The organism is Streptomyces yangpuensis, assembly GCF_024666385.1.
GTDB classification, from domain to species: domain Bacteria; phylum Actinomycetota; class Actinomycetes; order Streptomycetales; family Streptomycetaceae; genus Streptomyces; species Streptomyces yangpuensis.
Genome location: NZ_CP102514.1, coordinates 4,167,501 through 4,280,134, shown reverse-complemented (window position 1 = coordinate 4,280,134; position 112,634 = coordinate 4,167,501). Strand labels below are relative to the sequence as shown.

111 protein-coding genes and 2 rRNA genes (1 of these 113 only partly in view) are annotated in these 112,634 nt (G+C 71.6%); 49 read left to right on the top strand and 64 right to left on the bottom strand.

Annotated elements, in window-relative coordinates; genetic code table 11:
* Nucleotides 1-27, bottom strand: the 5' end (the start) of a protein-coding gene (locus NRK68_RS19620) for a hypothetical protein (protein ID WP_183067013.1). Its footprint begins 522 nt before the window's first position; 27 of the gene's 549 nt are visible here — the first part of the coding sequence; the start codon lies at nt 25-27; the stop codon falls past the left edge of the window.
* 569 nt (nt 28-596) lie between these two features.
* Nucleotides 597-1,355 (bottom strand): GntR family transcriptional regulator, encoded by a 759-nt coding sequence (locus NRK68_RS19615; RefSeq protein ID WP_257856334.1) that lies wholly within the window; start codon nt 1,353-1,355, stop codon nt 597-599.
* A 293-nt stretch (nt 1,356-1,648) separates the two neighbouring features.
* On the opposite strand from NRK68_RS19615, the gene NRK68_RS19610 reads away from it, so the two are divergent.
* Entirely contained in the window at nt 1,649-1,858 is a 210-nt protein-coding gene (locus NRK68_RS19610; protein ID WP_183067014.1) for a hypothetical protein, read from the top strand.
* Nucleotides 1,859-2,657: 799 nt separating this feature from the next.
* Nucleotides 2,658-2,855, top strand: coding sequence for a hypothetical protein (locus tag NRK68_RS19605; RefSeq protein ID WP_183067015.1), 198 nt, complete (start codon nt 2,658-2,660; stop codon nt 2,853-2,855).
* 64 nt (nt 2,856-2,919) lie between these two features.
* Here NRK68_RS19605 and NRK68_RS19600 read toward each other — a convergent pair whose 3' ends face one another.
* From NRK68_RS19600 to NRK68_RS19575, 6 genes are all read right to left on the bottom strand, one after another.
* Complete coding sequence (locus NRK68_RS19600) at nt 2,920-4,287, bottom strand: MFS transporter (RefSeq protein ID WP_183067114.1); 1,368 nt, start codon at nt 4,285-4,287, stop codon at nt 2,920-2,922.
* Nucleotides 4,288-4,697: 410 nt separating this feature from the next.
* Entirely contained in the window at nt 4,698-5,183 is a 486-nt protein-coding gene (locus NRK68_RS19595) for a MarR family winged helix-turn-helix transcriptional regulator (protein ID WP_257856332.1), read from the bottom strand.
* 110 nt (nt 5,184-5,293) lie between these two features.
* A complete protein-coding gene (locus tag NRK68_RS19590) occupies nt 5,294-7,159 on the bottom strand; it encodes an AMP-dependent synthetase/ligase (protein WP_257856331.1) in 1,866 nt (621 codons plus the stop codon).
* Nucleotides 7,160-7,395: 236 nt separating this feature from the next.
* Nucleotides 7,396-7,971 carry a DUF4240 domain-containing protein gene (locus NRK68_RS19585; RefSeq protein WP_183067018.1) on the bottom strand — a complete coding sequence of 192 codons (576 nt, stop codon included), beginning with the start codon at nt 7,969-7,971 and terminating at the stop codon, nt 7,396-7,398.
* 35 nt (nt 7,972-8,006) lie between these two features.
* Entirely contained in the window at nt 8,007-8,747 is a 741-nt protein-coding gene (locus NRK68_RS19580; RefSeq protein WP_183067019.1) for a class I SAM-dependent methyltransferase, read from the bottom strand.
* Nucleotides 8,748-8,756: 9 nt separating this feature from the next.
* Nucleotides 8,757-9,788, bottom strand: coding sequence for a helix-turn-helix domain-containing protein (locus tag NRK68_RS19575; RefSeq protein WP_257856330.1), 1,032 nt, complete (start codon nt 9,786-9,788; stop codon nt 8,757-8,759).
* Nucleotides 9,789-10,112: 324 nt separating this feature from the next.
* On the opposite strand from NRK68_RS19575, the gene NRK68_RS19570 reads away from it, so the two are divergent.
* The 4 genes from NRK68_RS19570 (at nt 10,113) to NRK68_RS19555 (ending at nt 11,967) form a co-directional block, all read left to right on the top strand.
* Nucleotides 10,113-10,598: a hypothetical protein gene (locus tag NRK68_RS19570; RefSeq protein WP_257856329.1), complete on the top strand. Its 486-nt coding sequence runs from the start codon at nt 10,113-10,115 to the stop codon at nt 10,596-10,598.
* A gap of 45 nt (nt 10,599-10,643) precedes the next feature.
* A complete protein-coding gene (locus tag NRK68_RS19565) occupies nt 10,644-10,943 on the top strand; it encodes a hypothetical protein (RefSeq protein ID WP_257856328.1) in 300 nt (99 codons plus the stop codon).
* Nucleotides 10,916-11,260: a hypothetical protein gene (locus NRK68_RS19560; protein ID WP_183067023.1), complete on the top strand. Its 345-nt coding sequence runs from the start codon at nt 10,916-10,918 to the stop codon at nt 11,258-11,260. The genes NRK68_RS19565 and NRK68_RS19560 overlap by 28 nt, the downstream gene beginning before the upstream one ends.
* Nucleotides 11,261-11,436: 176 nt before the next feature.
* A complete protein-coding gene (locus tag NRK68_RS19555) occupies nt 11,437-11,967 on the top strand; it encodes a hypothetical protein (protein WP_183067024.1) in 531 nt (176 codons plus the stop codon).
* Nucleotides 11,968-12,059: 92 nt separating this feature from the next.
* On the opposite strand, the gene NRK68_RS19550 is transcribed toward NRK68_RS19555, so the two are convergent.
* The 5 genes from NRK68_RS19550 to NRK68_RS19530 all read right to left on the bottom strand — a co-directional run bounded on the left by NRK68_RS19550 (nt 12,060) and on the right by NRK68_RS19530 (nt 16,637).
* Nucleotides 12,060-13,406, bottom strand: a complete 1,347-nt coding sequence (locus tag NRK68_RS19550) for a dicarboxylate/amino acid:cation symporter (RefSeq protein WP_183067025.1) — start codon at nt 13,404-13,406, stop codon at nt 12,060-12,062.
* A 403-nt stretch (nt 13,407-13,809) separates the two neighbouring features.
* On the bottom strand, nt 13,810-14,082 hold the full coding sequence (locus tag NRK68_RS19545) for a DUF4229 domain-containing protein (RefSeq protein WP_183067115.1): 273 nt from the start codon (nt 14,080-14,082) through the stop codon (nt 13,810-13,812).
* Between the two features lie 220 nt (nt 14,083-14,302).
* Nucleotides 14,303-14,827, bottom strand: a complete 525-nt coding sequence (locus NRK68_RS19540; protein WP_257856326.1) for a GNAT family N-acetyltransferase — start codon at nt 14,825-14,827, stop codon at nt 14,303-14,305.
* A 129-nt stretch (nt 14,828-14,956) separates the two neighbouring features.
* A complete protein-coding gene (gene mqnE, locus NRK68_RS19535; protein WP_030965880.1) occupies nt 14,957-16,120 on the bottom strand; it encodes an aminofutalosine synthase MqnE in 1,164 nt (387 codons plus the stop codon).
* Between the two features lie 61 nt (nt 16,121-16,181).
* Entirely contained in the window at nt 16,182-16,637 is a 456-nt protein-coding gene (locus NRK68_RS19530; RefSeq protein ID WP_030026281.1) for an Lrp/AsnC family transcriptional regulator, read from the bottom strand.
* A gap of 122 nt (nt 16,638-16,759) precedes the next feature.
* Here NRK68_RS19530 and NRK68_RS19525 point away from each other — a divergent pair, with 122 nt between their 5' ends.
* The gene (locus tag NRK68_RS19525) at nt 16,760-16,894 is read left to right on the top strand and encodes a hypothetical protein (protein WP_257857992.1); all 135 of its coding nucleotides are present in this window, start codon (nt 16,760-16,762) and stop codon (nt 16,892-16,894) included.
* On the opposite strand, the gene NRK68_RS19520 is transcribed toward NRK68_RS19525, so the two are convergent.
* Complete coding sequence (locus tag NRK68_RS19520; protein WP_183067027.1) at nt 16,891-17,595, bottom strand: UbiX family flavin prenyltransferase; 705 nt, start codon at nt 17,593-17,595, stop codon at nt 16,891-16,893. The genes NRK68_RS19525 and NRK68_RS19520 overlap by 4 nt on opposite strands.
* Nucleotides 17,596-17,681: 86 nt before the next feature.
* Here NRK68_RS19520 and NRK68_RS19515 point away from each other — a divergent pair, with 86 nt between their 5' ends.
* Nucleotides 17,682-18,293: a rhomboid family intramembrane serine protease gene (locus NRK68_RS19515; RefSeq protein WP_183067028.1), complete on the top strand. Its 612-nt coding sequence runs from the start codon at nt 17,682-17,684 to the stop codon at nt 18,291-18,293.
* On the opposite strand, the gene NRK68_RS19510 is transcribed toward NRK68_RS19515, so the two are convergent.
* The 4 genes from NRK68_RS19510 to NRK68_RS19495 form a co-directional block, all read right to left on the bottom strand.
* Nucleotides 18,283-18,870, bottom strand: a complete 588-nt coding sequence (locus NRK68_RS19510) for a Uma2 family endonuclease (protein WP_257856325.1) — start codon at nt 18,868-18,870, stop codon at nt 18,283-18,285. The genes NRK68_RS19515 and NRK68_RS19510 overlap by 11 nt on opposite strands.
* A 77-nt stretch (nt 18,871-18,947) precedes the next feature.
* Entirely contained in the window at nt 18,948-19,868 is a 921-nt protein-coding gene (gene mqnP / locus NRK68_RS19505; RefSeq protein WP_373024481.1) for a menaquinone biosynthesis prenyltransferase MqnP, read from the bottom strand.
* Nucleotides 19,868-20,347, bottom strand: coding sequence for a hypothetical protein (locus NRK68_RS19500; RefSeq protein ID WP_183067031.1), 480 nt, complete (start codon nt 20,345-20,347; stop codon nt 19,868-19,870). The genes mqnP and NRK68_RS19500 overlap by 1 nt, the downstream gene beginning before the upstream one ends.
* A complete protein-coding gene (locus tag NRK68_RS19495) occupies nt 20,344-21,801 on the bottom strand; it encodes a menaquinone biosynthesis decarboxylase (protein ID WP_030026270.1) in 1,458 nt (485 codons plus the stop codon). The genes NRK68_RS19500 and NRK68_RS19495 overlap by 4 nt, the downstream gene beginning before the upstream one ends.
* 90 nt (nt 21,802-21,891) lie before the next feature.
* Between NRK68_RS19495 and NRK68_RS19490 the strand changes: the two genes are divergently transcribed.
* Nucleotides 21,892-22,248: a PLD nuclease N-terminal domain-containing protein gene (locus tag NRK68_RS19490; protein WP_183067032.1), complete on the top strand. Its 357-nt coding sequence runs from the start codon at nt 21,892-21,894 to the stop codon at nt 22,246-22,248.
* Nucleotides 22,249-22,294: 46 nt separating this feature from the next.
* On the opposite strand, the gene NRK68_RS19485 is transcribed toward NRK68_RS19490, so the two are convergent.
* Nucleotides 22,295-22,660: a cupin domain-containing protein gene (locus NRK68_RS19485; RefSeq protein ID WP_257856322.1), complete on the bottom strand. Its 366-nt coding sequence runs from the start codon at nt 22,658-22,660 to the stop codon at nt 22,295-22,297.
* Nucleotides 22,661-22,755: 95 nt separating this feature from the next.
* Here NRK68_RS19485 and NRK68_RS19475 point away from each other — a divergent pair, with 95 nt between their 5' ends.
* The gene (locus NRK68_RS19475; RefSeq protein WP_183067033.1) at nt 22,756-23,220 is read left to right on the top strand and encodes a MarR family winged helix-turn-helix transcriptional regulator; all 465 of its coding nucleotides are present in this window, start codon (nt 22,756-22,758) and stop codon (nt 23,218-23,220) included.
* 70 nt (nt 23,221-23,290) lie between these two features.
* Here the strand turns inward: NRK68_RS19475 and NRK68_RS19470 are convergent, their stop codons facing one another.
* The 8 genes from NRK68_RS19470 to hemL form a co-directional block, all read right to left on the bottom strand.
* Nucleotides 23,291-23,806 (bottom strand): SRPBCC domain-containing protein, encoded by a 516-nt coding sequence (locus NRK68_RS19470; RefSeq protein WP_183067034.1) that lies wholly within the window; start codon nt 23,804-23,806, stop codon nt 23,291-23,293.
* A 25-nt stretch (nt 23,807-23,831) separates the two neighbouring features.
* Nucleotides 23,832-24,917 carry a c-type cytochrome biogenesis protein CcsB gene (gene ccsB / locus NRK68_RS19465; RefSeq protein WP_046779344.1) on the bottom strand — a complete coding sequence of 362 codons (1,086 nt, stop codon included), beginning with the start codon at nt 24,915-24,917 and terminating at the stop codon, nt 23,832-23,834.
* Nucleotides 24,914-26,644, bottom strand: coding sequence for a cytochrome c biogenesis protein ResB (resB, locus tag NRK68_RS19460; RefSeq protein WP_257856321.1), 1,731 nt, complete (start codon nt 26,642-26,644; stop codon nt 24,914-24,916). The genes ccsB and resB overlap by 4 nt, the downstream gene beginning before the upstream one ends.
* A 13-nt stretch (nt 26,645-26,657) precedes the next feature.
* Nucleotides 26,658-27,431 (bottom strand): cytochrome c biogenesis CcdA family protein, encoded by a 774-nt coding sequence (locus NRK68_RS19455; protein ID WP_257856320.1) that lies wholly within the window; start codon nt 27,429-27,431, stop codon nt 26,658-26,660.
* A 4-nt stretch (nt 27,432-27,435) separates the two neighbouring features.
* The gene (locus NRK68_RS19450) at nt 27,436-28,062 is read right to left on the bottom strand and encodes a TlpA family protein disulfide reductase (protein ID WP_183067036.1); all 627 of its coding nucleotides are present in this window, start codon (nt 28,060-28,062) and stop codon (nt 27,436-27,438) included.
* 78 nt (nt 28,063-28,140) lie between these two features.
* Nucleotides 28,141-29,364 carry a polysaccharide deacetylase family protein gene (locus tag NRK68_RS19445; protein WP_183067118.1) on the bottom strand — a complete coding sequence of 408 codons (1,224 nt, stop codon included), beginning with the start codon at nt 29,362-29,364 and terminating at the stop codon, nt 28,141-28,143.
* Between the two features lie 187 nt (nt 29,365-29,551).
* Nucleotides 29,552-30,250, bottom strand: coding sequence for a histidine phosphatase family protein (locus NRK68_RS19440; RefSeq protein ID WP_257856319.1), 699 nt, complete (start codon nt 30,248-30,250; stop codon nt 29,552-29,554).
* Nucleotides 30,247-31,569 (bottom strand): glutamate-1-semialdehyde 2,1-aminomutase, encoded by a 1,323-nt coding sequence (hemL, locus tag NRK68_RS19435; protein WP_183067037.1) that lies wholly within the window; start codon nt 31,567-31,569, stop codon nt 30,247-30,249. The genes NRK68_RS19440 and hemL overlap by 4 nt, the downstream gene beginning before the upstream one ends.
* Before the next feature lie 133 nt (nt 31,570-31,702).
* Here hemL and NRK68_RS19430 point away from each other — a divergent pair, with 133 nt between their 5' ends.
* Nucleotides 31,703-32,311: a hypothetical protein gene (locus NRK68_RS19430; protein WP_183067038.1), complete on the top strand. Its 609-nt coding sequence runs from the start codon at nt 31,703-31,705 to the stop codon at nt 32,309-32,311.
* A gap of 334 nt (nt 32,312-32,645) precedes the next feature.
* On the opposite strand, the gene NRK68_RS19425 is transcribed toward NRK68_RS19430, so the two are convergent.
* The gene (locus tag NRK68_RS19425) at nt 32,646-34,001 is read right to left on the bottom strand and encodes a COG1470 family protein (protein WP_373023623.1); all 1,356 of its coding nucleotides are present in this window, start codon (nt 33,999-34,001) and stop codon (nt 32,646-32,648) included.
* Nucleotides 34,002-34,189: 188 nt separating this feature from the next.
* Here NRK68_RS19425 and NRK68_RS19420 point away from each other — a divergent pair, with 188 nt between their 5' ends.
* The 17 genes from NRK68_RS19420 (at nt 34,190) to NRK68_RS19340 (ending at nt 56,159) form a co-directional block, all read left to right on the top strand.
* Nucleotides 34,190-34,915 carry a helix-turn-helix transcriptional regulator gene (locus NRK68_RS19420; RefSeq protein WP_257856318.1) on the top strand — a complete coding sequence of 242 codons (726 nt, stop codon included), beginning with the start codon at nt 34,190-34,192 and terminating at the stop codon, nt 34,913-34,915.
* 223 nt (nt 34,916-35,138) lie between these two features.
* Nucleotides 35,139-38,270, top strand: a complete 3,132-nt coding sequence (locus NRK68_RS19415) for a DUF11 domain-containing protein (protein ID WP_183067040.1) — start codon at nt 35,139-35,141, stop codon at nt 38,268-38,270.
* Nucleotides 38,267-38,971, top strand: coding sequence for a Pvc16 family protein (locus tag NRK68_RS19410; RefSeq protein ID WP_183067041.1), 705 nt, complete (start codon nt 38,267-38,269; stop codon nt 38,969-38,971). Before NRK68_RS19415 ends, NRK68_RS19410 begins: the two co-directional genes overlap by 4 nt.
* Before the next feature lie 92 nt (nt 38,972-39,063).
* On the top strand, nt 39,064-41,205 hold the full coding sequence (locus tag NRK68_RS19405; RefSeq protein WP_183067120.1) for an AAA family ATPase: 2,142 nt from the start codon (nt 39,064-39,066) through the stop codon (nt 41,203-41,205).
* Between the two features lie 257 nt (nt 41,206-41,462).
* On the top strand, nt 41,463-43,022 hold the full coding sequence (locus NRK68_RS19400; protein WP_183067042.1) for a phage tail sheath family protein: 1,560 nt from the start codon (nt 41,463-41,465) through the stop codon (nt 43,020-43,022).
* A gap of 80 nt (nt 43,023-43,102) precedes the next feature.
* Nucleotides 43,103-43,543 (top strand): phage tail protein, encoded by a 441-nt coding sequence (locus tag NRK68_RS19395; RefSeq protein WP_030031999.1) that lies wholly within the window; start codon nt 43,103-43,105, stop codon nt 43,541-43,543.
* Nucleotides 43,540-44,037, top strand: coding sequence for a zinc-ribbon domain-containing protein (locus NRK68_RS19390; RefSeq protein WP_030664145.1), 498 nt, complete (start codon nt 43,540-43,542; stop codon nt 44,035-44,037). The genes NRK68_RS19395 and NRK68_RS19390 overlap by 4 nt, the downstream gene beginning before the upstream one ends.
* Nucleotides 44,034-44,192, top strand: a complete 159-nt coding sequence (locus NRK68_RS19385; protein ID WP_167344733.1) for a DUF6760 family protein — start codon at nt 44,034-44,036, stop codon at nt 44,190-44,192. The genes NRK68_RS19390 and NRK68_RS19385 overlap by 4 nt, the downstream gene beginning before the upstream one ends.
* 4 nt (nt 44,193-44,196) lie before the next feature.
* Entirely contained in the window at nt 44,197-47,499 is a 3,303-nt protein-coding gene (locus NRK68_RS19380; RefSeq protein WP_257856317.1) for a hypothetical protein, read from the top strand.
* A 63-nt stretch (nt 47,500-47,562) separates the two neighbouring features.
* A complete protein-coding gene (locus tag NRK68_RS19375) occupies nt 47,563-47,988 on the top strand; it encodes a phage tail protein (RefSeq protein WP_030710062.1) in 426 nt (141 codons plus the stop codon).
* 118 nt (nt 47,989-48,106) lie between these two features.
* Nucleotides 48,107-48,832, top strand: a complete 726-nt coding sequence (locus tag NRK68_RS19370; RefSeq protein ID WP_046779355.1) for a CIS tube protein — start codon at nt 48,107-48,109, stop codon at nt 48,830-48,832.
* Nucleotides 48,829-50,646: a VgrG-related protein gene (locus tag NRK68_RS19365; RefSeq protein ID WP_183067044.1), complete on the top strand. Its 1,818-nt coding sequence runs from the start codon at nt 48,829-48,831 to the stop codon at nt 50,644-50,646. The genes NRK68_RS19370 and NRK68_RS19365 overlap by 4 nt, the downstream gene beginning before the upstream one ends.
* A gap of 72 nt (nt 50,647-50,718) precedes the next feature.
* Entirely contained in the window at nt 50,719-51,036 is a 318-nt protein-coding gene (locus NRK68_RS19360) for a PAAR domain-containing protein (protein WP_183067045.1), read from the top strand.
* Nucleotides 51,036-51,458, top strand: a complete 423-nt coding sequence (locus NRK68_RS19355) for a GPW/gp25 family protein (RefSeq protein WP_030664125.1) — start codon at nt 51,036-51,038, stop codon at nt 51,456-51,458. The genes NRK68_RS19360 and NRK68_RS19355 overlap by 1 nt, the downstream gene beginning before the upstream one ends.
* Nucleotides 51,458-53,431 carry a putative baseplate assembly protein gene (locus NRK68_RS19350; RefSeq protein ID WP_257856316.1) on the top strand — a complete coding sequence of 658 codons (1,974 nt, stop codon included), beginning with the start codon at nt 51,458-51,460 and terminating at the stop codon, nt 53,429-53,431. The genes NRK68_RS19355 and NRK68_RS19350 overlap by 1 nt, the downstream gene beginning before the upstream one ends.
* Entirely contained in the window at nt 53,428-54,003 is a 576-nt protein-coding gene (locus tag NRK68_RS19345) for a phage tail protein (RefSeq protein WP_257856314.1), read from the top strand. Before NRK68_RS19350 ends, NRK68_RS19345 begins: the two co-directional genes overlap by 4 nt.
* Nucleotides 54,004-55,406: 1,403 nt before the next feature.
* Complete coding sequence (locus tag NRK68_RS19340; protein ID WP_257856313.1) at nt 55,407-56,159, top strand: zinc ribbon domain-containing protein; 753 nt, start codon at nt 55,407-55,409, stop codon at nt 56,157-56,159.
* Between the two features lie 36 nt (nt 56,160-56,195).
* Here NRK68_RS19340 and NRK68_RS19335 read toward each other — a convergent pair whose 3' ends face one another.
* The 5 genes from NRK68_RS19335 to NRK68_RS19315 all read right to left on the bottom strand — a co-directional run bounded on the left by NRK68_RS19335 (nt 56,196) and on the right by NRK68_RS19315 (nt 61,156).
* On the bottom strand, nt 56,196-57,476 hold the full coding sequence (locus tag NRK68_RS19335) for an ABC transporter permease (RefSeq protein ID WP_183067049.1): 1,281 nt from the start codon (nt 57,474-57,476) through the stop codon (nt 56,196-56,198).
* Nucleotides 57,466-58,212, bottom strand: coding sequence for an ABC transporter ATP-binding protein (locus tag NRK68_RS19330; protein ID WP_183067050.1), 747 nt, complete (start codon nt 58,210-58,212; stop codon nt 57,466-57,468). Before NRK68_RS19330 ends, NRK68_RS19335 begins: the two co-directional genes overlap by 11 nt.
* Nucleotides 58,205-59,749 carry a peptidoglycan-binding domain-containing protein gene (locus NRK68_RS19325; RefSeq protein ID WP_183067051.1) on the bottom strand — a complete coding sequence of 515 codons (1,545 nt, stop codon included), beginning with the start codon at nt 59,747-59,749 and terminating at the stop codon, nt 58,205-58,207. Before NRK68_RS19325 ends, NRK68_RS19330 begins: the two co-directional genes overlap by 8 nt.
* Nucleotides 59,750-59,756: 7 nt before the next feature.
* Nucleotides 59,757-60,701, bottom strand: coding sequence for a hypothetical protein (locus NRK68_RS19320; RefSeq protein WP_183067052.1), 945 nt, complete (start codon nt 60,699-60,701; stop codon nt 59,757-59,759).
* Nucleotides 60,702-60,772: 71 nt separating this feature from the next.
* A complete protein-coding gene (locus tag NRK68_RS19315) occupies nt 60,773-61,156 on the bottom strand; it encodes a peptidase inhibitor family I36 protein (protein ID WP_183067053.1) in 384 nt (127 codons plus the stop codon).
* A 434-nt stretch (nt 61,157-61,590) separates the two neighbouring features.
* On the opposite strand from NRK68_RS19315, the gene NRK68_RS19310 reads away from it, so the two are divergent.
* The gene (locus NRK68_RS19310) at nt 61,591-62,232 is read left to right on the top strand and encodes a GNAT family N-acetyltransferase (RefSeq protein ID WP_308296218.1); all 642 of its coding nucleotides are present in this window, start codon (nt 61,591-61,593) and stop codon (nt 62,230-62,232) included.
* Here NRK68_RS19310 and NRK68_RS19305 read toward each other — a convergent pair.
* Nucleotides 62,216-63,112, bottom strand: a complete 897-nt coding sequence (locus NRK68_RS19305; RefSeq protein WP_257857884.1) for an NADP-dependent oxidoreductase — start codon at nt 63,110-63,112, stop codon at nt 62,216-62,218. The genes NRK68_RS19310 and NRK68_RS19305 overlap by 17 nt on opposite strands.
* 149 nt (nt 63,113-63,261) lie before the next feature.
* Here NRK68_RS19305 and NRK68_RS19300 point away from each other — a divergent pair, with 149 nt between their 5' ends.
* Both NRK68_RS19300 and NRK68_RS19295 read left to right on the top strand, forming a co-directional pair.
* The gene (locus NRK68_RS19300) at nt 63,262-63,678 is read left to right on the top strand and encodes a winged helix-turn-helix transcriptional regulator (RefSeq protein ID WP_257856312.1); all 417 of its coding nucleotides are present in this window, start codon (nt 63,262-63,264) and stop codon (nt 63,676-63,678) included.
* Nucleotides 63,679-63,720: 42 nt separating this feature from the next.
* The gene (locus tag NRK68_RS19295) at nt 63,721-64,449 is read left to right on the top strand and encodes a Mut7-C RNAse domain-containing protein (protein WP_257856311.1); all 729 of its coding nucleotides are present in this window, start codon (nt 63,721-63,723) and stop codon (nt 64,447-64,449) included.
* 491 nt (nt 64,450-64,940) lie between these two features.
* Here the strand turns inward: NRK68_RS19295 and NRK68_RS19290 are convergent, their stop codons facing one another.
* Nucleotides 64,941-65,450, bottom strand: a complete 510-nt coding sequence (locus tag NRK68_RS19290; protein ID WP_257856310.1) for a hypothetical protein — start codon at nt 65,448-65,450, stop codon at nt 64,941-64,943.
* Nucleotides 65,451-65,590: 140 nt separating this feature from the next.
* On the opposite strand from NRK68_RS19290, the gene NRK68_RS19285 reads away from it, so the two are divergent.
* The 3 genes from NRK68_RS19285 (at nt 65,591) to NRK68_RS19275 (ending at nt 67,538) form a co-directional block, all read left to right on the top strand.
* Nucleotides 65,591-65,926 (top strand): YnfA family protein, encoded by a 336-nt coding sequence (locus tag NRK68_RS19285; protein WP_183067058.1) that lies wholly within the window; start codon nt 65,591-65,593, stop codon nt 65,924-65,926.
* Between the two features lie 62 nt (nt 65,927-65,988).
* Nucleotides 65,989-66,753 carry an SDR family NAD(P)-dependent oxidoreductase gene (locus NRK68_RS19280; RefSeq protein WP_183067059.1) on the top strand — a complete coding sequence of 255 codons (765 nt, stop codon included), beginning with the start codon at nt 65,989-65,991 and terminating at the stop codon, nt 66,751-66,753.
* A 200-nt stretch (nt 66,754-66,953) separates the two neighbouring features.
* Nucleotides 66,954-67,538 (top strand): Uma2 family endonuclease, encoded by a 585-nt coding sequence (locus NRK68_RS19275; RefSeq protein ID WP_183067060.1) that lies wholly within the window; start codon nt 66,954-66,956, stop codon nt 67,536-67,538.
* Between the two features lie 106 nt (nt 67,539-67,644).
* On the opposite strand, the gene NRK68_RS19270 is transcribed toward NRK68_RS19275, so the two are convergent.
* Nucleotides 67,645-68,838: an RtcB family protein gene (locus tag NRK68_RS19270; protein ID WP_183067061.1), complete on the bottom strand. Its 1,194-nt coding sequence runs from the start codon at nt 68,836-68,838 to the stop codon at nt 67,645-67,647.
* Between the two features lie 190 nt (nt 68,839-69,028).
* Here NRK68_RS19270 and NRK68_RS19265 point away from each other — a divergent pair, with 190 nt between their 5' ends.
* The 3 genes from NRK68_RS19265 (at nt 69,029) to NRK68_RS19255 (ending at nt 72,414) form a co-directional block, all read left to right on the top strand.
* Nucleotides 69,029-69,973, top strand: coding sequence for a DUF3558 domain-containing protein (locus NRK68_RS19265; protein WP_183067062.1), 945 nt, complete (start codon nt 69,029-69,031; stop codon nt 69,971-69,973).
* Nucleotides 69,974-70,086: 113 nt separating this feature from the next.
* Nucleotides 70,087-70,848, top strand: coding sequence for a DUF3558 domain-containing protein (locus NRK68_RS19260; RefSeq protein ID WP_183067063.1), 762 nt, complete (start codon nt 70,087-70,089; stop codon nt 70,846-70,848).
* A 162-nt stretch (nt 70,849-71,010) separates the two neighbouring features.
* Nucleotides 71,011-72,414, top strand: coding sequence for a DUF2637 domain-containing protein (locus tag NRK68_RS19255; RefSeq protein ID WP_183067064.1), 1,404 nt, complete (start codon nt 71,011-71,013; stop codon nt 72,412-72,414).
* Between the two features lie 110 nt (nt 72,415-72,524).
* On the opposite strand, the gene lysS is transcribed toward NRK68_RS19255, so the two are convergent.
* Nucleotides 72,525-74,264: a lysine--tRNA ligase gene (gene lysS, locus NRK68_RS19250; protein WP_257856309.1), complete on the bottom strand. Its 1,740-nt coding sequence runs from the start codon at nt 74,262-74,264 to the stop codon at nt 72,525-72,527.
* A gap of 214 nt (nt 74,265-74,478) precedes the next feature.
* On the opposite strand from lysS, the gene argS reads away from it, so the two are divergent.
* Nucleotides 74,479-76,248, top strand: coding sequence for an arginine--tRNA ligase (gene argS, locus NRK68_RS19245; protein WP_183067066.1), 1,770 nt, complete (start codon nt 74,479-74,481; stop codon nt 76,246-76,248).
* A gap of 61 nt (nt 76,249-76,309) precedes the next feature.
* Here the strand turns inward: argS and NRK68_RS19240 are convergent, their stop codons facing one another.
* Both NRK68_RS19240 and NRK68_RS19235 read right to left on the bottom strand, forming a co-directional pair.
* Complete coding sequence (locus NRK68_RS19240) at nt 76,310-76,714, bottom strand: PIN domain nuclease (RefSeq protein ID WP_257856308.1); 405 nt, start codon at nt 76,712-76,714, stop codon at nt 76,310-76,312.
* Nucleotides 76,711-76,959 carry a type II toxin-antitoxin system VapB family antitoxin gene (locus tag NRK68_RS19235; RefSeq protein WP_183067068.1) on the bottom strand — a complete coding sequence of 83 codons (249 nt, stop codon included), beginning with the start codon at nt 76,957-76,959 and terminating at the stop codon, nt 76,711-76,713. The genes NRK68_RS19240 and NRK68_RS19235 overlap by 4 nt, the downstream gene beginning before the upstream one ends.
* Nucleotides 76,960-77,098: 139 nt before the next feature.
* On the opposite strand from NRK68_RS19235, the gene NRK68_RS19230 reads away from it, so the two are divergent.
* Nucleotides 77,099-77,896 carry a VOC family protein gene (locus NRK68_RS19230; protein ID WP_183067122.1) on the top strand — a complete coding sequence of 266 codons (798 nt, stop codon included), beginning with the start codon at nt 77,099-77,101 and terminating at the stop codon, nt 77,894-77,896.
* Nucleotides 77,897-78,063: 167 nt separating this feature from the next.
* Here NRK68_RS19230 and NRK68_RS19225 read toward each other — a convergent pair whose 3' ends face one another.
* Complete coding sequence (locus NRK68_RS19225) at nt 78,064-78,258, bottom strand: hypothetical protein (protein ID WP_060180855.1); 195 nt, start codon at nt 78,256-78,258, stop codon at nt 78,064-78,066.
* A 777-nt stretch (nt 78,259-79,035) separates the two neighbouring features.
* Here NRK68_RS19225 and NRK68_RS19220 point away from each other — a divergent pair.
* Entirely contained in the window at nt 79,036-80,220 is a 1,185-nt protein-coding gene (locus NRK68_RS19220) for a hypothetical protein (RefSeq protein ID WP_257856307.1), read from the top strand.
* The gene (locus tag NRK68_RS19215; RefSeq protein ID WP_257856306.1) at nt 80,204-80,950 is read left to right on the top strand and encodes a hypothetical protein; all 747 of its coding nucleotides are present in this window, start codon (nt 80,204-80,206) and stop codon (nt 80,948-80,950) included. Before NRK68_RS19220 ends, NRK68_RS19215 begins: the two co-directional genes overlap by 17 nt.
* 476 nt (nt 80,951-81,426) lie before the next feature.
* Here the strand turns inward: NRK68_RS19215 and NRK68_RS19210 are convergent, their stop codons facing one another.
* Nucleotides 81,427-82,209 (bottom strand): TetR/AcrR family transcriptional regulator, encoded by a 783-nt coding sequence (locus tag NRK68_RS19210; RefSeq protein ID WP_183067071.1) that lies wholly within the window; start codon nt 82,207-82,209, stop codon nt 81,427-81,429.
* A gap of 104 nt (nt 82,210-82,313) precedes the next feature.
* Here NRK68_RS19210 and NRK68_RS19205 point away from each other — a divergent pair, with 104 nt between their 5' ends.
* A complete protein-coding gene (locus tag NRK68_RS19205; protein WP_257856305.1) occupies nt 82,314-83,249 on the top strand; it encodes an ABC transporter ATP-binding protein in 936 nt (311 codons plus the stop codon).
* A gap of 5 nt (nt 83,250-83,254) precedes the next feature.
* The gene (locus tag NRK68_RS19200; RefSeq protein WP_183067123.1) at nt 83,255-84,001 is read left to right on the top strand and encodes an ABC transporter permease; all 747 of its coding nucleotides are present in this window, start codon (nt 83,255-83,257) and stop codon (nt 83,999-84,001) included.
* Between the two features lie 47 nt (nt 84,002-84,048).
* Here the strand turns inward: NRK68_RS19200 and NRK68_RS19195 are convergent, their stop codons facing one another.
* The 4 genes from NRK68_RS19195 to NRK68_RS19180 all read right to left on the bottom strand — a co-directional run bounded on the left by NRK68_RS19195 (nt 84,049) and on the right by NRK68_RS19180 (nt 86,697).
* Nucleotides 84,049-84,321, bottom strand: coding sequence for a DUF1876 domain-containing protein (locus NRK68_RS19195; RefSeq protein WP_030027023.1), 273 nt, complete (start codon nt 84,319-84,321; stop codon nt 84,049-84,051).
* Between the two features lie 88 nt (nt 84,322-84,409).
* On the bottom strand, nt 84,410-85,129 hold the full coding sequence (locus tag NRK68_RS19190; RefSeq protein ID WP_257856304.1) for a hypothetical protein: 720 nt from the start codon (nt 85,127-85,129) through the stop codon (nt 84,410-84,412).
* Nucleotides 85,130-85,498: 369 nt separating this feature from the next.
* Nucleotides 85,499-86,074, bottom strand: a complete 576-nt coding sequence (locus NRK68_RS19185) for a hypothetical protein (protein WP_183067073.1) — start codon at nt 86,072-86,074, stop codon at nt 85,499-85,501.
* A 17-nt stretch (nt 86,075-86,091) separates the two neighbouring features.
* Nucleotides 86,092-86,697: a hypothetical protein gene (locus NRK68_RS19180; protein WP_183067074.1), complete on the bottom strand. Its 606-nt coding sequence runs from the start codon at nt 86,695-86,697 to the stop codon at nt 86,092-86,094.
* A 124-nt stretch (nt 86,698-86,821) separates the two neighbouring features.
* Here NRK68_RS19180 and NRK68_RS19175 point away from each other — a divergent pair, with 124 nt between their 5' ends.
* The gene (locus tag NRK68_RS19175; protein WP_183067075.1) at nt 86,822-87,202 is read left to right on the top strand and encodes a hypothetical protein; all 381 of its coding nucleotides are present in this window, start codon (nt 86,822-86,824) and stop codon (nt 87,200-87,202) included.
* Nucleotides 87,203-87,215: 13 nt separating this feature from the next.
* Here the strand turns inward: NRK68_RS19175 and hemB are convergent, their stop codons facing one another.
* Both hemB and NRK68_RS19165 read right to left on the bottom strand, forming a co-directional pair.
* On the bottom strand, nt 87,216-88,217 hold the full coding sequence (gene hemB, locus NRK68_RS19170; protein WP_037918676.1) for a porphobilinogen synthase: 1,002 nt from the start codon (nt 88,215-88,217) through the stop codon (nt 87,216-87,218).
* Between the two features lie 124 nt (nt 88,218-88,341).
* A complete protein-coding gene (locus NRK68_RS19165) occupies nt 88,342-88,680 on the bottom strand; it encodes an ATP-binding protein (protein WP_308296340.1) in 339 nt (112 codons plus the stop codon).
* Nucleotides 88,681-88,856: 176 nt separating this feature from the next.
* On the opposite strand from NRK68_RS19165, the gene NRK68_RS19160 reads away from it, so the two are divergent.
* Both NRK68_RS19160 and NRK68_RS19155 read left to right on the top strand, forming a co-directional pair.
* Nucleotides 88,857-89,681, top strand: coding sequence for a helix-turn-helix domain-containing protein (locus NRK68_RS19160; protein WP_257856301.1), 825 nt, complete (start codon nt 88,857-88,859; stop codon nt 89,679-89,681).
* A complete protein-coding gene (locus NRK68_RS19155; protein ID WP_183067077.1) occupies nt 89,678-89,932 on the top strand; it encodes a DUF397 domain-containing protein in 255 nt (84 codons plus the stop codon). The genes NRK68_RS19160 and NRK68_RS19155 overlap by 4 nt, the downstream gene beginning before the upstream one ends.
* Here the strand turns inward: NRK68_RS19155 and NRK68_RS19150 are convergent.
* The 7 genes from NRK68_RS19150 to NRK68_RS19120 form a co-directional block, all read right to left on the bottom strand.
* Nucleotides 89,910-91,256 carry a HEAT repeat domain-containing protein gene (locus tag NRK68_RS19150; protein ID WP_257856300.1) on the bottom strand — a complete coding sequence of 449 codons (1,347 nt, stop codon included), beginning with the start codon at nt 91,254-91,256 and terminating at the stop codon, nt 89,910-89,912. The genes NRK68_RS19155 and NRK68_RS19150 overlap by 23 nt on opposite strands.
* Nucleotides 91,253-92,752 carry a HEAT repeat domain-containing protein gene (locus NRK68_RS19145; RefSeq protein WP_257856299.1) on the bottom strand — a complete coding sequence of 500 codons (1,500 nt, stop codon included), beginning with the start codon at nt 92,750-92,752 and terminating at the stop codon, nt 91,253-91,255. Before NRK68_RS19145 ends, NRK68_RS19150 begins: the two co-directional genes overlap by 4 nt.
* Nucleotides 92,753-92,923: 171 nt before the next feature.
* Entirely contained in the window at nt 92,924-94,591 is a 1,668-nt protein-coding gene (locus NRK68_RS19140) for a bifunctional uroporphyrinogen-III C-methyltransferase/uroporphyrinogen-III synthase (protein ID WP_183067080.1), read from the bottom strand.
* Nucleotides 94,588-95,556 (bottom strand): hydroxymethylbilane synthase, encoded by a 969-nt coding sequence (hemC, locus tag NRK68_RS19135; RefSeq protein ID WP_183067081.1) that lies wholly within the window; start codon nt 95,554-95,556, stop codon nt 94,588-94,590. The genes NRK68_RS19140 and hemC overlap by 4 nt, the downstream gene beginning before the upstream one ends.
* Nucleotides 95,553-97,262, bottom strand: a complete 1,710-nt coding sequence (locus NRK68_RS19130) for a glutamyl-tRNA reductase (protein ID WP_257856298.1) — start codon at nt 97,260-97,262, stop codon at nt 95,553-95,555. The genes hemC and NRK68_RS19130 overlap by 4 nt, the downstream gene beginning before the upstream one ends.
* Nucleotides 97,259-98,068 (bottom strand): redox-sensing transcriptional repressor Rex, encoded by an 810-nt coding sequence (locus NRK68_RS19125; protein WP_046779396.1) that lies wholly within the window; start codon nt 98,066-98,068, stop codon nt 97,259-97,261. Before NRK68_RS19125 ends, NRK68_RS19130 begins: the two co-directional genes overlap by 4 nt.
* 272 nt (nt 98,069-98,340) lie before the next feature.
* The gene (locus NRK68_RS19120; RefSeq protein ID WP_030965238.1) at nt 98,341-98,619 is read right to left on the bottom strand and encodes a glutaredoxin family protein; all 279 of its coding nucleotides are present in this window, start codon (nt 98,617-98,619) and stop codon (nt 98,341-98,343) included.
* Nucleotides 98,620-98,738: 119 nt separating this feature from the next.
* Here NRK68_RS19120 and NRK68_RS19115 point away from each other — a divergent pair, with 119 nt between their 5' ends.
* The 3 genes from NRK68_RS19115 to NRK68_RS19105 all read left to right on the top strand — a co-directional run bounded on the left by NRK68_RS19115 (nt 98,739) and on the right by NRK68_RS19105 (nt 102,357).
* Entirely contained in the window at nt 98,739-99,722 is a 984-nt protein-coding gene (locus tag NRK68_RS19115) for an HAD family hydrolase (RefSeq protein WP_257856297.1), read from the top strand.
* Nucleotides 99,723-100,093: 371 nt separating this feature from the next.
* Nucleotides 100,094-100,912, top strand: coding sequence for an ECF subfamily RNA polymerase sigma factor, BldN family (locus tag NRK68_RS19110; protein WP_030665215.1), 819 nt, complete (start codon nt 100,094-100,096; stop codon nt 100,910-100,912).
* 236 nt (nt 100,913-101,148) lie between these two features.
* Complete coding sequence (locus tag NRK68_RS19105) at nt 101,149-102,357, top strand: DUF5667 domain-containing protein (protein ID WP_183067084.1); 1,209 nt, start codon at nt 101,149-101,151, stop codon at nt 102,355-102,357.
* A 73-nt stretch (nt 102,358-102,430) separates the two neighbouring features.
* Here NRK68_RS19105 and NRK68_RS19100 read toward each other — a convergent pair whose 3' ends face one another.
* From NRK68_RS19100 to NRK68_RS19055, 10 genes are all read right to left on the bottom strand, one after another.
* Nucleotides 102,431-103,420: a lysophospholipid acyltransferase family protein gene (locus NRK68_RS19100; RefSeq protein WP_183067085.1), complete on the bottom strand. Its 990-nt coding sequence runs from the start codon at nt 103,418-103,420 to the stop codon at nt 102,431-102,433.
* A complete protein-coding gene (locus NRK68_RS19095) occupies nt 103,420-104,496 on the bottom strand; it encodes an NAD-dependent epimerase/dehydratase family protein (RefSeq protein WP_183067086.1) in 1,077 nt (358 codons plus the stop codon). Before NRK68_RS19095 ends, NRK68_RS19100 begins: the two co-directional genes overlap by 1 nt.
* Nucleotides 104,497-104,591: 95 nt before the next feature.
* Nucleotides 104,592-104,690, bottom strand: coding sequence for a 30S ribosomal protein bS22 (locus NRK68_RS19090; RefSeq protein ID WP_003948845.1), 99 nt, complete (start codon nt 104,688-104,690; stop codon nt 104,592-104,594).
* A gap of 142 nt (nt 104,691-104,832) precedes the next feature.
* Nucleotides 104,833-105,042, bottom strand: a complete 210-nt coding sequence (locus NRK68_RS19085) for a helix-turn-helix domain-containing protein (RefSeq protein ID WP_008738568.1) — start codon at nt 105,040-105,042, stop codon at nt 104,833-104,835.
* 114 nt (nt 105,043-105,156) lie between these two features.
* Nucleotides 105,157-105,987 carry a phosphatase gene (locus tag NRK68_RS19080; RefSeq protein WP_183067087.1) on the bottom strand — a complete coding sequence of 277 codons (831 nt, stop codon included), beginning with the start codon at nt 105,985-105,987 and terminating at the stop codon, nt 105,157-105,159.
* A 94-nt stretch (nt 105,988-106,081) separates the two neighbouring features.
* Nucleotides 106,082-107,245, bottom strand: a complete 1,164-nt coding sequence (locus tag NRK68_RS19075; protein ID WP_257857883.1) for an acetoin utilization protein AcuC — start codon at nt 107,243-107,245, stop codon at nt 106,082-106,084.
* On the bottom strand, nt 107,217-108,458 hold the full coding sequence (locus tag NRK68_RS19070) for an MFS transporter (protein ID WP_257856295.1): 1,242 nt from the start codon (nt 108,456-108,458) through the stop codon (nt 107,217-107,219). Before NRK68_RS19070 ends, NRK68_RS19075 begins: the two co-directional genes overlap by 29 nt.
* A 43-nt stretch (nt 108,459-108,501) precedes the next feature.
* Nucleotides 108,502-109,155 (bottom strand): HAD family hydrolase, encoded by a 654-nt coding sequence (locus NRK68_RS19065; protein ID WP_257856294.1) that lies wholly within the window; start codon nt 109,153-109,155, stop codon nt 108,502-108,504.
* A gap of 132 nt (nt 109,156-109,287) precedes the next feature.
* Nucleotides 109,288-109,404: ribosomal RNA gene (gene rrf / locus NRK68_RS19060) — 5S ribosomal RNA — on the bottom strand.
* A 77-nt stretch (nt 109,405-109,481) separates the two neighbouring features.
* Nucleotides 109,482-112,601: ribosomal RNA gene (locus NRK68_RS19055) — 23S ribosomal RNA — on the bottom strand.
* Nucleotides 112,602-112,634 lie beyond the last annotated feature (33 nt).

The following is a 112,634-nucleotide window of genomic DNA, read 5'->3' as shown; positions in this document are numbered from 1 at the left end:
CCCCAACCCCCGCACAACAGCGCGCACACCAGCCCCCTCTCCCGTGCAGCCCGATACCCGCGAGGCCGAGGCCGTAACGCACCGGCCAACCGAAAACGGCGGGGCGGTGGTGTGGGGGCGGCGGCTTCGACGGTGCGGGGTGGTGGTGGTGGGGGCGGGATCCGCCCGGGCCTTGGTCAGTGACGCGTATGGGGGTTTTCCGTCAGTCCCATCGTCTCTCCGTGTCGTGCCGGTCCGTCAAGGGCGCTCCTTCGTCGCGTCGCTTCGCGATGTCGCTGCGCTCCACCCTTGACCGACCGTCCCGCCCCGGAAATCCGAAAGACTGCCGGGAAACCCCCAAAGGAACGGGCCGGGGGGAGCAAGACACTTAGGGGCGGTGCCCTGCGCGGGCGAAGCCCGGTACGCCCCAGATCGCTACGCGCTCCTGTCGGAAGGCGTCTGCAACCCCCGGTGGCTGGTCATAAGCCGCCATCGATCGCTACGCGCTCCTCGAAGACGGCGAGTGCGAGTCCCTGTGGCTGGTCATAGGCCGCCATCGATCGCTACGCGCTTCTCGATCACGCGTCCGCAGACCGTCTGGGGCAGATGGCCGAGAGTCAGGCGTCGAAGTCGTACTCGAGTACGTAGGACGCGGAGTCCAGGGTCATTTCGTTGACCTCAACACCCCGGCCGCTTTCGGCGAAGGCAGTGCGGACGATCTGGATGACCGGTGTGCCCATGGAGAGCACGAGCCTCTCGGCCTCGTCGGCCGAGGGCATCCGGGACCGGATTTCCTCACGGAAATGAACGGGACCATGACCCAGTTCTGCCAATCGGGCGTACGTCCCGCCCGGGCCGGTGTCCACCTGTGTGATGGCAGAGTCCCCCACGACATCCGACGGCAGATACGACGTCGCGAACAGCACGGGTTTGCCATCCAGCACGAAACGACGGCTGCGCGCCCACACCTGAGCACCCGATGGAAGCCCAAGCGCGCTGGAGATGCGGTTGTCCGCCTCCACTTCACGCACTTCGATCTGATCGACGGCCAACTCACGATCTCCGGCATCGTCGGACCAGATGGAGCGCCCCGCGCCCCACTGTTCGTGCGCCAACCGCTGGATGCCACGTCGCCGCAGGGGCTTGAACGCGCGCACGAAGACGCCGGCGCCCTTCCGGGCTTCTGCGATGCCTTCATTCTGAAGTACGCCGAGAGCCTGACGTGCGGTCATACGGGCTACCTCGTATGTGGCCATGAGGTCGTTCTCGCCCGGCAGCCGATCGCCCGGGCCGTACTCACCCGCCTGGATAGCCGTCCTCAGCGCGTCAGCGATCCGCTGGTACTTCGGCTGACGGGTGCTGCCCTGGCTGGTCATGAAACCGATCACTCCTTCTCCTCTCTAGACACCCTAGGGCCAGAGGTGAACCCCCGCAGCACCCCCATTGGGTCGAGATCTCTAGAGATGCATTGACAGGCGGCGACTTCATTGGCTGTAGTAGATGCATCTCTAGAGAGGTGATTCCATGCTGCAGGACGGCGATGTGTCCGACGTCGAGACGAAAGACACCTGTCAGATGGGGCTGATGCCACAAGGGCCCAGTGCGGATCTGTTGGACCGAGCGATGGTCGGCTGGGAACACTTCCTCAAGTCCTGGCAGGGGGCACCTCGTGGGTGAGCAGTACCAATACATGCCGCACCGCCTGCTGCGCCGTCGCGTGCGTGACATCCCTTCCGGCGTCGAGGGGGAGCTGATGGCCGTGATCAACGAGAACGTCTCGGGCACGGCCATTGAGCGCTGGGTGGAGCTGGCGTACGTTCGGGGACCGTCCGGACGAGAGTTCACAACGTCAGTCGGCAACATCGAGCCGGCCGACTGAGCGGCTCCCGGGCAGAGGAGACGGCTGAGGCGAAGCCAATACGTGTCTGGCTGGGTGCGCGCCTCAAATGGCAGCTCTGAGCATGCGGATGAGATCTCACCCATGCCCCCATGGGGGTGGAGTTCGGCCGGGCCGATGGTCGGCCTTTCGGCCCTCCCATTCGCCCCGATCAGCCCCCAACTGGGGGTGGACGCCGTCTCGGAGAAGCGCGTAGCGATCGGTCGCGGCCTATGACCGGCCCAAGAGGCTGGCAGACGCCGTCTTGGAGGAGCGCGTAGCGATTGGGGGCGGCTTATGACCAGCCACAGAGGCTTGCAGACGCCTTCTGGCAGGAGCGCGTAGCGATTGTGGGCGCTCCGGGCTTCGCCCGCGCAGGCACCGCCCCCGTAAGTGTCTTGCTCCCCCGGCCCGTTCCTTTGGGGGTTTCCCGGCAGTCTTTCGGATTTCCGGGGCGGGACGGTCGGTCAAGGGGGGCCGAAGGCCCTCGCGAAGCGACGCGACGAAGGAGCGCCCTTGACGGACCGGCACGAACCGGAGAGACGATGGGACTGACGGAAAACCCCCATCCGCGGCTCTGATGCCGCCCGCGTGGATCCCGCCCCCACACCACCGCCCCGCCGTTTCCGCGTGCCCCCGCCCCGCGCGGGGCTCGTACCCGCCCCGTCTTCCGGGCGTCAAGACCCGAGATGCCGTGGCGTGACCCGGGGGGGGTGGCGGGGCGCAATGGTCGTACGAGGTCCGGGCCGTTCAGACCGGTCGGCCGGGGACACCGCTCACCCGCAGCACCGAGGAGTACGTCATGACCAGCATCCACCGTCTCGCCCTGCTCAAGGCCGCCATCGCCGTGGGAGCCCTGCGCGTGGCGCCCGGCGCGATCAAGGGCTCCGGAGAGCGTGCGGCCACCGGCACGCTCGTCCCCATGCGCCCCGCCACCCGGGGCGCGCCCGAGCCTCCCGTGCGGGCGTTGCCGCGCAGCCACCGGGCCGACGCCGCCTGATGCGGCGGCGGGGCCGTCGGGGGAGCACCGTCGTCGGTGCTCCCCCGACGGCCCCGCCGGCGTGTCAGGGCGCGGGGGTACGGGACGGGCGGCGCAGGACGGTGGCCGCAACGGCCAGGGCGGTGACGAGGAGGGCCGCGCCGACCGCGAAGGCCAGGTGGTAGCCGCCGGTCAGGGCCTCGGAGACGGGCCGGCCGGCGGTGGCGAGGGACTCGGTGCGGGAGGCGGCGAGGGTGGAGAGGACCGCGACGCCGAGAGCCATGCCGATCTGCTGGGTGGTGTTGAAGAGGCCGGAAGCCAGACCCGCGTCCTCCTCCTTCGCACCGGACATGCCCAGCGAGGTCAGGGCGGGCAGGGCGAGGCCGAAGCCGGCGGCGAGGAGCATCACGGGCAGCAGGTCGGTGGCGTAGTCCGCCTCCCCCGCACTCCCGGGGATCCGGGTCAGCAGACCCAGTACGCCGATCAGCAGGACGATGCCGGCCAGGAGGACCCTGCGTTCGCCGAAGCGGGCATTGAGGCGGGCCGAGACGGTCAGGGAGACCACGCCGATGACGGCCGCTGCCGGAAGCATGGCGATGCCGGTCCGGGCCGCTCCGTAGCCGAGCACGTTCTGCATGTAGAGCGCGACGAGGATCTGGAAGGAGAAGAGGGCGGCGACCATCAGCATCTGGACCACGTTGGCGCCCGTGACGCTGCGCGAGCGGAAGATCCGCAGGGGCATGAGCGGGCTCTGCGCGGTGGCCTGGCGGACGAGGAATCCGGCGAGCAGGGCCAGGGAGAGCGCGCCGAGGCCGAGCGTGTGGGCCGAGGCCGCTCCGTACTGGTCGATCCCGACGACGGTGTAGATCCCGAGCATCAGCCCGGAGGTGACGAGCAGTGCGCCGAGCGTGTCCGCGCCGGCCTTCAGGCCGAGGCCGCGATCGCCGGGCAGGGTGGGGAGGGCGACGAGGACGGCCGCGATGCCGATGGGCAGGTTGATCAGGAAGATCCAGTTCCAGGCGAGCGCGTCGGTGAGGACGCCGCCGAGGACCTGGCCGATCGAGGCGCCGGCCGCGCCGGTGAAGCTGAACACGGCGATGGCCTTGGCCCGCTCGCGGGGCTCGGCGAAGAGCGTGACGAGGATGCCGAGGCTGACGGCCGAGGCCATCGCGCTGCCGATGCCCTGAAGGAAACGGGCGGCGATCAGGACCGCGGGGGACGCTGCGGCGCCCGCCAGCAGCGACGCGGCGGTGAAGAGCCCGGTCCCGGCGAGGAACATCCGCTTGCGGCCGATCAGGTCGCCGAGGCGGCCGGCGAGCAGGAGCAGGGAGCCGAAGGCGATGAGGTAGGCGTTGACGACCCAGCTCAGCCCGGCCGGGGTGAAGCCGAGGTCGCTCTGGATGGCCGGCATCGCGACGGTGACGATGCTGCCGTCGAGGACCGTCATGAGCATCCCGGTCGCCAGTACGCCGAGGGCGAGCCGACGGGAGCGGCTGGTCGGCGGGGCGGCCGCCGACCCGGCCACCGAGGCGACGGCCGGGGCGACGGCTGAGGCGACGGCCGGGGCGACGGCCGGGGCCGCAGCCGAAGTGACGGCCTGGGCAGGCTCGGCCCTCGGCGCGACCGCAGGCGCGACCGCGGGGGCCTGCGCGACTGCAGATGCGGAAGTGGCGGCCTCGGGCACGGACAAGGGCACGGGCGTGGACTTGGGCACGGGCACGGGCACGGGCGCAGACGGGGACACGGACGGGGACACGGACACGGCGGTCTCTCCTGTCGTCGGGAGCCAACAGGAACGACCGTAGCAGATAGTTTTGTTGCAGACTATCTTCTACGGACCCGAGTGCTGCGTTCGTCGCGCCGTCACCCCTTCTGCCGCGCCCTCCGCGCCGGTCGCGGCCCCTCGACCGGGGTCTCCAGATGTCCGGTGACCAGCCGGTTCAGCGCGCGCAGCAGCACCTCGCGCTCCTCCGCGGGCAGCGAGTCCAGCGCACCGGCGTGGACGCCGTCGACGATCTTCCGGCTCTGCTGCGCGACCTTCGCCCCCGCCTCGGTCACCGCGATGATCCGCGCCCGCCGGTCGGTACTGGACGGGCGGCGCTCGGCCAGACCGGCCTTCTCCAACGCGTCGACGGTGACCACCATCGTGGTCTTGTCCATGTCCCCGATCTCGGCGAGCTGCGCCTGGGTGCGCTCCTCCTCCAGGGCGTGCACCAGTACGCAGTGCATGCGCGGAGTGAGTCCGATCTCGGCGAGCTGCGCGCTCATCCGGGTGCGCAGCACGTGACTGGTGTGATCCAGGAGGAAGGACAGGTCCGGTTCGGTGCGATTGGGTGCCATGGCTGTCATGTCCGCCAGCCTAACGGCATTCGATCCGTCGCGGATTATCGGCAAACGGACGACCCGCCCCACGGATGACCCGCCACACGACCGACCCGCCCCACGGACGGGCCGCAGCCTCACCCCTCGCGCGGCCCCCGGTACAGCTCGTCGATGCGGTCGGCGTAGTCGCGCGCGATCGCGCCCCGCCTGAGCTTGAGCGACGGGGTCAGATGGCCGCGCGCCTCGGTGAAGTCGCCCGGCAGGACGGCGAACCGGCGGATCGACTCGGCCCGCGACACCAGCTGGTTCGCCTCGTCGACGGCCCGCTGGAGGTCGGCGAGGAGTTCCTCGTCCCGCACCAGTTCCCGCATCGGCATGTTCTGCTTCTTGCGCATCTGGCGCCAGTGCCACAGCCCGTCCGGCTCCAGGGTGATCAGCGCGGCGATGTACGGGCGGTTGTCGCCGACCACCATGCACTGCCCGACCAGCGGGTGCGCCCGCAGCCAGTCCTCCAGCGGCGCCGGGGCGACGTTCTTGCCGCCGGAGGTGATGATCAGGTCCTTCTTGCGGCCGGTGATGGTGAGGTACCCGTCCGCATCGAGCTCCCCGATGTCCCCGGTGGCCAGCCAGCTGCCGTACGGGAGGGCCTGCCCGCTGTTCCAGTAGCCCGCGAAGACGTGCCGGCCGCCCAGCAGCACCTCCCCGTCCGGCGCGATCCGCACCGCCGTGCCCGGCAGTGGCCAGCCCACCGTGCCGAGCCGGGGCCGCTGCGGCGGGGTCACGGTGCTGGCGCCGGTCGTCTCCGTGAGCCCGTAGCCCTCGAAGACCTCGATGCCTGCGCCCGTGTAGAAGGCGGCGAGTCTGCGCCCCAGCGGTGATCCGCCGCTCAGGATGTAGCGGACGCGGCCACCGAGCGCGGTCCGGATCCGCCGGTAGACGAGCGGGTCGTAGAGCGCCCGCGCGGCGCGCAGCATCGGCCCGGGTGCCTTGCCCTCGATGCCCTCGCCGAATCGGCGCGCGATACGGGCGGCCCGGTCGAAGGAGGAGGCGCGGCCCATCTTCTCGGCGGTGGCGCGGGCGGTGTTGTAGACCTTCTCCAGGACGTACGGGATGGCGAGCAGGAAGGTCGGGCGGAAGCCGGCGAGGTCGGCGAGGAGGTCCTCGGTACGGATGCTGGGCGCGTGCCCGAGCTTGACGCGGGCCCGCAGGCAGCCGACCGCGACCATCCGGCCGAAGACGTGGCTGAGCGGCAGGAAGAGCAGCGTCGAAGCCGGGTCCTTGCTGACCGATGTGAAGACGGGGTGCAGCAGCTCGATGGAGTTGTCGACCTCGGCGAAGAAGTTTGCGTGGGTGATGACGCAGCCCTTGGGTTGGCCGGTGGTGCCCGAGGTGTAGATGAGGGTCGCCACGGAATCGGGGGTCCGGTTACCCCGTCGCGCGTGCACGAGGGCGTCGGGGATGCGCTCCCCCGCCTTCACCAGCCGGCCGATCGCGCCCGTGTCGAACTCCCACAGGTGGGCCAGCCACGGCAGGTTCGCCCGCTCGGCGCTGATGATGCGGGCCTGCGCGGTGTCCTCGACGGCGCAGGCCACGGCGCCGGAGTCCTGGATGATCCAGCGTGCCTGGAGTGCGGAGGAGGTGGGGTAGATCGGTACGGTGACCAGCCCCGCCGCCCATCCGGCGAAGTCGAGCAGGGTCCACTCGTAGGTCGTACGGGCCATGATGGCGAGCCGGTCGCCCTCGCGCAGCCCTTCCGCGATCAGGCCCTTGGCGACGGCGAGGACCTCGGCCGCGAACTCGGCGGCCGTGACGTCGCGCCAGGTCCCGTCGGCGTCCTTGCGGGCGAGTACGGCCTCGTTCGGGGCCTGTGCGGCGTTGTCGAAGGGGATGTCCCCGAGGGAGCCGTGCGTGGGGACCGGGGCGAGCGCGGGTACCCGTACCTCGCGCACCACTCCGTCGACGACCGTCCGGACGGGCTCCACCAGCTTCGGCTCCGCTTCCACGGCGCACCCTCCTCGGCTCGCACGAGTGTTACCGCCGGTAATGTACGGAGGGGTCACCACGCCCGACCAGCCCCCGGAGCCCTTCTTCACCGACGCTCCACGCGGCCACCGCCGCCACCGCACCGCGCGAGGAAATTGCGGAGGGCCGGGCCACCGGGCGGCCCGCGGCAGCGACCAGGCGGAGCCGCGAGAGTTCAACCTGACCGGCTCGATGCCGGTGAAACTGACACCGTTGCTCAATCCTGCGCGGCAGCGCCCAGGTACAGGGCGGAAAGCCGCGGGAGGCGGCGCCGCATCTCCACGAGGTCGTCGAAGTCGAAGTCCTCCCCCATGTCGACGTCGTCCTCCTCACGGCCCCGCCCAGGCGTCGCGTACGCGTCCCACGCCTTGCAGAAGGCATCCTCGTCGCCGGTGAGGCGCTCGAACGCATCGGCGGCCGCGTAGTTGGCGTCCTCGTCGAAGACGGTCTCACGGCACCACGTACGAGCCCCGTCGATCACGGCAGGGTGTCCAGCGAGACTGTCGGGGCAGGCGGCCGCCTTCTCGTACCAGTCACGGCCCAGGGCGACCAGGCCCGCCCGGAAATCCATGAAGCTGTCGTCCGAGCATCCGCCACCGATCACATAGGCGGCGGCCCAGACGTCCCACCGGTACACAGCCGCGTGCACGTCGTCGAAGCGCTCCTGATAGCGGAGGATGTCCGCCCGGCTGCGGCTGGCCAACTCGGTGGTCAGGGCCTCGGCGAAGGGCCTGTCCGCCGTGACGGCCGAGCGGGCGGCTTCCACGACGCCCCAGAATTCATCGCTGTTCATGGCCGGGGAGCCTGCCACCCGGGTACGACAACCGCTCACGGACGGCCGGTGTGCACCGCCTCGACGAGGAAGAAGAGGAAGGTGGGGCTGCGCGAGAGGGCGTCGAAGGCGTCGGGGAACAGTTCACGGGCCGCCGGGGCCGGCTGTGGCTCGTCGATGACGGAAAGGCGGAAGCCGGCGGCGGCGAAGGCGTCGGTCATCGCGTGCAGCGGCTTGCGCCAGAACCGCATCGGGACGGACCGCCCGCCGAACGTCCAGTCGAAGGCATAGTCCGTGGTGGCGAAGTAGTCGGGACGCGGATCGCCGAACGTGTAGGCGACGAAGGGATGGTCCACCGAGGCGATCAGCCGGCCGCCGGGCCTCAGCACGCGCCGCAGCTCGGCCAGCGTCGGCCCCCAGTCCTCCAGGTAGTGCAGTACGAGCGACGCGATCACGTCGTCGAACTCCCCGTCGGGGAAAGGCAGGCGGTCCCGCAGATCGACGCGGTGCAGTGCCACGTCGTCGCCCAGCCGCCGCCTGGCCAGCGCCAGCATCGCGGCGCTGACGTCGAGGCCGGTGACGTCGGCGCCGCGGTCGCGCAGGGCCGCGGTCAGGGCACCCGCGCCGCATCCGGCGTCCAGGATGCGGCGGCCCGTCACGTCCCCGGCGAGAGCCAGCATCGCGGGCCGCTCGTAGTGGGCGTTGACGAGGCTGCTCTCGTTCTCTGCCACGTACGCCTCGGCAAAGGCGTCGTAGTCGTTCGCAGCGTTCTCGGGCAGATCGGATAAGCGTTCCATCTCCGCACCCTACGCAGCCGCCACGGCCGGCGGGCAGCCGCTGCAACGCCCCGGGGCGGGGGCGCGGAAGGCACGGTCGCAGCCGTCGCAGTTCTGGAGCGGGTCCGGCCGCGCGGGTTTCGGGACGGCCGGGGTCGGCGGGGCGGGCGGCAGCTGCGGCGGGAGCAGGGCGGTCAGCCGGTACGCCAGGACGGACGCGGGGCGGCGCATCTGCTCGGGCAATCCCGTCGTCAGGGCCCACTGGACGTCATCGGGGTGGATGCCGCGCTCCAGCCAGGTCGAGACCTGCGGCGCGAGCCGTCGTACGTCACGTTCGGCCAGCAGCAGCCGCGGGTCGAGCCGCCGCAGCCCGACGAGCAGCTCGACGGCCCCGGGGTGCAGCCGCTGCGCCGGCGCCGACGCCGCGGCCGCGACCGGGGTGTCCGGCACGGCCGGGGTGTCCGGCTCGGCCGGGGTGCCCGGCACGGGTGCGAGCGGCTGCGGCTGTGCAGGCGGCTGTACCGGCGGCTGTACGGCCTCCCGCTCCAGCGTCGGGAGCTGAGCAGGCGGATCCGGCGGCGGGGGCAGGGGCGATGGCTCGTCCGGCGGCGGAGGCGGGTCGTCCGGCGGCAGGGGCGGTGGAGGCGGCGGGTCGTCCGGCATCGGAGGTGGCGGCGGAGGCGGCAGCGGGGGGAGCGCGGTCGGCCTGTTGTACGAGAACGTCCGGGTCACCACCCGGCCGGTCGACAGCCGGTCGCGCCGCCGCTCCAGATAGCCGTGCCGCTCCAGCTCCCGCAGCGCGGAGGCGATCCGCACCTCGCCCTCCGGGAAGCGGGCGACCAGCGCCTTCACGCCGACCGGGGCGCCCTCCGGCAGCGACTGGATGTGGACGGCGATCCCGATCGCCGTCGCCGACAGCTCGGCGTGCTGGAGCAGGTGGTTGCCGACCACGGTGAAGTGACTCGTGTGCGGCGAGTTGACGTGGATGACACCGGATCGGGCGGTCCCGGCGGAACCACGGGACGATGCGCGCGAGGTCGCGCTAGGGTGCTCTGAAGCCATGGGGAAGGGTTGCTTCCTACTTGGTAGCCAGGGGAAAGGTTTGTTTCCTGCTGGCCAGGCCCTCGGCCGGGATTGCGAGTCCCGCCGGGGGCCGTCTGATGTCCGGGTTGTCGCGGCGAGCATATGCCCGCCAACCCATCGGAAATCCAGTCCAGTTGGCACCGTTCACCCGACCGAGCGATGCGGGCCGGGTTTGGTTTGGTCGGTTGGTTCTCCACCAGACGGTTCTATGGTCAGTACGCGTCTAAGCACGCCGCATCGCGGCCGTCCAGGATCCGGCGGACCCCCGTCTCGCGCACCCCGGCCCCGTGCCATGGTGACCGTATGCCGACCGACCCGTGGTTCGTGAGCGACGATCCGGAGACCGAGCTCGAACTCGGCCCGGACGAGCGCCTCTTCACCGGCCTGCTGCGCGAGCGCGCCGCGGCGTGGACGGTCCCGCCCGCCGTCGGCTGGGTGGCCGAACCCGAGGACGATTCCCTGCTGGTCGCCTGTGTGGGCCTCGGCGACGGGCCGAACGCCTGGCCCCCGCTCGTCGGCCTGCGCCTGACCGGCTCCACGGTCCGCGGGGACCTCCTGAACGAGCACTTCTACTGGCTGCCGGAGCCGCGTACCGGACTGGCCCTGGACGCCGCCGGCACCCCGGGCGAACTCGCCGCGCTCGCCGTCGGCTGGTTCGAACGCGTCCTGCGGATGAGCGTGGTCCGGCAGGAGTGGCACCACCGGGGCCGGTGCTATGCGGCCCGCCCCCACCGCGTCGTCGTTCTCCGGGACGCGGCACCGGAAGTCGGGATTCCCGCCTCGTATTAGCATGCACATGATCCAGTACGCACGGGTCGGGTCGGGGGTGGCCAGATGATGTTCGACGGGGACCGCCGGTCGGCGCCCTGGGTGTTCGCGCTGCCCCTCGCCCTCGTACACGCTCTGAACGCCGTCCTCGTCTACGTCGCCGTGTTCAACGGCCCGCAGGCCGCCTGGGACCACCAGGGGTACGAGGGCACGGCGGCAGCCGTCTTCCTCTCCCTGTGCCTGAGCCTGCTCGGGATCCTGATCACACTCTTCCCGCCCGTCCGCAGGGTGCTGGGCCCGTGGTGGTTCGCGCCGCCGCTCGTGCTGGGGGTGATCGCGTGGGTTCGTATCGAGACGCTCGGCTGAGGCTCCCCCGCGAGGACATCGGCCTGCCCGAGGACCGCGGCTGCCTGCGCCTGGTGCTCGCCGTCCCGCTCGTCGCGCTGTACGTCCCCGCGGCGTACACCTGCTGCCTCGCCCTGGCCATGCGCCCCGACCCCGACTCGCCCTACGACCAGCTGCGCGAGGACGCACGCTTCCTGGGCGGCTGCTCGGTGTTCCTGTGCCTGCTGGGCCTGCTGATCACCATCACCCCGCTCTACCGCCGCACGCTGACCCGCTGGTGGTTCGCCGCCCCGGCGCTGATCGCGACGGTCGCCTACGTCCGCGCCCGGACGGTCTGACCGGCGTGACGTCGATCCCGAAAGGGGCTCAACGCCCGGTCGCAGCAGACCGACCCAGCTGTCGGAACCACATGATCCAATCGCCTGATGGCATGCGATGAATGGGACGACGCGAAGGCGAAGGAGCCAGGGCGGGACGGTACGCGCACCGACATCGGCCGGAACGGCGACGCCCGATGAGCGGGGAGGGGCGCGGCTGGTGGCGTCCGGTGCTGGTCTGCGGGCTGGTGTTGGCCGGCGGGCTCGTGAGCGGGTGCTCGGGGGCCGCGCGGAGCGGTGTCCCGGCCGCGGAGCGCTCGTCGGGGCAGCTGTCGCAGTGGGTGGACGGGGCCACCGTGGAGTCGGTCGCCAAGACGCTGGGGGTGCGGCTGCCGGAGACGGCGACCGAGGCGAAGGCGGCGCACCTGCAGGGGGTGCAGGACGACGGCTTGATCCTGGCGTTCGTCCTTCCGACGGCCGACGTGGACGCGTTCGTCGACGCTCTGAAGCCGGAGCGGCCGCTCGGCCTGCGGCAGCAGCCGCTCGCGCACAGCACGAATCCGACGACGCCGTTCTCGCACCTCGGGCTGCCGGAGCCCGATCTGCTGGCCCCGGTCCGCGAGGGGCAGGTGTGCGCGCCGTGCGCGGAGGACCTCAACTGGCTGAGGGTGGCGGTGGCGCCGGTCGACGACCGCACCAGCCGGGTCTACCTCCGGGGCGTCGACTGAGCGCTGCCCCGGTGGGCCGGCCGGTGGACGCGCCGCAGCCCCCGCCCGGACGGGGCGGGGGCTGCGGCGAGTGCTGCGGGCGTGCGGCCGGGTCAGACGGCCGCGGCGGCCGGCTGCGGAACGGTGTCGACGGCGGCCGGGGCCGGGGCGGGCTCGTCCAGCAGGGAGGCCGAGGCGTTCGCGTAGGCGTCCTTGTCCAGGATGCCCTCGCGGGCCGAGACGATGACCGGCACCAGCGCCTGACCTGCGACGTTCGTGGCCGTGCGGATCATGTCCAGGATGGGGTCGATGGCCATCAGGAGGCCGACGCCGGCGAGCGGGAGGCCCAGGGTGGAGAGGGTCAGCGTCAGCATGACGGTGGCGCCCGTCAGGCCGGCGGTCGCGGCGGAGCCGATGACCGAGACGAAGACGATGAGCAGGTACTCCTTGATGCCCAGCTGCACGTCGAAGATCTGCGCGATGAAGATCGCGGCGAGCGCCGGGTAGATCGCGGCGCAGCCGTCCATCTTGGTGGTGGCGCCGAACGGGACGGCGAAGGAGGCGTACTCCTTCGGGACGCCGAGGCGTTCGGTGACCTTCTGGGTGACCGGCATGGTGCCGACGGAGGAGCGGGAGACGAAGGCCAGCTGGATGGCGGGCCAGGCGCCCTTGAAGAACTGGATCGGGTTGACCTTGGCGACCGTCGCGAGGAGCAGCGGGTAGACGCCGAACAGCACCAGGGCGCAGCCGATGTAGATGTCGGCGGTGAAGGTGGCGTACTTGCCGATCAGCTCCCAGCCGTAGGTGGCGATCGCGGTGCCGATGAGGCCGATGGTGCCGATCGGGGCGAGGCGGATGACCCACCACAGGGCCTTCTGGAGGAGTTCCAGGGCGGACTCTGCGAGGTCGAGGACCGGCTTGGCCTTGGCGCCGAGCTGGAGGGCGGCGATGCCGGCGACGACCGCCAGGAAGACGATCTGAAGGACCTTCAGCTCGGTGAACGGCGTGACGATGTCGGTGGGCACGATGCCGGTCAGGAAGTCGATCCAGGAGCCGGTCTTCTTCGGGTCCTTGCCGTCGGCGGCGGTGAGGCCGGTGCCCGCGCCGGGGTCGGTCAGCAGACCGATGCCGATGCCGATGCCGACCGCGATCAGCGAGGTGATCATGAACCAGAGGAGGGTGCGGGAGGCGAGGCGCGCCGCGTTGTTCACCTTCCGCAGGTTGGTGATCGACACGAGGATCGCGAAGAAGACGAGCGGGGCGATGGCCAGCTTCAGCAGCTGGACGAAGATGTCGCCGGTCTTCTCCAGGGTGGTGGCGAGCCAGCTGACGTCCTGGCTGCGGGCTATCCAGCCGAAGAGGACGCCGAGGGCCAGACCGGCGACGATCTGGGCCCAGAAGGGGAACTTGAACGAGGCCTTGGCGGGGGCAGGGGCCTGTGGGGTCGCGGACACGGACACTCTCCGGAGGTGGCGCACGTAGTGAGGGGGTGGTTCTGCGTGGTGTTGCGGTGCGGCAGCAGCCAGGAAGGGCCGGCCGGGACCGCTGCTGTATCGATTCAGCTCAACAGCAACAGGCCGCGGACGCGCGGCGGCAGAGGTCGACGTGCAGGCGCGACACGAGCGGGACGCTCGTGATCATCGGGTGCGCAGCTGTGGTCGACATGGTGAACACGCTAACACTCCTCCTTTGAGATTCTCAAAGGGGTGCTTTGAGACAGCGGCGTGCGGGGCCCTCTTGCGCGGACCCGGAAAACACCGACGCCCCAGCGCTACGGGGGGGTACCCGGTGCTGGGGCGGTTCGATGTGTGATGAAGCCAACTGGGCCCCTACGGGCCGACGCGCCTGACGGGCCGACGCGCGTTACGAGCCGACGCGTGCCGCGTCGTCCGCGTCGTCCTCCTGGGTGCGGTTGGCGGCGAGCCTGTCCTTCGCCCCGGCGACGCGCCCGGAGATCTGCGCGGACATCTCGTCGCGCTGCTTGCGCAGGAGGACGAAGGAGAGCGGTGCGGAGAGCACGAGGGCGAGCAGCACGACCCAGGCGCCGTTGGCGTCGCCCAGCCCGGCGGGCACCCAGCGGAGCCGGACGAGGACCGCGACGACGGCGAGGCAGCCGACGAAGATGCCCAGGCGCATCGCGGTGTATCGGATCGTTGCGCTCGGCTTGAGGGACACGGTGACCCCTTCTCTCTCGTCGTGGTCGGCACGTCGTGCGGCGCACGGTGCCCGTCCAGTGAAGCACGCCGGGACCCGCCCGCGGCCCGCCGGGGTACGGCGGCCTCCCGCCGGACGGTACGGAGGCGGCCGCCGCCGGGGTACGCCGGCCACCCCGCCGGACGGGCGCGGAGGCGGGCCGTCAGTGGAGCGGCAGCAGCATCACGACGTCGTCGCGGTCGTCCCCGGGGGCCACGCGGATGGCGCCGGGGACCCGGCCGACCTCCTTGTAGCCGCAGGAGGAGTAGAAGTGCTCCAGGCCGAGGCCGCCGCGACAGGTGAGGCGGACGGCGTCGATGCCCTCGACGGAGCGGGCGGCGGCCTCGGTCGCCGCCATGAGCTCGCGCCCGTAGCCCTTGCCCTGGTGGCGCGGGTGGACCATCACCGTGTAGGCCCACAGCCAGTGCCGCTGGAGCCGGTGGGTGTTGTGGGTGAGGAAGGCGGTCGCGGCGACCGCGCCGTCCTCGTCGCGGCCGACGAGGAGCCGGCAGCTCCCGTCGGCGATACCGGCGAGGTGCTTGTCTAGCAGGGGGCGTACGTCGTCATGAGTGACCGGCGGTACGAAGCCCACGGCGCCGCCCGCGTTGGAGACATCGGTCCAGAGCTCCAGGATTCCCTCGCGCAGGGCGGGCCCGACGGCCGGATCGAGGGTGAACGTAAGGGTCATTCGATAAGTTTACTTATTACTTGATCGGCCCGTCCAGAAAAGCCGAACCCCGGCCCAGGGGCCGGGGTCGACGTACCGGGCGAGGTCCGGCGCGGGCCGGACGCGCGCCCTGCGCGAGCCGGAGCCGGGTCAGACGCGCATCGCCTGCGGGGTCTCGCGCAGGTCCGCGTCCGGCCCCGGGTACTCGCGGATGATCTCGTAGCGCGTGTTGCGCTCGACCGGGCGGAAGCCGGCCTCGCGGATCAGTTCCAGCAGGTCCTCGCGGCCCAGCTTGTTCGGGGTGCCGTAGTTGTCCGCGTCGTGCGTGATCTTGTACTCGACGACCGAGCCGTCCATGTCGTCCGCACCGTGCTGGAGCGCGAGCTGCGCGGTCTGCACGCCGTGCATCACCCAGAAGACCTTGACGTGCGGCACGTTGTCGAAGAGCAGCCGCGAGACGGCGAAGGTCTTCAGCGCCTCGGCGCCGGTGGCCATCGTCGTGCGCGCCTGGAGCTTGTTGCGCACCTTGCCGTCCTGCATGTCCACGAAGTCGTGCTGGTAGCGCAGCGGGATGAAGACCTGGAAGCCGCCGGTCTCGTCCTGGAGCTCGCGCAGCCGCAGCACGTGGTCCACGCGGTGGCGCGGCTCCTCGATGTGCCCGTACAGCATCGTCGAGGGGGTCTTGAGGCCCTTCGCGTGCGCGAGACGGTGGATGCGCGACCAGTCCTCCCAGTGGGTGCGGTGGTCGACGATGTGCTGGCGGACCTCCCAGTCGAAGATCTCCGCGCCGCCGCCGGTGAGGGACTCCAGACCGGCCTCGATCAGCTCGTCCAGGATGTCCGAGGCGGACATCCCGGAGATCGTCTCGAAGTGGTGGATCTCGGTCGCCGTGAACGCCTTCAGCGAGACGTTCGGCAGCGCCTTCTTCAGCTCGGAGAGCGAGCGGGGGTAGTAGCGCCACGGCAGGTTCGGGTGCAGGCCGTTGACGATGTGCAGCTCGGTGAGGTTCTCCGTCTCCATGGCCTTGGCCAGGCGCACGGCCTCCTCGATGCGCATCGTGTACGCGTCCTTCTCGCCCGGCTTGCGCTGGAACGAGCAGTACGCGCACGACGCGGTGCACACGTTCGTCATGTTGAGGTGGCGGTTGACGTTGAAGTGGACGACGTCACCGTTCTTGCGCGTGCGCACCTCGTGGGCGAGGCCACCGAGCCAGGCCAGGTCGTCCGACTCGTAGAGGGCGATGCCGTCCTCACGGGTCAGCCGCTCGCCGGAGCGGACCTTCTCCTCCAGCTCACGCTTGAGCCCAGCGTCCATGTACCGGTCGCCTCCTCTAGATGCCTCTTGCCTGTCCTGCAAACCCTGACCAACCGTACTCTCAGGCTTCCTCGGGCAGCTCCCCGACCCGGTTCTCCCACTTCGTGGAGAGCACGATGGTGGTGCGGGTGCGCGAAACACCCTTGGTGCCGGAGAGCTTGCGGATGATCTTCTCCAGGCCGTCCACGTCGCTGGCGCGCACCTTGAGCATGTACGAGTCGTCGCCGGCGATGAACCAGCAGTCCTCGATCTCCGCGAGGTCGCGCAGTCGCCGGGCCACGTCCTCGTGGTCGGCGGCGTCGGAGAGGGAGATGCCGATCAGCGCGGTGACGCCGAGGCCGAGCGAGGCGGAGTCGACCGTCGCGCGGTAGCCGGTGATGACACCGGCCGTCTCCAGGCGGTTGATGCGGTCGGTGACGCTGGGGCCGGAGAGGCCCACGAGACGGCCCAGCTCCGCGTACGAGGCGCGGCCGTTCTCCCGAAGTGCCTGGATGAGCTGCCTGTCCACCGTGTCCATTACGTGGAGCCTTCCATTATTCGGCGATCCTGCAAGTCTAGGTATAGAATCTAAGGCACACAGGGTCAGCACCCTGCGATTTCTTACAGCAGATCAATAACGATCTTCAGGAGTGGTACACCGTGTTCACGATCGAGATGGCGCACGCACACATGCGACAGCTCCAGGAGCTGGCCAACCGATCCCGAGCCCACCAGCCCGCCGCGGCCGTCCGCGTCGACAAGGCCCGCAAGCCGCTGGGCCGCAAGAAGGCCTAGTCACCGGCCGCGCCACCACCGTTCGCCTCCCGGGGAGCGCGGGAGCCTCCCAGCTCCCCCTCCCAACGGCGGTACAGCCGGTGCGGCACCCCTGCCGCGTCCAGCACCCGCCCCGCGACGAAATCCACCAGATCCTGGATGTGCGTCGCACCCGCGTAGAACGCCGGAGAGGCGGGCAGCACGACCGCGCCCGCCTCGTCCAGCGCCACCAGATGCTTCAGCGTCTGCCCGTTCAGCGGGGTCTCCCGCACCGCGACCACCAGCCGGCGCCGCTCCTTGAGCGTCACGCTCGCCACGCGCTGGAGCAGGTCCTTCGACAGTCCGAGCGCCACCCCCGCCACACAGGCCGTGGACGCCGGGACGATCAGCATCCCCTTGACCGGGTACGAGCCCGAGCTCGGGCCGGCCGCCAGGTCCCCGGCACCCCAGTACCGGATGTCCGCGTCGGCCGCCGGGCCCTCGAAGGTCCCGGGCTTGCCGTCGGCCCCGCGCGCCAGCCACTCCGCGAGATCCTCGCGCCAGTGCGCGTCACGGAAGGCGATGCCGGTCTCGTCCAGCAGGGTGAGGCGCGAGGCCCGGCTCACGACCAGGTCGACGCTCTCCCCCGCGGCGAGCAGCCCGCGGAGCACCGCCGCCGCGTAAGGCGTCCCGGACGCTCCGGAAACCCCGACCACCCACGGGGTGCGATTGCGCTCTGTCATACCTCCGAGACTATCCGGCCACGCCCGGCGGGCACTCAGTAAGGTGACCGCACGTTCCCGTGAGGGGAGCCACGAAGGGGGCGAAGATGAGCACGACGGTGGATACCGGCCTGACGCAGACCGACCGGACCAAGGCGGCGGCCAAGCTGATGCTGGGCTGGGTGGCCCTGCTGTGGGTGCTGGAGGCCGTCGACCACGCCACCGGCCACGCCCTCGACCGGTACGGGATCGTCGCCCGCGACCCCGACAGCCTCACCGGCGTCGTCACCTCGCCCTTCCTCCACTTCGGCTTCGACCACGTCGCCTCCAACAGCGTCCCGCTGCTGGTCCTCGGCTTCCTCGTGGCCCTGTCCGGGATCCGCCGGTTCCTCGCGGTGTCAGGCTTGATCCTGCTGGCCGACGGGTTCGGCACCTGGCTGATATCCCCGTCCGGGACCATGACGCTGGGTGCCTCCGGCATCGTCTTCGGCCTCTTCGGCTACCTGCTCGTACGGGGCTTCGTGGAGCGCAAGGCGCTGGGCATCGCGGTGGCCGTCGGCGTCGCGGCCGTCTGGGGGACCACGATCCTCTCCGGCATCCTCCCGACGGACTCGGGCGTCAGCTGGCAGGGCCACCTCTGCGGCCTGGTGGCCGGCGTCGTGACGGCCCTCTACTTCCGCCGCCCCGCCCGCCCCCGGCCGGGAGCCCTCACGGCCTGACGACGGAGGGGTCCACGGGCAGGCCCGCGGTGTCGATCACGAGCTTGCCGATGCCTGTCTCGACGGTGACCTCGCCGCCGTACGGGATGGTGTCCCGGCCCCGGTAACCGTCCGGGCCGGGGTTCCACAGGGTCACGCAGTGCGCCTGGTACGGGTCGAAGATCAGGTAGTGAGGGATCCCGCGCCGGGCGTAGGCCCGGTCCTTGACCTCGTAGTCGTTACGGATGCTGCTCGGGGAGACGACCTCGACGGCCAGTTCGATGAGGTCGGGGGAGTAGGCGCTGAGGTTCTTGCGGCGCTCGGCATCCGGAATGACGGCGAGGTCCGGGCAGAACTCGTTGCTTTCGTCGAAGGGGACCGCGACATCGGAGATGAAGGCCCACCCGGGCGGAAGCTGCGGTTTCAACAAGTCCCGCACGTCCCAGATCGTCTCATTGTGGTGGGGCTTGACCGGGCTCATCACGATGGCACCCTCGACAATCTCGGTCCGGTATCCGGGGAACATGTCCTCGAACCGGCTGAGCTGTGAGTGCAGGCGGTCGCTCTCCGAGACGGTCACGTCGGCCTCCCTGTCCATGCACTCGATGTTAGGCCGCACGCTACGCACCCGGCAGACCGCGCACCCCGCGGTCATGCCCGGCTCACTCCTGCGAGCTACAGGCCCAGGCCGCGGACGACGAGGTCGGCCAGGGCGCACACGAAGAGGGCGATGCCGATGAAGCCGTTGACCGTGAAGAAGGCCCGGTTCAGGCGGGACAGGTCGTGCGGCGTCACGATGGTGTGCTCGTAGACGAAGGCGACGACGACGATCGCCAGGCCGGCCCAGAACAGCGGGCCGGCGTCCGTGGCCAGCGCGTACCAGGCCAGCAGGGCCGTGGTCACGACGTGCGAGGCGCGCGCCCCCCAGAGGGCGGCCGGGACACCGAAGCGGGCCGGGACGGACCTGACGCCCTCGGCCCGGTCGGCGGCCACGTCCTGGCAGGCGAAGATGAGGTCGAAGCCGCCGATCCACACGCCGACGGCGAGGCCCAGGATCACCGCGTCCCACGACCACTCGCCGGTGATCGCCAGCCAGGCCCCGACGGGACCTATCGCCTGGGCCAGGCCCAGGATGGCGTGCGGGAAGTTCGTGAACCGCTTGCCGTACGGGTAGACCACCATCGGGACGACGGCGACCGGCGCGAGCGCCAGGCACAGCGGGTTCAGCAGGGCCGCCGAGCCGAGGAAGACGACGAGTGCGATCCCCGCGCCGGTCCAGGCGGACCGCACCGACACCGCGCCGGTGACCAGCTCGCGCCCCGCGGTCCGCGGATTGCGGGCGTCGATCTCGCGGTCGATGATCCGGTTCGCGGCCATGGCGAAGGTGCGCAGCCCCACCATGCACACGGTGACGAGCAGCAGCTTGCCCCAGTGCACGGTCCGGTCGAGCTGGAACATCGCGGTCAGCGCCGCGATGTAGGCGAACGGCAGCGCGAAAACCGAGTGCTCGATCATCACCAGCCGCAGGAAGGCCCTGACCTTGTTGGCCGCCTCCGGCGCGGGCCCCTGGCCGACCACTCCATCGGCGGTGGTCATCATGCGAGTTCCCTCCGGAACTGTTCGAGTTCGGCCAGCAGGTCCGCCGCCGGGAGCGCGCCGAGTTCCAGCGTCCGGGCGGCGGGGCCGTCCTCCTCGCCCTCGGGCGGGGTGATGTGCGCGGTGACCGTCCAGTCGGCGCCCGCGGGCCGGGCGTCCAGGCGCAGGAAGTTGCCGGCCTCCACGGTGAACGGCTCGGCCGCGGCCAGGGCCTGCTGGAGCTGCTCCGCGAAGGCGTCCGCCTCCGTGTCCCGGGCGCCGGGCAGTTCGAAGCCGTCGCCGTCGCCCTCGTCCTCCGCCTCGTAGATCAGCGTCCAGACGTCGCCGGGGCCGGCGAACTCCTCCGGACTCACGCCCGCCTCCCGGGCCGCGGTGATCACGCCGGGCTGGGTGGGGTCGATCTTCGGGCGGGCCAGGAGCAGGTACGTCCCGGAGGTGCCCAGGTTCAGCTCGGGGCCCTCTACGGCGATGGGGCTCACAGGCCGTACTCCTTCCAGCGGCGGTCCACGAGGGCCGCGGTCGCGGGGTCGGACTCCACCATGTCGGGCCAGCCGCCGTCGCGGGTGTAGCCCTCCTCGGGCAGCTTCTTCGTCGCGTCGATGCCCGCCTTGCCGCCCCAGAACTGCTGGTAGGAGGCGTGGTCGAGGTGGTCCACCGGGCCCTCGACGACGGTGAGGTCGCGGGAGTAGTCCGTGTTGCCGAGGGCCCTCCAGGACACCTCGTGCAGGTCGTGGACGTCGCAGTCCTTGTCCACCACGATGATCAGCTTGGTCAGCGACATCATGTGGGCGCCCCAGATGGCGTGCATGACCTTCTGCGCGTGCTTGGGGTACTTCTTGTCGATCGAGACGATCGCGCAGTTGTGGAAGCCGCCCGACTCGGGCAGGTGGTAGTCCACGATGTCCGGGACGATGATCTTCAGCAGGGGCAGGAAGAACCGCTCCGTCGCGCGGCCCAGCGGGCCGTCCTCGGTCGGCGGACGGCCCACCACGATCGACTGCAGCAGCGGCCGCTTGCGCATCGTGATGCAGTCGATCTTCAGGGCCGGGAAGGGCTCCTGCGGGGTGTAGAAGCCGGTGTGGTCGCCGAAGGGGCCCTCCGGGAGCATCTCCCCGGGCTCCAGCCAGCCCTCGACGACGACCTCCGCGTTGGCCGGGACCTGTAGCGGAACGGTCTTGCAGTCGACCATCTCGATCCGCTTGCCCGCGACGAAGCCGGCGAAGAGGTACTCGTCGATGTCGCCCGGCAGCGGCGCGGTGGACGCGTAGGTGACGGCGGGCGGGCAGCCGAAGGCGATCGCGACCGGCAGCCGCTCGCCCTTGGCCGCGGCGACGGCGTAGTGGTTGCGGCTGTCCTTGTGGATCTGCCAGTGCATGCCGATGGTGCGCTTGTCGTGGCGCTGCAGCCGGTAGAGGCCGAGGTTGCGCACGCCCGTCTCGGGGTGCTTGGTGTGGGTCAGGCCGAGGTTGAAGAAGGAGCCGCCGTCCTTGGGCCAGGTGAAGAGGGCCGGCAGCAGGTCCAGGTCGACGTCGTCCCCGGTGAGGACGACCTCCTGGACGGGCGCGGAGTCGCCCTTCACCTTCTTCGGCGGCACGTGGACCATCGAGCCGAGCTTGCCGAAGGCCTCCCGGACCCCGATGAAGCCCTGCGGCAGCTCGGGCTTGAGCAGACCGCCGATCTTCTCGCTGATCTCGGCGTAGGACTTCAGGCCGAGGGCCTTCAGGAGGCGGCGGTCGGTACCGAAGACGTTCATGGCCAGCGGCATCGCCGAGCCCTTGACGTTCTCGAAGAGCAGCGCGGGACCGCCCGCTTTGTTCACTCTGTCGACGATCTCCCCGACCTCCAGGTACGGGTCGACTTCGGCCTTGATGCGCTTGAGGTCGCCCTCTCGCTCCAGAGCCCGGAGCAGCGAGCGGAGATCGTCGTAAGCCATAGGGGCCAGTATCCGTCACCAACTACGCTGGGAGCGTCACCGGGGCCCCTTGCGGGTCCGCCGCCACTGCCCGGGAGTCGGTCCCACACCGTGCTGCGCTATCTGCCGTTCCTGCTGATCATCGCGCTGACCATCTACGCCTTCATCGACTGCCTGAACACGCCGGAGGAGGAGGTCAAGCACCTCCCCAAGTCGATGTGGGTGCTCATCATCCTGCTCTTCTCCATCGTGGGGCCGGTGGTGTGGCTGTTCGCGGGCAAGAAGCGGGTGGCCGCCGGCGGTGGCGGGCGCGGACCCCGGGGGCGCACCCAGTGGGTGGCCCCGGACGACAACCCGGAGTTCCTGAAGTCCCTGCGCGAGGAGCAGGAGAACAAGGACCGCGAGGACCGCGACACCAAGGACAACGGCAAGGACAACGGCAGGGACAACGGCAAGGACGCCGACTAGGACGCCGACTGCGGCGCCCGCCCGGGAAACGGTCCCGGGGCTCCTGCTACCGGGCCCACGGGAGGACGCGGGGGGCCTCCTCGCCGGGCACCGACACCACGCCGTCCGCGCGCATCGCGACGTGGGCGCGGAAGGTCTCGGGGGCGTGGATCCGGCGCGGTACGTCCGCCGGCAGGATCAGCGTCCGGCCCGCGGTGACCCGCTCGGTGCGGCCGTCGCAGGTGACCTCCAGGGAGCCGGCGGTGAGGGTCCAGACCTGCTCGCGGCTGACGGAGTGCTCGGGGCCGGTGGCGCCTTCGGGCATGTCGACCTGCCAGGTGCTGAGCTCGGAGCTGCCGCGGCTGGGGGTGGCGAGTGCGGTCATGGTGGCGTTCGGGGTGGTGGTGACGCTCTCGGGGGAAGCGGCGATCACGTGCAAGACGGGCCTCTTTTTCTTCGACGGCTGAGTCAAGGTGCTTTACTCGTAACGAGTAAAGCACCTTGACTCAGCCGTGTCACCATATTTGCGTGACGAGAGACGACTACGCCGACGTCGAGCTGACCTTCCTGCTCGGCCTGGGCTTCCAGCTGGTACTGGGCGAGTTCACCCGGCGCCTGGCCGAGGCGGGGCAGGGCGACCTGCGGCCCGTGCACGGCATGGCCTTCCAGGCCCTGAAGGGCGGCGGCGCCACCGCCACCGAGCTCGCCGAGCGGCTCGGGGTGACCAAACAGGCCGCCGGGCAGCTCGTCGACGACCTGGAGCGGCGCGGCTACGTCCGCCGCGAGCCGCACCCGGAGGGCGGCCGCCGCAAGCTGGTGGTGCTGACCGGCGCCGCCCGGGAACACCTCTCCGTCGCGGGCCGGGTCCTGCACCGGCTGGAGGACGAGCTCGCGGGCACCGCCGACCTCGCCACCCTGCGCCGGGAGCTGGGGCATGTCGTGCGCGCGCTGCACGGGGAGGACGGGCTGCCGCCCCTGCGCCCCGTGTGGTGAGCACGGCGGCACCCCGGCGGGGCGACCGGCGCGCACGCGGCCCCGGCGGCGGAGGGCGCAGAGCAGAGGCTCAGGAAGCCTTGCGGGCCTGGCCGAAGGACGCGTACGAGGCGCGCAGGCCGGCCCATCGGCTGTCCGTCCAGGTGGACCAGTCCGTCGGCCGCCCGGACAGCGCGGCCTCCAGCAGCTCGAAGTGCTCGTGCCAGGCGGCCAGGCAGTCCAGGCGGGCCTCGTCGGACCCGCCGCGTTCGTTGACGAACCGGATGACCGTGGAGTCGGTGCCGACCGCCTCCAGGTGGAAGCGGATCCGCCCGAGCCCGGCCAGCGTGTACTCGGCGACGCGCTCCACGTCCCAGGCCGAGACGTGGCCGCTCGCCACCGTTGCGGTGTTCAGCCAGCGCAGTGTGACGGCCCCGCCGAGGTGCCGCTCCAGGACATCGGCCGCGGCCAGCCAGCCGCGGAGCCCGTCGGGCGTGGTCACGGCGTGCCAGAGGGCCTCGTAGGAGTACGGCAGGTGCAGCTCGAAGCGGAGCAGCCAGTGGTTCTCGCCGCGCCGTTCGCTGGTGGCATGGCTCACGAGGGACATGCCACCAGCGTCCCACTCCCGCCGGTCAGACGCCCGCGTAGGAGTGCTTGCCGCTGAGCAGGATGTTCACGCCGTAGTAGTTCCAGATCCAGCAGGCGAAGGCGAAGAGCGCCAGGTAGGCGGCCTTGCGGCCCTTCCAGCCGGCGGTGGCGCGGGCGTGCAGGTAGCAGGCGTACGCCACCCATGTCACGAAGGACCAGACCTCCTTGGGGTCCCAGCCCCAGTAGCGGCCCCAGGCGTCGCCGGCCCAGATGGCGCCGGCGATGATCGTGAAGGTCCACAGCGGGAAGACGGCCGCGTTGATGCGGTACGAGAACTTGTCGAGCGAGGCCGCCGAGGGCAGCCGCTCCAGGACCGAGGAGGCGATCCGGCCCGGCTTGCCGCCGCCGGCGAGCTTGCCCTCGTAGGCGTCGCGGAAGAGGTAGAGGACCGCGCCGGCCGCGCCGAGGTAGAAGACGGCACCGCAGAAGATGGCGGTGGAGACGTGGATCCACAGCCAGTACGAGTGCAGGGCCGGGACGAGCTGGTCGCTGTCGGTGTACAGCCAGGTGACCGCGATGCCGAGGTCGAGCAGGACGGTGGTGACCAGGATCAGGCCGAGCCAGCGGACGTTCTTCTTCAGGGCGAGGAGCACCAGGTACGTGCCGACGGCCACCGTGGAGAAGGTGATCGAGAACTCGTACATGTTGCCCCAGGGGGCCCGCTCGACCGACATGGCGCGGGTGACGACTCCGGCCGCCTCGACCAGGAAGGCGAGCGCGGTCAGCGAGACCGCGATCCGGCCGTACAGGTCGCCCTGCACGGTGCCGCCGGCTGCGCCGGGGCCGTCCGGGACGTCACGGGTGCCGGCGCCGGAGCGGGTGGTGACCTTGGGCCGGTCCAGTACGGCGGTGGCACCGCCCTTGCCGCGCACCTGCACGGCGGGAGCGGCGGCGGCCTCCTTGGCGCCGGTCAGCGCGGCGGCCGTGCGGGCGACCTTGCTGCGGCTGCCGAAGGTCCACTCGGCGATGTGCGCGAAGAAGGCGAGCGTGTAGACCGCCATCGACGAATAGATCAGGTAGTTGCTGATCTCAGCCAGGTTCTCGTTGGCTGCGGCAGCGAGCGGCGTCATCCGCGCTCTCCTTCGGGGGTTTCTTCGACACGTTTCGAGGAATCGGCGGGGCCGGCGGGCGACCCGGGCGTCGCGGTCGGCGCCTGTTCGTGGAGCGTGGCGGCGAGCTCCGCCAGCTCCTCCGGCAGCCTGGCGGACTCGCTGCGGCCGAGGCCCGCCATCTCGACGACGGTGACGCCGTCCTCGCCGGTCACCGCGCGGACCCAGATCCGGCGGCGCTGGATGAACAGCGACCCGGCCAGGCCCGCGATGGCGGCGATCGCGCCCGCGAGGGCGAGGCCGCTGCCGGGCTGGTGGGTGACGGAGAAGGTGGCCCACCGCTCGATGCCCTCGAACTTCACGGTGCCCGCGCCGTCGGGCAGGGTCATCGTGTCACCGGGCGCCAGCTTCTGCTTGAACTGCTGGCCCGACGCGTCCTTGAACATCTCCATCTTGGAGGTGTCGAGGCGGTAGACGTTCTGCGGCAGACCCGAGTCGACGCCGAGGCTTCCGTGCCAGGCGTTGAGCATGAGCTGCGGGTTCAGGAGGGCGGGGAACTGCGAGAACATCGTTCCCATGCCCTCGCCCGCGAAGGTCGGCACGAAGACGGCGTTGAAGCCGAGCTGCTCCTGCTTGCCGTCCTTGTCCTTGTAGCCGTCGGTGACCTTGACGGCGCCGGTGGAGGTGAGGTTGCCGTCCTGCGGGAGCACCGGGACGGCGTCCTTGTAGATCACCTTCCCGGTGGGGTCGGTCACCGAGATGATCGGCGCGTAGCCGTGACCGAGCAGGTAGACCTTGGACCCGTCGATTTCGAGGGGCTCGTTGACCTGGATCTCGCGCTTCTGCGGCGTCCCGTGGGCGCCCTCGCTGAGGGTGACGTACGCCTTGAAGTCGCGCGGGGTGCCCCGCTGCGGGCCGGACATCTCGTACGTGGCGTCGAACCGGTCCAGCGTGAAGCTGAACGGCGGCAGGTCGTCCGGGTGGAAGAGCGTGCCGGGCTTGAAGTCGTCGTACTGGGTGAGCGTGTTCGAGAACCCGCTGCCGCGCAGGACCAGCTTGCCGCCCTCGGACTTGAAGTACTGGCCCCAGGCGAAGGCGACGAGCATCACGATCAGCGCGACGTGGAAGACCAGGTTGCCGGCCTCGCGGAGGTAGCCCTTCTCGGCCGCGACATGGGCGCTGCCCGCCTCGGTGCGGAAGCGCTTCCGGCCGAGCATCGTCCTCGCGTACGAGAGGACCTCGTCCGGGGTGCGCTCCGTACGCCACGTGGTGTGGGCGGGCAGCCGGTCGAGCCGCTTGGGGGCGGCAGGCGGGCGGCCGCGGAGCTGGCCGACGAACTGCCAGGCGCGCGGGATGATGCAGCCGATCAGCGAGACGAACAGCAGCAGGTAGATCGCGGAGAACCACACCGAGCTGTAGACGTCGAAGAGCTGGAGCGCCTCGGCGACGCCGACGAAGGAAGGGTGGTCCTTCTTCCACTGGGCGACCTTGAGCGCGTCGACGTCGGTCTGCGGGACGAGGGAGCCGGGGATGGCGCCCAGGGACAGCAGGAAGAGCAGGATCAGCGCCACCCGCATGGAGGTGAGCTGCCGCCAGAACCAGCGGGCCCAGCCGGTCACGCCGATGCCGACGGGCCCGCCGTCCTCGACGGGGGCGGTGGACAGCTGGGAGCCTGCCGCCGCCTCTGCGGCGTCCGCCGGGACGGGCTCGTGCGACGCCTCGGTGGACGCTTTGTCAGTCGTACTCATGTCCGTCGGTTCCTCAGATCCCCACCGTGAAGCTTTGGGTCCAGGCCTGCATGTCGGTGACGATGCTGTCCCACAAACCTGTGACGAGCAGCAGGCCGGTGAGGATCAGCATGCCGCCGCCGATGCGCATCACCCATGCATAGTGCTTCTTCACCCAGCCGAATGCACCGAGCGCCTTGCGGAAGGCGATCGCGGCGAGAACGAAGGGCACGCCGAGCCCCAGGCAGTAGACGACCGTCAGCAGCGCGCCGCGGCCGGCGCTCGCCTGGTCGAGGGAGAGGGTGGTGACGGCGGCGAGGGTGGGGCCCATGCAGGGGGTCCAGCCGACCCCGAAGAGCACACCGAGCAGGGGTGCGCCGAGCAGGCCGGCCGTCGGCTTCCTGTGGAAGCGGAACTCCCGCATCGTCAGACCCGGGATGGCCCCCATGAAGAAGAGGCCCATGAGGATCACCACGCCGCCCAGGACGCGGGAGATGATCTCGGTGTTCTCCTTGAGGGTCTGGCCGAAGAAGCCGAAGAGCGCACCGGTGGAGACGAAGACGGCGGTGAAGCCCGCGATGAACAGCAGCGCGCCCGCCAGCATGCGTCCGCGCCGGGCCTCGGCGAGGTCGGCGCCGCTGACGCCGGTCACGTAGGAGAGGTAGCCGGGGACCAGGGGCAGGACGCAGGGCGAGAAGAAGGAGACCAGGCCCGCGAGGAGCGCGATCGGCAGCGCCAGCAGCAGCGCCCCGTTCAGGACGGTCTCGTTCACCCCGGTGACCTCGGCGGCGAGCACGTAGTGGACCACGAGGTCACTGCTCCGCGAGGACGGGGTCGATCATGGAGCGCAGCTGGTCCTCGCCGAGGGGGGCCAGGGTGCGTGCGGCGATCTTGCCCTCCCGGTCCAGGACGAGCGTGGAGGGGATGGCGTTGGGGTTGAGGCTGCCCTTGGGGAAGCGGAGCAGCAGCTTGCCGTCGGGGTCGTAGAGGCTCGGGTAGGGGATCTTGAAGGTCTCTTCGAAGGAGGCGGCGTTCTGCTTGCTGTTGTCGCGGACGTTGACGCCCACGAAGACGACGTCCTTGCCGGCGTCGGCGAGCTCCTTGGAGACCTTCGCGAAGGACGGGGCCTCGGCGCGGCACGGCGGGCACCAGGAGCCCCAGACGTTGAGGACGACGACCTTGCCCTTGAGGGCGGCCGTGTCGAGGGTCTTGCCGTCGACGGTCTCGCCGTCGAGCCCCGGGGCCTCGGTGCGCTCGCCCTTGGCGGAGGTGGAGATGCCGCTCGCGCCCGTGACGTAGTTGCCGCCGCTGCCGGTCGGCTTGCCGCTGTCCGAACCGCTGCACGCCGTGAGCGTGAGGGCGCCGGTGACGGTCACCGCGGTCAGCAGGAGGGCGCGGCCGCCGGGTGAGCGGCGTCGGGGGGCGCGGCTAAGGCTCATGTGAAAAGTTTCGCATGAGCAATTCGCGGATTTTCCGCACCCCCCGGCCGGGTGTCAATGCCCTGGTCAGGCGATGTGTCAGGCGGCGGTGAGGTACGTGTTCCAGCCACCGGTGGGTGACCGGCCGGGGCCGAGGGTGCGCAGCCGGGCGAGCACCTTGGGGTCCTGGACCTCCAGCCAGTCGGTGAACTGCCGGAAGGATACGAGCCTTACATCCCTTTTGTCCGCCATGCCCTTGAGTGCCTCCTCGACCGCGTCCATGTAGATGCCGCCGTTCCACTCCTCGAAGTGGTTGCCGATGAAGAGGGGGGCACGGTTGGTCTCGTAGGCCCGGCGGAAGCCGCCGAGGTAGGTGGCCGTGGCCTGGGAGCGCCAGGCCGGGTAGTTGGCCGGCACGCCCTGCGTGGTGTTCTTCGACTGGTTGGCGAGGATGTTGTAGTCCATCGACAGCACCTCGAAGGAGTGCCCCGGGAAGGGGAGGGACTGCAGTGGCAGGTCCCAGACGCCCGACCTGCGCCCGGGCCAGACCTGGAGGCCGCCGGGCGAGCTGGCGTCGTAGCGCCAGCCCAGCTTCCGGGCGGTCGGCAGGAGATTGTCCCGGCCGAGGAGGCAGGGGGTGCGGGCGCCGGTCAGTTCCTTGCGGTAGTCGAAGGGCAGCGGCTCCACGTCGGTGAAGCCGGTGTTGGTGCGCCAGCCCGTGACGAAGGACATGGCCTGGTCGATCTCGGTCTCCCAGTCGGCCGGGGTCCAGCGGGCGACGGAGCCGGGGCCCCCGCAGAAGTGGCCGTTGAAGTGCGTTCCTATCTCGTGCCCGTCGAGCCACGCCTCGCGGACGCAGGCGAGGGTGGCGCGGACGTTCTCGTCCTTGAGGTAGCCGATGTCGGACGCGCCGACGGGATTGTTCGGCGGCCGGTAGAGGCTCCGCTTCGACTCGGGCAGCAGGTAGATGCCGGAGAGGAAGAAGGTCATGGTCGCGCCGTGGTCCCTGGCGAGCTTGAGGAAGCGCGGGAAGAGACCGTTGCCGATCTCGCCCGCGCCGTCCCAGCTGAAGACCACGAACTGCGGCGGCGTCTCGCCCGGCTGGAGGGGCACGGGCCGGTCGGGCTGGTGGGGCTGCGGGCCGGTGTCGGCGGTGGAGCCGTCACCGATGGGCCTGCCCGGCCTCTGTCCTGGCTTCGGGTTCTTCACGGGTCCGGGAGTACCGGGACCGGACACGTCGGGCAGTCCGCAGCCGGCGACTCCCATCGCGGCCGCGGCGCCAAGTCCCAGTCCCAGCAACCCCCTCCGGCTGACTCCCCTGATGTCGCGCATGTCACCGTCCCCATCGTCGTCACCACACCCGCCCCAAAGCCCATATAAACGGACAAGTTGGCCGGACATGTGTGCTGACACGGTGATTCCCGCGCATCTTGTATTTAATGAGACAGGCCTGTAACGGCCCGTAACAGACCGTCGGACACGACCCGGACCAGGCCGCGGCAGGTCCGGATCAGGCGCCGAACGCCTTGGACGCGCCCTTCACCGGCTTGGCACCCGCCAGCAGGTGCGCCGGGACGAGGTCCCGGGCCGGCTCGCTGTAGCCCACGGAGACCAGCCGGTCGCCCTGGAAGGTGAAGGACGTCAGGGACGCGAGCGTGCACTGACGCCGGCGCGGGTCGTGCCACAGCCGGCGCTTCTCGGCGAAGCTGCGCACGATCCAGATCGGCAGCTGATGGCTGACCGCCACCGCCTCGCGGCCACGGGCCGCGTCGCGCGCGGCCTCCAGCGCGCTCATCATCCGGACCACCTGCTCGACGTACGGCTCGCCCCAGGAGGGCTTGAACGGGTTCGTCAGGTGCTTCCAGTTGCCGGGCTTGCGCAGCGCGCCGTCGCCGACGCCGAAGGTCTTGCCCTCGAAGACGTTCTCCGCCTCCAGCAGCCGCGCGTCCGTCGCCAGGTCCAGGCCGTGGGCCTTGGCGATCGGCTCGGCCGTCTCCTGCGCCCGCTCCAGCGGGGAGGCCACCACGTAGGCGATGTCCCGGCTCTTCAGGTGCTCGGCGACCCGGTCCGCCATCCGGCGGCCCAGCTCCGAGAGGTGGTAGCCCTCGCGGCGCCCGTACAGGACCCCGTCCGGGTTGTGCACCTCGCCGTGGCGCACCAGGTGCACGACGGTGAGGTCGGGCGTCACGTCGCGGCCGTCGTCGCTCATGCCGTGGCCTCCGCGGCGGCCCGGGCGGCGGCCGGCAGTGCCGCCGCGACGCGCTCGATCGCCTTCTCGTCGTGGGCGGTGGAGACGAACCAGGACTCGAAGGCGGACGGCGGCAGGTAGACGCCCTGCGCCAGCATCGAGTGGAAGAACGCGTTGAAGCGGAAGCTCTCCTGCTTCTTGGCGTCGTCGTAGTCGCGGACCGCGTCCTCGGTGAAGAAGACGGAGAACATGTTGGACGCGGTCTGCAGGCGGTGCGCCACGCCCTCCTTCGCGAGCGCCCCGGTGACCAGGCCCTGGATCTGCGCCGAGACCGCGTCGACCTTCTCGTACGCGGCCGCGTCGAGCAGCCGCAGCTGCGCGAGGCCGGCGGCGGTGGCGATGGGGTTCCCGGAGAGCGTGCCGGCCTGGTAGACGGGACCCGCGGGGGCGAGGTGTCCCATGACGTCGGCGCGGCCGCCGAACGCCGCGGCGGGGAAACCGCCGCCCATGACCTTGCCGAAGGTCATCAGGTCGGGCCTGACCCCGTCGACGCCGTACCAGCCGGCGCGGGAGGTACGGAAGCCCGTCATGACCTCGTCGGAGATGTAGAGCGCGCCGTTCTCACGGCACAGGTCCGCGAGCCCCTGGTTGAAGCCCTCGGCCGGGGTGACCACGCCCATGTTGCCGGGCGCCGCCTCGGTGATCACGCAGGCGATCTCACCGGGGTGCGCGGCGAAGGCGGACCGGACCGCTTCGAGGTCGTTGTAGGGCAGCACGATCGTGTCGCCGGCCTGCGCGCCCGTGACGCCGGGGGTGTCCGGAAGCGCGAAAGTCGCCAGACCGGAACCGGCGGCGGCCAGCAGGGCGTCCACGTGACCGTGGTAGCAGCCGGCGAACTTCACGACCTTGGCGCGACCGGTGAAGCCGCGTGCCAGCCGGATCGCCGACATGGTCGCCTCCGTCCCGGAGGACACCAGGCGCACCTGCTCGACGGGCTCGACGCGCGCGACGATCTCCTCCGCGAGCGCCACCTCGCCCTCACCGGGCGTACCGAAGGAGGTACCGCGGGCGACGGCCGCCTGGACGGCCTCGATCACCTGGGGGTGGGAGTGGCCGAGGATCATCGGCCCCCACGAGCAGACGAGGTCCACGTACTCGCGGCCGTCGGCATCGGTGAGGTACGGACCGGTGCCGGACACCATGAACCGGGGCGTACCGCCCACGGCGCGGAAGGCGCGCACGGGAGAGTTCACGCCGCCGGGGGTCACGAGGGAGGCGCGCTCGAAGAGCGTCTGCGAAACTGGGGCTTCATACGGGTACGGGTAGCTCACACCAGCCATGGTCTCAGAGGCTGCGACAGACTTGCGGGCGGGCGTTTCACCGCGTCGCCGCGGGGGAGGTCACTGCCATGATGATCAGGCTGCGTGGCGGAGGTCGCGGGGCCGGGACGAGCAAGACCAGTCGGGTGGAGATATGCAACGCGGTGGTGGACCGGGCGAGGGTACGGACGGCCTCGATCCGCAGCGCGCCCGCGAAGCCCGCGAGGCCCGCCGGCGGGGCAAGCACCGCCGGCGCGCGACCGAGGCGGCCGACGCCGCGCCGGAGCCCGCGGCGGAGCCGGAGGACGTACCCCGGGGCCGCGGCATGGGCGTGACGTACAAGTACTTCGGCGCCCCGGACGGGGCGACGGCGGCGCGGGTTCCGGTGACGATGCGGCCGGAGGAGCTCGGCGGCGACGAGCTCGGCATGGGCGGCCTGTTCACAAAGATCAAGCCGGAGACGGTGGCCGCGATGGTCCTGACCGGCATCGAGGGCATACCCCTGCACAAGGTGCCGCCGCTGGAGCTGGTCGTGCTCCACCCCGACTACGCGGTGGTCAAGCTCCCGATGACGGTGGTCGACCCGCTCCGCGGCATCGGCGAGGAGTCCGTGGGCGCCGCCGCCTTCATCTGGTCCACGGTCCCGGACCGCGGCGGCCCGAGCGACGCCTTCAACGTCTACCAGCTGCTCCACGAGTGGCAGGACTTCAGCCACCGCCTCCACGAGGCCGGCCACCAGCCGTACTGCCTCGTCTGGCCCTGACCCGGTCCTCACCGCAGGATTTCAGCCACCGGCTGCACGAGGGCGGCTACCACGCGTAACCCCCCTGCGGCCCGCCGCCCCTGCGCCCGGGCGGTGCGCCCTCGGGCGCGACGGCGAGGGACTTCGGAGCAACATCGAATTACAGCCATATTTTTCGGCTGCCTTGCTACCGCCCAGTAGGTCGGCAACAGCCGTGGAACGGCGTTACCGCACCGGAAGGCGCCATTGCCGACGACCCGTCACCAGCCCGTCCGGTAAGCACTTTCCGGACGGACCGGCACGGGTCCGCTTTGTTCCTGGGCGAGCCTGACGGACGATGTCCGTGCCGCTCGGGTCACCTCAGGTCGCTCAGCACACCACTCACGTTGAGGACTTCGTGGCACTCCTGCGCCTGACGGCCGGTGGCCGGCGTGCCCGGCTTTGCACAGGTCACCTGCACGGTCACAGTCTGGCTCTCGGTGATGCTGATGGGGGTGACCCAGTGGTAGTCCTGGTTTCGGAACGTCTCCAGCGCGATCGTCGTGATCTTGCGGTCGCCGAAGTTGATCGTCACCACGCCCTCGTCGCCCTGGAAGTTGGCGACGACGAGGTCCGTGATCCCGAAGACCTTGCCCGCGGGCACCGTGTAGGAGCCGGTCTTGCTCTGACCGCCGCCGGTCTGCAGGTCGATGGTGGCCGAGCTCTGCAACCCGCCCCCACCGCCCCCACCGCCGGTTCCGGCACCCCCACCGCCGCCGCCGGCGCCGGGCTGGTTGCCCTTGGCCGCGCCCGGGCCGGCACCCGCGCCGCCCGGCTGCTTGCCGCCACCGGCCACCGGGGTCTGCCCCGCCGCGTCCGCGGCGGGCGCCGGATTCCTGGCGGCCTCGGCGGCGGCCTCCTTGGCCGTGGAGCGCACGGCCGGGCGTACCAGCATGAACCAGGCGAGCAGCAGCGCGAGCAGCGCGGCCAGCACCGCGAGCAGCCACGTCGGGAAGATCGGGATCTGGACGAACTCCACCTCCAGCGGCGCCCGTACGGCCTCCTGCTCGGGGCGCGCCGCGGCGGCGTCACCGTCCTCGCCGTCCCCGGTCTCGGCCACCTCCACGGTGAACGGCCAGGTCACGGGGGCTCCGAACCACACCGGGCTACCGGTACGGACCTTCAGCACCACCTCGGCGGACTCGCCCGGCTCCAGCTTCAGCGCGGCCGGGGCGAAGTCGAACTTCAGCTCCTCGCCGGGCTGCGCGGGCGTGAAGCCCACCTTCACCGGGGCGTTCCCCTCGTTGCGCACGGCGAGGCGGTATCGCCCTCGCAGCCATCCGCGGCGGCGTTTGGGAGCGCTCTCTGCGCGCAGTTCCCGGAACTGCCCGACATGCACGGTGGTCTCGGGGACCCGTACCGCGTCAGGCTGCTCGGTGGGCAGCACCCGCACGGCGAGCGGCAGGTCCCCGGCCCGCACCTGGGGCGAACGGGGCGGCGCCAGACGGATCGTCACCGTTTCCGAGGTGCCCGGATACAGCGATACACGCTCGGGCTCCACCGTGGTCCAGGCAGCGCAGTCGCCGACGACCTCCAGGCGGTACGCCTCGACGATGTCGCTGTCGTTGCGGACGGTCAGGCTCGTGGTGGCGATACCGCCCGGCATCACCGACACCGGCTCGATGTCGAGGACGGGCGCGCCAGGGCTGGGAGAGGCAGCTGGGGATGTCACGCCACGACGCTACGGCGACACCCCGGCCGCCACCACGGACGCGAGGGCAACGCCCCGGGCAGTCCGGATGCCCCCACAGACTTTCTCAACTCCTCATGTACGGCCGTCGGTTGGACCTCAGCGTCGAGATCCGGCCCAGTCGGCCGATTCCGTCACCCCACATACGCATCACGGAACAGGTACGACACATGCGCTGCGCCGACAACAACAGCCCCGACTTCACCTCAGGCACCGGGACCGGCACCGGGATATCCCAGCCCCCCACCCCGGCTCCTCCCCGCAGAACCGGCCGACGGGTGACCGTCGCCGTGTACGCATCGGATCCGATCCTGCGCGTCGGGGTCGTCCACCAGCTGCGCCAACGACCCGAGATCGAGCTCGTCCCCGACGCGGAGGCCGACCGCGCACAGGTGTCGCTGGTGACCGTGGACAGCGTGGACGACGAGACGGCCGCACTGCTGTACCGGCTGCGGCACAACCCCGACACCCGCACCGGACTCGTGGTCGGCACCTTCGAGTCGGGGGACGCGCTGCAGCGCGCCATCGAATGCGGGGTCAGCGCGGTCCTGCGGCGCGCCGAGGCCGACCAGGACCGGCTCCTGCGGCTGGTCCTGGCGATAGCGAACGGTGAGGGCGTGCTGCCCGGCGACCTGCTCGCGAAACTCCTCGACCACATGGGCAGCCTGCAGCGCTCCGCGCTCGACCCTCGCTCGGTGTCCCTGTCCACCCTGACCTCGCGCGAGGCGGACATGCTGCGCCTGGTGTCGGAGGGCCTGGACACCGCGGAGATCGCCCGCAAGACCTCCTACTCCGAACGGACCGTCAAGAACGTGCTCCACGAGGTGATCACGCGCCTCCAGCTGCGCAACCGGACGCACGCGGTCGGCTACGCCCTGCGCAACGGGCTGATCTGACCGCGTACGGGGCGGTGGCGGACGGTCCGGCCGCCCGCCACTGCCCGAAAGCGCAAGCGGCGCTTCCCCCGGGTCCGGCCCCGCGGCCCTCCCGGCCCGCGCGGCCGGCCCGCAGGGTGGCGGGGTGACAGGCAGGATGCTGGACCGGACTGTGAGGTGGGCCGTGAGGGGCACGGATGGGTCCGGCCGTCGGCGACACCGCTGGGGAAGGGCCGGCGCGTCGATGCTGCTGCTGGCGCCCTTGCTCGCGGTGACGGCGGCCGCCGGACCGGGCGACGCCGGGGCGCAGCCCCTCGCGGCCGACGCCGGGAACAGCCGGGTCGCGTACGCCGGTACGCGCCACCGCAGCCTGGGGCGGGTGGCGGGCGACAAGACCGACACCAGCACCCCGCTGTTCGGTGACGGGCCGGTCCACCTGGACGTCCAGCCCGCCGCGCTCGGCGACCGGCTGGTGTTCGCGAGCCGCCGCGACGAGCGGACCCCGCAGGTCTACCTCCGGTCCGCGGACGGCTCGGTCCGCAGGCTGACCAGCGGCCTGGACGTGGGCAACCCCCGGCTGACCCCCGACGGACGGTCGGTCGTCTTCGACTCGGCCCAGCGCGCCGCGGCCGGCGGGGTCCAGCGCGACCTGTGGCTCGTACGCACCGACGGCACGGGCCTGACCCGGCTGACCGACACCCCCGCGAACGAGGAGCACCCGACCGTCTCCCCCGAGGGCGGACGCCTGGCGTACTCCTCCGACGCCGACCGGTCCGCCGGCGCGCAGGTCTACGTACGCCCCCTGCGCGGCGGCGCCGCCACCCGGCTCACCGACCCGGCGAACGGCCCGGCCACCGAGCCCGTGTGGAACCCGGTGGACGACGCGACCAACCGCGACGTGATCGCCTACACCGCCACCGGAGCCTCCGGCCCCCGCCTGCGGTGGACGAACGGGCGCACGGACGGGCAGTTGCTGGCCGGCGCCCAGGCGGGCTGGCGGACCCGCGGGGCAGCGTGGCTGCCCGACGGGAACGGTCTGCTCTTCCTCAGCCCGGACCGCACCTGTGACTGCAAGGGCGACTGGGACCACGTGTTCCAGGTGCCCGCGCACTCGGCGGACACCCCGAAGCTCGTGTACAGCGAGGACCGCGAGATCGGCTCGCCCACCTGGCTGGGCCCCCTCAAGGGCGGCGGCGCCGTCGTCGAGCGGATCTCGGCGGCCGGCCGGCACGCCGTGACCCTGCAGGACGCCCGGACGGACGGCTCCGACCCGCGCGACCTGGGCCTGACCATCCTCGACGAGGACCCGGCGGCCGACACCAACACCGACCCGGCCAAGGACCCGCTGTTCCGGCCGGGCCCCGGCTTCGACCCGTGGACGGAACGGCAGAGCTACACGCCCGACGGACGCAGGATCGTGGTGACCCGCTTCGAGGGCAAGGCGGACGCCCGGATCCAGCGGATCTGGATGGCGGACGCCGACGGCACCGACGCCGCGGCCCTGCCGCTGGCCGGCCGCGGCCCCAAGGACTGGGACACCGACCCGACGTTCTCCCCCGACGGCAGGTACCTCGCCTTCACCCGTACGTCCCCCGGCGGCGTCGGCGAGGCCGCGGGCCCCAGCCGCATCCTGATCGCGGACGCCGCCACCGGCGCGATCCGCAGCGAGATCACCCCGCCCGCGGGCGGACCCCGGGGCGGTGACGCCCAGCCCACCTGGTCCTCCGACGGCACCACGCTCGCCTTCACCCGCAACCTGGTGATCAACGGCCACGGCGGCAACAAGCACATCTGGACCGTGCCCGTGGACCGGCTCGACCAGCAGCGCGACCTGAGCGCCACCGTCTGCTTCGGCGCCTGCGAAGTCATCGACGACAGCCCGGCGTTCTCACCGGACGGCGCCACCATCGCCTTCAACCGCAAGAACGGCGGCGGCCGCGTCGACGAGCGCAGCGGCATCCTCCTCGCCTCCGCCGCGGGCGGCACCTGCCGGGTCCTGCTGCCCGACGCCGCCCGCGACAAGCCGGGCGCCTGCGGCCGCGAACTGCCCGAGACCACCGGCAACGGCCCCTACCAGCCCCGTGACGCCGCCTGGACCGCCGACGGCAAGTCCCTCGTGCTCACCGGCCGCGGCTCCCGGGCCGTCAACAGCCCGGAGAAACTGAAGCTGGTGGACGTCGCGACCGGCTCCCACAACCTGCTCGTCACCGGCCTGCCGGGCCGTCAGAAGGAGCCCGCCGTCCAGCAGTCGGTGGACCTCGCGGTGCAGGCGCCCGAGCGGACCCCGCCGCTCACCGTCGGCGGCCCGGCCACCGTCCGCGTCGACGTCGTCAACCACGGTCCGGCGGCCTCCCCCGGCACCCGGCTGACCGTCGCACCGCCGCTCGGCGTGAGCGTCACCGGGCTCACCGCCCCCGGCGCCACCTGCGACGCCGCGGCGCTGACCTGCGCCCTGGGCGTCGTACCGCCCGGCGCCACCGTCCCGGTGACCGTCACCCTCACCGGCGTCACCCCCGGCGACCAGCCCGTGGAGTGGTCGGTCACCGGCACCGTCCTCGACCCCCGTCCCAGCGACAACGCCGGCCGGACCGTGGTCCCGGTGCGCGAGGCCCCCGTACCGCCGAAGCCGACGCCGACGCCCACCCCGACGCCAAAGCCCACCCCGCCCACGACCCCGCCCACCACGCCTCCCACGGCCCCGGCGCCCGCGCCGCAGCCGCCCGCACCCCAGGCCGGCCCCGGCGTGAGCATCACCGCACAGCCGAACCCCGGCTACGTCGGCGGGCGCGTCGTCGTCACCTACACCGTCGCCAACGGCCGCAGCGCCCTCGCCACCGGCCTGCGGCTGCGCATCGGCCTGCCCGAGGGCGTCCCCCACGACGGCCCGCCGCCGGGCTGCGACCGCAACTGGACGTGTGTCCTGCCGGACCTGGCACCGGGCGCCCGCAACGTCCTGCGGGTCGTCCTCAGCCCCCACAAGGCGCTCACCGCCGAGATCACCGCGACCCTCACCACGACCGGCACGGACGCCGACCCCGGTGACAACACCGCCCGCAAGCAGCTGCGCATCCTCCAGCCGCGCATCGTCGCCGTCCCGCCGATCGGCAGGCCCGGCTTCGTCACCTCGGTCCGCGGCGAGGACTTCCCGCCCGGCGCGCCGGTGCGGTTCGCGTGGAAGCCGGGCATCACCGCGGCGGCCGCACCGACCGTGCCCCAGGCCGACGGCACCTTCATCGGCCAGCTGCTGATCCTCGCCAAGGACCAGACCGGCCCGCGCATCATCACCGCGAGCGGCCCCGGATTCTCCCCCGTGCAGACCGACTTCCTCGTGGTCAACGGCACGGTGCAGCCGCCCGACGAGGTGGCCCGCCGGTGATCCACGAGGTCGACGAAGGGCTGCGGCGGCTGCTGGCGGAATCCGGCCTGGAGGCGTCGGGCGTCGAGGTCGTCTTCGACGCGCCGACCCGCGACTGGGCCGCCCGCCGCAGCGCGCCCACCGTCTGCGTGTTCCTGTACGACATCCGGGAGGACCCGACCCGGCGCGGCAGCGGCGGGGGCGAGGTGTACGACGAGGACGGATTCGTCGTCGCGCGCCGCACCCCGCCGCGCTGGTTCGAGCTGACGTACCTGGTCACCGCCTGGGCGAGCAGGCCGCAGGACGAGCACCGGCTGCTGTCCCAGGTGCTGTCCTGCCTCGTCGCCACCGACACGCTGCCCCCGCGCCTGCTCACCGGCACGCTCGCCGACCTCGGCCTGCTCGTGGACGTGGACGCGGGCGGCACCGGCATGGACGCCCCGGCCGCCTCCGACGTGTGGTCGGCGCTGGGCGGCGAACTGAAGCCGTCCCTCGGACTGCGCGTGAAGGCCCCGCTGGCCGGCATCGGCAAGGTCGCGGCCCCGCCCGTCACCCAGGGCCTCGTGGTCAACTCCGTACCGCAGGCAGGACCGGACGGCGACGGGAGCCGGCGCCGGCTGCGCTACGTCGAACTGGGCGCACCGGGACCGGAGGGCTTCGGCGGCTCCCGGGAACGGCCCAAGGCCCCCGCCCGCCGCCGACGAGGAGAACGGCAGCCGTGACGCACACCCTCCGGACCCCGGCCCCCGCCCCGGCATCCGCCCCGGCATCCGCTTCGGCCCCGGAGCCGGTGCCGGATACGAGGCCCGGCGACCTGGTACCGGACCCGGCGCCGGGCCGGGCCCGCGCCGACGAGGTCCCGTACCTGTGGACGCGGCTCCGGCTCGTCGAGGACCGGGTCCGGCATGCCGTGGCGCTGCGGCGCTCCGTCGATCCCGACCCGGACGACCCCTACCGGGGCCAGTACCTCACGCCCGAGGCGGTCGCCCGGATCCTGGACGGGGGCGAGGGGCACGGCCCCGGCCTGCCCGCCCTCGCACCGGCCGGGCCGCCGCCGGCCGGCTCGCCGCTCGACGTCCTCGCCCAGCGCTTCGGGCTGGAGCCCGTCGACCTGGACCTGCTCCTGGTCGCCCTGGCCCCGGACCTCGACGCCCGGTTCGAGCGGCTCTACGGCTACCTCAACGACGACCTGACCCGCCGCCGGCCGACCGTGGGGCTCGCCCTCGAACTGTGCGGCCGCGACCACGCCGCCGCCGCGCGCTTCCGGCTCTCCCCCGGTGCCCCGCTCGTCGCGGGCGGCCTGCTGGAGGTCACCGATCCCGAACGGCCGCCCCTGTCCCGGACGCTGACCGTCCCGGACCGGGTCACCGCCCACCTGCTCGGCGACGCCTCGCCCGCTCCGGATCTGGCCGAGGTGCTCGGCGAGGCCGCCGACGACCCGGCCGTCGACCCCGGCGAACTGCACCTGGCCGCCGCCGCGGGCACAAGCGGCACCGGTCACGTCCACCTGCGCACCCGCGGCGGTGACCCCGAGGGGCTGGCCGCCGCCGCACTGCAGGCCCGCGGGCTGGGCCTCCTGGTCCTGGACCCGGTGGCGCTGACCCACCGCGCCCGCGCCCTGCCCGCGCTGGCCCGCGCCGCCGCCCGCGAGGCCCGGCTGCTGGGCGCCGGCGTACTGCTCGGCCCGCTGGAGGCACTGCCCGACAAGCCAGACGAGCGGGCGCACGTCCTGCGCACGCTGTGCACGGTGCTGCGCGGTGTCCCGCTGTTCACGCACGGCACGAGCGGCTGGGAGCCCGCCTGGGCGGCCGCCACCCCCGTCTCCCTGACGGTGGCGGCCCCCACCCCCGAGCGGCAGGCCGTGCGCTGGCGGCACGCGCTGGAACGGGCCGCCGCGGAGCACGGCCGTACGGACGATGCCGGCGCCCGGGGTGCGGCGGCCGGGGCGGGCGGTGAAGCGGCCGGGGCGGAGGCCCTCGCCCGGTCCGTGTCCGCGCACCGCCTCGACGCCGGGCAGCTGCGGCGCGCCGCCGACACCGCGTCGCGCACCGCCGCCCTCGACGGCCGGCCCGTCTCCCCCGACGACCTGCGCAGCGCCGTACGGGCCCAGAACGGTGCGGGCCTGGCCCGCCTCGCCCGCCGGGTGGAACCGGCGGTGGGCTGGGACGACCTCGTACTGCCCGCTCCCACGCACCGCCGGCTGCGCGACCTCGCGGTGCGTGCACGCCACCGCGACCAGGTGCTCGGTCAGTGGGGCATGCGGCCCGGCGGCGGCCGCGGCCGCGGGGTGATCGCCCTGTTCGCGGGCTCCTCCGGTACGGGCAAGACCATGTCCGCCGAGGTGGTGGCCGCCGACCTGGGCATGGACCTGTACGTGGTGGACTTGTCCACGGTCGTCGACAAGTACGTCGGCGAGACCGAGAAGAACCTGGAACGGATCTTCACCGAGGCCTCGGCCGTCAACGCGGTGCTCCTCTTCGACGAGGCCGACGCGATCTTCGGCAAGCGCTCGGACGTGAAGGACTCCCACGACAAGCACGCCAACATGGAGTCGGCGTACCTGCTCCAGCGGATGGAGTCCTTCGACGGCATCGCCATCCTGACCACCAACCTGCGGGCCAACCTCGACGAGGCGTTCACCCGCCGGCTCGACGTGATCGCGGACTTCCCCGTCCCCGACGCCGCCCAGCGCCGGGCCCTGTGGGAGCGGTGCCTGGGCGACCGGCTGCCGCGGGCCGACGACGTCGATCTCGGCTTCTGCGCCGACCGGTTCGAACTGGCCGGGGGCTCGATCCGGGCCTGCGCGGTGACGGCCGCCTACTTCGCGGCGGCGTCCGGCGAGCCGCTGACGATGCGCCAGGTGATGACCGCCGTCGCCCAGGAGTACCGCAAGCTCGGACGGCTGGTCCTGGAGGGCGAGTTCGGACCGTACCTGGGCCAGGTCACGGACGTGTGACCCGGGTGGCGGCGCCGGATGGGCGGACCCGGGTGGCGGCGTCCGGGCGGACCCGGCTGGGCGGACCCGGTGGGCGGCGCCCGTGAATGCCGGCGCGCGGTCCCGCCGGGCGGCCCGGCTGCCTGGACGGCCCGGCGGGGGCGACCGCGAGGGCAGCGCACTTGCCCCTGACCGGGCCCGAACGTCCCTGCCCACGGCGGCTGTCGCGCGCGAGGCTGTGACCAGACCTGATTGCAAGCCGTGACGAAGGAGCGAGCATGCCGACGTACCTCACCCCGGGCGTGTACGTGGAGGAGGTGCAGTCCGGTGCTCGCCCGATCGAAGGGGTCGGCACCGCCGTCGCCGCGTTCGTCGGGTTCGCCCAGAGCGGGCCCTTCCACGAACCGACGCTGGTCACCAGCTGGGACCAGTACTCCCAGCACTTCGGCGGCTTCGCCGAGGGCACCTACCTGCCCCACGCGGTCTACGGCTACTTCGCCAACGGCGGCGGCGCCGCGTACGTCGTCCGCATCGGCGGGTCCGACCGCGACGCCTCCGCACCGGCCGCCGCGGGAGCCGTCCCGCAGGCCCGCGCGGCGCAGCCCGTCGAGCTCGGCGGCTTCCTGATCACGGCGCGTCCGGGCGTCACCGGCGTGTCCGTGGAGATCACCGACGCCGACGGGGAGAACCCGCCGGAGGACCGCTTCAAGCTCCTGGTCCGCCAGGGCGAGCAGGTCGCCGAGACCTACGACGCCTCCGCCCGCAAGAACGTCAAGGGCTACCTCGTCACCCAGGCCCGAGCCTCGAAGCTGATCGAGGTCACCGAGCAGCGGTCCGCCGCCCAGACCCGGCCCGCCGGCCAGACCGTGGCCCTGCCCGACGCCCCCGGCGCCGTGGCCGCCGCTGCCGGGAACGGCACCGTGTCCCGGCTCGACCCGGCCGAGTACGTCGGCGACGCGGGCGCCCGTACCGGCTTCGCCGGCCTGGAGACCATCGACGAGATCACCATGGTCGCGGTGCCGGACCTGATGAGCGCCTACCAGCGCGGCGACATCGACTCCGAGGGCGTGCGCACCGTACAGCTCGCGGTGATCTCCCACTGCGAGCAGATGGGTGACCGGGTGGCCGTCCTGGACACCCCGCCCGGGCTGTCCGCACAGCAGGTGCGCAACTGGCGCAACGACGAGGCCGGCTACGACTCCCGCTACGCCACCCTCTACTACCCGTGGGTCAAGGTCTTCGACCCGGCCGCCGGCCGCAACACGACCGTCCCGCCGAGCGGCCACATCGCCGGTGTGTGGGCGCGCAGCGACGCCGAGCGCGGTGTGCACAAAGCTCCCGCCAACGAGGTGATCCGCGGCGCCGTGGACCTGGAGCTGCGCCTGAGCAAGGGCGAGCAGGACCTGCTCAACCCGATCGGCGTGAACTGCGTACGGGCCTTCCCCGGCCGCGGCATCCGGATCTGGGGCGCGCGCACCCTCTCCTCCGACCCGGCCTGGCGCTACCTGAACGTGCGCCGCCTCTTCAACTACCTGGAGGAGTCGATCCTCCTGGGCACCCAGTGGGTGGTCTTCGAGCCGAACGACGACCGGCTCTGGTCCAGCATCCGGCGCAACGTCACCGCCTTCCTGACCGAGGAGTGGCGTCGCGGCGCGCTGTTCGGCCGCACGGCGGCGGAGGCGTTCTACGTCAAGTGCGACCGGGACAACAACCCGCAGGAGTCGATCGACCAGGGCCGTGTGGTCTGCGAGATCGGTGTGTCGCCGGTCAAGCCCGCCGAGTTCGTGGTGTTCCGGCTGGCCCAGTTCTCCGACAGCACCAGTCTCGTCGACGAGTGACCCTCCCGGGCAGCGGCAGCAGCACCGGCACCGGCACCGGCAGCACCAGCAGCATCAGTAAGGAAAGGTGAAGGACAGTCATGGCAGAGGGCGATGCTCTTTCCACCCATATCTTCGGCGTGCAGCTCGGCGGCTACCTGGTCGAATCGATCCAGGAGATCAGCGGCCTGACCGTCGAGGAAGAGGTCGTCGAGGTCCGCCAGGTCAGCGCGGAGGGCAAGCAGATCATCCGCAAGCAGCCCGGCGCTCGCCAGGCGGGCGAGGTCACGATCACCCGGGGACTCGACAAGAGCAGCGAGTTCACCAAGTGGATCAAGGAGACGCTGAACAACGGCGCCGTCGACACCGCGCGACAGAACCTCACGATCGAGATCAAGGACTCCACGGGCGCGACCATCCGCCGCATCCAGCTGATGCAGGGCTGGGCCTCCAAGTGGGAGGGCCCCTCCCTCAAGGCCGGCGAGTCCGCCGCGGCCACCGAGTCCGTGACCATCGTGTTCGAGGAGATCATCGTCGAATGAGGCGCCGTACGGTGACTGCGGGCAGCCTGGAGGAGATCCTCCAGGTCACGGCGCCCGCCCAGGCCCCGGAGCAGGCGGCGGCACCCCCGGCCGCCGCCGCTCCGGCCCCCCGCGAGGACCACGGGCTGCGCACGGAGTTCGAGTTCGAGCTGCCGCGCGGGTACGTGGATGAGGCGGGCACGGTGCACCGGCACGGTGCGATGCGCCTGGCCACCGCGCGCGACGAGCTCCGCCCGCAGATCGACCTGCGGGTCAAGGAGAACCCGGCGTACCTGAGCGTGGTGCTGCTGAGCCAGGTGATCACCCGGCTCGGCACCATCACCGACGTGCACGCCGGGGTCGTCGAGCGGATGTACGCGACCGACGTCGCGTTCCTCCAGGACTTCTACCGGCGCGTCAACAGCGAGGGCCACACCCGCGCGGCGGTCACCTGCCCGCACTGCGACGGCGGCTTCGAGGTCGACCTCTCCGGTGGGCGCCTGGGGGAATCGTGACGTACGCGCTCCCCCGGCTCCGGGAGGAGATCGCGTACATCGCCTACCACTTCCACTGGCGGCGCGACGAGATCCTCGACCTGACCCACGGCGAGCGGCAGGACTGGGTCACCGAGATAGCTCGTATCAACACCCGTGTGAACGAAGGCGGTTGAACAGATGGCATGGCGGGACAGGCTGCGCCGGCGCACCGCCGTGCCGGAACCCGCGGCGTCGGCGGCTGCGGGTGCCGTGACGACCCCCGACACCTCCGCCGCCGAGGCGCCGGCCGCCACCGTCCCCGGCGACTGGGACGGCGGCTGGCGCGCGACCACGCCGCCCCCGCTGACCATCTCGCGGTCGGTCACGGGCGTCAGCGACGGGCTCGCCTTCCGCTCCGGCCTGGCCGCGTGGCGCGACCCGTCGTTCGACACCGGGCTCGCCCACGGCCTGCTGCCGTCCGCCCCGGCCGGACTCGTCCGCGGGGTCGCCCGCCCCGCCACGGCCCGCCCCGCCCCCAGCGGCGGCGGCCCACTGCTGCTGCGGGCACTGCCCACCGAGCCCGAGCAGGCGGGAGCCGCACCCGCCACCCCGCCACCGGGGGCCGGTCCAGTGCGCCCCGCCCCGGCCGCGGGCCGCAGCGCCGGCACCGGCACCGGCACCGGCACCGGCACCGGCACACCGGGGCCGGTCGTCTCGCGGGCCATGGCCCGCGGGGCCGCCGCCCCGGCCGGCCCGTCCGCGGACGCGGCCCCCGCTCCGGTCGCCCCGCATGCGCCCGCCCGGAGCGACACGGACGGCGCGCCGTCGGCCGCGGCCCCGGGGGCACGGGCGTCCGTACCGTCCCGGAGGGCCGCGAGCCCCGCCGCCACGACATCGGACGTGTCCGCTGCGCGGGGTCTCACGTCCACGCACTCCACGGCCGTGCTCGGAGCTGCGCCCGCTCCCGCCGTGCAGCGGTCCGCCGTCTCCCCGGCCGGGCCCGGCCGTACGGTGGCACCCGCGCACTTCCCGGTGGTCCGCCGCATCGCGGTGGTCCCCGCCGCCTCCACCGAAGGCGTGTTCGCCCCGGACAACCGGCCCGGCCGTACGGGCGAGGGCGCGCCCGGCCCCGTCACGGTCCGGCCACACCCGGTTGGACGTCCGCTCACCACCGCCCGGGTCCCGTCCACCCCGCGGCGCCGCGTACCCGCCGTACGCACGACCACGACGACGCCCACGCCCACGGCTACCGGCCTGGACGCGCCCGTCCAGCGCGCACCGGCCCGCGCCCCGCTCACCGAACTCCCGCCCACCATCACGCCGTCGGCCCCGACCCCGGACGCCCATGGCCCCGCCATGCCCACCGTGCAGCGCACGGCCGAGCCCACGGCGAGCGGCCCGGCACCGCACGCACCCACCGTGCAGCGCACGGCGGAGACCGTGAGCGGCCCCGCGGCCGACAAGCCGATGCGCACCCGCGCCCCGCTGGGCGAGCCCCCCACCGAACTCCCCGCCACCGAACTCCCCACCAGCGGGCCACCGTCCGACGCCGCACCGGCCGCCCAGGGCCCTGCCATGCCCACCGTGCAGCGCCATGCCGAACCCTCGGCCACCGGGCCGGCCGCCGACGCACCCGTCCAGCGGACGCACACCCGCGCCCCTGCCATGCCCGCGGTGCAGCGCCAGACCGACCCCGCGGAGCCGGCCGCCGGCGCACCCGTCCAGCGCATGCGCAGCCGCGCACCCCTGGGCGAGCCGCTCACCGAACTCCCGGCCACAGCGACGCCGTCGCCCCTCGCACCGGCCACCCCCGGCCCCGCCATGCCCACGGTGCAGCGCACGGCCGAACCTGCGGGGAGCGGCCCGGCACCGCACGCACCCACCGTGCAGCGCACGACGAACGACCCGTCGGCCGGGGCTCCCGCCCAGCCGATGCGCACCCGCGCACCCCTCGGCGAGCCGCTCACCCAACCCCCCGCCACCGCAACGCCATCGACCCCCGCACCGGCGGCCCCCGGCCCCGCCATGCCCACCGTGCAGCGCCAGCCGAATTCCGAGACCCCGGCAAAGCAGCCCACGGCTGAGACTCCCGTCCAGCGGACGCACAGCCACACCCCGGCCACCCCGAGCCCCGCCAGACCGACGGTGCAGCGCGCGGCCGAACCTGCGGGGAGCGGCCCCGCACCGCACGCACCCACCGTGCAGCGCGCGGCGGAGCCCGCGGCGAGCGGCCCGGCGGCCGAGAGGCCGATGCGCACCCGCGCCCCGCTCGGCGCGCCGCTCACCGAACTCCCCGCCACCGCCACGCCGTCGTCCGCACCCGCTGCCCCCGGCCCGGCCATGCCCACCGTGCAGCGTACGGCCGAACCTGCGGTAGGCGGCCCCGCACCGCACGCACCCACCGTGCAGCGCGCGGCGGAGCCCGCGGCGAGCGGCCCGGCGGCCGAGAAGCCGATGCGCACCCGCGCCCCGCTGGGCGCGCCGCTCACCGAACTCCCCGTCACCGCCACCGCCACGCCGTCGTCCCCCGTGCAGCGGCAGACCGAAGCCGCGGGGAGCGGCCCGGCGGCCGAGAAGCCGGTGCGGACCCGCGGGCCCCTCGGCGCGCCGCTCGCCGGGCTCCCGCCCACGGCCGTGCCCGCCGTGCAGCGGAGGGCGCCCCTGCCCTCGATGCCGACGCCGTCCGTCCCCGCGCCCCGCCCGGGCTCGGGCACCGGCACCGGCACCGGCACGGCGCACCGCCGTACCGGCGCACCGTCGCGCCCGGTCCCGCTCGTCGCCGCCCGCGCCGTCGGCGCGGCGCGCGCGGCCCGCACGACGCCCCCGTCCCTCCAGCTACTGGCGGCGCGCCCCCTCGCCCTCGGTACCCAGGACACGGCCGCCATGGGGAGCGCACCCGCCGCCGCACCCCGTCCGGCGAGCCGCCCCGTGGTCCCGGCGCGCTGGGCCGCCCCGTCCACCACGGCACCGCAGCAGCCGGCACCGCAGCAGGCCGTACAGCGAGCCTCGGCGCCCCCCGCCGCCCGTACCCCCGCCCCCCGCCCCGCGCAGGCCGTTCGCCCGACGCCCGCGGCCCGGGCCACCGCCACTCCCCTGCCCGTGACCGGTCCGTACACGCCCCCGCTCGTGGTCCAGCCCGCGCCCGCCGCTCCGGTCGCCGGCTCCGTGCCCGTCGTACGGCCCAGGGCGTCGGCCCCCGCCGCCGTCCCGCAGGCGGCCGTCCCCGCACCGCCGCCTCCGTCCGGCCCGCCGCCCCCCGTGCAGCGCGACACGGGTGGCGGCCGGACCGGGCCCGGCCCGCTCGGCCCGGCCCGCGCCCACCCCGGCGGGACCACGTCCGGCAGGCCGGACGCTGCGCGCGGCACGACCGCCCACGGCGGCGGCGACCTCGACCTGGACGACCTGGCGCGGCGCCTGCTCGACCCGGTGGCGCGCCTGCTGCGCACCGAGTTGCGGCGCGGCCGGGAACGCGCGGGCCGGCCCTTCGACGGCCGCCGCTGAGGGCACGGCCGAGGACACGGCTGAGAGAACACGTACGAACGAGAAACGGACGACGACGGACCGATGACGGACAACATCTTCGCGACCAGCGTGTTCTTCCGGCTGGCGATCGGCGGCAACGACCTCGGCGCCTTCCACACCTGCTCCGGCATGGGCGCCGAGGTCGAGATGGAGAGCTATGCCGAGGGCGGCAACAACGGCTTCACCTGGCAGCTGCCGGGCCGCGTGACCTGGTCGAACATCACCCTCACCCGGCCCGTCACCGCCGACACGGCGAAGATCGGCCGCTGGCTGGACGAGACGCTGCGGCGGGTCGAGCCGAAGGACGGCGAGATCGTGGCGCTGCGGCCCGACCTGAGCCGGATCATCAGCTGGCAGGTGTTCGGGATCGTCCCCGTGCGCTGGCAGGGCCCGTCCTTCGACCCCGCCAACTCCGCCGCGGCCGTGGAGACGCTGGAGATCGCCCACCAGGGGCTGCTCCCCTCCTGACCGACCGTTCCCCTCCTGACCGACCGTTCCCCTTCGTCCCCGAACCCGCTCGTCCCCGAGCCGTTCGTCCCCGAGCCCGTTCGTCCCCGTCCCGCCGCCCCGGAAGGAAGTCCACGGCATGGCCTCTTCGGCACGCGCCAGCCGCGCCCGGGCCCAGCTCACCCTCAAGGAGCCCCCGGCCTCGGTCGGGGCCAAGCCCGGCGGGACGATCGCCCGCCTCGACCTGCAGTTCAACCCCTCGACCCTGCAACTGGGCAAGACCACCGAGTGGCGGCGCTCCCCGTCCCGGATGGCGGGCCAGTCGGCGCTGCCGGAGTTCGTGGGCAGCGGCCCGCGCACGCTCAGCCTGGAGGTGTTCCTGGACGCCACCGCCAAGCACGACAACTCCGTCGAGCAGGCGGTGGAGAAGCTGATGAAGGCGTGCGTGCCGACCCCGGCCAGCCTGGGCCGCAAGAAGCCCGCGAGCCCCTGGGTGCGCTTCGAGTGGGGCAGCGCACGGACGACCTCATTCGACGGGGTCCTGTCCAACCTGTCGGTGTCGTACACGCTCTTCGACGTGGACGGGAAGCCGCTGCGGGCCACCTGCTCCCTCTCCATCGAGGAGGCGAGCGTCGACCCGCCCGGCCAGAACCCGACCTCCGGCTCCCGCACCGCCCGCAGCACGCACACCCTGGTGGCGGGCGACAGCCTGGCCATGCTGGCCTGGCGCGAATACGGCGACGCGACGGCCTGGCGGGTCATCGCGGAGGCCAACGGCATAGACGATCCGATGGCACTCGTCCCCGGCACCGAGATCGTGGTGCCGGGCACGCGTGACCAGCACGGCGAGGAGGAACAGCGGTGAGCGGGTCCGAGCCCGGAGGCCGGTCGTTCGCGGCCGACCCCATCGTGGAAGCCCCCGGCGAACTGCCGCAGATCTGGGCGGCGCAGCTCGTCTCCTGCGTCGTCGACGAGAACGTGGGCCTGCCCGACACCGCGGTCCTCACCTACCGCGACCCCGACCACGAGTTCCTGCGCGCCACCGGCATCACCATCGGCACCCCGCTGCGGGTGTCGGTGGCGACCGTGAAGGGACAGGCCCGGGAACGGCTGTTCAACGGCGAGGTCACCGCCCTGGAGATCGACCGGGACCGCACCGGCTCGTTCACCGTCGTACGCGCCTACTCCAAGGCGCACCGGCTCCAGCGGGGCCGCAAGGTCGTCGCGTACCGGAACATGACGGCCGCCGCCATCGTCCGCAAGGTGGCCGCCGGAGCGGGGCTCGCCGTCGGGAAGGTGGAGGCCGCGCCGGTCACGTACAAGCAGCTGTCCCAGGCGAACGTCTCCGACTGGGACTTCCTGCAGTACCTCGCCGGCGAGAGCGGCGCACAGGTACGCGTCGACGATCAGGGCCTGCTGCAGTTCACCCGGCCCGTGAAGGCGTCCGGGGCGCCCGCCCCGTCGACGTCGGCGGTCCGCGATCCGATGGTCCTGGAGTACGGGCGCAACCTCCTCGCCCTGCGGGCCGCGCTGACGGCCGCCGACGGCGCCTCCAAAGTGCAGGTCCGCGGCTGGGACGTGACCACGAAGCGGCCGCTGGTCGCCGAGCACCCGGCCGTCGTCAGCGACACCGTGGTGCCGGGCCTCGGCCCGCAGACCGCCGCGCGCTTCGGGGCGGCCGCCGTGTCCGTCACCGACACCCCCTACCGCACCCAGGCCGAGACGACGGCGGTCGCGAAGGCGACGGCCGCCCAGATCAGCTCCGGCTTCGGCGAACTGGAGGCCGTGGCCGAGGGCAACCCGCTGCTGCGGGCCGGCAAGCCGGTCGCGCTCGGCAACGTCGGGCAGGCCTTCTCCGGCCGGTACACGGCGACGGCGGTGCAGCACGTCCTGGAGCCGCACGGCGGCTTCCGCACGACCGTATGGGTCAGCGCCAGCCCGGACCGCTCCCTGACGGGCCTGGTGACCGGCGCCAACGCACCCGGACGGGGCCCCCGCATCCCCGGTCTGGCGATCGGCGTGGTGACGGACGTACGCGAACCGAACGGCTCCCAGCGCGGCGCTGTCCGGCTGAAGTTCCCCTGGCTGGACGACACGTACGTCACCGACTGGGTGCGTACCGTCCAGTGGGGCGGCAAGGGCGGCGGCGGGGTCGTCAGCCCCGAGGTCAACGACGAGGTGCTGGTCGGATTCGAGCAGGGCCTGCTCGACAGCCCGTACGTCATCGGCGGCCTCTACAACGGCGTCGACCAGCCCTCACCGCACGACGTGCCGCTGATCGACAAGACCAGCGGCAAGGTCAACCGCCGCTCGGTCGTGTCACGTTCGGGCCACCGCGTGGAACTGCTCGACGCGGCGGCGCCCGGCCCCTCCGGGCTGCGACTGGTGACCGGGGACGAGCGGCTCGAAGTACGCATGGACGACCGCCGGGACCGGATCGAACTCACCGTGTACGCGGGCCGGGGCCGCCCCCTGACCTCCGTCGTCCTGGACGGGACCGGCATCACGCTCGACGCCCGGAAGGGCACCGTGAAGGTGTCCGGCCGGCAGGTCGACATCGACGGCACCGCCGGGGTGAGCATCGGTGGCCGGTCGGTCAAGGTGAACGGCACCGCGGACGTCACCGTCGACGGCGGCCTGCTCGCCGTCCTCAAGGCCCGCCTCATCCGCATCAACTGACCCTCCGCGCACGCCCCTTGCAGCATGACCAGCTACCCCTTGCAGCACGACCACCGTCCCCGAGGAGCACCGATGCCAGCCGCAGCCCGTACCGGCGACCCCACCAACCACGGTGGCCGGATCGCCACGCCACCGCCCGGCGCCGCCGCGCGGGTGGCCACGGTGCTGATCGGCGGCCGGCCCGCCGCCGTCGTGGGCAGCCTGCACGTCTGCGTGGTCCCGCCGCACGCCGCCCTCGGCCCCGCCAACGTGATCGTGCCGAACCCGGCCGCCCTCACCGCGGGAACGGTCCTCATCGGCGGACTCCCCGCGGCCCGCGCGCGCGACCAGACCGCCTGCGGCGCACAGATCCTCACCGGCGCCATGAACGTCCTGATCGGAGGCATGTGATGAGCGAACGCTTCATCGGCCGTGGCTGGGCGTTCCCCCTGCGGGTCGGCCCGACCGGCGGAATCGCCATGGTCGAACGGGAACGCGAACTGGAAGAGGCCATCCGCCTCGTCCTGGGCACCGCCCCCGGCGAACGGCCCATGCGGCCCGAATTCGGCTGCGGCATCCACGAGTACGTCTTCGCCCCCGGCGACGGCGACACCGCCGGCCGGGTCGCCCAGCAGGTACGCGAAGCCCTGGAACGGTGGGAGCCCCGGATCACCGTCGACGACGTCGTCGTCGCCTTCGACGCCGTCGAGGCGGGCACCCTCTACATCGATGTGCACTACACGGTGCGCACCACCAACGACCGGCGCAACCTGGTCTTCCCCTTCTACACGATCCCCTCCGAGGAGGGGGCCGAGGAAATGGTCGCGGACTGATGGCCCTGCCCTCCCCCAACCTGGACGACCGACGGTTCCAGCAGCTCGTCGACGAGGCGAAGCGGTACGTGCAGCAGCGCGCCCCCGAGTGGACCGACCACAACGTCTCCGACCCCGGCGTCACCCTCATCGAGACGTTCGCCTACCTCGTCGACCAGCTCCTGTACCGGCTCAACCGGGTCCCGGACAAGAACTACCTGGCATTCCTCGACCTGCTGGGCATCCAGCTGTACCCGCCCTCGGCCGCCACCGCCGACGTCGACTTCTGGCTCTCGGCCCCCCAGCCCGACACCGTCACCCTGCCCGCGGGCACCGAGGTGACGACCGAGGTGACCACCGCGGCCGGCGACACCGAGGAGGCCGTGGTCTTCGCCACCACCGACGACCTGCGGATCTTCCCCAGCGAACTGACCAGACTGGTCGCCGCGCCCCGCACCGGCGAGCCCGCCGACCGGACCGGCGCGCTCACCGAGGGCCGCGACATCCCCTGCTTCCAGGCGACGCCCGAACCCGGCGACGCCCTGCTCTTCGGCCTGCCGACGGCGGTGCCGCGGTGCGTCGTCGCCGTGCGCCTCGACAGCCGCGTCGAAGGCGTCGGCGTCGACCCGCGCCAGCCACCGCTGGTCTGGGAGGCCTGGGACGGCGGCCGCTGGCAGCGCTGCGCCACCGACTCCGACAGCACCGGCGGCCTCAACCGGCCCGGCGAGATCATCGTGTACGTCCCCGCCGGACACACCGCGTCCGTCATCAGTGGCACCCGCGCCGGCTGGCTGCGCTGCCGGGTCACCGAACCCGAGCCCGGCCAGCCCTTCTACTCCGAGTCCCCGACCGTCCGCGAGGCCGCCGTCTTCACCGTCGGCGGCACCATGACCGTCGAGCACGCCGAGCGCGTGAGCGACGTCCCCCTCGGCACCTCGGAGGGCGTCGCCGGGCAGAGCTTCCGCCTCGGCAGGCCGCCCGTACTCCTCGACGGGGAACCCCCGGTGGTGGAGGTGTCCTCCGTCGACGGCTGGCAGCGCTGGGAGATCGTCGAGCACTTCGGCCGCTCCGGACCCGACGACCGGCACGTCCGAGTGGACGCCACCACCGGCGAGTTCTCCTTCCCGCCCGTGCTGCGCGAGGCCGACGGCAGCCTGCGCCCCTGCGGCGCCGTACCCCCCAAGGGCGCGCAGATCCGGGTGACCCGCCACCGCACCGGCGGCGGGCCCGCGGGCAACGTCTCGCGCGGCGCGATCTCCGTACTGCGCAGCTCCGTCCCGTACGTCGCCCGGGTCACCAACCGGGAGGCGGCGCGCGGCGGTGTCGCCGGGGAGACCATCGACAACGCCAAGCTGCGCGCCCCCGAGGCCCTGCGCATGCAGGAACGCGCGGTGACGGCCGAGGATTACGAGATCATCGCCCGCCGGGCGGCGCCCTCGGTACGCCGGGTCCGCTGCCTGCCCGCCACCGACGGCGGGCGCGGCGCGGGCTCGGTACGGGTCCTGGTGGTTCCCGACGCGGTCGCCGACGAGGGCGACCGGCTCCGCTTCGAGCAGCTGATCCCCTCCGACCAGGTCCTCGCCGCGATCACCACGACCCTCGACGAACGGCGCCTGATCGGCACCAGCCTCGTCGTGGAACCGCCCGTCTACCAGGGCGTCACCGTCGTCGCCCGGCTGTCGGCGCCCGCCGCCGACGCCGACCGGGTGCGCGACGCGGCGCTCGCCGCGCTGTTCCGGCACCTCAACCCGCTGCACGGCGGGCCCGACGGAACGGGCTGGCCGTTCGGCCGGCCCGTGCAGTACGGCGAGGTGTTCGGGGTACTGCAACGCGCCGTCGGGGACGTCCTGGTGGAGGAGATCCGGCTGTTCGCCGCCGACCCGATCACCGGGCGGCGCGGGGCCCCCGTCGACCGCATCGACGTCGGCGCGGGCACGCTCGTCTTCTCCTACCAGCACCAGGTCGTCGTCACCGAGCAGGAGGTGCACGGATGAGCCGGGCCGCCGTACCCGGCCTGCCCAGCCGGCACCCGATCGGCGAACAGCTGCCCGCGCTGTACGCCGACGACGACTTCGCCCAGCGGTTCACGGCGGGCCTGGACACCGTCCTGGCCCCGGTGTTCACCACCCTCGACAACCTGCCCTCGTACTTCGACCCGCGGCTGGCCCCGGCCGACTTCCTCGCCTGGCTGGCCTCCTGGGTCGGCGGTGCGGACGACCCCGACTGGCCGACCGCGCTGCGGCGCGAGGCGGTGGCCCGCGCGGTGGAACTGCACCGGTGGCGCGGCACCCGGCGCGGGCTCGTCGAGGCCCTGCGGCTGGTCCTCGGCGTGTCCGCCGACGTCAGCGGTGATGGCGCGGCCGTCTGGTCCCGCACGGCCGGCACCGAGCCGACCCCGGCGGCGGCCGGGGAGGTCCTCGTACGGGTCTGGCCGCGCGGCGGCCCGGGCGCCGTGCCCGAGGTGGACGCGGACCGGGTCCGCGCGCTGGTCCGCACCCTGTGCCCCGTCCACACGCTCTGCCGGGTGGAGATCCTGCCCGGCCCGCCCGCGACCGAAGGGAGCTGACCCCGATGCGCACGTGCCCCGCCTGCGGATCGCCCACCGCCCCGACGGAAGACTTCTGCCCCAACTGCGGCGCCTACCTCAACTGGTCGACCCCCACCCCCCGCAACGGCGCGGACACGCCCGGGCAGAACGAACCCCGCAACGACCCACCCCGGAGCGACCCGGCCGGGGCCGGCACCCCCCAGGAGCCCACCCCTCAGCCAGGCGCGCCCCGGGAGGACACCCACCAGGGAGCCACCCCTCCGGCCGGCGCACCTCGACAGAGCACGGACCGGAACGGGACAGCCGGAAACGGCGCCCACGAGGAGCCCACCCCTCGGGCCGACGCGCCCCGGACCGGCACCCCAAGGCAGGACAGGGCCCGGGAAGGCACTCCCCAGGAGGCCACCGCCCAAAGGGCCACGCCCCCGGGAACGCCCCGGCAGAGCACGGCCCAGGAGGCCACACCTCCGGGCGACACCCCCCGACCGGGCACGCCCGGCCATGCCACCACCCCGGGCGGAACGCCCCACGGGAACACGGCCGAGGCGGCCACCCCCCAGGTCACGACCCCCGAAACCCAGGACCACCAGCCCCGGCGGGGCCAGACGGCCCCGGAGGCCACACCTCCGGGCGACACCCCCAGACCGGGCACGCCCGGCCATGCCACCACCCCGGACGGAACGCCCCAAGGCGGCACGGCCGGGGCGGCCACCCCCCAGGGCATGGCACCCGGAACCCAGGGCCACCTGCCCCGGCAGAGCACGGGCCTGAACGGGACAGCCGGGGACGGCACCCACCAGGGGGCCACCCCTCGGGCCGACGCGCCTCGAAGCGGCACGCCCCAGACCGGCATCCCTCGGCAGGACACGTCCCAGGAAGGCACTTTCCAGGAGGCCACCGCCCATAGGACGAGAGCTCCGGGCGGAACGGCCCCACAGGGCACAGCCCAAGAGGCCACACCTCCGGGCGACGCACCCCGGCAGGGCACACCCGGCGAAGCCACCACCCCGGGCGAAACGCCCCAGCGGGGCGCAGCCCGGGAAGCCACCCGAGAGGGCGATGCCGTCCCGGAGCGGGACGGCTCTCCCGCCTCCCCTCCGACCACCGCGAACCGGTGGCTGTCCTGGCTGCGCAGGCGGCCCAACCCGCCCGCACCGGCGACAGGCCGGGCCGGCGGCCCGGAGCACGCACCCGACTCCGACCCGGCGGCGGATCGGGCCCGCAGCCCGGAGCGAGCGGGCGGGACCGGGCCCGCCGGGGATCGGGGCCGGAGCCCGGAACAGACCGTCGGCCCCCAGCCCGTGGCACCCGCGCGCGCGGCGGATTCGGGGCGCGGGCCGGAACGGGCGGGCGCGGCCGGGCCCGCGGCGGGGGCGCCCGCGCACCCAGCGGCAGCGTCCCCGGCTCCCGTGCTGCCCGGCGTGCCCGTCGCGCCGCGGCCCGTCGTGCGGCCGCTCGCCGTGAGCGACGACGTCGCCGGCGTGCCGTGCCCGGCTTGCGGGACGCCCAACCCGCCGGACCGCCGTTTCTGCCGCCGCTGCGCGGCTCCGCTGACGCCCTCCACCATCGCGGCCCCCCTGCCGTGGTGGCGCACGGTCTGGCCGTTCCGCCGCCGCACCCGGGCCGGCTCCGGCCGCCTGGTCCGCTTCCTGGTGGTCCTGACCGTCGTACTGGCCCTGTGCGCGGCCGGGTTCCTGCTGCTGCCCGCCGGACGGCACCTCGTGCAGGACACCCTGGACAAGCTCGGCAAGGCCAAGGCCGTCACCCCGACCCGCGCCCAGGCGAGCGCCGAACTCCCCGGGCACCCCGTGGGCCTGAGCACGGACGGCCTCAGCAACCGCTACTGGGCCGCGCCCGGCCCCGGCACCTCGGCGACGTACACCTTCGGCAAGCCGTTCCGTCTGGTCGCCGTGATCGTCACCAACGGCGCCTCGCCCGCCCCCGAGGAGTACGCGAAGCAGGGCCGGGCACTGCGGATCGACATGGAGGTGACGGACCGGGACGGCGCCACGGTCCACAAGCAGCTCGTCCTCAGCGACAAGCCGGGCCCGCAGACGTTCCCCACCGGCATCAGCGATGTCGCGACGGTCCGGCTGACCCTCCAGGAGCCCGCCGGTTCGGCTCCGCAGCGCCCTCTCGCCCTGGCGGAGGTGGAGTTCTTCCAGCGCAGCTGAAGCAGCTGAAACACCGCCGACGCGACACCGCCCCGCCTACACGCCCGCGCGGAGCGTCTCGGCCGGCAGGATACGGGCGGCCGCCAGGGCCGGGTACAGCCCGGCGGCCAGCCCCACCACGAGGCCCACCAGCGGCCCCGCCGTCGTCAGGGCGGGGTCGAGGACCACCAGCCAGTTCTTGGCCAGGCAGGTCACGGCGGTGATCTGGATGCCCAGGACCGTGCCGACGACACCGCCGGCGAGCCCGACCAGGCCGCTCTCGATGCAGAACTGCCCGGCTACCGCCCGCCGGGAGGCACCCAGGGCGCGGCGCAGGCCGATCTCCGAGCGCCGCTCCAGGACGGACACGTAGGCGGTGTTGCTGACACCCAGCGCACCCACGCCCAGGGAGACGGCGGCCAGACCCAGGAACAGGGCCCGGGTCTGCGACTCGACGCCCTGGCGCAGGGACCGGGGGTCCGGCGGCACCAGCGCGACCAGCTTGTCCGGTGCGCCCGGGGCCAGGGCGAAGGGGGCCTCGGCTCCGATCTGGTCGGCGGCGCCCAGATCCGTACGGATGATCATTTCGGCGGGGGCGAAGCCCAGCCCGGCCGGGTCCTGGAGGGCGGCCCAGTAGGGGACGACGACGGAGCCGGTGAGGTCGGTGTCGCCGGTGGGGGCGCGGAAGACGCCGAGCACGCTGAACGCGACACCGTTGACGTGGATCACGGAGTTGCCGGCCCCGCCGTCGACGGTCAGCCGGGACGCGGCGGCGGTGTCGATCAGCGCCACCCGCTCCCGCCGCGCGTCGTGCCCGGTGTCGAACCACCGGCCCTGGGTGAGCTCGGCCGACATGGCCAGCAGGGCGTCGGGCTGCGCGGCCAGGACCGTCCCCTCGGGCAGGTCGTTCGACCCGCCCGACGCCAGCCGGGAGACCACCGGCTGTTCACCGGCCTTGCTGACGAGACCCGCGGTGCGGACGCCGTTGAGGCCGCGTACCCGCTGGGCGTCGCCGCCGTCGGGCCGCGGCCGGACCCCGGCGACCGGTTCCGACGGGTACTTGACCGTCACCCGGGTCGCCTTGAGGGCGTCGAACTGGTCGGAGACGGCGCCGGCGGCGCTGGCGGTGATGCCCAGTGTGGCGAGTGCCGCGGCCAGCCCCACGGAGATGCCCACCATCGTCAGCAGGGTGCGGAACCTGCGGCCGAACAGCGCGAGGAACGCCTGGACGAGCAGGTCCGCGGCGGACGTTCGGGGGGCCGCGGGTGCCGTCCCCTCCGCGTCCGATCCGGCCTCCACGTCCGCGGACGGCTCACGCGTCCTGCGGCTACGAAACACGGCCGTCCACCACCTTGAAGACGCGGTCGGCACGGGCCGCGACCTCGGGTTCGTGCGTGACGACGACGACGGCCCGGTCCTGCGCCACCAGTCCGGTCAGCAGGTCCATGACGCGGGCGGAGTTGGCGGTGTCCAGGTTGCCGGTCGGCTCGTCGCACAGCACGACGGCGGGCCGGTGGACGATCGCCCGCGCGACGGCGACCCGCTGCCGCTCCCCGCCGGACAGGGTGGTGGGCCGGACGTCGAGGCGGTGTCCGAGGCCCACGGATTCCAGGGCCGCGACGGCCTGCGGCCGCCGCCGGGCGCGGGGCACGCCGAGGTGCACGAGCGGCAGGGCCACGTTCTGTACGCAGGTGAGGTGCGGGACCAGGTGGAAGGCCTGGAAGACGAAGCCGAGCGTCGAGGCGCGCAGCGCGGTGCGGGCCCGTTCGGACAGGTCGGTGGTGTCCCTGCCCTGCAGCAGGTAGCGGCCGCGGGTGGGGACGTCGAGCAGTCCGAGCACGCTCAGCAGCGTGGACTTCCCCGAGCCGGAGGGGCCGACGATGGCGGCGAGCCGGCCGGGCCGGATGTCGAGCGTGACGTCGGTGAGCGCGTGCACGGGCGGCGGCCCGGGGTACGTCTTGGCGATGCCGGCCATCTCGATGACGGGGGCCGGGCCGACCGCCGGGCCGACCACCGGGCCGCCGGCCGGGCCGACCACCGGACCGGCCACCGGACCGGCCGCAGGGTCAGTCATCGGTGCCCCCTTCGGCGCCGTCCGCCGCCTTTCCGCGGCGCACGAGGACGACCGTCTCGCCGGCGCCGAGGTTCGCGTCGAGCGCGGTGACCGCGGTGAGCCCCTCATGGGTGAACAGCACTTCGACGGCGACGTTGCGCTCCTTGCCGCCGTCGCTGACGGTGACCGTGGACCCGCCGCCGAGGTCGGTCCACACGGCCGACACCGGAACGGTCAGCGCGCCCTTGGGGCTGCGCCGCAGCTCCACGCTGATCTGCTGGACCGCGCCCTCCTTGGCCTCGGCCCCGCCGGGGACGAACAGCGCCTCGTGCTGACCCGCGCCACCGCCACCGCCACCAGCGCCACCGCCACTCGCACCGTTGCCGGTTCCCGCGCCCGCGGTACCCGCCGTACCCGCGCCGCCGGACGTGCCTGGGCCGTCCTGTCCGCCGGTCTTCGCGTTCCCCTGCTGGTCGCCGCTCTTGGCGTCGGCGGGGCCGGCGAGGGAGCCCAGGCTGCCTTCCCGGCCCTCGTAGGGGCCGGTGCCGAAGCGGATCACCGCGTCGTTCGGCAGATCGCGCAGCCGGGTGCGCTGGTCCGCGGTGAGGGTCGCCCGCACCTGGCGGCCGCCGCTGCCGAGGACGACGAGCGGCTTGTCGGCCGCGTCCCCGACCGCCGCGGTGATCTGCACCACCGTGGCGGGCAGGGTGCCGATGTACGCGACCTCCGCGGCCGGCAGCAGTTCCCCGGCCTTGGCCGGTCCGGAGGCGGGCGGCGCGTCGGGGCCGCGGGCGGGCGGCGCGCTCGCGCCCGCCTTGGTACCGGGGGCCGCGCCCGTGCCGCCGTCGGTCTCCGCGCCGCCGCGCGGCGCGCTGCCGCCGCCGGACGCGCCGGACGGGGCACCGCCCCCGCTCGTACCGCCCCCGCCGGCACCGCCGCCGGCACCGCTGCCGCCCTGACTCTGGCCCTGCCCGGAGGGCGCCTCATACCCGGCCGCCGCGTACAGCTTGCGTACCGCCTCGACGGTGGCCGGTCCGTACGTGCCGTTCACGGCGGTCCCGTACAACGGCTGCAGCGCGCGCTGGAGTTGCTGGACGTCCGGGCCCTTGTCGCCCGCCTTCAGGTCCCGGTACGCGGGGAAGCGCCCCGGGAGCAGCAGGACCGGCCGGCCCGAGACCTCGGCGACGACCGCACCGGCCTTGAGGGTCTTGCCCATGGCCGCGGGCAGGCCCGTCACGACCGCGCGGCTGGTGCCCTGCGGCTGGACGCCGGCGACGGTGGTCCGTGAGGCCGTCTCGACCTTCCCGGTCAGTTCCATCTTCTCGACGAGCTGCTGGTCGGAGACCTTCCCCGTGATCCGGGAGGGCGGCGGCGCCGCCGCGTTCGAGGCACGCTGCTCGGGCGTTCTGGCCTGGGACGCGATCCACCAGACCGATCCGGAACTTCCGAACAGCACGACGACGGCGGCGGCGATGACGAGGGCCCTCCTGGACCGGTGCCGGGCCCGCCCGCCGGACGGCTCGGCCTCCTGGGGCCCCTCGGGGCGTTCGAGGCTCATCACGGTATTACGACGTCTCTCGCAGGAGTTCCTGTGCCTTGGCCTTGGCTTTCGTGATGAGTTCCAGCCAGGCGGTGATCTCGGCTTCGTGCTTCACCAGCGAATCGGCGGAGGCCTTGCTCTTCGCCTCCCGCGCCTTCGTGTTGAGCCCGACCTTCGTACCGCAGTCGGCATCGGTGGTGGCCTGCTTGATCTCGGCGCGCTGCGCATTGTCGAGCGCCGCGGTATCACCGTCCGGAACATTCACATAATGGGAAAGCGCCGCCTCCCTGGCCTTTTCGGGAGTCGGAATCTCCGGATAGCCGCCGGCCTTCATGCAGGAGGCCCATTCCGACAACGCCTTCTGATATGCGTCGTCGTCGCCGAGAATGCGCGCGCTGTCCTGTTTCACGGTGTTGTACACCGTCCAGTTGAGCCGCAGGTATTCCTTCACGTCCCCGTACACGGCCTTGAGCGTCTCGCCCCGGCAGCCCTTCGACGGCACCATGACCTTGCCGCCGCCGAAGTCGAACTCGACCCCGCCCTCGGGCTTGTCGACGTAGCCGTCCATGGCCATGCTGTGGGCCCGCTTGACGTCCTCGGGCAGCGCGTCGAAGTCGTCGCCGGCCTCCTGGGTCTTCTGGTTCTCCGACCGGCGCGGGTCCGCGCCGTAGCCCACGGTGCGCGCGGCCTCGGACGTCGGGGTGAGGTCCTCGCTGCGCTTCTTGCCCTTGCTGCTGTTGGCGCCGTCGGACGGGAAGACCTTGAAGCCCTGGTCGTTCATGCACTTGCGGATCAGCTTGGTCTCGGCCTCACGCTCCTGATCCAGCGCCTCGTTGGCACTGTCGAGCGCGGCCTGGGCCCGGCGGGCCGTCTCCATGTCCTTGGGGGACTCCTCCGAGCAGGCGGAGGCGGAGCCCGTCAACACCGCCACCACCGCGATCGCCGTCACAGCCCGGGTGCGCTTGTTCAATGTCCGTGTCCTCCGGAGGGTGCGGCCGGGCCGCCCCCGCACTGCGGGGCGGCCCGGCCTTCGAGCGATGGTCAGCAGCGGGAGCCGTCGTTCAGCGTGTTGCTCGCACCATCGTCGTTGGCGTCCCAGTAGTAGTTCACGGAACCGCCGGGAATGAGACAGATTTCGACGCCCAGCGACATCCAGCGACCGCCGTAGGTCTTGGAGGACTGGCCGCGCCGGTTCCACCAGGAGCTGTCGGCCTCGTAGACGGCCGGCATGTCGATGTCCCAGCGCGCGGACTCGTACTTCGTCCGGTACATCGAGTTGTTCTGGGAGTAGTCCCGGTCCTTGTAGATGCAGAAATTGCCGTCGTAGCAGGTACGGTCCACGGCCGATGCGGACGGTGCCGCGGCGACGACGCCGGCGACGGCCGCCATCGCGATGAATCCGGCCGAAATCCTCTTACTGAGCACTCGTTACTCCCCCTCGTCGGGTGGTGACTGATGCAGTGAGAGGGCAGGGCAGCCGAAGCCCTTTCCCCCCGGTCGGCTGACAGCCAGGCTAGGCCACGCCGATCGGAAGTCAAAGGTCAATTCCCTTTGCAACAGGGATATCCGGCGCCTGGAATTGATCATTCAGTGTTCGATATCCGCGCCGGCCGCCCTCCATTTCGGCGCACCGCCCCCGCTTCGGCCATGGACCCGGCGCAGGTCAGCCGCGCCCGGGGCGCGACGGGACGGCACAGGGGGACACTGTCCGGATCCGCAGCGCCCGGACGAGCCACGCACACGCGCAAGAAAATCTCGGCGCCCGCCGGCCCCGGCCACCCCCCGACGCCCCTTCGTCACACCGCGGCACCGGATACTGACGTGCTGTCATGACCCGCTGCCGTGCCTAGGGTTGCTCCATGAAGGAGACACGCATACGCCTGGAGCCCTGGTCCGCCGCGGACTTCCCCCTGCTGGAGCGAACGAACGAACCGGCCATGACGCGGCACCTCGGCGGCCCCGAGTCCGCCGAGCAGCTCCGCGACCGCCAGCACCGCTACGAGGCCCTGAGCGCGCGGGAACCCTCCGCGGGGCGGATGTTCCGCGTGGTCCTGGAAGCCACCGGCGAGAGCGTCGGCTCCATCGGCTTCTGGGAGCGGCAATGGCGGGGCGAGCCCGTCTACGAGGCCGGCTGGGGCATCCTGCCCGAGTTCCAGGGCCGCGGACTGGCCGTGGCGGCCCTCACCGAACTCCTCGCCCACGTACGGGCCCACGGCAACCGCGCCGACCTGCACGCCTTCCCCGGAACCGACCACCGCGCCTCCAACGCCGTCTGCCGGCGCGCCGGGTTCGTATGCCTCGGCGAGGTCGACTTCGAGTACCCGCCCGGCGTACCCCACCCGAGCCTCGACTGGCGCCACCGGGTGGGACCGCAGGCCCCGGCGCCGGCGCCGGTCACGACGCCGACCCCGGTCACGGCCCCGGCCCTGGCCCCGGCCCCGGTCACGACGCCGGTCACGGCCTCGGCCCTGGCCCCGGCCCCGGTCACGCCGTCAGGATGATCCGGCCGCGCACCCCCGGCGTCGCCAGCCGCTCGTGCGCCTTCACCGCCTCGGCGAGCGGGAAGACCTCCGCGACCCGCAGCGTCAGCGCACCCTCCTCGACGAGGGCCACCAGACGGGCCAGCAGCTCCCCGTCCGCGGCGACCTCCTGCTCCTCGATCCGGATGCCACGCTCCGCCGCCGGGGCGTGGTTCGGGATCAGACCGACGTAGACCCCGCCGTCACGGACGAGGGTCAGCGCCTCTCCGCCCAGGACGGCCGCGTCCAGCACACCGTCCACCGGTCCGGCCGGAGTCCCGCCGCGCGGGACGAAGGCGGCCGCGCCCAGCGACCGTACGAGTTCCTCGTCGTCCGGCCCCGCCAGGGCCGTCACCACCAGACCGGCCCGCGCGGCGAGCTGCACCGCCAGACCGCCGACCACCCCCGCGGCGCCGGTGACCAGCACCGACGAGCCGGGGGTGAGCCCCAGCTGATCCACCGCGCGGGCCGCGGTCAGACCGGCCAGCGGCAGCGCCGCCGCGGCCGGGACGTCCACCCCGGCCGGCGCGGCGGCCACCGCGCCGGCGTCGAGCACCACGTACTCGGCGTGCGTGCCCAGCGGCTTCACCGTGCCGTAGTGCAGTCCCACCACCCGGTCCCCTCGGCTCCAGCCGGTCACCCCCGGGCCGGTCTCGTCGATCTCCCCCGCGACGTCCCAGCCGAGACCGAGCCGCTCTCCCGCGCCGCCGAAGATCCCGGAGCGGACCCCCGCGTCCACCGGATTGAGCCCGGCGGCCCCGACCCTGACCCTGACCTGGCCAGCCGCCGGGCGCGGCACCGGCACCTCGGCCAGTTCGACCCGCTCCGGGCCGCCGAACCCGTTCACCACGGCCGCGACCATCGTCCGTACCGTCTGCTGCTCGCTCATCGTTCTCCCCGTTCCGTTGCGTCGTCTTCGCTCGTTCCGATGACCACTAACCTAGGGAGAGGTACTCTCCTTTCGTAAGTACGTACTCGAAGGTGCGTACCCGACCCGGAAGTGGGTGCCCCATGGCCACCAGCACCGCCGCCGCCCGCCGCGAGGAAGCCCGTTCCGCCTACGACGCCTTCCTCAAGGAGTGCCCCACCGGCCAGCTCCTCGCCCGCATCAGCGACAAGTGGGTCGGCCTCATCGTCAGCGCCCTCGGCGAGGCCGACGACCGCTCCATGCGCTACAGCGACCTCGGCCGCAGGATCCCCGGCGTCAGCCAGAAGATGCTCACCCAGACCCTGCGCTCCCTCGAACGCGACGGCCTCGTCACCCGCCACGTCACCCCCACCGTCCCCGTCCGCGTCGACTACCGGCTCACCGACCTCGGCGCCAGCCTCGGCTGCCTCCTCTCCTCCGTGAAGGACTGGGCCGAGAACCACTTCGACGAGGTCAGCACCCACCGGGACACCTACGACCGGGCCGCCGCGGCCTCCTGAAATCAGGGGCGACCGGCCACCGGGCAATGGCATGCTGACAGGGTGAACGGACCCGGCATTCAGCTCACCCTCGCGCCCGAACTGCGCCTCTTCGCCCCGCCCAGCCGACGCGCGGACCGCGTACCGACCGCGACCGACGGCGCCTCCAGCCTCGGCCACGTCGTCGAATCCGCCGGAGTCCCGCTCACCGAGGTCGGCCGCCTCCTCGTCGACGGCCACGAGGTCCCCGTCTCCTACGTGCCCCGGGACGGCCAGAGCGTCGAGGTACTCGGCGTCGAGCGCCCCCAGCACGTCCCCGGCGCCCCGCTCCGCTTCCTCCTCGACGTCCACCTCGGCACGCTCGCCCGCCGCCTGCGCCTGCTCGGCGTGGACGCCGCCTACGAGAACGAGGACATCGGCGACCCCGCCCTGGCCACCCGCTCCGCCGCCGAACAGCGCGTCCTGCTCTCCCGCGACCGCGGTCTGCTCCGCCGCCGCGAGATCTTCGCCGGCGCGTACATCTACAGCGACAACCCCGACGAGCAACTGCGCGACGTGCTGGGCCGCTTCGCCCCCGCCCTCGCCCCCTGGACCCGCTGCACCGCCTGCAACGGTCCCCTCCACGAAGCCGACAAGGAGAGCGTCGGCGACCGCCTGGAACACGGCACGCACCGCTCCTACGACGTCTTCGCCCAATGCACCGCCTGCGAACGCGTCTACTGGCGCGGCGCACACCACGCCCGCCTGGAACGCATCGTCGACGAAGCCCTGGTCGAATTCGGCCCGGCCTGAGGCCCTGCCGGCGTGCGGACCGGGCTCCGAGCAAACGACTCGGGCGGGGCCGCCCCGGCCCTGCGAACCGGGCCTGCGGCCGGGGCCGAGCCTGACCGGGGGCCGGACTATAGGTGCCCGGCCGGGCGCCGGAACCGGCGGCGGCGACGCCAGCACCGCCGCCGGCCCACCTCCAGCCAGTGCCGGCCATGCGGCCGGGGCCGGGCTCCGGGCGTGCGGCCCAGAGCCGCATGTGTCCCGGGCCGGGCGCCGGAACCGGCGACGGCGACACCAGCACCACCGCCCACCCGCCCCCGGCCAGGAGCCGGCCATGCGGCCGGGAGCCGGCCATGCGGCCGGGAGCCGGGCTCCCGGCGTGCGGCCCAAGGCCGGAACCGGCGAAAGCCACACCGACCGCCCCGGCCCGGCCCCGGCCGCGGGCCAGACCCTGCCGCGACGGCGACCGCAGCGGCGACGACCGCGACAGCGGCGGCTCGATCGGGACCTGGCGGCTAGAAGGCGTAGGCGTCGCCGGTGTCCAGGGCCAGCACCACGTGGTCGTCGTTCGCGTGGTTCCGGTCCGTCGCACCGCCGTTCCACCACGTGTCCACCCGCACCACCACCTCCGGCACCCGCTCCCGCAGCTCCAGCGCCAGCCCCACGTGCCTGCCCCGCCCGCGCAGCGGCAACGGTCCCGTCTCGCACACCACCTCCCGCAGACCGGCCCGCGCACAGCCCTCCGCCAGCTGCTGCCGGTCCGCCAGGTCCGCCGACAACCGCACCCGCAGCGTCGCGTTCGGCAGCGCGGCCGGCCCGTCGTTCTCCGGAACCAGCCACACCCTCAACTGCGACCCCGACAGGGCCACCCGGCCGTGGTACGAGACGTCCGCCTCCGGCCCGGCCCACCCCGAACCCGGACCCCACCCCGAACCCCACGCCTGCGCCGGCCCGGGCACACCCGCCCCCAACGCCAGCAACCCGGCCACCACCACACTCCGTACGGCGACACGGCGCACCGCCACCACCTCCTCCTCACGAGACGCGACGCGCGTCTCGCGTCTCGCGTCTCGCGCGGAAGCTAGCCCCAGCCGGCCCCGAAAAGTCGGACCATCACACGAACGAGGGCGGGCCCACCCCCATCTGCCCTGCGTACCTTGGAGCCATGCTGATCGCCCGCTCCGCCGCCCTCTTCTCCCTCGCCGCCCTCCTGGAGATCGGCGGCGCCTGGCTCGTCTGGCAGGGCGTACGCGAACACAAGGGCTGGGCCTGGATCGGCGCCGGCGTGATCGCCCTCGGCCTCTACGGCTTCGTCGCGACCCTTCAGCCCCAGGGTGACTTCGCCCGGGTCCTCGCCGCCTACGGAGGGGTCTTCGTCGCCGGCTCCCTCGCCTGGGGCGCCGTCGCCGACGGCTACCGCCCCGACCGCTGGGACATCGTCGGCGCCCTCGTCTGCCTCGCCGGAATGGCCGTGATCATGTACGCCCCGCGCAGCCGCTGAGCCGCCCCACCGCGCCTATGCTGGCGGGTAATCGCCCATACGAACGACCGAGGAGCCCGCACATGAGCACGGCCGCCACCCGAACCGCCGTAGTCACCGGTGCGAGCAGCGGCATCGGCGCAGCCACCGCCCGACAGCTCGCCACCGCCGGCTACCACGTCGTCCTCACCGCCCGCCGCAAGGACCGCATCGAAGCCCTCGCCGCGGAACTCGGCGAGGCCGGCCACTCCGCGACCGCCCACGCCCTCGACGTCACCGACCGCGCCGCCGTCGACGCCCTCGCCGCCTCCCTCGACCGCTGCGACGTCCTCGTCAACAACGCCGGCGGCGCCATCGGCGCCGAGCCCGTCGCCACCGGCGACCCCGCCGACTGGCGCACCATGTACGAGGTCAACGTCATCGGCACGCTCAACGTCACCCAGGCCCTGCTGCCCGCCCTCACCGCCTCCGGCGACGGCACGGTCGTGGTCCTCTCCTCCACCGCCGGCCACGCCACGTACGAGGGCGGCGCCGGCTACGTCGCCGCCAAGAACGGCGCCCGCGTCCTCGCCGAGACCCTCCGCCTGGAGATCGTCGGCCAGCCCGTACGCGTCATCGAGATCGCCCCCGGCATGGTCCGGACGGAGGAGTTCGCGAAGACCCGCTTCCGCGGCGACGCGGAGAAGGCGGCCAAGGTCTACGCCGGCGTCGCCGAGCCCCTGACCGCCGACGACGTGGCCGACACCATCACCTGGGCCGTCACCCGTCCCAGCCACGTCAACATCGACCTCCTGGTGGTCCGCCCCCGCGCCCAGGCCTCGAACACCAAGGTCCACCGCGAGCTCTAGACGACTGCGGCACTTCTCAGGCGCGACCGCAGGGCCGCCGGCCCGACCAGTCCGGCGGCCCGAGCGCGGTCCGGTCAACCCTCCTGCACCGGAGGGGAGTTGCCCTCTCGACTCCGCCGAGCCCGTACGGGTGAATGCGCACGGTACGTCGGCGGGCGCGGCTACGATCCGAAAGCGTGGGCCCTCAGAGGGAGGAAGCTATGGCCGTGATGCAGCACGAGACCACGATCGCGCAAGCCGCCGATCGACTCTCCAAGGAGCTTCCCGGACACCGAGTGGAAATCCTCCAGGGGAGGCTCACCGTGACACCACCCGCCGACGGAGCGCACTCGGAGACGCTCACGTGGCTCATCGAGGAGTTCGCGGCAGCCGGAGCCAGAAAGGCCGGACTGAAGTACCTCCAGACCATCGGCATCGCGCTGCCGACCGGGCCGGACGACTTCGCCATCCCCGACTTCGCCCTGGTCGAGGCGGACTACAAGCGCACCCGGACCGCCTACAACTGCTACTCCCCCGATGCCTTCCGCCTGATCGTCGAGGTCACCTCCTCGAACTGGTCGGACGACATCGGCATCAAGGTCGAGAGCTACGCCAGGGCCGGAGTTCCCGTCTACGTCATCGCCGACCGCCACCACGACGAGGTCGTCCTCCACACGGACCCCCGCAACGGCGCCTACCGCCTCCGCAAGGTCTTCAAGCGGGGCGCCTCCGTCCCGCTCCCCGAATCCCTCGGGGTCTGCGTGGAGCTCTCGGTGGACCTCCTCCTCGACGGCGACGAGGGCTGAGCAACGCGGAGGGGCCCGGACCGATCGTGATCGGTCCGGGCCCCTCCACTCCCCCGACAGCCCCACAGCGGCGACCACCGCGCCGGCCGCGTCCGGGCCTCAGTCCTCAGCCCTTGACGCAGATGACCTGCTTGAGCTTGGCCACGACCTGGACGAGGTCGGTCTGCTGGTCGATGACCTGCTCGATCGACTTGTAGGCACCCGGGATCTCGTCCACGACGCCCGCGTCCTTACGGCACTCGACACCCCTCGTCTGCTCCGCCAGATCGCGCGCCGAGAACTTCTTCTTCGCCGCCGTCCGGCTCATCTTCCGGCCCGCACCGTGCGAGGCCGAGTTGAAGGACTTCTCGTTGCCGAGCCCCTTCACGATGTACGAGCCCGTGCCCATCGAGCCGGGGATGATCCCGTAGTCACCGCTGCCGGCGCGGATCGCGCCCTTACGGGTGACCAGGAGGTCCATGCCGTCGTACCGCTCCTCCGCCACGTAGTTGTGGTGGCAGCTGATTTCGCGGTCGAAGGAGACCCTGGCCTTGCGGAACTCCTTGCGGACGACCTCCTTGAAGAGGCTCATCATCGCCGCACGGTTGAACTTCGCGTACTCCTGCGCCCAGAAGAGGTCGTTGCGGTACGCCTCCATCTCGGGCGTCGCCGCGAGGAAGACCGCCAGGTCCCGGTCGACCAGGTTCTGGTTGTGCGCGAGGCCCCGGGCCACGCCGATGTGGTGCGCGGCGAGTTCGTTGCCGATGTTCCGGGAGCCCGAGTGCAGCATCAGCCAGACCGAACCTGACTCATCGAGACAGAACTCGATGAAGTGGTTTCCGGATCCGAGCGTTCCGATCTGCTTCGTGGCACGTTCCTGACGGAATTTGACCGCGTCGGTGAGGTAGTCGAACCGCTTCCACAGGTCCTCGTACCCCTCCACCGAGAAGCCGTACAGCCGCGACGGGTCCACCGCCTCCCTGTGGAGGCCCATACCCACCGGGATCGCCTGCTCGATCTTCGAGCGGAGCTTGGAGAGGTCGCCCGGGAGGTCGTTCGCCGTCAGGGAGGTCTTCACCGCGGACATGCCGCAGCCGATGTCCACACCCACCGCCGCCGGGCAGACCGCGTCCTTCATGGCGATCACCGAGCCGACCGTGGCCCCCTTGCCGTAGTGGACGTCCGGCATGACGGCCAGACCCTTGATCCACGGAAGGGTGGCGACGTTGTGGAGCTGCTGCATCGCGCCGGCCTCGACCGACGCGGGGTCGGTCCACATCCTGATCGGGACCTGGGCCCCCGGTACCTCTACGAACGACATAAGGAATCAATCCCTCGAAACCAACAGAAAGGTGAGAATGCGCAAAAGCCTCGCTCTTGATCCCAAATACGACAGGGGACCGGCGCCAGCACCAGCGTGTGCGATAGACATTGTGTCCAGCCGCACTCAAGTCGCGGCAACGCATTTTCCTGACCGGCGGGGGTCCGCGGGTCGAAGGGAGCCAGTGGACGTGCAGCGCAAAGCGGTACGGCGAGTCCTGCCCGGCATCGCGATGCTCACCGCGCTCGCGGCCGGTTCGGCCGGCCTGACCGGGTGCACCGGCGGGAGCACCGGGGGCAGCACCAGCGACTCGAAGGCCGGCGGCAGCTCCGCCGCGCCCGCCCAGCCGGGCAAGTACCGCAGCCTGCCCGCACCCTGCCGGGCGGCCGCCGACAGCAAGAAGCTGAAGGCCATGCTGCCCGCCCCGGACAGCCTCACCCCCGAACAGCGCGACCAGTTGTACGCGGGCGTCGCCGACAGCTCGTACGACGGCGACCGGCACGTCGGCTGCCGCTGGACCGCGCAGACCCCGGAGGAGACCCGGCTGCTGTCGGTCGGCTTCGAGCGCGTCGTCTCCTACGACCGCGGCGCCGCCAGCGACGACGACAAGGCGAAGCAGGTCTACGTACGCCTGCTCACCGACGCGCACCTCCCCTTCCCCGGCCCGGCCACGCCGCCCAGCCCGGGCGCCGCCAACCCGGCCAACCCCGCGCCCCCCGCCCCCGGCAACCCCGTCGCCTCCGCGCCCCCGCCCGCCGCACCGCCCGCGAGCGGCGCGCCGTCGGCCGGGGCACCCGCGGCCGGTTCGCCCGCACCCGGTTCGCCCGCGCCCGGAGCATCGGCGGCCTCCGGGACGCCCACCCCCGGCGCGAGCCCGTCCCCCCAGCCCGAACTCGGTTCCCGCGTCCTCGAAGGGCTCGGCACCGAGGCGTTCCTGGACGACAAGCTGAGCCCGGCCGGGGCGACGGCCGCGCAGTCCCGCACCGTGCGGATTGTGTTCCGTACCTCGAATGTCATCGTCAAGGTCGAGTACAGCGTGCAGCCGACCCTGCCCGGCACGGTCCCCCCCAGCGGCGAAACCCAGGAAAAAGCACGGCAGTTGGCGCAGGCTCTCGCCGAACGGTTCAACGAGTGAGCCGTGCGCGCCACGCCCGGGCGTGACGGCGCGCACAGCAGTCGACCACCCGATCGGGCTACCGTTGCCCGGGTCCCGCGTCCGAAGAAGCCCCCCGAAGCACTGAAGGAACCATGCACCGATCAGCCTCGCGCCTCACCCGCGTTCTCGCCTGCGCAGCCGTCCCGGTGATCCTCACCGTGGCCGGGTGTTCCTCCGACTCGGGCAAGGAGTCGGCCGCCAAGGGCGACAAGAAGTCCGGTTCGTCCGCTTCCGCGAAGCCCGGCGAGAAGAAGTCCAAGCCGGAGCTGGAGAAGGCGGCCTTCGCCACCCTCCCGGATCCCTGCAAGGCGATCCAGGGCGGCACGATAGACAGCCTCGTCCCGGAGGCGAAGGACAAGAACGGCACGGCGACCAAGTCGAACGACCTGGCCAGCCGCGCCAGCTGCTCCTGGAACGGCCTGGACGAGGACGGCCTGAAGGGCTCGCAGTACCGCTGGCTCTCCCTCTCGTTCTTCCGCACCGACTCGCACGCCTCGCTCGGCGGCGCGAACAAGCGGGCCGAGGAGCAGTACGGCAAGCAGGTCGAGGGCGCGAAGGCCACCGAGGGCGCGCAGAACGTGAAGGCCGAGCCCGCCGAGGGCCTGGGCGACCAGGGCACCTCGATCGCCTACTCGGTGAAGAAGGACGTCGACTTCTTCAACACGACGATCGTGGCGCGCACCCAGAACGTCGTGATCACGCTCGACTACAACGGTGCCGCCTACGAGGGCGCCGGCGCCCCGGACCACGGGAAGCTGCTGCAGGACGCGCTCGCCGCGGCGAAGGAGGCCGTGGGCTCGGTGGCGGGTGCCAACAAGCCGGCGGAGCAGCCGCAGTCCCCCCAGCCCCAGTAGGAGCGGCACCGGGTCGGGGCCTCCTGGAGCGCTGAGTTCCAGTCACCCGTACGCTGTGCCTGCCGCAGCACCGTAAAGGCTCGGTAAGCGCTCGGCGCGCAGCGCGCTCGGCGCTCGTCGCTCAGCGCTCGGTTTGTGCTCGACAAGGGGAGGGGATCGCGGGTGGCCGCGATGCAGCTGACTCGTACGCACCGAATACTCATCGGTGTCGTGGTCGCCGGAGCCGTCGTGATCGCGGGCATCGGCTTCGCGGGCTCGTACGCCGCCGTGCGCGAGCTGGCGGAGAAGAAGGGCTTCGGCAGCTTCTCCCTGGTGTTCCCGATAGGCATCGACGCCGGTATCTGCGTCCTTCTGGCGCTGGACCTGCTGCTGACCTGGCTCCGGATCCCCTTCCCCTTGCTGCGCCAGACGGCGTGGCTGCTGACGGCGGCGACGATCGCGTTCAACGGTGCGGCGTCGTGGCCGGATCCGCTGGGTGTGGGCATGCACGCCGTGATCCCGATCCTGTTCGTGGTCACGGTGGAGGCCGCCCGGCACGCGGTGGGCCGGATCGCGGACATCACGGCGGACCGGCACATGGAGGGCGTGCGCATCACCCGGTGGCTGCTGTCGCCGCTGCCCACGTTCAAGCTGTGGCGCCGGATGAAGCTGTGGGAGCTGCGCTCCTACGAGCAGGCGATCGGCATGGAGCAGGACCGGCTGATCTACCAGGCGCGGCTGCAGGCCCGGTACGGGCGTTTCTGGCGGCAGAAGGCGCCGGTCGAGGCTCTGATGCCGCTGAAGCTGGCCCGGATCGGTGTCCCGCTGTCGCAGACGGCGCCGGACGCGCTGGCGGCGACCGGGATCGACCCGGCGGTGCTGCCGCCGCTGGAGCAGCAGCTCGCGGGTGCGGGTGCGGCTCCGGCCCTGGAGGCCTCGGCGGCGGGCGGCCCGGAGTGGGACGGCCAGGGCGTGCAGGATGCGCTGGGTGCGCAGCCCGTCCAGGCCCAGCAGTTCCCGCAGCCGCAGCCGCAGCCCGGCCAGCCGCTTCAGCAGGTCGCGCAGGGCCAGCAGGTCGGGCAGGGCCAGCAGGTCGGGCAGGCGGCCGCGGTCGCCCACACCGCGCCGGCGTTCGCGGTGGACCCGACGGCGATGCCCGCGGCGCACAACAGCGCCTGGTTCGCCGCGCCGAAGGCTCCGCAGGCGGCGTACGAGGGCGGCTACAACCCGCAGTACGTCGAGGGGCTGGAGCCGACTCCGGTCCTGCCCCCGATGGGCCCGGACGACCAGCGGGCGCAGCAGCTCCCGGTTCCGGAGCCGCGTCACGAGGCGGCTCCGGACGGGTACCTCCCGGAGCAGGTGCCGGAGGTGGAGTCCCCGGACGAGGTCGAGTTCGCGCAGATCGCCTACAAGGTGTTCTGTGCGCTGGCCGAGGAGACGCAGGACTACCCGACCGCCGAGGCCCTCGACATAGTGCTGGCGGACCGTTATGGCGTGACGCACCCGCGCAGTGGTTCGCTCCTGCGGCGGATGATCGCGTCGTTCCGGCAGCAGCACCACAAGGACCGGGAGGCCGAGCCGGCGTAGCGGCAGGCAGACAGGACAGGCAGGCAGGTATCTCCATGCGGAAGGCCCGCACCCCGAGGGGTGCGGGCCTTCCGCATACGGCGTGCCCGGGCTCGGCCCGTGGCGGGGCCTCAGACGGCGAGCAGCTTGCGCACGCGGTCCGCACCCACCGCCAGCAGCAGCGTGGGCAGGCGCGGCCCGGTCTCCCGGGTCACGAGGAGCCGGTAGAGCAGGGCGAAGAAGGTGCGCTGCGCGACCTTGAGTTCGGGGGTGGGCTTGGCGTCGGGCTCCAGGCCGGCCATGACCTTCGGGACGCCGTAGACGAGCGTGGTGAGCCCGTCGAGCGACCAGTGCGAGTCGAGGCCGTCCAGGAGCAGGCGCAGGGATTCACGGCCCTCGTCGTCCAGGGAGGACAGCAGCTCGGTGTCGGCGTCCTCGCGTACGAGGGTGCGCTGGTCGGCCGGGACCTGGGTGGTGATCCAGTTCTCGGCGCGGTCCAGGCGCGGCCGTACCTCGTCGAGGGAGGTGAGCGGCTTGTCCGGCTCCAGGTCGGAGAGGATGCGCAGGGTCTGCTCGTCGTGCCCGGCGGTGATGTCGACGACCGACGCGAGGGTGCGGTAGGGCATCGGGCGCGGGGTGCGCGGCAGCTCGTGGGAGGCGACGCGTACGGCGCGGGCGTGGGCGGCGGCGTCGGCGGGCAGCACGCTGCCGTCCGCGACCTTGCCCTCCAGCTTGTCCCACTCGTCGTAGAGGCGCTGGATCTCCTGGTCGAAGGCGATCTTGAAGGACTGGTTGGGGCGGCGGCGGGCGTAGAGCCAGCGCAGGAGCTGCGGCTCCATGATCTGCAGGGCGTCGCCGGGGGTGAAGACCCCGCCCTTGCTGGAGGACATCTTGGCCATGCCGCTGATGCCGACGAAGGCGTACATCGGGCCGATGGGCTGCTCGCCGCCGAAGATGTGGACGATCTGGCCGCCGACCTGGAAGGAGGAGCCGGGCGAGGAGTGGTCGACGCCGGAGGGCTCGAAGATCACGCCCTCGAACGCCCAGCGCATCGGCCAGTCGACCTTCCAGACGAGCTTGCCGCGGTTGAACTCGCTGAGCTTGACCGTCTCGGTGAACTCGTCCTCGGTGCAGACGTAGGTCAGCTCGGTGGTGTCGTCGTCGTACGAGGTGACCTTGGTGAAGTCCTTGCCGCACCGGCCGCAGTACGGCTTGTAGGGGAAGTAGCCGCCCTCGCCGGCGCTGCCGTCGTCCTCGGCGGCGGCGCCGGAGCCCTCGGCGGCCTCCAGCTCGGCCTCGTCGACCTGCTTCTGCTGGGGCTTCTTGCCGCCGGGCTTGACCTTGGTGCGGTACTGGGCGAGGACGGCGTCGATGTCGCCGCGGTGCTTCATCGCGTGCAGGATCTGCTCGCGGTAGACACCGGTGGTGTACTGCTCGGTCTGGCTGATCGGGTCGTACTCGACGCCGAGCTCGGCCAGGGACTCGGCCATGGCGGCCTTGAAGTGCTCGGCCCAGTTCGGGTACGCGGAGCCCTCGGGGGCGGGGACGGCGGTCAGCGGGCGCCCGATGTGCTGGGCGTGCGACTCCTCGGTGACGCCGGGGATGCCCTTGGGGACCTTGCGGAAGCGGTCGTAGTCGTCCCAGGAGATGAGGTGGCGGACCTCGTGGCCGCGGCGGCGGATCTCGTCGGCGACCAGGTGCGGGGTCATGACCTCGCGGAGGTTGCCCAGGTGGACCGGGCCGGAGGGGGAGAGTCCGGACGCGACGACGACTGCTTTGCCCGGGGCTCGGCGCTCCGCCTCGGCGATGACCTCGTCCGCGAAACGGGAGACCCAGTCGGTCTCGGTGCTGCTCTGCGCGCTCTGAGCCACGACACGTCCTTCTATCTCGAATGCTGGCTACGGCCATTCTCCCAGACGGAACGGGCCACTCCGGGGTTGCTTCCACCCAGTGATATCCCGAGAAACGGATGGCGGCCGCGTGGGATACTCGGCACTTGTCGGAAGAGCCAAGTCCGACCCGGGCACGACCCCCGCACGACCCCAGCACGACCCCCGGTACAGAACCTCACAGGAACGGCAGCTCATGGCCTCGGTCCCTTCGCTCGCTTCGTCCGTCAACCAGCGCGTCGCCGACGCCCTCGCCTCCGCGCTGCCGGAGGCCGGTGGCGCCGACCCGCTGCTGCGACGAAGCGACCGGGCCGACTTCCAGGCCAACGGCATCCTGGCGCTCGCGAAGAAGGCCAAGGCCAACCCGCGCGAGCTGGCCACGACCGTGGTCGAGGGCATCCCGACCGGTGACCTGATCAAGGAGATCGAGGTCTCGGGCCCCGGCTTCCTGAACATCACCGTCGCGGACGCGGCGATCATCTCCACGCTGGCGGCCCGCGCGGCGGACGACCGGCTCGGTGTCCCGCTGAACCCGGCCGCCGGCACGACGGTGATCGACTACGCGCAGCCGAACGTCGCCAAGGAGATGCACGTCGGCCACCTGCGGTCCGCCGTGATCGGCGCGGCGATGGTGGAGATCCTGGAGTTCACGGGCGAGAAGGTGGTCCGGCGTCACCACATCGGCGACTGGGGCACCCAGTTCGGCATGCTCATCCAGTACCTGCTGGAGCACCCGCACGAGCTGGACCACAAGTCCGGCGACGGCGACGAGCAGGCCTCCGGCGAGGAGGCCATGTCCAACCTGAACCGCCTCTACAAGGCCTCGCGCGCCCTCTTCGACTCCGACGAGGAGTTCAAGACGCGGGCCCGGGCGCGGGTGGTGGACCTGCAGGCGGGCGAGCCGGAGACGCTGGCCCTGTGGCAGCGGTTCGTGGACGAGTCGAAGATCTACTTCTACTCCGTCTTCAACAAGCTGGACATGGACATCCAGGACCCGGACGTCGTCGGTGAGTCCGGCTACAACGACATGCTGGTCGAGACGTGCAAGCTGCTGGAGGAGTCGGGCGTCGCGGTCCGCTCCAACGGCGCGCTGTGCGTGTTCTTCGAGGACGTCAAGGGCCCGGACGGCAACCCGACCCCGCTGATCGTGCAGAAGTCGGACGGCGGCTTCGGCTACGCGGCCACCGACCTGTCGGCGATCCGTGACCGCGTGACCAACCTCGGCGCCACCGAGCTGATCTACGTGGTCGACGCACGGCAGTCGCTGCACTTCAAGATGGTCTTCGAGACGGCGCGCCGGGCGGGCTGGCTGAACGACGACGTCAAGGCCGTCCAGCTGGCCTTCGGCACCGTCCTCGGCAAGGACGGCAAGCCGTTCAAGACCCGTGAGGGCGAGACGGTCCGGCTGGTGGACCTGCTGGACGAGGCGATCGAGCGCGCCTCGGCCGTGGTCCGCGAGAAGGCCCAGGACCTGACGGAGGCCGAGATCGCCGAACGGGGTGCCCAGGTCGGCATCGGCGCGGTGAAGTACGCCGACCTGTCGACGTCCGCCGCCCGGGACTACAAGTTCGACCTGGACCAGATGGTCTCCCTGAACGGCGACACGTCCGTGTACCTCCAGTACGCGTACGCCCGTATCCAGTCGATCCTGCGCAAGGCGGGCGCCGCCAGGCCGGCCGCACACCCGGAGGTGGCGCTCGCGCCGACCGAGCGTGCGCTGGGCCTGCACCTGGACGGCTTCGGCGAGCTGATCGCGGAGGCGGCCGCGGAGCACGCCCCGCACAAGCTGGCGGCGTACCTCTACCAGCTGGCGTCGCTGTACACGTCGTTCTACTCGGAGTGCCCGGTGCTCAAGGCGGACACGCCGGAGCAGGTGGAGAACCGCCTGTTCCTGTGCGAGCTGACGGCCCGCACCCTCTCGAAGGGCATGTCCCTCCTGGGCATCCGGACGCCCGAGAAGCTCTGACCCCATCCCCTGATCCACGCGACGGCCCCCGGCGGATACGCCGGGGGCCGTCGCGTTCCCGTCAGCCGAGGATGCGCCGTACCGGCTGCCCCGTGACCTTGGCAATCGTCTCGAAGTCGGCGTCCTGGTGGAGGACCGTCAGCCCGTGCTGCTGCGCGATGACGGCCACGAGCAGGTCCACGGGGCTCGCGCACTGGTGCGCACCGGCGTCCGCCAACTGCCGCTGGAGGGCTTCCGTCCCGGTCCACACCGCGTCGCGTGCGGTCCGGTAGGGGAACACCGCCCGGAGGAGGCCGTCGGCTTCATAGTAGGCGGGCCGGCCTCCGACCGCTCGCAGGAACTCCTGCCGGACCGGCTCGCACAGCCCCACCCGGCCCGACTCGACCAGTTGGTCCCACTCGGATCCGGTCTGGCGCCGGTAGAACCGCACGAGCGCGCTCGTGTCGATGAGGAAGTCCTCGCTCACGTGGCCGACTGCCCCTTGTCGTCGGCCAGACCGTCGGCGTCGGCGTCGCCGTGCCCGATCGTCCTGAAGTCCATCTCGCCCTCGTCGACCATCTGCCGCATCCGCTCGATGGCCGCCGCCCGTCGCCTGCGGTCCGCGATCTCCCGCAGCGCCGCGTTGACGGTGTCCTTCTTCGTCGTGGTGCCCAGGAGCTGCGCGGCTTCGGCGAGCGCGTCGTCGTCCAGGTCGATCACCGTTCTGGACATGGCCGCCTCCAGGTCGCATCGCCGCTCCGCCCACTCCAGGGTTCGGCGGTCACCCGAATGGGCCGATTCGGGGTATGCGGGCCGGGTAGGGGACGGCGCGTCCTTCCCCCATCCACCAGCGGAGGCATCCGTGCCCGACATGAACGGCCCCTACAAGCCCGGCACCCCGTGCTGGATCGACCTGACGACTCCCGACCAGCAGGCGGCCCTCGACTTCTACTGCGACCTCTTCGGCTGGCAGGGCGAGGTCGGACCGGCCGAGCAGGGCGGCTACTCGGTCTGCCTCCTCAAGGGCAAGCCCGTCGCCGGCATCATGAAGGCGTCCAACCCGGACGGCACCGCGCCCGACCCGATGCCGCCGACCGCGTGGACCACGTACCTGGCCACCGATTCCATCGACTCCACCCTCAAGTCGGTCACCGACGCGGGCGGTTCGGTCATGATGGGCGCGATGGACGTCATGGACCTCGGCCGGATGGCCGTGATCACCGACCCGACGGGCGCCGCCGTCGGCCTGTGGCAGGCCGGCACCTTCGACGGCGCGGGCATCGTCAACGAGCACGGCGCCCTGATCTGGAACGAGCTGAACACCGGCGACGTCCCCGCTGCGGCCGCCTTCTACACCTCGATCCTCCCCGTCACCACGGCCAAGTCCCAGATGCCGGACGCCGGCGAGTACACCGAGTTCAAGGTCGGCGACCGCGCCGTCGGCGGGATGATGGACCTCGCCAAGCTGCCGGACGGCGTGCCGCCGCACTGGATGCCGTACTTCCACGTCGACGACGTCGACGAGATCCAGGCCGCCGCGGAGCGCGCCGGAGGCAGCGTCATGGCCCCGGCCTTCGACATGGTGGCGGGCCGCATGGCCGTCCTCGCCGACCCCCAGGGCGGTGTCTTCTCGGTGATCAAGGCGACCGCGCCGGAACAGCCCGCCTGACCGAACAGGACACTTCCTCCGACCCCTTCCGCCTGCCTGCTGCCGCCGCGCCCCCTGCGGCAGCAACCGGCGAAAGGCCCCCGTACGCGAATACCCCCCGACTGATTTCGACAGTCGGGGGGTATTCGCTCAATCAACCCCGGATGACCTCGGAATTCCCCGGATTCCTAGATGGCCCCGCTGGGATCGGCCGGGAGGTAGAAGTCCCAGCTCCCCTGACCGTGGTGCTGCCCGTCCGGGGAGTTACCCGAGGGACAGGCGCCGTTGTCGGGACGGCCGTTCCACCACAGGGTGTAACAATGGTTGCAGAAGCGCCAGTTGTTCTGGAACGTCGTCACGTCGTTGGGGACGGGGATGGCCATGGCAGCCTTCTTTCTGGAGTGAAGATGGCGTGAACCCCTGCGCGGTCGACCCACCACGGGGTTCGCGATCCGAGCAAGGGAATACTCTCACCGACCACCGGGAATTCAGGCGCGCCACGTTGCCGTGTCGGCATTCCCGAGGCCACTTGGGCTACCATTTACGGAGAAACGAATCTCTTGGGCCTGGAATTCATTTCCGCATACGAATTCCATGAAAGCCTATTCAGGGAAATCGTCATCGGCATCCGATCCGGAACTCGCACCAAACGATTTTTGCCCGGTCCTGGCGCTTGCCCCGGCGAGCTGGGCGGCACTGACGGCCTGGCTCGCTCGACAGCCCGCGGCACGGGGGCGGGAGCTGCCCGGGCCTTGGTCAGTGACGCGTATGGGTGTTTCCCGTCAGTCCCATCGTCTCTCCTGTTCGTGCCGGTCCGTCAAGGGCGCTCCCCTTCGTCGCGTCGCTTCGCGAGGGCCTTCGGCCCCCCTTGACCGACCGTCCCGCCCCGGAAATCCGAAAGGCTGCCGGGAAACCCCCAAAGGAACGGGCCGGGGGAGCAGGGCACTTACGGGGCGGTGCCCTGCCCGGGCGAAGCCCGGGTGCGCCCCAGATCGCTACGCGCTCCTGCCGGAAGGCGTCTGCGAGCCCCGGGGGGCTGGACATAGGCCGCCCCAGATCGCTACGCGCTTCTCGATCGCGCGACTGCGGTCCGTCCGGGGCCGATTGAGGCACGATGTTTCTGGTAACGACCCATTTCTGCGAAGGGCAGGTGCCGTCTGATGTACCCGACCGAAGCCTGCATCGACGAGGCGGGCAACATCCTGGTTGCGCCTTCGACGCTGCGAGACCACGACCTGATCAGGGACTTCTTCGGGGCCACGATCACACCTGAGGAACTGGCCTCCGCCGACCTCGCGGGCAGGACCGTCTACCTGTGCGGCGACGTGTCCGGGATCGACGGCCGCCAACTGGAGTCCGCGGCGCGGGTATTCGTCATACGCGAGCTGTCCGAGGGGGACGGGCCGTGGACCGTCGTCGATGGCGGGCGAGTTCCCGTGCGAGTGCACGGCGCCGGCGTGTACTACCGCCGGTTCTTCGACCTCGACGCGGGTCACTTCGGACGGATCCGGGCGGAGCACGCCTTCCAGTCACTGACGGAGTCCACGAAGCCCGGGACGGCCCATCGAAGTGGTATCTATCTGACGCCCGTCACACAGGACGGTGACGCACTGCATTTCCGGCTGCTCCGGTGCTCGACGAATCTCTCAGGACCGACCGAGGGGTTTCGGGCCACGGACACGGAGATCGTCGATGCGCTGAACCGCGAGGCCGCCTCCGTCTTCCGGAATCATGCGCCGCTGAATCACGTTCTCGCGCAGATCTACCACAACACGCTGGCCACGGCGGAGCGCAAGCAGTCCAAGGCGAAGATATCGGCCCATGCCGACAAGACGAAGGACATGCCCGGCAACGGCATCATGGCCTTCTGCACCTTCTACGACGGGCTCGACAAACTGCAGCCGATGGCGGAGGACGCCTTCGACCACGGCCTGAAGCGCGCGAGCGGTCTGACCCGGCTCCACTTCCGCCTCAAGGAGGAGGTCGACGGGCTCCCCTCGCAGTTCTCTCTGACCCTCTATCCCGGCTCCGTCTTCTTCATGCCGCTGTCCACCAACCGCCTGTACACGCACGAGATCCGACCCTCGACGCTGAACGCCGAGGCGCTCCCGACCCGACTGGGATACGTGGTGCGCTGTTCCAGCTCCGAAGCGGTCCACCGGAACGGACAGACCTTCCTCAAAACGGCCGATGATCTCGTGGAGCTGGGGCCGCCCACACAGGAGGGCATGGACGAGCTGCGCAGGCTGTACGCCGAGGAGAACAGGACTTCGTCCTTCATCGACTACGGCGACCGGTTCCTCTTCAGCATGAACTCGGGAGACTACGTTGCCCCCCGAGCCTGAGATCTCGTCGTACGTTCTGCCGATCGAGCAGAACCTCTTTGCGCAGCTGTCCGCATCGGTCCACTGGGAAGACGTAGGAAAGGGCCGCCGGGGCGCCACCCTCACCCGCATCGACGAGCGCGGTACGCCCCTCGTACGCACCACCACGCGATACAACAATCCGACCCAGCGCTTCCGCGCGGTGCACGAATGGCTGGCGCAACAGATCCAGGAACGTGCGGCCCTCCCGGTCGGCTTCAACAACGCTCTCATCGAGAGCTACACGAACGCCTACCGGACCATGGGAAGCCATTCCGACCAGGCCCTGGATCTGGCCGACGATTCCTTCATCGCCGTCTTCTCCTGCTACCAACACCCCGAAGCGAGCCCCCCGAGGAAGCTGGTCTTCGAGTCGAAGGAGTCCGACGCCACGTTCGAGTTCCCCCTCACCCACCACAGCGTGGTGACGTTCTCCGTGGACTCCAATCGGCGGCTCAAGCACAAGATCGTGCTGGACGCCCCGACCGCCGAGAACCAATGGCTGGGCGTGACCTTCCGGACGTCGAAGACCTTCCTTCGGTTTCGCGACGGACACGCCTACCTCCCGCACGGCGCACGTCTCACCTCGGCCGACGACGAACAGAGCCGCGAGTTCTACCGCCTACGGCGCCGCGAGAACCAGGAAACGGACTTCCTCTACCCCCCGCTGACCTACACCGTCAGCGAAAGCGACCTGCTGCCGCCCACCTGACGAAAGCGACGCCTGAGCCGAACCCCACACCCCTTCCTGACCGAACGAGACGCCCCGGACGGCTCGCAGTCGCGTGACCGAGAAGCGCGTGGCGATCTGTGGCGGCCTATGTCCAGCCCAAGAGGCTGGCAGACGCCTCTCGACAGGAGCGCGTAGCGATCAGTGGCGCCCTGGGCTCCGCCCGCGCAGCACCGACCGCCCCGTCAGTGAAAACTTGGACCGGCCCGTTCCTTTGGGGGTTTCCCGGCAGTCTTTCGGATTTCCGGGGCGGGACGGTCGGTCAAGGGGGGCCGCAGGCCCTCGCGAAGCGACGCGACGAAGGAGCGCCCTTGACGGGCCGGCACGACACGGAGAGACGATGGGACTGACGGAAAACCCCCATACGCGTCACTGACCAAGGCCCGGGCAGCTCCCGCCCCCACACCACCACCCCGCACCGTCGAAGCCGCCGCCCCACCCCGGCCCATCCCGCCTGCCTAGGCCTCCGACCGCCCCTCGACCAGCGCCGCCAGGCCGTCCAGGATGCGGCCGAGGCCGAAGCCGAACTGGAAGTCCGGTTCGTCCGATCCCGCGAAGGCGTCCGACTCCAGCAGCCGCGTCACCGCCGGGTGGGTGTCCGGGCCGGTCATCAGCCGCAGCGTGCGTACGTACTGGCCCATGACCTGGTCCGGTGAGACACCCGACTTCACGATGGCGTCCATCATGTCGGCCGCCATCGTCGCCTCGTTACGGACCAGACCGCCGATCAGGATGATCGTCGAGATCTTCTCGCCCTCGGTCAGGCCCGTACCGGCCAGCGCCGCGAGCCCGCGTTCCATCCAGGCCAGCTGGTTCGGGCTGACCGGTGCCCCGGTGATCGGGATGCGCAGGATCCAGGAGTTGGCCATCAGCACGGCCCGCTGCGCGTACGCCCACTGGGTCACCAGCTCGCGCCAGCCCCACCCCTCCGCCTCCGGCGGCAGCGCCGGCGGGGCACCGACGCCCGCGTCCGACATCAGGATGTAGAGCTCCTCCTTCGCCGTGACGTACCGGTAGAGGGACATCGTGGAGACGCCGAGTTCCTTGGCCACCCGGCCCATGGAGACGGCGTCCATCCCCTCACCGGCGGCCAGCGTCACGGCCGTCTCCACGATGCGCGGCAGCGTGAGCGTGGGGCGCGGCCCCTTGCCGGGGCGTTCGCGAAGCCCCCAGGCCATCTCCAGGCTCGCCGGAAGCCCGGTACCGCTGCCCTCGCCGCCCGCGTCGTCCTCGTCCGCCATGACCGCCCACTCCTCGATTGACCCCCATCCTAGTTCTGTGTATTACTTACACAGAAGAGCGTAAGGCATACGCAGAAGCCCCCGCGAAGGGAGCACCTCCCCTCATGACCACGCACGCCTCCGCCGCCCTCGGCATCCACGCCACCGGACTGACCAAGTCCTACGGCGACGTCCGCGTCCTCGACGGCATCGACCTCGCCGTCCCCCGCGGCAGCGTCCTCGCCCTCCTCGGCCCCAACGGCGCCGGGAAGACCACCACCGTCCGGATCCTCACCACCCTCACCGCGCCCGACGCGGGCACCGCCCGCGTCGCCGGCCACGACACCGCCACCGCCCGGGCGCGCGTCCGTGAACGCATCAGCCTCACCGGACAGTTCGCGGCCGTGGACGAACTCCAGACCGGCGCCGAAACACTCCGCATGATGGGCCGGCTCTGCGGCCTCTCCCCGCGCGCCGCCCGCGACCGCGCCGACGAGCTCCTCGCCCGCTTCGGGCTGACCGACGCCGCCGCCCGCACGGCCAAGACGTATTCGGGCGGCATGCGACGTCGCCTCGACCTCGCCGCGAGCCTGGTCTCCCGGCCCGAAGTGATCTTCCTCGACGAGCCGACCACCGGGCTCGACCCGCGCAGCCGCCAGGACCTGTGGGAACTCGTACGGGAACTGCGCGCCGACGGCACGACCGTGCTGCTCACCACCCAGTACCTGGAGGAGGCCGACCGGCTCGCCGACCGCGTCGTCGTCCTCGCCGACGGACGCATCGCCGCCGAGGGAACCCCCGCCGAGCTCAAGGCCCGCGTCGCAGGCCACCGGCTGGACCTCACCCTGACCACGCAGGCCGCCTACGAGGCCCTGGCCCCCCGCGCCGTCCACCTCGCCCCGGACGACCTCACCCTCGGCGTCACCACCGACGGGAGCGCCGCCCACGTACGCGCCCTGCTCGACGAACTCGACCCGGACCGCACCGGCGTGGACCGCTTCACCGTCCGCACCGCCACCCTCGACGACGTGTTCCTCACCCTGACGGGAGCCGACCGATGACCGCCATGCCCGTGAGCGCCCTCACCCTGGCCGGGCGCAGCCTGCGTATCAGCAGCCGGCAGCCCGACGCGCTGATCACGGCGCTGATGCTGCCCGTGATGCTGATGCTGATCTTCGTCTACTTCTTCGGCGGGGCCATCGACACCGGGACGGAGTACGTGACGTACGTGGTCCCGGGCGCCATGCTGCTCTGTGCCGGCTTCGGTGCGGCCTCCACCGCCGTCAGCGTCGCCGACGACATGCGCAGCGGCGTCATCGACCGCTTCCGCACCCTCGACATCGGCGGCATCCCCGTCCTGGCGGGACACGTCACCGCCTCGGTCCTGCGCAACCTGCTCTCCACCACCCTGGTCCTCGCCGTCGCCCTCGCCATCGGCTTCCGGCCCCAGGCCGGACCGGCCGCCTTCCTCGCCGCTGCCGGCCTGCTGCTGACGTACATCACGGCGATCTCCTGGCTGGCCGCCGCGCTCGGGCTGCTCGCGCAGACGCCGGAGGCGGCGGGCGGCTTCACCTTCCTGATGATGTTCCTGCCGTACCCGTCCAGCGCCTTCGTCCCCATCGAGACCATGCCCGGCTGGCTGCACGGCTTCGCCGAGCACCAGCCGCTCACCCCGGTGATCGAGTCCCTGCGCGCGCTGCTCCTCGCGCAGCCCGCCGGAAGCGCCCCCTGGACGGCCCTGGCCTGGTGCGCGGGCATCACGGCCGCGGCCGTGGCCCTGGCGGCCGTCCTGTTCCGCAGCAGGACCCGCTGAGCGGCTCCGGCAGGAGCCCCTCAGCGGGTCGCTGGTCCGCCCGCCGCTCAGCGGTTGAGCGGGTAGGAATGACGGCCCGTCGCCTCGTCGATCTCCGAGTGGGCCTTCTGCAACATCTGCTGCGCAAGATCCATGAGCGCGCGAGCACCCGCGATCTCTTCCCCGACCCTCATCTGCTCCGGGTCGGAGGGGTGACGCAAGGCATAGCCCCGCGCCCTGATCTCGGAGCCGTCCCCGAGCCTTACCAGGGCCGCCGCACTGGTGCGGTGGCCCTCCTCGGTGAATTCGAGCTCCACATGCCACCCGACGAGCGTGGCCATGGTGCATCACCTCCAGGGGTCACCCTTCCCTCCAGGGTGCGCCCACGCCCCGACGGACGCGACCGGAACCAAACCGGGCCTCGCGGGCTCAGATGTCACCGAATGCCCAGAACAGACCGACCTCGGTGTCGGAGACCACGACCAGGCCGCAGTCCTCCCCGAAAAAAGTCATCGGCACCCAGCCCATGGGTTGGCCCCCGAAGTCCAGCGTCCCAACGCGTCTCGCTTCGCTGACATTGCTGTAGCAGGTGAACGTGTCCCCGTAGCGGGCAAGGATGGTGCGAGCCATGCCCTGCAGCTCGTCGAAGCTCTCGGTGAACCGTTCGAGGTTCCTCAGGGTGCAGCCGGAGTCGGTGAGTGCAAGCAGGAGGTTCTCGGCGCTCGCGCGGTCGATTTCCCACAGTCGTTCACCGACATCTGCCGGGGTGAGCCGGCGGCAGGGATCGGCCTTGAAGGGCGGGCGGAAGGGGAAAGCCGGCCGCTCTGCCAGATAGTCGTAGCCCGCAGTGTCGTCCAGTCCGATCCAGCCACGCGGGTCGGGCACTGCGCGCTCCATGACAGCGAGCACATCGGCCTGCCAGTCCTCGTGCCTGCGCGGACCGGTGGCATTGAACGCGCACCCGTCCTCGTACAGGTGCCGTACCGCCGCTTCCCAGGAAACCTGGTCGATGGGCCAGCCGGCCGCGATGCTGTCGACCACCCGGTCCATGTCGCGGATCTGCCGTTCCAGATGGCCTTGCATCTGGTCCAGGTCGTCAGCGAGCCGGGTGAGGCCGTCCTCCGAAACCCCCAGATCGCTGTCCTGCATGTCCACCCCTCGCCAGCACAGCCGTGCCGAATTCGTACGTACTGCCTATGAGGTTCACATGTTGTCGAACTGCACGCCTGAGTGCGCGTACTCAGGCGTGTCGGCCAGAGACGGCGTGAACCTCACGGGCCCCCATGCGTACTTGACACGTCGACGCCCGAAGGGTTCTTGCTGCAAGCCGGGGAGCTGCGTGTGGCCGACCCGGTCTCACGGGAAGCTGTGCTACTCAGGCTTCCGGCCGGCTCGCCCGCGCCTTCCGAACCGGCCGATGAATCAGCCTTCCGCCCGCCCGGTCTACCCATGTCAGCTCAGATGAGAGGCAGACGCGGTCGTCGAGGAGCGCGTTGCGGCCGATTCACCGCCCCGCGCTCACAGCGCGTTGAACGACCAGAAGACACCGACCTCGTCGGCGGACGCCGCGATCAGGCCGAGGTCCATCATGTAGTCGGTGAAGGGGTGGCCGCTTCTGAGGTCCTGTGCCAGGAAGTCGGGCGCGTCGCTAGTACGGGCGAGGCGGGAAGAGGTCCAGAACGCCGCGTCCGGGCCGAAGCGGTCCAGCACGATCCGGGCGTCCGCGAGTACCTCGTCGCGGTCCTCCCTCAACCGGACCGGGTTGCTCTCGAAGAACCACTCCTGCGCGAGCGAGGCGAGCAGCTCGACGGCGGCTCCGGCCGTGATCGGCCGGAGCCCGGCGTGCAGGTCCTCGGCAGTCAGCGCACGGAACGGATAGAAGGGATAGCCGCTCTCCCAACCCACGTCGAACGCATCCGATTCGCGGCCGGCCCAGCCCCGTGGGTCGGCGACCGACCGCTCCATAACGGCGCAGACGTCCTCGGCCCAGTCCTCGTGCAACCGGGGGCCGCTCCTGGCCAGGGTGAAGACCTCCTCCAGAAGCCGCAGCAGTGCAGCTTCCCAGGTGGCGGCATCGGTGGATCGTGTCTGCATGGATTCCTCCTCTCGGCTCAGCAGGCGAAGGTCCAGAACAACCCGACCTCTGTGTCGGAGACGACGACCAGGCCGGCGTCCTCCCAGTAGAAGGTCATCGGGGTGTAACCCCAGTGGGACGCCCCAAAGTCCAGCGTGTCGTCCTTGCGCGCGCCGACCGTGACGTTGGTGTAGCAGGTGAACCTGTCCCCGTAGCGGGCGAGGATGGTGCGGGCCATGTTCTGCAGCTCGTCGAAGCTCTCTGTGAACCTTCTGAGGTTCCCCAGGGTGCAGCCGTCGTCGGTGAGCGCAAGGAGGAGGTTTTCGGCACTCGCACGGTCGATCTCGTACAACCGTTCCCCGACGTCGGCCGGGGTGAGCGGGCGGGACGGATCGTTCCTGACGGACGGATGGCAGAACGGGAAGTCCGGGTGCTCCTGAGAGCGCTCGTTCGCGGTGTCGTCGAGCCCCGCCCAGCCGCGCGGGTCGGGGACGGCGCGCGCCATGACGGCGAGCACGTCTGCCCGCCAGTCCTCGTGCGCGCGCGGACCGGTCGCACTGAACGTGGTCGCGTCCTCGTACAGGTGCCGGATCGCCCCTTCCCAGGACGCCTGGTCGGCAACGGACAGGTGTTCAGCCTGCATACAGAACCTCTCGGTAAGACGTGCCAAGTGCGCACGTATGCCCATGAGGTTCACAGACCTCCGCGCCACGCACCTGAGTACGCGCACTCATCTCCGCTGCTCTGTCGCGGAGTTCACTGGAGGCATGAACCCGACCACGGCCCCGGCCCCGACCACGACCCCGGACACCCGCACCGACCGGCACCCGCGCGCGTTCGTCGCGCCGCTCGTCTCGACCCTGCTGACGCTGCCGATGGCGGCCGTCGCGTTCTTCTTCGTCGGGCTGGCTCCGATGGCCTGCGACTCCTGCGGGGGTGCGGTGAGCGACCGGTTCGACGACTCCTACAACCTCGCCTTTCCCGTCTTCGGGTTCGGCCTGGTGGTGGTCCTGGTCGTGCTGCTCTCCGCGTGGGCGCTGCCCTGGCGGCGGGGCAATGCCGCCGCCAGGGTGTGGCTGGCCGTGATCGCCCCGGCCGCCGTCGTCTTCGACTTCATCGTCTTCCACGGCCTCGTCGACTGGCCGTAGGACGAAAGGAGCGTCAGCGGGCCTCGCGCAGCCAGCCCGCGACCTCGGTCGCCCAGTAGGTGAGGATCGTGTCCGCGCCCGCGCGCTTGATGCCGAGGAGGGTCTCCAGGATGGCCCGGTCCCGCTCGATCCAGCCCTTCTCCGCGGCCGCCTCGATCATCGCGAACTCGCCGCTGATCTGGTACGCCGCCACCGGTACGTCCACGGCCTCCGCGACCCGGTACAGGATGTCGAGGTAGGGGCCGGCCGGCTTGACCATCACCATGTCGGCGCCCTCCTCCAGGTCGAGGGCCAGCTCCCGCAGCGACTCGCGGGCGTTCGCCGGGTCCTGCTGGTACGTCTTGCGGTCGCCCTGGAGGGAGGAGGCGACGGCCTCGCGGAAGGGGCCGTAGAAGGCGGAGGAGTACTTCGCCGTGTAGGCGAGGATCGAGACGTCCTCGTGCCCGGTCTCGTCGAGGGCGTCGCGGATGACGCCGACCTGCCCGTCCATCATTCCGCTCGGGCCGACCACGTGGACGCCCGCGTCCGCCTGGACCTGCGCCATCTCGGCGTAGCGCTCCAGCGTCGCGTCGTTGTCGACGCGGCCGTGCTCGTCGAGGACGCCGCAGTGGCCGTGGTCGGTGTACTCGTCGAGGCACAGGTCCGACATGATCACCAGGTCGTCGCCGACCTCGGCCTTCACGTCGCGGATGGCGACCTGCAGGATGCCGTCCGGCTCGGTGCCGGCCGTACCCAGCGCGTCCTTGTTCTCGTCGGCCGGGACGCCGAAGAGCATGATGCCCGCGACGCCCGCCTCGACCGCCTCCACGGCCGCCTTCCGCAGGGTGTCCCGGGTGTGCTGGACCACGCCCGGCATCGCCGAGATGGCGAGGGGCTCGCTGATGCCCTCGCGCACGAAGGCCGGGAGGATCAGGTCCGAGGGGTGCAGCCGGTTCTCGGCGACCATCCGCCGCATCGCCGGGGTGGTGCGCAGCCGGCGGGGCCGCGAACCGGGGAAGGATCCGTACGCGCTCATGTTCCAGTCGCCTCTTCGAGCATCGACAGCAGTCCCAACCAGCCTAGAGCCCGGCCGGCGGCCCGCCCGCGCCGACCGCCCTGCCCTCACCTCCCTCACCTCCCTCCCCGACCTCCCCGACCGCCTAGACGGCGAACTCGCACCACACCACCTTGCCCGGCACGCGCGGCACGGTCCCCCACCGGTCCGCGGCCGCCGCCACCAGCAGCAACCCGCGACCGCCCTCGGCCCCCGGGTCCCGGTCCGCGACGCGCGGCCGACCGCCGCCGCCGCTGTCGTGCACCTCGACCCGTACGGTCCCCTCGAACCGCAGCATCCGCAGCCGGTAGCCGCGGCCGGGCGGGACGCCGTGCATCAGGGCGTTGGTCGCCAGCTCGCTCACGCAGAGCAACACGTCGTCGTGGCGGCATGTCACACCCCACGCGTGCAATGTTTCTGCCGCGAACTCCCTGGCCGGACGCACGGTTTGGCGACTGCGGGGATAGAACCGCTCGCGCAGGAGGGCCGGTTGGATTTCCACATTCACGCGCCGATCGTCGCCCTGCGTGACTAGCGTGGAGGAGACGAGCAACCCGTACTCCTTCAGGAGTACGGGTTGGTACGGGTATCTCGCGCGCCGAGGCGGGGAGTTCAACGGACATGCCAGTACGCAAGAGGCCGCGGCCCAACGAGACCGCCATGAAGATGGTCGGCGCCCTGGTCGCCGCCGCCCGCATCGCCGCAGGACTGACCCAGCGCGCCTTCGCGGAGACCCTGCACATGGACGTCGAGACCATCGCCTCGATCGAACAGGGCCGACGGGTCCTGATGCCGAACGTCGCCGAGAAGATGGACCGCGCCCTCGGCCTGCCCGGCCTCCTGTCCGTCGTGGCGAACCGCCTCCCGGAGGTGGACATGGTCCCGGCCTGGGCCGAGGAGTACATGGAGCGGGAGGCGGAGGCCCTGGCGCTGTCCTGGTTCGACACGCTGACCGTCCCGGGGCTGCTCCAGACCGAGGCCCACGCCCGTGCGGTCCTCGGCTGCCGCGTCCCCTTCGTCGGGGAGGAGAAGATAGAGCTGCAGACCGCGCACCGGATGAAGCGCCAGCAGATCCTGCACCGCGCCGTCCCGCCCACCCTCAGCTTCGTGATCTGGGAGGCGGCCCTGCGGGACCGGATCGGCGGGGACGAGGTCCACCGGGAGCAGCTCCGGCACCTGCGCGCCTGCGCCGACCGCCCGGCCATCTCCATCCAGGTGCTGCCCCTCGGGCTCACCGCCCACGCGGGCCTCAACGGCGCCTTCACCCTCCTGGAAACACCCGAGTTCCAGCACCTCGCCTACTCGGAAACCCAGCGCGGCAGCTTCCTCGTCAGGGACCCGAACGAGGTCAGCATCCTCTCCCAGAAGTATGCGATGCTGCGGTCACAGGCCCTCAACTTGGCAGAGACCAAGGACCTGTTGGACCGGCTGGCAGGAGAGACATGAGCACCCCACTGAAGTGGTTCAAGTCCAGCTACAGCGGCAGCGAGGGTGGCCAGTGCCTGGAGGCCGCCGTCGCCTGGCGGAAGTCCTCCTACAGCGGTGACGAAGGCGGTCAGTGCGTCGAGGTCGCCGCCTGCGGCTGCGCCTGCCCCGCCGCACAAGTCCACGTCCGGGACTCCAAGGTCACCGACGGGCCCGTCCTCACTCTCGCCCCCGCCGCCTGGGCCGGGCTCACCCGCTGGGTGCGTTCCTGAGCTTCCAGCGCCACAGGCCGTCCGCCCGCGGGTCGTGCTCGAACTCCGGGCGGTCGAGCCGGCCCACGCGCGTGTACGCCCCCACCGTGCGCGGGTCGTCGCGCAGGGCCAGGCCGTAGGCGGCGCTGAGCCGGACGTCCTGGTCCTCGGCATCGAGGAGCCGTACGAGGGCCTCGGTGATCTCCGGTGACGGGTCCGCGCTCCACGCGGTGGCGTAGGCGGCGCGGCGTGCCACCTGCGCCTCGGCGTCGTCGAGCAGCGCCAGGAGCAGCGGCCGGCCCTCCGCCGGCATCCCCTCCCGGGCCAGGACCTCGACGGCAGCCGCCCGCACCCCGGCGTCCGGGTCCCGGCACAGGTTGCGTACGGCTCCGGCCGCCCGCGGGGTCAGGGGCCGGTCGAACAGGCCCGGCACCTCGCGGCGGACGCGCGCGTCGGCGTGCCCGGCGTGGCGCAGCCCGACGGCCTCGGCCTCGGCCCCGGGAAAGTCCTCGTCGGCCAGCGCCCGCAGCAGGCGGGGCAGGACGACGGGGTCGTCCTCCACCTCCACCCAGGTGCCCAGCAGCTGCAGTCGTTCCCGCTCGTACCAGGCGGCGTGCTGCGTGAGGCCGTCCGTCAGGGCGTGCATGCCGAGCACGTCGAGGACGAAGAGCCGCGGCAGCGGATCGGGGTGCCGGTGGAAGGCCACCGTCTCGGCCCAGGTCTCGGCGCTGCGCCGCACCGTCAGGGTCCACTCGGACGCCCACCAGTCGGCGTGCTCGGGGTCGCCGTGCCGTACCGCCCGGGCGACCAGTTCCGCGGGCGGCGTCAGGATCCGGAAGGCCCATTCCAGGCCGGTCAGGATCCCGCCGTGACCATCGCGCACACGCCGCCCGCCCAGGCTGTACTCGGTGAGGGTGTTGCTCTCGCCCTCTCGGACGGCCTGCGCACGGACCGGGCCGGGATCCCTCGTCAGGCGGCGGAGCCTGCCCGCCCCGCCCTCCTCGTACCAGCCGCGGGCCACCTCCAGCAGTTCCTCGCGCCGCTCCGGGGCGAGCCGTAGCCGTGGCTCGCTGCCGAGGACGGCTTCGAACACCGCCGGGGAGCCGCCCTCGATCGCCCGCAGGAGCGGCGTCGTGCCGTCCGGCAGTCGCCGGTCCGGGTCCGCGCCTGCCTCCACCAAAAGCTCGGCGACCCCGTACGCGTACGTCTCCACCGCCCCGCACAGCACCGGCAGTCCGTCCTCCGCCGCCGAGTCGGGGCAGGCGCCCGCGTCGAGCAGGTCGCGTACCCGCTCGGCATCGGCCGCCCGTACCGCCGCCGCCAGTGCGGCGTCCCGCTCCGTCATCCGTTCCCGTTCCCGTTCCCGTTTCCATTCCCTGCGTGGGGCAACGCCTCATTGCGTCCGCGCCAGTCTTCGAGCGCGTTCGCCCGGTGGTCGGGCCGGTGGATCGGGCCGAGCTCCTCCACCCGCGCGTACGCCTCCGGGGTGCGAGGGTCGTCCCGCCGGGCCAGGCCGTAGGCTCCGACCAGGCGCAGGATGCGGTCGTCGGTGTCCAGGAGAGACAGCAGCAGCTCCGTGGCGTCGGCCGTGCGGTCGTCGGACTCGGCCAGGGCCTCGGCGGCTCCCCCGCGCAGCGGGCTGTGCGGGTCGCGGACCAGGTCCCGTACGACAGCCCGGGGTCCGTCCAGGTCTTGGCGTTCGTCCCCGACCAGGATCAGCGCGGCTTGGAGGCGCACCTCGGCATCCGCATCGTGTGTCAGGGCCCGTAGCGCAGCAGCGGCCTCGACCGTCAGGTGCCGGTCGGGCCACCAGAGGCAGCCGGACACCATCCGGCGCACCAGCGGATCGGGGTGGCCGGCGTGCCGGAGGCCGATGGCCTCCAGCCGGGGGTGTTCCTCGGCGTGCTCGGTGAGGGCCCGGAGCACCTCGGCGAGGACCACGGCGTCCGTCTCCGTCTCCGCCCAGGCGGCGAGGAAGTCGCGGTCTTCCGCGTGATGCGGGTACGCCGTGCCCTTCAGGAAGTACTGCCGGGACCCCAGCACGTCGGCGGCGAAGCGCCGATGGTCCGCGGACGGATGGTGCCGCAGGGACGTCACCAGTTCCCGGGCTTCCTCGTCGGAGCGTCTGCCCAGCCGGCTGCTGGACTCGTGCCAGTCCACGTGGCCGGGGTCGGGGTGCCGGACGGCGCGGGCCACCAGTTCCGTCAGCGGGGTCGGGACGCCGAAGGCCGCCTCCAGGGTGGTCAGGACGGCGCCGTGTCCGGCGCGGACGGTCCGCCCGCCGAGCGTGATCTGCTCGACCTCGTGCCAGTCGTCGTGGACGGTCGAGGTCTTCGCCGGGCCGGTGGCGCCGGTGCGGCGGCGCAGTTCCGCCTCCGCGCCCGTCTCGTACCAGTGGCGGGCCGCGGCGAGCAGCCGCTCGCGCACCGGCCGCGCCAGGGGCAGTTCCGGCGCCGGGAGGTACTGCCCCCACAGCAGCGCCGTGACCGTGGCCGGGGAGCCGCCCTCGACGGCCCGCAGCAGCGGGGTCGTTCCGTCCGGCAGTACCTGGTGGGGGTCGGCCCCTGCCGTTACGAGGGCTGCGACGGGCCTGTGGGCGAACGCGGCCACCATTGTCCACAGCACGGGCGCGCCGTCCGCGCCCACCGCGTCGGGATCGGCTCCGGCGCGCAGCAGGGCCTCGGCGATCTCCTCTTCGCCTGCGGCCACCGCCGTGCACAGCACCGGCAGGCCGTCCTCGTCAGCCGCGTCGGGATTACCCCCGCGCCACAGCAGGGCGTCGACCTCCCGGAGGTTCCCTGCCCGAACCGCCGCCACCAGTTGCGCGTCCCCGTCCGCCATTCCGCTCCCCCGTGTCCCCGTTCCGTCCGGCGGTGATCCTTTCCGGACAGCGGCCCGCCGCACAACGGGATTACGCGCGAGGGGCCCGGGCGCGGAATCGCTCCGCACCCGGGCCCCTTACCCGTTCCGTCAGACCTGTCCGGCCGGCTAAGCCACTCACACCCGAGTCACTCACGTCGTACGGCGACGACGTGCGCCCGGGCGGCGTTCGCTCGGCCGGAACACCGTCTCGCCGGCCGCCTTGGCCGCCTCGCGGCGCGCCGCGCCGTACTCGGCGAGGGCCTCCGCCAGCTTCGACACCGACGGCTCCGGAGACAGGACGTCGACCCGCAGGCCGTGTTCCTCGGCGGTCTTGGCCGTCGCCGGCCCGATACAGGCGATGACCGTCACGTTGTGCGGCTTGCCCGCGATGCCGACCAGGTTGCGGACGGTCGAGGACGACGTGAAGAGAACGGCGTCGAAGCCGCCGCCCTTGATCGCCTCGCGCGTGTCCGCCGGCGGCGGCGACGCGCGCACGGTCCGGTAGGCGGTGACGTCGTCGACCTCCCACCCGAGCTCGATCAGCCCGGCGACCAGCGTCTCCGTCGCGATGTCGGCGCGCGGCAGGAAGACGCGGTCGATCGGGTCGAAGACCGGGTCGTACGGCGGCCAGTCCTCCAGCAGCCCGGCCGCGGACTGCTCGCCGCTCGGCACGAGGTCCGGCTTCACGCCGAACTCCACCAGCGAGGCCGCGGTCTGCTCGCCCACCGCGGCGACCTTGATGCCCGCGAAGGCGCGCGCGTCGAGCCCGTACTCCTCGAACTTCTCGCGGACGGCCTTGACGGCGTTGACCGAGGTGAAGGCGATCCACTCGTAGCGGCCCGTCACCAGGCCCTTGACCGCGCGCTCCATCTGCTGCGGGGTGCGCGGCGGCTCCACGGCGATCGTCGGCACCTCGTGCGGCACCGCGCCGTAGGAACGCAGCTGGTCGGAGAGCGAAGCGGCCTGCTCCTTCGTCCGCGGTACGAGGACCCGCCAGCCGAACAGCGGCTTCGACTCGAACCAGGACAGGTCCTCGCGGCGCGCGGCGGCGCCGTGCTCGCCGACCACGCATATGACGGGGCGGGAGCCCTCGGGCGAGGGCAGGACCTTGCCCTGCTTGAACACCTGGGCGATCGTGCCCAGGGTCGCAGACCAGGTCCGCTGGCGCGTGGTCGTACCGGAGACCGTCACCGTCAGCGGGGTGTCGGGCTTGCGCCCGGCGCTCACCAGCTCGGCGGCGGCGGCCGAGGCGGTCTCCAGCGTCGCGGAGACGACGAGGATCCCGTCGCTCGTCCCGGCCTCGCTCCAGCAGCGCGCCGACGCGGTCTTCGCGTCGACGAACCGCACGTCCGCGCCCTGCTTGTCGCGCAGCGGGACACCGGCGTACGCGGGCACGCCGACGGCGGTCGCGACGCCGGGCACGACCTCGAAGGGGATCCCTGCGGTCGCGCACGCGAGCATCTCGTCGGCGGCGTTGCCGTCGAGTCCGGGGTCGCCCGTGACGGCACGCACGACCCGCCTGCCGGAGCGTGCGGCCTCCATGACAAGATTGGCCGCATCCCGGATCACCGGGACCCCGGCGGCTGCTGACAACTCGTCAGCTACCGTCAGCTGCGGCGTGTCGACACCCGCGCGCGCATGCGTCCGTACGACCTCGAGCACCTCGGGCTCCGCGATCAGTACGTCCGCGGCGGCGAGCGCCTCGACGGCGCGCAGCGTCAGCAGACCCGGGTCGCCCGGGCCTGCGCCGAGGAAGGTGACGCGTCCGTGGGCGGCGACGGCCGGGAAGGCGGAGGTGGTCGGACTTGAGGGGTTCAAAGCGATCGCTCCCCCATCAGACCGGCCGCGCCCTTGGCCAGCATCTCGTCCGCGAGTTCGCGGCCGAGCGCCATGGCGTCGTCGTACGACTGGGGCACGGGACCGGTGGTGGACAGCTGCACCAGCGTCGTGCCGTCGAGGGTTCCGACGACGCCGCGCAGGCGCATTTCATTGACAATCCGTCCGTCGGCCAGCAGGTCGGCGAACGCGCCCACGGGTGCGCTGCAGCCGGCCTCCAGGGCGGCGAGCAGAGAACGCTCCGCGGTCACGGCGGCCCGGGTGTGCGGGTCGTCGAGCCTGCTGAGCACGGCGATGAGGTCCGTGGAGGACGCGGGGCACTCCACGGCCAGGGCTCCCTGGCCGGGGGCGGGGAGGATGCTGTCGACGGACAGCAGTTCGGTGGCCTCGTCGCCGCGGCCGATCCGGTTCAGGCCGGCGGCCGCGAGGACGACGGCGTCGAGCTCGCCGTCGCGCACGAATCCGATGCGGGTGTCGACGTTGCCGCGGATGGGCACCGTCTCGATCCGCTTGCCGAGCGAGCGCGCGAGGTGGTTGAGCTGGGCGGTGCGGCGGGGCGAGCCGGTGCCGATGCGGGCGCCGTCGGGCAGCTGCTCGAAGGTCAGGCCGTCGCGGGCGACGAGCGCGTCGCGGGCGTCCTCGCGCTGCGGCATGGCCGCGATGACGAGGTCGTCGGGCTGCGTGGTCGGCAGGTCCTTCAGCGAGTGCACGGCGAAGTCGACCTCGCCGCGCAGCAGTGCGTCGCGCAGGGCGGTGACGAACACACCGGTCCCGCCGATCTGGGCGAGGTGCTCGCGCGAGACGTCGCCGTACGTCGTGATCTCCACGAGTTCGACGGGCCGGCCGGTGAGCGCCCGGACCGCGTCGGCGACGTGCCCCGACTGGGACATGGCCAGCTTGCTCCGCCGCGTACCGAGCCGCAGCGGCTGGTCGGGACGTGTGTTCATGATGCCCGTCCTGGGTCGTCGTCGTTCTTCGGATCGGCCGCGTCCGCCCGGCTGACGGAAGCAACCGTCTGAGGGTCGAGGTCGAAGAGTTCGCGCAGTGCGTCGGCGTACCCGGCGCCGCCGGGCTCGCTCGCGAGCTGCTTGACGCGCACGGTCGGCGCGTGGAGGAGTTTGTCCACGACGCGGCGTACGGTCTGGGTGACTTCGGCGCGCTGTCGCTCGTCGAGGTCGGGGAGCCGCCCGTCGAGGCGGGCCACTTCCATGGCCACGACCTCGGCCGCCATGGCGCGCAGGGCGACGACGGTGGGCGTGATGTGGGCGGCCCGCTGGGCCGCGCCGAAGGCGGCGACCTCCTGGGCGACGATCCCGCGTACGGCGTCGACGTCGGCCGCCATCGGGGCGTCGGCGGACGCCTCGGCGAGGGATTCGATGTCCACCAGCCGGACGCCGGGGATCCGGTGCACGGCGGCGTCGATGTCCCTGGGCATGGCCAGGTCGAGCAGCGCGAGCCGTACGTCGGTGGCGTGGGCCTGCGTACGGGCGCTGCGGCGGGGCTGTCGCTGTGCGGCGGCCTCGCCCTGGTCGGCCCAGGTCCCGTGCAGTTCGAGGGAGCTGGCGTCGACGCCGGTCAGCGCGGAGCGCCCGTCGGGCCCGACGGGGCAGCCGTCGGCCTCGGGGGCGGTGATGGTCCGCACGGCGCCGGCATCGGCCAGCCGCGCGCCGGCCTCGGCGGCGGCGACCAGCCGGGCGAGCACATCGGCGTCCAGCCCGGCCACATCCGGCCCGGCCGAATCCAGCCCCGCCGCCGAACCGGCGACGGGGGCCACATCCAGCCCCGCCGGCTTTTGGGGCGCGGGGTCCGGTGCGGAGCCCCAGGACACGGCGGCGAGCACGTCGTCGGCGGTCAGCACCAGCCCGGTGGCTCCGGTGCAGGACACGACCACGTCGACTCGTGTCAGCTCATCGGCGACCTCGGCCATCGGGATGGCCGAGGCCCGCACTCCCGTGCCTGAGGCAACCAGAATCTCCGCCAGTCGTTCCGCCCGCTCGGCGGTCCGGTTCGCCACGGCGATCTCGGCGATGCCGACCCGCGCGAGGGTGGCCGCGGCCAGCGAGGACATCGATCCGGCGCCGATGACGAGGGCCCGCTTGCCGGACGCCCACTCGGCGACGGGCGTGTGCACCGCGAGCTGCTCCAGCCCGAAGGTCACCAGCGACTGGCCGGCGCGGTCGATGCCGGTCTCGGAGTGCGCCCGCTTGCCGACCCGCAGCGCCTGCTGGAACAGGTCGTTGATCAGCCGGCCGGCGGAGTGCTGTTCCTGGCCCAGCGCGAGGGCGTCCTTGATCTGGCCGAGGATCTGCCCCTCGCCGACGACCATGGAGTCCAGCCCGCACGCCACCGAGAACAGGTGGTGCACCGCCCGGTCCTCGTAGTGCACGTACAGGTACGGGGTGAGCTCCTCCAGCGCGACTCCACTGTGCTGGGCGAGCAGCGTGGACAGCTCGGCGACGCCGGCGTGGAACTTGTCCACGTCCGCGTACAGCTCGATGCGGTTGCACGTGGCGAGCACGGTCGCCTCCGTCGCCGGTTCGGCGGCGAGGGTGTCGTGCAGCAGCTTGACCTTGGTGTCGGCCGACAGCGAGGCGCGCTCCAGCACGCTCACCGGTGCGCTGCGGTGGCTCAGCCCGACGACGAGCAGGCTCATGCCGGCATCACCGCCGGGACATCACCCTCGGGGCCGCCCTTGCGCGCTTCGGCGGTGGTGCGTCCGGCCGGCGGCACGACGGCCGCGGCGGGGGCGGCGCCGCCCACGGCGGAGCCGGGCTCGGTGGCGGCAGCGGCGGCCTCCTCGCCGGCCTTGCGCTGCTCGTGGAAGGCGAGGATCTGGAGCTCGATGGAGAGGTCGACCTTGCGCACGTCCACGCCGTCGGGCACGGACAGCACGGTCGGCGCGAAGTTCAGGATGGAGGTGACCCCGGCCGCGATCAGCCGCTCGCTGACCTGCTGGGCGGCGCCGGCGGGCGTCGCGATGACGCCGATCGAGACGCCGTTCTCCTCGATGATCTTTTCGAGGTCGTCGGTGTGCTGGACGGCCATGCCGGCGACCGGCTTGCCGGCCATCGCCGGGTCGGCGTCGATCAGCGCGGCCACGCGGAACCCGCGGGCGGAGAAGCCGCCGTAGTTGGCGAGGGCGGCGCCGAGGTTACCGATGCCGACGATCACTACCGGCCAGTCCTGGGTCAGGCCGAGCTCACGGGAGATCTGGTAGACGAGGTACTCGACGTCGTAGCCGACACCGCGGGTGCCGTAGGAGCCGAGGTAGGAGAAGTCCTTGCGCAACTTGGCGGAGTTGACTCCGGCCGCGGCCGCGAGTTCCTCGGAGGACACCGTGGGGACCGATCGCTCGGAGAGCGCGGTCAGGGCACGCAAGTACAGCGGAAGCCGGGCGACAGTGGCCTCGGGAATACCTCGGCTGCGGGTCGCCGGTCGGTGAGTTCGGCCAGTTGCCACGATGCTCCTGCGGGATGAGCGGGGCTGCAGGCGGCCTCTTGTCCCAGGACCGCCCCGTCGACAGCAGGCTATGCCTTTGTGAACGCGTGCACAAAGATTGTGTCCGCTTTGTCCGACCAAAGTGACCGGGGTCACGCGACATCGGCACGCAATCCCGGAACCGACGGCACGCCGAACCCGTTCAAATACCAAAGGGGGCAAAACCGTGCACACTCCTCACAGATACGCCCCCAGACCCCGCAAATCGCCCATGATGGTAACCGGGCGGGGGGTCAGGCTCCCAACGCCCGCCGGAGCCGGTCCGGGTTCACCCTCCAGAAGGTGTGCTGTTCGCCGTCAACCAGGACCACCGGAATCTGCTCCCAGTGGAGCCGGTAGAGCTCCGCATCCTGTGAAATGTCCTTCTTCTCCCATTGCGCCCCGGTCTCGGCGCAGACCTTCGCGACGACCTCCTCGGCCTCGTCACACAGGTGGCACCCCGGCTTCCCGATGAGCGTCACCAGGCGCTCGCCGGGACTCTTCTTCTCTTTACGGCGCAACAAAGGGCTCATCTCCCCATTCTCCCGCGCCCCCGCCGCCCGCCCGTTCGGTCCGTCGGCGACGCGAAGAGTTAACGCCTCCGTTTCCCATCGGTTCGGGAACTCCCGAACACAGTGGCTATGCTCGCGTCATGGCCGCTCCCGGATGGCTCACCCCGCGCAGGCGCTCCGCCACCGCACGTAGCGTGCTGGCCGGGGAGGCCTCGGCCGAAGCCGCCCGCAAGACCGCGCTGACCGGGCCCGAAGGCCCCGCCGAGGCCGCGCCCGAAGAAGCCCACGCCGAACTCCTCGAAGCGCCGGCAGCGGTCGAAGGTCCCGCGGAGCCCGTCTTCCCGGTCGCCGGCGACGACCTCGCCGCCGCCTTCTTCGACCTCGACAACACCGTCATGCAGGGCGCCGCGATCTTCCACTTCGGCCGCGGCCTCTACAAGCGCGAGTTCTTCCGGCGCCGCGAACTCGCCCGCTTCGCCTGGCAGCAGGCCTGGTTCCGGCTCGCCGGCGTCGAGGACCCCGAGCACATGCAGGACGCCCGCGACAGCGCCCTGTCCATCGTCAAGGGCCACAAGGTCTCCGAACTGATGACCATCGGCGAGGAGATCTACGACGAGTACATGGCCGAGCGGATCTGGCCGGGCACCCGCGCCCTGGCCCAGGCCCACCTCGACGCCGGACAGAAGGTGTGGCTCGTCACCGCCGCACCCGTGGAGACCGCCACCATCATCGCCCGCCGGCTCGGGCTGACCGGCGCCCTGGGCACCGTCGCCGAATCCGTCGACGGCGTCTACACCGGCCGCCTGGTCGGCGAACCGCTGCACGGCCCCGCCAAGGCCGAGGCGGTCCGCGCCCTGGCCGCCGCCGAGGGCCTCGAACTCGAACGCTGCGCCGCCTACAGCGATTCGCACAACGACATCCCGATGCTGTCGCTGGTCGGACACCCGTACGCGATCAATCCCGACACAAAACTGCGCAAGCATGCCCGGATCAACGACTGGCGGCTGCGCGACTATCGGACCGGCCGCAAGGCCGTGAAGGTGGGCGTCCCGGCGGCCGCCGGAGTGGGCGCCATCGCGGGCGGCGCAGCCGCCGCCATCGCCCTGCACCGACGCCGCAAGTAACCACTCCGGACCCAGGCCCAGGCCACACCGCGCCCGCGAGCGCCGGCGCCACCGTCCGCCCCGGCCACGGGCATTCGCTCACCCTTACCCGCGCCCCGGGCGCGGCACTCCACGCCGCCCGACTCGGTCGCGCGCCCCCGTGGAAGCGTCCATTCCGCGCACCCAAGCGATCAAGAATCGATCACCAACCGCGACCGAATATGCCCTCGACACGCAACAGAAGTGTCGGAACCGGTGATTTGTGCAACTGGGTGTAGCGCTGCCTGTACGAAGCGTTATTCTCCTCAGACGCATGCCACCGCTCACCTGTCGCCACGACGGGTGAACGGTCCCGCACTGCACGTGATGGAAGCTCTGCCTCTGGGAGTCCCGTGTACCCACCTGTCGGGGTTGACGCCTCGGGCCTGGCTCAGCTGCGCGCAACGGTCCTCGACCACCTGCGCGGCTTCGTCCCCACCGCGTACACCGCCCCCGCCTTCGCCGCCGCGGTTCCTGCCGGCCTCGGCCCGGCCGGTCCCTGCTACGCCCTGACCGACGGCGGGGCGACGGTGGGCAGACGAGGCCGCTCGGCCGCCGGAGGCTCGAACGGCGCGGCCGGCACGGGCACCCAGGCCGCCCCCCGCCGTCCCCTGGCGGACAGCGACCAGGCCCGCATGATGGACCTGGTCGAGCGCGCCCAGGCCGGAGAGGCCGAGGCCTTCGGCCGCCTGTACGACCAGTACAGCGACACGGTCTACCGCTACATCTACTACCGCGTCGGCGGCAAGGCGACCGCGGAGGATCTCACCAGCGAGACCTTCCTGCGCGCCCTGCGCCGCATCTCCACCTTCACCTGGCAGGGCCGCGACTTCGGCGCCTGGCTCGTGACGATCGCCCGGAACCTGGTGGCGGACCACTTCAAGTCCAGCCGCTTCAGGCTGGAGGTCACCACCGGAGAGATGCTCGACGCCAACGAGGTGGAGCGCAGCCCCGAGGACTCCGTCCTGGAGTCCCTTTCCAACGCGGCCCTGCTGGAGGCCGTACGGAAACTCAATCCGCAGCAGCAGGAGTGCGTGACCCTGCGCTTCCTGCAGGGTCTCTCGGTCGCCGAGACGGCCCGGGTGATGGGGAAGAACGAGGGCGCCATCAAGACGCTCCAGTACCGGGCGGTCCGCACCCTGGCCCGCCTCCTCCCCGAAGACGCCCGCTGACGGACCCGTCCAGACAATCTCCCCGACCTCACATTCGGTGACCCCTCGATGACGCTGTGGTCCGATCATCCTTCGTCCGTAACCCAACTGCCGCGACGCTCGTTGTGCGGAATGCAGGCTCCCTGTGGACACGCCCTGCCCGAAGCCGCTCACACGAAAGTGTGGACGTGCTCAAGGAAGGCAACCTTCCGGACACCTTGGGGAGTCGATCGTCATGACGAGAGGAGGTGCCGCCAGTGATCGCGAACGTGACCCCGCACCGGCGGGCGAACGCCTTCGCCCAGGCCCTGGAGGATCGGAACCCATCCGACCTTTCGGAACCGGACCCGGCGGCCGAGCAGTCCGAGGCACCTGCCGAATCTGCCGACCACGACCGGTTGTTGGCCCTGGCGAGCGTGCTCGGCGAACGGATGCCGCGCCCATCGCTGGACCCCGAGGTCAAAGTGGTGCAGCGAGCCCAGCTCGTTGCCGCCATGGAGGCCATGGTGCTGGAGGAGAGGGCCGGGGGCGGTGCCGCCTCGGACCCTCAGGTGCCCGAACAGCGGACCGGCCGCGGCGCCCACCGGGCGACCCCGCTCCGGAAATTGCGGCCCCGCTCCCGCTGGTCCAAGGGCATCGCAGCGGGCGGCCTCACCGTGGGTGTGGCCGCAGGGGCCTTCAGCGGAGTGGCCGCTGCCAGTTCCGACGCCCTGCCCGGTGACCACCTCTACCCCGTGAAACGGGGCATGGAGGACCTGAAGCTGGGCATGGCCGACGACGACGCGGAGCGCGGCGAGCTCTATCTCGACCGTGCCTCCAACCGTCTGTCGGAAGCCCGCAGGCTGATGGAGCGCGGCCGGACCGGCACCCTGGACCACGAGTCCCTGGGCGCGATCCGCCGGGCGCTGTCCGGCGTCAAGCACGACGCGGAAGAGGGCCACCGCCTCCTCCAGGCCGCGTACGACCGGGACGGCTCCCTCGGCCCGATCCAGACTCTGTCGTCGTTCTCCCGCTCGCACCGCGACACCTGGGGCAAGCTGCGCGAGAAGCTCCCCGTGCAACTCACCGACGTCGGCGGTGAAGTGGACTCGGTCTTCCAGGCCATAGACGAAGACGTGGCGCCGCTCCAGAGCCTGCTCCCCAAGCCACCCGAGCAGACCCGCGGCGGCAGCGGCTCGTCGGGCTCCCCCGCCAAGCCCGACCCGTCGAACGGTGCCAAGCACTCCGCCCCCGCCGGCGGCACGCCGTCCGGCAGCAGCTCCGCGCCGTCCCCCTCGGGCAGCACCCGGACACCGGCCGACGGCGGCCTCCTCGGCGGTACGGGCGACCTGCTCAACCCGCCCGCAGGCCAGTCGGCGCAGCCCCCCGCGGGCACCCAGGAGAGTCCGAAGCCGGAGATCACCCTCCCGCCCCTGCTCCCGGGGCTCCTCCCGGGCCTGGGCCTCGGCGCGGAGGACGCGGAGTAACAGCAGGCGGAAACAGTGGTGGGCCGGGGCAGCGCCCCGGCCCACCACTGTCGCAGCACGTCAGAAGTAGACGTCAGAAGAAGACGGATCTCCGCTGCACGAGCAGCTTGTAGAGCGTGTGCTGGATCTGCTCCCGCACCTGGTCCGTCAGGTTGAACATCAGCATCGGGTCCTCCGCCGCCTCTGCGGCGTACCCGTCGGTCGGGATCGGCTCACCGAACTGGATCGTCCACTTCGTCGGCAGCGGCACCGCACCCAGCGGCCCCAGCCACGGGAACGTGGGCGTGATCGGGAAGTACGGGACCCCCAGCAGCCGCGCCAGCGTCTTCGCGTTCCCGACCATGGGGTAGATCTCCTCCGCCCCCACGATCGAGCAGGGCACGATCGGCGTGCCCGCCCGCAGCGCCGTCGACACGAACCCGCCCCGCCCGAAGCGCTGGAGCTTGTACCGGTCCCCGAACGGCTTCCCTATCCCCTTGAAGCCCTCCGGCATGACACCGACCAGTTCCCCGGCCTCCAGCAGCCGCTGCGCGTCCTCCGCGCACGCCAGCGTGTGCCCCGCCTTGCGGGCCAGCTCGTTCACCACCGGCAGCATGAAGACCAGGTCCGCCGCCAGCAGCCGCAAGTGACGCTCCGCCGGGTGGTGGTCGTGCACGGCCACCTGCAGCATCAGGCCGTCCAGCGGCAGCGTCCCGGAGTGGTTCGCCACGATCAGCGCACCGCCCTCCGCCGGGATGTTCTCGATGCCCTTGACCTCGACCCGGAAGTACTTGTCGTACAGCGGCCGCATGAGGGACATCAGGACCTGGTCCGTCAGCTCCTTGTCGTAGCCGAAGTCGTCGACCTCGTACTCCCCGGTGACCCGCCGGCGCAGGAACGCCAGCCCGCCGGCGATCCGCCGGTCCCAGCCGTCGCCGCGCTCCGCCGGGGCGGGCGCCGGCTCCGGCGCGGCAGCGGCCGTCTCCGGCTCCACCGGCTCGGGCGCCGGCACCGCCCGCACCCGGCGGGGCATCCGCCGGCGCGGCCGGTCCTCGTCGAACGGAATGACCTTGGCGTCCGCCACTATCGCTTCGCTCCTTCAACCGTGTCGACGTCGTCCCGCGGGCCGTCCGCGTCCAGCATGGCCGCCACCCGGTCCACGGCCCGTCCGACCCGCTCGGGCGGCAGCAGTCCGTTGCCGCGGCTCCGTGCGAAGTCCGCGAAGGTCTCGGTGGTCGTGTAGAGCGGCTCAAAGCCGAGGACCTCGCGCATCTGTGTGGTCTCCACGACCCGGCCGTGCGTGAGCAGCCTCATCTGCTCGGGCGAGAAGTCGGTGATCCCGACCGCCCGCAGCGCGGACCCCACCCAGGTGAGCGCCGGCAGCAACAGCGGCAGCGTGGGCCGCCCCAGCCGCCGCGAGCACTGCGACAGCAGCAGTACGCCGTCACCCGCGATGTTGAAGGTCCCGCTGTTCAGCGTCCCGCGCCGGGGCTCCTGCGCGGCCAGCCGCAGCACCTCCAGCACGTCGTCCTCGTGCACGAACTGCAGCCGCGGGTCGTAGCCCAGGACGGTCGGCATGACCGGCATCGAGAAGTACTCGGCGAGCGCCGAGTCGGCGAAGGGCCCCAGGATGTTCGCGAACCGCAGCACGCACACCGCGACGTCCGGCCGCCGGCGCGCGAAGCCCCGTACGTAGCCCTCGACCTCGGCGGCGTCCTTGGCGAAGCCGCCCGACGGCAGCGACTTCGGCGGTGTGGTCTCGGTGAAGACGGCCGGATCCCGCGGGGCGCCCCCGTACACGCTGGTACTGGACTTCACCACGAGCCGCCGCACCGTGGGGGACTTCTGGCAGGCTCCGAGGAGCTGCATCGTCCCGATGACGTTGGTCTCCTTGACGGCGCTGTGCGCACCGCCCCCGACCGGCCGGCCTCCCGTGACCGCCAGATGGACCACCGTGTCCACGGCGTGCTCGGCGAGGACCCTGGCGATCGACGACTGCCTGATGTCCGTACGGACGAACTCCGCCGACCCCAGCCGGTGCGGCGGCGTCGCGGCGTCCACCGCGATCACCCGCTCGACCTCCGGGTCGCGCTGGATCCGGCGCACGAAGCGGCCGCCCAGCTGCCGGGCAGCCCCGGTGACGAGCACGACCTTCCCCACGAGCTCAGCGCCTCCCTCGAAGAAGTACCCGGCTGCACCGCAGCCCCTCCACCAAGAATGGTGGAGGGGCTGCGGAGAACACGTACAGCTGCCGTTTACTTCTTGTTACGGCGCTGGACGCGGGTGCGCTTGAGCAGCTTGCGGTGCTTCTTCTTGGCCATCCGCTTGCGCCGCTTCTTGATAACAGAGCCCACGACTACCCTCGCTCACTTCTCTTCACTGGTGCGGGGCGTCTGGGCCCACACGACCTACGTCGGCCTAGCCTACCCGCCCGAGCTCCGAGCCCGTAATCCGAGTGCTTCCCCGGGGTTACGAAGGAGTCGGGGTCCGTCAGTCTCAGGCCGACTCCACCCCCACATAGGACTCTCGGAGGTACTCGTGGACCGCGTTCTCGGGGACCCGGAAGGACCGGCCCACCCGGATTGCGGGCAGATGACCGTTGTGCACCAGCCGGTACACGGTCATCTTCGACACTCGCATCACCGAGGCGACCTCCGCCACGGTCAGGAACTGAACCTCACTGAGAGGCCTCTCGCCAGCAGCCATGACACACCTTGACCTTCCGCGCATGACGGGCACCGGCTTCCCCTCCGGTTACTCCTCGTCGTCGCACGCTCACTCCCCAGAGTAGGGGCGCGTGATACGAGTGGGGAAGAGGAGCTACGGCCACTCCTGTCGCCCCGTCAGACTCGCCCGGCCCAGCACATACCGGGCGAGCGGATGGTAGTAGTCCGATCGCACCGCGTCATCAAGCGGAACGGCCACCGACACCCGCCCCTCCGCCTCCCCCACGAACAGCGCGGGATCATCGGTGTCCGCCAGCCCGATCGCCTCCACGCCGAGCTGACCTGCACCGCAGACCCAACCGTGGTCCCCCACCACCAGGTCCGGCAGCGGCCCGCCGGCCTCCGCGAGGGCCCCCAGAGCCACCCGAACCGGCAGCGGCGAATGACTGTGCACGCCGGTCGCACTCCCCGGCGCCCGCACGCCGGGTTCCCGCACCAGTGCGACCCCCCGTACGTAGGCGATGCGGTGCGTGCGTACGCCGAACCGGGTCGTCATGTCGACACATGCCCCCTGCGCCGGGGTGAGGACAACACATCCCGCCGCCGACATCGCCTCGGCCAAACCGGCGTAGAAACCCAGGAGCCGATGCGGATGACCCGTCCCGAACAGCACGCACGACCCCGCCGTCGCCGCCTCCCGCAATCGCCCCGCGAACGCCTCCAACGCGGCCACCGTCCGCTCCGGATCGATCACGTCCGGCCCGCTGACGTGCGAAGGGTCCGCCGAGACACCGCACTTGTCCGCCATCAGCCTCAGCAGGTCACCCTCGCCCCAGCCCCGCTCGGGATCCAGCCCCAGCAGCACCCGCGGATCCCGCGCCGCGAACAGCCGGTAGCTGCGCAGGCTCTCCTCCCGGGAGGTGGCGACGGGCCCGGCCAACCGGGCGGCCAGCAGATGCGCACGCAACGCGCCGGTGCTCAACACCCTCCGATGCTCCCCCACCCCACCTGCCGGGTCATCAATTACGCCGAACAGCCCCACAGTTGGCGTAACGATGCATCAACGGCCGCACCGGCACTCAGGTCAGCATGCCGCGCAACGGGAAGACCGCCCTCCGGGTGGCGAGAACGGCCTGATCCGTTCGGTCCGCCGGGTCGTAGCCCGCGTCCCAGTCCCGCCACGACGGGCTCCGCCCGTCCGTCATCCGCCCGTCCGTCATCCGCCCGGGCGCCAACTGCCGCGTCCGCGCGTACACCTCGTCGCGCCACGAGGCCGGGACGGGCGTGTGCGGATCCACCGGCCGGTGCGCGGCGATCGCCACCAGATGCGTCCACGACCGCGGGACGACGTCCACCACCGCGTACCCGCCGCCGCCCAGCGCCAGCCACCGCCCGTCCGCACAGCTGTGGGCCAGCTCGTGACAGGCCTCCTGCACGGCCCGCTGGGCGTCCAGGGACACCGCCAGGTGCGCGAGGGGGTCCTCGAAGTGGGTGTCGGCCCCGTGCTGGGTCACCAGCACCTGCGGCCGGAGGTCCGCCAGCAGCTCCGGCACCGTCGCGTGGAACGCCCGCAGCCATCCCTCGTCACCCGTGCCGGCCGGCAGCGCCACGTTCACCGCCGACCCCTCCGCCGCCGGGCCCCCGGTCTCCTCCGGCCAGCCCGTCTGCGGGAACAGCGTCCGCGGATGCTCGTGCAGCGAGATCGTCAGCACCCGCGGGTCGTCCCAGAAGGCGGCCTGCACGCCATCCCCGTGGTGGACGTCCACGTCCACGTACGCGACCCGTTCCGCACCCAGCTCCAGCAGCCGGGCGATGGCCAGCGACGCGTCGTTGTACACGCAGAAACCGGCCGCGCCGCCCGGCATGGCGTGGTGCAGCCCGCCGGCGAAGTTCACGGCGTGACCGGCCTCGCCGCGCCAGACCGCCTCGGCGCCTGCCACCGACTGGCCGGCGATCAGCGCGGACGCCTCGTGCATCCCGGGGAAGGCCGGATCGTCCACCGTGCCCAGCCCGTACGAGCCGTCGGCGGCACCCGGGTCGGCCGACACCGCGCGCACCGCGGCGACGTAGTCCTCCCGGTGGACGAGCCGCAGCGTCGACTCCCCGGCCGGCCGGGCCGCCCGCACCTCCATCTCCCGGTCGAGCCCGAAGGCACGCACCAGGCCCATGGTCAGCGCCAGGCGCACCGGGTCCATCGGATGGCTCGGTCCGAAGTCATACCCCGTTACCGCCTCGTCCCACATCAACAGCCCGGTCACCGGCTCGCCGCTCATGGTCGACACCGTATCGGGCCTCCCGCGGCCCGAACGAGCGGACATGGAACAGCGTGATCAGGACGAGGACCATCGGCACCAGCATCGCGCCCCGGTAGCTCCAGGCGTCGCCGACCGCACCGACGAGCGGCGACCCGATCAGGAACCCGACGTAGTTGAAGATGTTCAGCCGCGCCACCGCCGTGTCGGAAGAACCGGGGAACAACCGCCCCGCGGCCGCGAAGGTCTGCGGCACGATCACGCACAGCCCGATCCCCAGCAGCGTGAAGCCGAGCATCCCCGCCCACACCCCCGGCGCGGCCGCCACCACGGCGAACCCCGCGGCGGCGAGCAGGGTCCCGCAGCGCACCACGGCCACGGCCCCGAACCGCCGCACACCCAGGTCCCCCACGGCCCGCCCCACGAGCGTCGTCACCATGTAGACGTTGTAGGGGACGGTCGCCGTCTGCTCCGAGCTCCCGAGCACGTCCTGGAGGTACTTGGCACTCCAGTTCGCGACCGTCGAGTCACCGATGTACGCGCACGCCATCACCAGGCAGAGCGGCAGCAGGAGCGAGAACCCGCCGGGACCCAGCCCCTTCTCCGGCAGACGCTGCGGATCCATGCGCTCCGTCCGGTCCGTCCGGTCGGCGTAGTACCGGCTGCCGAGCAGCACGAGCGGCACCAGCACGGCCACGGCCGGCAGGTAGCTGACGAACAGGCCCAGATGCGCGTGCGCCCCGTACCAGGCCGCCGACGCCCCCAGGATCCCGCCCAGGCTGTACGCGGCGTGGAAGCCCAGCATGATGCTGCGCCCGTACGCATGCTGCAGGCTGACCCCGAGCATGTTCATCGAGGCGTCCAGCGCACCCACCGACAGCCCGAACGCCCCCAGGGCCACCGCCACATGCCACAACCGCTCGCCGGCGCCCACCCCGAGCAGGGACAGGAGGACCAGCGGCTGGGCCCACCGCAGGACGACACCGGGCGCGACGCGCTTGACCAGGTGCTCGGTACCGACGCTGGCCACACCCGCGAGGACCGGGACGGCGGCGAGGAAGACGGGCAGCAGGCCGTCGGATATCCCGTACCGGTCCTGGATGGCCGGGATCCGGGTGACGAGCAGGGCGAAGGTGACGCCCTGCACGAAGAAGCTGAATCCCAGGGCGCCGCGGCCGCGCCGCAGCCGCACATCATCCGTCATGGCGGGTCAGCGTAGGCCCCGGTGCTACCCGTGGGTAGAGAGATCACACGGGAAGTTGCAGGATCAGCGGGAGCTGCATCATGTCGCCGAAGTAGCCGGTGGCCCCGGGAAGTTGTTCCGCGGGCAGCAGGGCGGTGTATCCGTACACGTCCATCCCGGCGGCAGCGGCGGCCTCGATCCCGCGCGGGCTGTCGTCGATGACGACGCATCGCGCGGGCTCGACGCCCATCTGCCGTGCGGCGTGCAGGCAGAGGTCGGGTGCCGGATTGCCCTCCCCCACGTCGTCGGCGCTGAAGATCCACTCTTCTTCGAACCATCCGTCGAGGCCGGCGACCCGATGCGCCACCCGGATCCGCTCGTGACTGCCGGAGGAGACCAGGCAGTACCCGATCCCGTGGGCGGTCAGCGCCCCCAGGACCTCCTCCACTCCGGGAACGGGCTTCAGCTCCTGCTCGAACGCGGCGCAGGTCCGCGCGTGCAGCGTCTCGTCGAAGTCCGCCGGCAGCCGCTCCCCGGTCCGCTCCTGGACGAGGTCGTGCACCCGGTGCACGGCGGCGCCCATGTAGTCGCGGACCGCCTCCTCGTAGGTGGTCGGGTGCCCCAGCTCGGTCAGGTACCCGGCGAGGACGTTGTTGGCGAGCGGCTCGCTGTCCACCAGCACGCCGTCGTTGTCGAAGATGACAAGGTCGTAGCCCATACCCACACATTACGGAGGAATCGGAAGCCGCACGGTTCCGCCGTGCCCACCTCGGCACGGGGTCACCCGACCGGCCCGTGAACGCAGAAAAGCCCCGCACCATGACTGGTGCGGGGCTTTCCCACAATGATTGTTCGGCGGCGTCCTACTCTCCCACAGGGTCCCCCCTGCAGTACCATCGGCGCTGAAAGGCTTAGCTTCCGGGTTCGGAATGTAACCGGGCGTTTCCCTAACGCTATGACCACCGAAACACTATGAAATTCGAACGCTGGCTGACATCACAGCTGTTCGTTATTTCAGAACTAACACAGTGGACGCGAGCAACTGAGGACAAGCCCTCGGCCTATTAGTACCAGTCAGCTTCACCCGTTACCGGGCTTCCACATCTGGCCTATCAACCCAGTCGTCTACTGGGAGCCTTACCCTCTCAAGGAGGTGGGAATACTCATCTTGAAGCAGGCTTCCCGCTTAGATGCTTTCAGCGGTTATCCCTCCCGAACGTAGCCAACCAGCCATGCCCTTGGCAGGACAACTGGCACACCAGAGGTTCGTCCGTCCCGGTCCTCTCGTACTAGGGACAGCCCTTCTCAATATTCCTACGCGCACAGCGGATAGGGACCGAACTGTCTCACGACGTTCTAAACCCAGCTCGCGTACCGCTTTAATGGGCGAACAGCCCAACCCTTGGGACCGACTCCAGCCCCAGGATGCGACGAGCCGACATCGAGGTGCCAAACCATCCCGTCGATATGGACTCTTGGGGAAGATCAGCCTGTTATCCCCGGGGTACCTTTTATCCGTTGAGCGACGGCGCTTCCACAAGCCACCGCCGGATCACTAGTCCCGACTTTCGTCCCTGCTCGACCCGTCGGTCTCACAGTCAAGCTCCCTTGTGCACTTACACTCAACACCTGATTGCCAACCAGGCTGAGGGAACCTTTGGGCGCCTCCGTTACCCTTTGGGAGGCAACCGCCCCAGTTAAACTACCCATCAGACACTGTCCCTGATCCGGATCACGGACCGAGGTTAGACATCCAGCACGACCAGAGTGGTATTTCAACGGCGACTCCACACCAACTGGCGTTGATGCTTCAAAGTCTCCCACCTATCCTACACAAGCCGAACCGAACACCAATATCAAACTGTAGTAAAGGTCCCGGGGTCTTTCCGTCCTGCTGCGCGAAACGAGCATCTTTACTCGTAGTGCAATTTCACCGGGCCTATGGTTGAGACAGTCGAGAAGTCGTTACGCCATTCGTGCAGGTCGGAACTTACCCGACAAGGAATTTCGCTACCTTAGGATGGTTATAGTTACCACCGCCGTTTACTGGCGCTTAAGTTCTCAGCTTCGCAACCCCGAAAGGTCACTAACCGGTCCCCTTAACGTTCCAGCACCGGGCAGGCGTCAGTCCGTATACATCGCCTTACGGCTTCGCACGGACCTGTGTTTTTAGTAAACAGTCGCTTCTCGCTGGTCTCTGCGGCCACCCCCAGCTCACCAAGCAAGTTGGATCACCAGTGATGGCCCCCCTTCTCCCGAAGTTACGGGGGCATTTTGCCGAGTTCCTTAACCATAGTTCACCCGAACGCCTCGGTATTCTCTACCTGACCACCTGAGTCGGTTTAGGGTACGGGCCGCCATGAAACTCGCTAGAGGCTTTTCTCGACAGCATAGGATCATCCACTTCACCACAATCGGCTCGGCATCAGGTCTCAGCCTTGTATGAGGGACGGATTTGCCTACCCCTCGGCCTACACCCTTACCCCGGGACAACCACCGCCCGGGCTGGACTACCTTCCTGCGTCACCCCATCGCTTACCTACTACAAGTCTGGTTCGTCGGCTCCACCACTTTCCTTTCCCCGAAGGGTCCGGAACGGCTTCACGGACTTAGCATCGCCTGATTCGATATTGGGCGTTTCAAAGCGGGTACCGGAATATCAACCGGTTGTCCATCGACTACGCCTGTCGGCCTCGCCTTAGGTCCCGACTTACCCTGGGCAGATCAGCTTGACCCAGGAACCCTTAGTCAATCGGCGCACACGTTTCTCACGTGTGTATCGCTACTCATGCCTGCATTCTCACTCGTGAACCGTCCACAACTAGCTTCCGCTGCTGCTTCACCCGGCACACGACGCTCCCCTACCCATCACAGCGGGCGTTGGCCCTATAGCTGCAATGACACGACTTCGGCGGTACGCTTGAGCCCCGCTACATTGTCGGCGCGGAATCACTTGACCAGTGAGCTATTACGCACTCTTTCAAGGGTGGCTGCTTCTAAGCCAACCTCCTGGTTGTCTCTGCGACTCCACATCCTTTCCCACTTAGCGTACGCTTAGGGGCCTTAGTCGATGCTCTGGGCTGTTTCCCTCTCGACCATGGAGCTTATCCCCCACAGTCTCACTGCCGTGCTCTCACTTACCGGCATTCGGAGTTTGGCTAAGGTCAGTAACCCGGTAGGGCCCATCGCCTATCCAGTGCTCTACCTCCGGCAAGAAACACACGACGCTGCACCTAAATGCATTTCGGGGAGAACCAGCTATCACGGAGTTTGATTGGCCTTTCACCCCTAACCACAGGTCATCCCCCAGGTTTTCAACCCTGGTGGGTTCGGTCCTCCACGAAGTCTTACCTCCGCTTCAACCTGCCCATGGCTAGATCACTCCGCTTCGGGTCTAGAGCGTGCAACTCAATCGCCCTGTTCGGACTCGCTTTCGCTACGGCTTCCCCACACGGGTTAACCTCGCTACACACCGCTAACTCGCAGGCTCATTCTTCAAAAGGCACGCAGTCACGAGATGCAGCAAGCTGCATCCGACGCTCCCACGGCTTGTAGGCACACGGTTTCAGGTACTATTTCACTCCGCTCCCGCGGTACTTTTCACCATTCCCTCACGGTACTATCCGCTATCGGTCACCAGGGAATATTTAGGCTTAGCGGGTGGTCCCGCCAGATTCACACGGGATTTCTCGGGCCCCGTGCTACTTGGGAAATGAGCAAGCAAGCCGTACAGATTTCAGCTACGGGGGTCTTACCCTCTACGCCGGACCTTTCGCATGTCCTTCGCCTATCCATACGGTTTCTGACTCGCCTCACAGCCGGCAGACCGTGAAAGCTCACTCCCACAACCCCGCATGCGCAACCCCTGCCGGGTATCACACGCATACGGTTTGGCCTCATCCGGTTTCGCTCGCCACTACTCCCGGAATCACGGTTGTTTTCTCTTCCTGAGGGTACTGAGATGTTTCACTTCCCCTCGTTCCCTCCACACTGCCTATGTGTTCAGCAGCGGGTGACAGCCCATGACGACTGCCGGGTTTCCCCATTCGGACACCCCCGGATCAAAGCTCAGTTGGCAGCTCCCCGGGGCCTATCGCGGCCTCTCACGTCCTTCATCGGTTCCTGGTGCCAAGGCATCCACCGTGCGCCCTTAAAAACTTGGCCACAGATGCTCGCGTCCACTGTGTAGTTCTCAAA

Coding starts and splice junctions, on each gene's coding strand:
- NRK68_RS19615 (WP_257856334.1), bottom strand. CDS start 1,355: ATGACCAGCCAGGGCAGCACCCGTCAGCCGAAGTACCAGCGGATCGCT.
- NRK68_RS19605 (WP_183067015.1), top strand. CDS start 2,658: ATGACCAGCATCCACCGTCTCGCCCTGCTCAAGGCCGCCATCGCCGTG.
- NRK68_RS19600 (WP_183067114.1), bottom strand. CDS start 4,287: ATGCTCATGACGGTCCTCGACGGCAGCATCGTCACCGTCGCGATGCCG.
- NRK68_RS19595 (WP_257856332.1), bottom strand. CDS start 5,183: ATGACAGCCATGGCACCCAATCGCACCGAACCGGACCTGTCCTTCCTC.
- NRK68_RS19585 (WP_183067018.1), bottom strand. CDS start 7,971: ATGAACAGCGATGAATTCTGGGGCGTCGTGGAAGCCGCCCGCTCGGCC.
- NRK68_RS19580 (WP_183067019.1), bottom strand. CDS start 8,747: ATGGAACGCTTATCCGATCTGCCCGAGAACGCTGCGAACGACTACGAC.
- NRK68_RS19575 (WP_257856330.1), bottom strand. CDS start 9,788: ATGGCTTCAGAGCACCCTAGCGCGACCTCGCGCGCATCGTCCCGTGGT.
- NRK68_RS19570 (WP_257856329.1), top strand. CDS start 10,113: ATGCCGACCGACCCGTGGTTCGTGAGCGACGATCCGGAGACCGAGCTC.
- NRK68_RS19565 (WP_257856328.1), top strand. CDS start 10,644: ATGATGTTCGACGGGGACCGCCGGTCGGCGCCCTGGGTGTTCGCGCTG.
- NRK68_RS19555 (WP_183067024.1), top strand. CDS start 11,437: ATGAGCGGGGAGGGGCGCGGCTGGTGGCGTCCGGTGCTGGTCTGCGGG.
- NRK68_RS19545 (WP_183067115.1), bottom strand. CDS start 14,082: ATGCGCCTGGGCATCTTCGTCGGCTGCCTCGCCGTCGTCGCGGTCCTC.
- NRK68_RS19540 (WP_257856326.1), bottom strand. CDS start 14,827: ATGACCCTTACGTTCACCCTCGATCCGGCCGTCGGGCCCGCCCTGCGC.
- mqnE (WP_030965880.1), bottom strand. CDS start 16,120: ATGGACGCTGGGCTCAAGCGTGAGCTGGAGGAGAAGGTCCGCTCCGGC.
- NRK68_RS19530 (WP_030026281.1), bottom strand. CDS start 16,637: ATGGACACGGTGGACAGGCAGCTCATCCAGGCACTTCGGGAGAACGGC.
- NRK68_RS19520 (WP_183067027.1), bottom strand. CDS start 17,595: ATGACAGAGCGCAATCGCACCCCGTGGGTGGTCGGGGTTTCCGGAGCG.
- NRK68_RS19515 (WP_183067028.1), top strand. CDS start 17,682: ATGAGCACGACGGTGGATACCGGCCTGACGCAGACCGACCGGACCAAG.
- NRK68_RS19510 (WP_257856325.1), bottom strand. CDS start 18,870: ATGGACAGGGAGGCCGACGTGACCGTCTCGGAGAGCGACCGCCTGCAC.
- mqnP (WP_373024481.1), bottom strand. CDS start 19,868: ATGACCACCGCCGATGGAGTGGTCGGCCAGGGGCCCGCGCCGGAGGCG.
- NRK68_RS19495 (WP_030026270.1), bottom strand. CDS start 21,801: ATGGCTTACGACGATCTCCGCTCGCTGCTCCGGGCTCTGGAGCGAGAG.
- NRK68_RS19470 (WP_183067034.1), bottom strand. CDS start 23,806: ATGTCCCTCGTGAGCCATGCCACCAGCGAACGGCGCGGCGAGAACCAC.
- ccsB (WP_046779344.1), bottom strand. CDS start 24,917: ATGACGCCGCTCGCTGCCGCAGCCAACGAGAACCTGGCTGAGATCAGC.
- resB (WP_257856321.1), bottom strand. CDS start 26,644: ATGAGTACGACTGACAAAGCGTCCACCGAGGCGTCGCACGAGCCCGTC.
- NRK68_RS19450 (WP_183067036.1), bottom strand. CDS start 28,062: ATGAGCCTTAGCCGCGCCCCCCGACGCCGCTCACCCGGCGGCCGCGCC.
- NRK68_RS19440 (WP_257856319.1), bottom strand. CDS start 30,250: ATGAGCGACGACGGCCGCGACGTGACGCCCGACCTCACCGTCGTGCAC.
- hemL (WP_183067037.1), bottom strand. CDS start 31,569: ATGGCTGGTGTGAGCTACCCGTACCCGTATGAAGCCCCAGTTTCGCAG.
- NRK68_RS19430 (WP_183067038.1), top strand. CDS start 31,703: ATGCAACGCGGTGGTGGACCGGGCGAGGGTACGGACGGCCTCGATCCG.
- NRK68_RS19420 (WP_257856318.1), top strand. CDS start 34,190: ATGCGCTGCGCCGACAACAACAGCCCCGACTTCACCTCAGGCACCGGG.
- NRK68_RS19415 (WP_183067040.1), top strand. CDS start 35,139: ATGCTGCTGCTGGCGCCCTTGCTCGCGGTGACGGCGGCCGCCGGACCG.
- NRK68_RS19400 (WP_183067042.1), top strand. CDS start 41,463: ATGCCGACGTACCTCACCCCGGGCGTGTACGTGGAGGAGGTGCAGTCC.
- NRK68_RS19395 (WP_030031999.1), top strand. CDS start 43,103: ATGGCAGAGGGCGATGCTCTTTCCACCCATATCTTCGGCGTGCAGCTC.
- NRK68_RS19390 (WP_030664145.1), top strand. CDS start 43,540: ATGAGGCGCCGTACGGTGACTGCGGGCAGCCTGGAGGAGATCCTCCAG.
- NRK68_RS19380 (WP_257856317.1), top strand. CDS start 44,197: ATGGCATGGCGGGACAGGCTGCGCCGGCGCACCGCCGTGCCGGAACCC.
- NRK68_RS19375 (WP_030710062.1), top strand. CDS start 47,563: ATGACGGACAACATCTTCGCGACCAGCGTGTTCTTCCGGCTGGCGATC.
- NRK68_RS19370 (WP_046779355.1), top strand. CDS start 48,107: ATGGCCTCTTCGGCACGCGCCAGCCGCGCCCGGGCCCAGCTCACCCTC.
- NRK68_RS19360 (WP_183067045.1), top strand. CDS start 50,719: ATGCCAGCCGCAGCCCGTACCGGCGACCCCACCAACCACGGTGGCCGG.
- NRK68_RS19355 (WP_030664125.1), top strand. CDS start 51,036: ATGAGCGAACGCTTCATCGGCCGTGGCTGGGCGTTCCCCCTGCGGGTC.
- NRK68_RS19350 (WP_257856316.1), top strand. CDS start 51,458: ATGGCCCTGCCCTCCCCCAACCTGGACGACCGACGGTTCCAGCAGCTC.
- NRK68_RS19345 (WP_257856314.1), top strand. CDS start 53,428: ATGAGCCGGGCCGCCGTACCCGGCCTGCCCAGCCGGCACCCGATCGGC.
- NRK68_RS19330 (WP_183067050.1), bottom strand. CDS start 58,212: ATGACTGACCCTGCGGCCGGTCCGGTGGCCGGTCCGGTGGTCGGCCCG.
- NRK68_RS19325 (WP_183067051.1), bottom strand. CDS start 59,749: ATGAGCCTCGAACGCCCCGAGGGGCCCCAGGAGGCCGAGCCGTCCGGC.
- NRK68_RS19310 (WP_308296218.1), top strand. CDS start 61,591: ATGAAGGAGACACGCATACGCCTGGAGCCCTGGTCCGCCGCGGACTTC.
- NRK68_RS19305 (WP_257857884.1), bottom strand. CDS start 63,112: ATGGTCGCGGCCGTGGTGAACGGGTTCGGCGGCCCGGAGCGGGTCGAA.
- NRK68_RS19300 (WP_257856312.1), top strand. CDS start 63,262: ATGGCCACCAGCACCGCCGCCGCCCGCCGCGAGGAAGCCCGTTCCGCC.
- NRK68_RS19285 (WP_183067058.1), top strand. CDS start 65,591: ATGCTGATCGCCCGCTCCGCCGCCCTCTTCTCCCTCGCCGCCCTCCTG.
- NRK68_RS19280 (WP_183067059.1), top strand. CDS start 65,989: ATGAGCACGGCCGCCACCCGAACCGCCGTAGTCACCGGTGCGAGCAGC.
- NRK68_RS19275 (WP_183067060.1), top strand. CDS start 66,954: ATGGCCGTGATGCAGCACGAGACCACGATCGCGCAAGCCGCCGATCGA.
- NRK68_RS19270 (WP_183067061.1), bottom strand. CDS start 68,838: ATGTCGTTCGTAGAGGTACCGGGGGCCCAGGTCCCGATCAGGATGTGG.
- NRK68_RS19260 (WP_183067063.1), top strand. CDS start 70,087: ATGCACCGATCAGCCTCGCGCCTCACCCGCGTTCTCGCCTGCGCAGCC.
- argS (WP_183067066.1), top strand. CDS start 74,479: ATGGCCTCGGTCCCTTCGCTCGCTTCGTCCGTCAACCAGCGCGTCGCC.
- NRK68_RS19235 (WP_183067068.1), bottom strand. CDS start 76,959: ATGTCCAGAACGGTGATCGACCTGGACGACGACGCGCTCGCCGAAGCC.
- NRK68_RS19230 (WP_183067122.1), top strand. CDS start 77,099: ATGAACGGCCCCTACAAGCCCGGCACCCCGTGCTGGATCGACCTGACG.
- NRK68_RS19225 (WP_060180855.1), bottom strand. CDS start 78,258: ATGGCCATCCCCGTCCCCAACGACGTGACGACGTTCCAGAACAACTGG.
- NRK68_RS19220 (WP_257856307.1), top strand. CDS start 79,036: ATGTACCCGACCGAAGCCTGCATCGACGAGGCGGGCAACATCCTGGTT.
- NRK68_RS19210 (WP_183067071.1), bottom strand. CDS start 82,209: ATGGCGGACGAGGACGACGCGGGCGGCGAGGGCAGCGGTACCGGGCTT.
- NRK68_RS19205 (WP_257856305.1), top strand. CDS start 82,314: ATGACCACGCACGCCTCCGCCGCCCTCGGCATCCACGCCACCGGACTG.
- NRK68_RS19200 (WP_183067123.1), top strand. CDS start 83,255: ATGCCCGTGAGCGCCCTCACCCTGGCCGGGCGCAGCCTGCGTATCAGC.
- NRK68_RS19195 (WP_030027023.1), bottom strand. CDS start 84,321: ATGGCCACGCTCGTCGGGTGGCATGTGGAGCTCGAATTCACCGAGGAG.
- NRK68_RS19190 (WP_257856304.1), bottom strand. CDS start 85,129: ATGCAGGACAGCGATCTGGGGGTTTCGGAGGACGGCCTCACCCGGCTC.
- NRK68_RS19185 (WP_183067073.1), bottom strand. CDS start 86,074: ATGCAGACACGATCCACCGATGCCGCCACCTGGGAAGCTGCACTGCTG.
- NRK68_RS19180 (WP_183067074.1), bottom strand. CDS start 86,697: ATGCAGGCTGAACACCTGTCCGTTGCCGACCAGGCGTCCTGGGAAGGG.
- NRK68_RS19175 (WP_183067075.1), top strand. CDS start 86,822: ATGAACCCGACCACGGCCCCGGCCCCGACCACGACCCCGGACACCCGC.
- hemB (WP_037918676.1), bottom strand. CDS start 88,217: ATGAGCGCGTACGGATCCTTCCCCGGTTCGCGGCCCCGCCGGCTGCGC.
- NRK68_RS19160 (WP_257856301.1), top strand. CDS start 88,857: ATGCCAGTACGCAAGAGGCCGCGGCCCAACGAGACCGCCATGAAGATG.
- NRK68_RS19155 (WP_183067077.1), top strand. CDS start 89,678: ATGAGCACCCCACTGAAGTGGTTCAAGTCCAGCTACAGCGGCAGCGAG.
- NRK68_RS19150 (WP_257856300.1), bottom strand. CDS start 91,256: ATGACGGAGCGGGACGCCGCACTGGCGGCGGCGGTACGGGCGGCCGAT.
- NRK68_RS19145 (WP_257856299.1), bottom strand. CDS start 92,752: ATGGCGGACGGGGACGCGCAACTGGTGGCGGCGGTTCGGGCAGGGAAC.
- hemC (WP_183067081.1), bottom strand. CDS start 95,556: ATGAACACACGTCCCGACCAGCCGCTGCGGCTCGGTACGCGGCGGAGC.
- NRK68_RS19130 (WP_257856298.1), bottom strand. CDS start 97,262: ATGAGCCTGCTCGTCGTCGGGCTGAGCCACCGCAGCGCACCGGTGAGC.
- NRK68_RS19120 (WP_030965238.1), bottom strand. CDS start 98,619: ATGAGCCCTTTGTTGCGCCGTAAAGAGAAGAAGAGTCCCGGCGAGCGC.
- NRK68_RS19115 (WP_257856297.1), top strand. CDS start 98,739: ATGGCCGCTCCCGGATGGCTCACCCCGCGCAGGCGCTCCGCCACCGCA.
- NRK68_RS19085 (WP_008738568.1), bottom strand. CDS start 105,042: ATGGCTGCTGGCGAGAGGCCTCTCAGTGAGGTTCAGTTCCTGACCGTG.
- NRK68_RS19075 (WP_257857883.1), bottom strand. CDS start 107,245: ATGTGGGACGAGGCGGTAACGGGGTATGACTTCGGACCGAGCCATCCG.
- NRK68_RS19070 (WP_257856295.1), bottom strand. CDS start 108,458: ATGACGGATGATGTGCGGCTGCGGCGCGGCCGCGGCGCCCTGGGATTC.
- NRK68_RS19065 (WP_257856294.1), bottom strand. CDS start 109,155: ATGGGCTACGACCTTGTCATCTTCGACAACGACGGCGTGCTGGTGGAC.